General features: G+C 37.8%; 104 protein-coding genes (2 of these 104 only partly in view). 22 read left to right on the top strand and 82 right to left on the bottom strand.

Features of this window, described 5'->3' with window-relative positions; genetic code table 11:
- Nucleotides 1-270: the beginning of a HAMP domain-containing sensor histidine kinase gene (locus tag MHH88_RS07895; RefSeq protein ID WP_339262280.1), read on the bottom strand. 720 nt of this gene lie to the left of the window's left edge; 270 of the gene's 990 nt are visible here — the first part of the coding sequence; the start codon lies at nt 268-270; its stop codon lies off the left edge, out of view.
- Complete coding sequence (locus tag MHH88_RS07890; RefSeq protein WP_339262278.1) at nt 257-943, bottom strand: response regulator transcription factor; 687 nt, start codon at nt 941-943, stop codon at nt 257-259. The genes MHH88_RS07895 and MHH88_RS07890 overlap by 14 nt, the downstream gene beginning before the upstream one ends.
- A 334-nt stretch (nt 944-1,277) precedes the next feature.
- Between MHH88_RS07890 and MHH88_RS07885 the strand changes: the two genes are divergently transcribed.
- The 3 genes from MHH88_RS07885 to MHH88_RS07875 all read left to right on the top strand — a co-directional run bounded on the left by MHH88_RS07885 (nt 1,278) and on the right by MHH88_RS07875 (nt 2,337).
- Complete coding sequence (locus MHH88_RS07885) at nt 1,278-1,475, top strand: hypothetical protein (RefSeq protein ID WP_339262277.1); 198 nt, start codon at nt 1,278-1,280, stop codon at nt 1,473-1,475.
- 83 nt (nt 1,476-1,558) lie between these two features.
- Nucleotides 1,559-1,753, top strand: a complete 195-nt coding sequence (locus MHH88_RS07880; protein WP_339262276.1) for a hypothetical protein — start codon at nt 1,559-1,561, stop codon at nt 1,751-1,753.
- A 341-nt stretch (nt 1,754-2,094) separates the two neighbouring features.
- Nucleotides 2,095-2,337 (top strand): hypothetical protein, encoded by a 243-nt coding sequence (locus MHH88_RS07875; protein WP_052599563.1) that lies wholly within the window; start codon nt 2,095-2,097, stop codon nt 2,335-2,337.
- 332 nt (nt 2,338-2,669) lie between these two features.
- Here the strand turns inward: MHH88_RS07875 and MHH88_RS07870 are convergent, their stop codons facing one another.
- From MHH88_RS07870 to MHH88_RS07840, 7 genes are all read right to left on the bottom strand, one after another.
- Nucleotides 2,670-3,467 (bottom strand): ABC transporter permease subunit, encoded by a 798-nt coding sequence (locus tag MHH88_RS07870; RefSeq protein WP_339262274.1) that lies wholly within the window; start codon nt 3,465-3,467, stop codon nt 2,670-2,672.
- 45 nt (nt 3,468-3,512) lie between these two features.
- Nucleotides 3,513-4,310: an ABC transporter permease subunit gene (locus MHH88_RS07865; protein ID WP_339262272.1), complete on the bottom strand. Its 798-nt coding sequence runs from the start codon at nt 4,308-4,310 to the stop codon at nt 3,513-3,515.
- Between the two features lie 5 nt (nt 4,311-4,315).
- Nucleotides 4,316-5,200, bottom strand: coding sequence for an ABC transporter ATP-binding protein (locus tag MHH88_RS07860; RefSeq protein WP_069511671.1), 885 nt, complete (start codon nt 5,198-5,200; stop codon nt 4,316-4,318).
- A gap of 964 nt (nt 5,201-6,164) precedes the next feature.
- Nucleotides 6,165-10,538 carry an S-layer homology domain-containing protein gene (locus tag MHH88_RS07855; RefSeq protein ID WP_339262271.1) on the bottom strand — a complete coding sequence of 1,458 codons (4,374 nt, stop codon included), beginning with the start codon at nt 10,536-10,538 and terminating at the stop codon, nt 6,165-6,167.
- Nucleotides 10,539-11,201: 663 nt separating this feature from the next.
- Nucleotides 11,202-12,368 (bottom strand): aminotransferase, encoded by a 1,167-nt coding sequence (locus MHH88_RS07850; RefSeq protein ID WP_339262270.1) that lies wholly within the window; start codon nt 12,366-12,368, stop codon nt 11,202-11,204.
- A gap of 99 nt (nt 12,369-12,467) precedes the next feature.
- Nucleotides 12,468-13,379 (bottom strand): D-alanine--D-alanine ligase, encoded by a 912-nt coding sequence (locus MHH88_RS07845; RefSeq protein WP_339262268.1) that lies wholly within the window; start codon nt 13,377-13,379, stop codon nt 12,468-12,470.
- Between the two features lie 4 nt (nt 13,380-13,383).
- Nucleotides 13,384-14,832, bottom strand: coding sequence for a PLP-dependent aminotransferase family protein (locus MHH88_RS07840; protein ID WP_339262267.1), 1,449 nt, complete (start codon nt 14,830-14,832; stop codon nt 13,384-13,386).
- A gap of 881 nt (nt 14,833-15,713) precedes the next feature.
- Between MHH88_RS07840 and MHH88_RS07835 the strand changes: the two genes are divergently transcribed.
- Both MHH88_RS07835 and MHH88_RS07830 read left to right on the top strand, forming a co-directional pair.
- Nucleotides 15,714-16,343, top strand: a complete 630-nt coding sequence (locus MHH88_RS07835; protein ID WP_339262266.1) for a LysE family transporter — start codon at nt 15,714-15,716, stop codon at nt 16,341-16,343.
- Between the two features lie 71 nt (nt 16,344-16,414).
- Nucleotides 16,415-17,653: an MFS transporter gene (locus tag MHH88_RS07830; RefSeq protein ID WP_339262264.1), complete on the top strand. Its 1,239-nt coding sequence runs from the start codon at nt 16,415-16,417 to the stop codon at nt 17,651-17,653.
- Between the two features lie 592 nt (nt 17,654-18,245).
- Here the strand turns inward: MHH88_RS07830 and MHH88_RS07825 are convergent.
- Nucleotides 18,246-19,160, bottom strand: coding sequence for a LysR substrate-binding domain-containing protein (locus tag MHH88_RS07825; protein ID WP_069511695.1), 915 nt, complete (start codon nt 19,158-19,160; stop codon nt 18,246-18,248).
- Nucleotides 19,161-19,444: 284 nt separating this feature from the next.
- Between MHH88_RS07825 and MHH88_RS07820 the strand changes: the two genes are divergently transcribed.
- The 3 genes from MHH88_RS07820 (at nt 19,445) to MHH88_RS07810 (ending at nt 24,297) form a co-directional block, all read left to right on the top strand.
- Complete coding sequence (locus tag MHH88_RS07820) at nt 19,445-19,993, top strand: cupin domain-containing protein (protein ID WP_339262262.1); 549 nt, start codon at nt 19,445-19,447, stop codon at nt 19,991-19,993.
- A gap of 218 nt (nt 19,994-20,211) precedes the next feature.
- Nucleotides 20,212-21,009, top strand: a complete 798-nt coding sequence (locus MHH88_RS07815) for a dihydrodipicolinate synthase family protein (protein WP_069511699.1) — start codon at nt 20,212-20,214, stop codon at nt 21,007-21,009.
- A 792-nt stretch (nt 21,010-21,801) separates the two neighbouring features.
- Nucleotides 21,802-24,297 (top strand): LuxR C-terminal-related transcriptional regulator, encoded by a 2,496-nt coding sequence (locus MHH88_RS07810; RefSeq protein WP_339262260.1) that lies wholly within the window; start codon nt 21,802-21,804, stop codon nt 24,295-24,297.
- Nucleotides 24,298-24,453: 156 nt separating this feature from the next.
- Here MHH88_RS07810 and MHH88_RS07805 read toward each other — a convergent pair whose 3' ends face one another.
- Together MHH88_RS07805 and MHH88_RS07800 are read right to left on the bottom strand one after the other, a co-directional pair.
- Nucleotides 24,454-25,062 carry a CAP domain-containing protein gene (locus MHH88_RS07805; protein WP_339262258.1) on the bottom strand — a complete coding sequence of 203 codons (609 nt, stop codon included), beginning with the start codon at nt 25,060-25,062 and terminating at the stop codon, nt 24,454-24,456.
- A 258-nt stretch (nt 25,063-25,320) separates the two neighbouring features.
- Nucleotides 25,321-25,941, bottom strand: a complete 621-nt coding sequence (locus tag MHH88_RS07800) for a hypothetical protein (protein ID WP_339262257.1) — start codon at nt 25,939-25,941, stop codon at nt 25,321-25,323.
- 206 nt (nt 25,942-26,147) lie between these two features.
- Between MHH88_RS07800 and pgeF the strand changes: the two genes are divergently transcribed.
- On the top strand, nt 26,148-26,912 hold the full coding sequence (pgeF, locus tag MHH88_RS07795; protein ID WP_339262256.1) for a peptidoglycan editing factor PgeF: 765 nt from the start codon (nt 26,148-26,150) through the stop codon (nt 26,910-26,912).
- Between the two features lie 124 nt (nt 26,913-27,036).
- On the opposite strand, the gene MHH88_RS07790 is transcribed toward pgeF, so the two are convergent.
- The 4 genes from MHH88_RS07790 to MHH88_RS07775 all read right to left on the bottom strand — a co-directional run bounded on the left by MHH88_RS07790 (nt 27,037) and on the right by MHH88_RS07775 (nt 32,203).
- Nucleotides 27,037-28,149: a Ger(x)C family spore germination protein gene (locus tag MHH88_RS07790; protein ID WP_339262254.1), complete on the bottom strand. Its 1,113-nt coding sequence runs from the start codon at nt 28,147-28,149 to the stop codon at nt 27,037-27,039.
- Nucleotides 28,146-29,237 (bottom strand): GerAB/ArcD/ProY family transporter, encoded by a 1,092-nt coding sequence (locus MHH88_RS07785; RefSeq protein WP_339262253.1) that lies wholly within the window; start codon nt 29,235-29,237, stop codon nt 28,146-28,148. The genes MHH88_RS07790 and MHH88_RS07785 overlap by 4 nt, the downstream gene beginning before the upstream one ends.
- A 30-nt stretch (nt 29,238-29,267) precedes the next feature.
- Nucleotides 29,268-30,662, bottom strand: a complete 1,395-nt coding sequence (locus MHH88_RS07780) for a spore germination protein (protein WP_339262251.1) — start codon at nt 30,660-30,662, stop codon at nt 29,268-29,270.
- A 167-nt stretch (nt 30,663-30,829) separates the two neighbouring features.
- Nucleotides 30,830-32,203: an amino acid permease gene (locus tag MHH88_RS07775; protein WP_069511718.1), complete on the bottom strand. Its 1,374-nt coding sequence runs from the start codon at nt 32,201-32,203 to the stop codon at nt 30,830-30,832.
- Nucleotides 32,204-32,723: 520 nt separating this feature from the next.
- Between MHH88_RS07775 and MHH88_RS07770 the strand changes: the two genes are divergently transcribed.
- Nucleotides 32,724-34,109, top strand: a complete 1,386-nt coding sequence (locus MHH88_RS07770) for an amino acid permease (RefSeq protein WP_339262249.1) — start codon at nt 32,724-32,726, stop codon at nt 34,107-34,109.
- A 122-nt stretch (nt 34,110-34,231) separates the two neighbouring features.
- Here the strand turns inward: MHH88_RS07770 and MHH88_RS07765 are convergent, their stop codons facing one another.
- The 6 genes from MHH88_RS07765 to MHH88_RS07740 form a co-directional block, all read right to left on the bottom strand.
- On the bottom strand, nt 34,232-34,441 hold the full coding sequence (locus MHH88_RS07765) for a hypothetical protein (protein ID WP_069511721.1): 210 nt from the start codon (nt 34,439-34,441) through the stop codon (nt 34,232-34,234).
- Nucleotides 34,442-34,461: 20 nt separating this feature from the next.
- A complete protein-coding gene (locus MHH88_RS07760) occupies nt 34,462-35,982 on the bottom strand; it encodes an NCS1 family transporter (protein ID WP_069511723.1) in 1,521 nt (506 codons plus the stop codon).
- 287 nt (nt 35,983-36,269) lie between these two features.
- A complete protein-coding gene (gene preA / locus MHH88_RS07755; protein ID WP_339262247.1) occupies nt 36,270-37,532 on the bottom strand; it encodes an NAD-dependent dihydropyrimidine dehydrogenase subunit PreA in 1,263 nt (420 codons plus the stop codon).
- Nucleotides 37,533-37,545: 13 nt separating this feature from the next.
- Nucleotides 37,546-38,913: an NAD(P)-dependent oxidoreductase gene (locus MHH88_RS07750; protein ID WP_339262245.1), complete on the bottom strand. Its 1,368-nt coding sequence runs from the start codon at nt 38,911-38,913 to the stop codon at nt 37,546-37,548.
- Between the two features lie 197 nt (nt 38,914-39,110).
- Complete coding sequence (gene hydA / locus MHH88_RS07745) at nt 39,111-40,511, bottom strand: dihydropyrimidinase (RefSeq protein ID WP_339262244.1); 1,401 nt, start codon at nt 40,509-40,511, stop codon at nt 39,111-39,113.
- Between the two features lie 135 nt (nt 40,512-40,646).
- Complete coding sequence (locus MHH88_RS07740) at nt 40,647-41,891, bottom strand: Zn-dependent hydrolase (protein WP_339262243.1); 1,245 nt, start codon at nt 41,889-41,891, stop codon at nt 40,647-40,649.
- A 139-nt stretch (nt 41,892-42,030) separates the two neighbouring features.
- Here MHH88_RS07740 and MHH88_RS07735 point away from each other — a divergent pair, with 139 nt between their 5' ends.
- On the top strand, nt 42,031-43,200 hold the full coding sequence (locus MHH88_RS07735; protein ID WP_339262241.1) for a PucR family transcriptional regulator ligand-binding domain-containing protein: 1,170 nt from the start codon (nt 42,031-42,033) through the stop codon (nt 43,198-43,200).
- Between the two features lie 288 nt (nt 43,201-43,488).
- On the top strand, nt 43,489-45,009 hold the full coding sequence (locus MHH88_RS07730; RefSeq protein ID WP_339262240.1) for a CoA-acylating methylmalonate-semialdehyde dehydrogenase: 1,521 nt from the start codon (nt 43,489-43,491) through the stop codon (nt 45,007-45,009).
- A gap of 83 nt (nt 45,010-45,092) precedes the next feature.
- On the opposite strand, the gene MHH88_RS07725 is transcribed toward MHH88_RS07730, so the two are convergent.
- Nucleotides 45,093-45,419 carry a DUF378 domain-containing protein gene (locus MHH88_RS07725; protein WP_339262238.1) on the bottom strand — a complete coding sequence of 109 codons (327 nt, stop codon included), beginning with the start codon at nt 45,417-45,419 and terminating at the stop codon, nt 45,093-45,095.
- Nucleotides 45,420-46,174: 755 nt separating this feature from the next.
- Here MHH88_RS07725 and MHH88_RS07720 point away from each other — a divergent pair.
- Entirely contained in the window at nt 46,175-47,983 is a 1,809-nt protein-coding gene (locus MHH88_RS07720; protein WP_339262236.1) for a diguanylate cyclase, read from the top strand.
- Between the two features lie 71 nt (nt 47,984-48,054).
- Here the strand turns inward: MHH88_RS07720 and dinG are convergent, their stop codons facing one another.
- The 4 genes from dinG to panB all read right to left on the bottom strand — a co-directional run bounded on the left by dinG (nt 48,055) and on the right by panB (nt 53,128).
- On the bottom strand, nt 48,055-50,826 hold the full coding sequence (dinG, locus tag MHH88_RS07715) for an ATP-dependent DNA helicase DinG (protein ID WP_339262234.1): 2,772 nt from the start codon (nt 50,824-50,826) through the stop codon (nt 48,055-48,057).
- Between the two features lie 225 nt (nt 50,827-51,051).
- A complete protein-coding gene (gene panD, locus MHH88_RS07710; RefSeq protein WP_069511740.1) occupies nt 51,052-51,435 on the bottom strand; it encodes an aspartate 1-decarboxylase in 384 nt (127 codons plus the stop codon).
- 1 nt (nt 51,436) lies between these two features.
- Nucleotides 51,437-52,291 (bottom strand): pantoate--beta-alanine ligase, encoded by an 855-nt coding sequence (gene panC / locus MHH88_RS07705; RefSeq protein WP_339262232.1) that lies wholly within the window; start codon nt 52,289-52,291, stop codon nt 51,437-51,439.
- A complete protein-coding gene (panB, locus tag MHH88_RS07700; protein WP_339262231.1) occupies nt 52,292-53,128 on the bottom strand; it encodes a 3-methyl-2-oxobutanoate hydroxymethyltransferase in 837 nt (278 codons plus the stop codon). It abuts the gene before it with no gap.
- Between the two features lie 557 nt (nt 53,129-53,685).
- Here panB and MHH88_RS07695 point away from each other — a divergent pair.
- Genes MHH88_RS07695 through MHH88_RS07685 form a run of 3 tightly spaced genes read left to right on the top strand, consistent with a single transcriptional unit; the run spans nt 53,686 to nt 55,432 of the window.
- The gene (locus MHH88_RS07695; RefSeq protein ID WP_024364248.1) at nt 53,686-54,006 is read left to right on the top strand and encodes a PadR family transcriptional regulator; all 321 of its coding nucleotides are present in this window, start codon (nt 53,686-53,688) and stop codon (nt 54,004-54,006) included.
- Nucleotides 53,999-54,598 (top strand): DUF1700 domain-containing protein, encoded by a 600-nt coding sequence (locus tag MHH88_RS07690; RefSeq protein ID WP_025219086.1) that lies wholly within the window; start codon nt 53,999-54,001, stop codon nt 54,596-54,598. The genes MHH88_RS07695 and MHH88_RS07690 overlap by 8 nt, the downstream gene beginning before the upstream one ends.
- A complete protein-coding gene (locus MHH88_RS07685; RefSeq protein WP_339262229.1) occupies nt 54,599-55,432 on the top strand; it encodes a DUF4097 family beta strand repeat-containing protein in 834 nt (277 codons plus the stop codon). It abuts the gene before it with no gap.
- 312 nt (nt 55,433-55,744) lie between these two features.
- Here the strand turns inward: MHH88_RS07685 and MHH88_RS07680 are convergent, their stop codons facing one another.
- From MHH88_RS07680 to MHH88_RS07655, 6 genes are all read right to left on the bottom strand, one after another.
- Nucleotides 55,745-56,728, bottom strand: coding sequence for a biotin--[acetyl-CoA-carboxylase] ligase (locus tag MHH88_RS07680; RefSeq protein WP_069511748.1), 984 nt, complete (start codon nt 56,726-56,728; stop codon nt 55,745-55,747).
- A 598-nt stretch (nt 56,729-57,326) separates the two neighbouring features.
- The gene (locus MHH88_RS07675) at nt 57,327-58,502 is read right to left on the bottom strand and encodes a CCA tRNA nucleotidyltransferase (RefSeq protein WP_339262227.1); all 1,176 of its coding nucleotides are present in this window, start codon (nt 58,500-58,502) and stop codon (nt 57,327-57,329) included.
- A complete protein-coding gene (gene bshA, locus MHH88_RS07670; protein WP_024364254.1) occupies nt 58,489-59,634 on the bottom strand; it encodes an N-acetyl-alpha-D-glucosaminyl L-malate synthase BshA in 1,146 nt (381 codons plus the stop codon). Before bshA ends, MHH88_RS07675 begins: the two co-directional genes overlap by 14 nt.
- A gap of 31 nt (nt 59,635-59,665) precedes the next feature.
- Nucleotides 59,666-60,070 carry a methylglyoxal synthase gene (gene mgsA / locus MHH88_RS07665; RefSeq protein WP_024364255.1) on the bottom strand — a complete coding sequence of 135 codons (405 nt, stop codon included), beginning with the start codon at nt 60,068-60,070 and terminating at the stop codon, nt 59,666-59,668.
- An 18-nt stretch (nt 60,071-60,088) separates the two neighbouring features.
- On the bottom strand, nt 60,089-60,886 hold the full coding sequence (dapB, locus tag MHH88_RS07660; RefSeq protein ID WP_024364256.1) for a 4-hydroxy-tetrahydrodipicolinate reductase: 798 nt from the start codon (nt 60,884-60,886) through the stop codon (nt 60,089-60,091).
- Nucleotides 60,886-61,221 (bottom strand): nucleotide pyrophosphohydrolase, encoded by a 336-nt coding sequence (locus MHH88_RS07655; RefSeq protein ID WP_024364257.1) that lies wholly within the window; start codon nt 61,219-61,221, stop codon nt 60,886-60,888. The genes dapB and MHH88_RS07655 overlap by 1 nt, the downstream gene beginning before the upstream one ends.
- Before the next feature lie 115 nt (nt 61,222-61,336).
- On the opposite strand from MHH88_RS07655, the gene MHH88_RS07650 reads away from it, so the two are divergent.
- The gene (locus MHH88_RS07650) at nt 61,337-62,206 is read left to right on the top strand and encodes a YitT family protein (RefSeq protein ID WP_339262224.1); all 870 of its coding nucleotides are present in this window, start codon (nt 61,337-61,339) and stop codon (nt 62,204-62,206) included.
- Between the two features lie 110 nt (nt 62,207-62,316).
- Here the strand turns inward: MHH88_RS07650 and MHH88_RS07645 are convergent, their stop codons facing one another.
- The 39 genes from MHH88_RS07645 to prsW all read right to left on the bottom strand — a co-directional run bounded on the left by MHH88_RS07645 (nt 62,317) and on the right by prsW (nt 100,279).
- Nucleotides 62,317-62,991, bottom strand: a complete 675-nt coding sequence (locus tag MHH88_RS07645) for a zinc metallopeptidase (protein ID WP_024364259.1) — start codon at nt 62,989-62,991, stop codon at nt 62,317-62,319.
- 60 nt (nt 62,992-63,051) lie between these two features.
- A complete protein-coding gene (locus MHH88_RS07640) occupies nt 63,052-63,648 on the bottom strand; it encodes a DUF1405 domain-containing protein (RefSeq protein WP_069511760.1) in 597 nt (198 codons plus the stop codon).
- A gap of 205 nt (nt 63,649-63,853) precedes the next feature.
- Nucleotides 63,854-64,627, bottom strand: a complete 774-nt coding sequence (locus MHH88_RS07635) for a menaquinol-cytochrome c reductase cytochrome b/c subunit (protein ID WP_025219080.1) — start codon at nt 64,625-64,627, stop codon at nt 63,854-63,856.
- A gap of 42 nt (nt 64,628-64,669) precedes the next feature.
- Nucleotides 64,670-65,344, bottom strand: a complete 675-nt coding sequence (locus MHH88_RS07630; RefSeq protein ID WP_024364262.1) for a cytochrome b6 — start codon at nt 65,342-65,344, stop codon at nt 64,670-64,672.
- A 22-nt stretch (nt 65,345-65,366) separates the two neighbouring features.
- Nucleotides 65,367-65,870, bottom strand: coding sequence for a ubiquinol-cytochrome c reductase iron-sulfur subunit (locus MHH88_RS07625; RefSeq protein WP_069511762.1), 504 nt, complete (start codon nt 65,868-65,870; stop codon nt 65,367-65,369).
- Between the two features lie 155 nt (nt 65,871-66,025).
- Nucleotides 66,026-66,475 (bottom strand): DUF2487 family protein, encoded by a 450-nt coding sequence (locus MHH88_RS07620; protein WP_024364264.1) that lies wholly within the window; start codon nt 66,473-66,475, stop codon nt 66,026-66,028.
- 151 nt (nt 66,476-66,626) lie between these two features.
- A complete protein-coding gene (locus MHH88_RS07615; RefSeq protein WP_024364265.1) occupies nt 66,627-67,184 on the bottom strand; it encodes a ReoY family proteolytic degradation factor in 558 nt (185 codons plus the stop codon).
- A gap of 14 nt (nt 67,185-67,198) precedes the next feature.
- Nucleotides 67,199-68,467: a tetratricopeptide repeat protein gene (locus MHH88_RS07610; RefSeq protein ID WP_081327941.1), complete on the bottom strand. Its 1,269-nt coding sequence runs from the start codon at nt 68,465-68,467 to the stop codon at nt 67,199-67,201.
- Nucleotides 68,468-68,753: 286 nt separating this feature from the next.
- Nucleotides 68,754-70,043 (bottom strand): 3-phosphoshikimate 1-carboxyvinyltransferase, encoded by a 1,290-nt coding sequence (gene aroA, locus MHH88_RS07605; protein WP_339262219.1) that lies wholly within the window; start codon nt 70,041-70,043, stop codon nt 68,754-68,756.
- Between the two features lie 99 nt (nt 70,044-70,142).
- Nucleotides 70,143-71,240, bottom strand: coding sequence for a prephenate dehydrogenase (locus tag MHH88_RS07600; protein WP_069511766.1), 1,098 nt, complete (start codon nt 71,238-71,240; stop codon nt 70,143-70,145).
- On the bottom strand, nt 71,237-72,337 hold the full coding sequence (gene hisC / locus MHH88_RS07595; RefSeq protein ID WP_339262217.1) for a histidinol-phosphate transaminase: 1,101 nt from the start codon (nt 72,335-72,337) through the stop codon (nt 71,237-71,239). The genes MHH88_RS07600 and hisC overlap by 4 nt, the downstream gene beginning before the upstream one ends.
- Before the next feature lie 19 nt (nt 72,338-72,356).
- A complete protein-coding gene (aroH, locus tag MHH88_RS07590) occupies nt 72,357-72,725 on the bottom strand; it encodes a chorismate mutase (protein WP_069511770.1) in 369 nt (122 codons plus the stop codon).
- Nucleotides 72,722-73,813 carry a 3-dehydroquinate synthase gene (aroB, locus tag MHH88_RS07585; RefSeq protein ID WP_069511772.1) on the bottom strand — a complete coding sequence of 364 codons (1,092 nt, stop codon included), beginning with the start codon at nt 73,811-73,813 and terminating at the stop codon, nt 72,722-72,724. Before aroB ends, aroH begins: the two co-directional genes overlap by 4 nt.
- Before the next feature lie 3 nt (nt 73,814-73,816).
- Nucleotides 73,817-74,998, bottom strand: a complete 1,182-nt coding sequence (gene aroC, locus MHH88_RS07580) for a chorismate synthase (protein WP_339262215.1) — start codon at nt 74,996-74,998, stop codon at nt 73,817-73,819.
- Between the two features lie 372 nt (nt 74,999-75,370).
- Entirely contained in the window at nt 75,371-76,141 is a 771-nt protein-coding gene (locus MHH88_RS07575; protein ID WP_339262213.1) for a protein-glutamate O-methyltransferase CheR, read from the bottom strand.
- An 84-nt stretch (nt 76,142-76,225) separates the two neighbouring features.
- Entirely contained in the window at nt 76,226-76,456 is a 231-nt protein-coding gene (locus tag MHH88_RS07570) for a hypothetical protein (RefSeq protein WP_024364274.1), read from the bottom strand.
- A 518-nt stretch (nt 76,457-76,974) separates the two neighbouring features.
- Entirely contained in the window at nt 76,975-78,600 is a 1,626-nt protein-coding gene (locus MHH88_RS07565; protein WP_339262211.1) for a long-chain fatty acid--CoA ligase, read from the bottom strand.
- Nucleotides 78,601-78,725: 125 nt separating this feature from the next.
- Complete coding sequence (locus MHH88_RS07560; RefSeq protein ID WP_339262209.1) at nt 78,726-79,493, bottom strand: 3-hydroxyacyl-CoA dehydrogenase; 768 nt, start codon at nt 79,491-79,493, stop codon at nt 78,726-78,728.
- A gap of 14 nt (nt 79,494-79,507) precedes the next feature.
- Entirely contained in the window at nt 79,508-80,656 is a 1,149-nt protein-coding gene (locus MHH88_RS07555; protein ID WP_339262207.1) for a thiolase family protein, read from the bottom strand.
- Nucleotides 80,657-81,003: 347 nt separating this feature from the next.
- Nucleotides 81,004-82,518 (bottom strand): SH3 domain-containing protein, encoded by a 1,515-nt coding sequence (locus MHH88_RS07550; RefSeq protein ID WP_339262206.1) that lies wholly within the window; start codon nt 82,516-82,518, stop codon nt 81,004-81,006.
- 626 nt (nt 82,519-83,144) lie between these two features.
- Entirely contained in the window at nt 83,145-83,360 is a 216-nt protein-coding gene (locus MHH88_RS07545) for a hypothetical protein (RefSeq protein WP_339262205.1), read from the bottom strand.
- A gap of 226 nt (nt 83,361-83,586) precedes the next feature.
- Nucleotides 83,587-84,003: a nucleoside-diphosphate kinase gene (ndk, locus tag MHH88_RS07540; protein ID WP_024364284.1), complete on the bottom strand. Its 417-nt coding sequence runs from the start codon at nt 84,001-84,003 to the stop codon at nt 83,587-83,589.
- Nucleotides 84,004-84,089: 86 nt separating this feature from the next.
- A complete protein-coding gene (hepT, locus tag MHH88_RS07535; protein WP_024364285.1) occupies nt 84,090-85,064 on the bottom strand; it encodes a heptaprenyl diphosphate synthase component II in 975 nt (324 codons plus the stop codon).
- 19 nt (nt 85,065-85,083) lie between these two features.
- Nucleotides 85,084-85,788 (bottom strand): demethylmenaquinone methyltransferase, encoded by a 705-nt coding sequence (locus MHH88_RS07530; protein ID WP_024364286.1) that lies wholly within the window; start codon nt 85,786-85,788, stop codon nt 85,084-85,086.
- 16 nt (nt 85,789-85,804) lie between these two features.
- Entirely contained in the window at nt 85,805-86,572 is a 768-nt protein-coding gene (locus MHH88_RS07525; protein WP_069511788.1) for a heptaprenyl diphosphate synthase component 1, read from the bottom strand.
- Nucleotides 86,573-86,884: 312 nt separating this feature from the next.
- Nucleotides 86,885-87,103, bottom strand: coding sequence for a trp RNA-binding attenuation protein MtrB (gene mtrB / locus MHH88_RS07520; protein ID WP_069511790.1), 219 nt, complete (start codon nt 87,101-87,103; stop codon nt 86,885-86,887).
- Between the two features lie 63 nt (nt 87,104-87,166).
- Nucleotides 87,167-87,736 carry a GTP cyclohydrolase I FolE gene (folE, locus tag MHH88_RS07515; protein ID WP_069511792.1) on the bottom strand — a complete coding sequence of 190 codons (570 nt, stop codon included), beginning with the start codon at nt 87,734-87,736 and terminating at the stop codon, nt 87,167-87,169.
- Between the two features lie 441 nt (nt 87,737-88,177).
- Nucleotides 88,178-88,450 (bottom strand): HU family DNA-binding protein, encoded by a 273-nt coding sequence (locus MHH88_RS07510; RefSeq protein ID WP_004232618.1) that lies wholly within the window; start codon nt 88,448-88,450, stop codon nt 88,178-88,180.
- A 199-nt stretch (nt 88,451-88,649) separates the two neighbouring features.
- Nucleotides 88,650-90,128, bottom strand: a complete 1,479-nt coding sequence (gene spoIVA / locus MHH88_RS07505; RefSeq protein WP_339262202.1) for a stage IV sporulation protein A — start codon at nt 90,126-90,128, stop codon at nt 88,650-88,652.
- 155 nt (nt 90,129-90,283) lie between these two features.
- A complete protein-coding gene (locus tag MHH88_RS07500) occupies nt 90,284-91,072 on the bottom strand; it encodes a hypothetical protein (protein WP_069511794.1) in 789 nt (262 codons plus the stop codon).
- A 19-nt stretch (nt 91,073-91,091) separates the two neighbouring features.
- Nucleotides 91,092-91,301 carry a DUF2768 domain-containing protein gene (locus tag MHH88_RS07495; protein ID WP_024364291.1) on the bottom strand — a complete coding sequence of 70 codons (210 nt, stop codon included), beginning with the start codon at nt 91,299-91,301 and terminating at the stop codon, nt 91,092-91,094.
- Between the two features lie 416 nt (nt 91,302-91,717).
- Nucleotides 91,718-92,734, bottom strand: coding sequence for an NAD(P)H-dependent glycerol-3-phosphate dehydrogenase (locus MHH88_RS07490; protein ID WP_069511796.1), 1,017 nt, complete (start codon nt 92,732-92,734; stop codon nt 91,718-91,720).
- 158 nt (nt 92,735-92,892) lie between these two features.
- Nucleotides 92,893-94,203 (bottom strand): ribosome biogenesis GTPase Der, encoded by a 1,311-nt coding sequence (gene der, locus MHH88_RS07485; protein WP_024364293.1) that lies wholly within the window; start codon nt 94,201-94,203, stop codon nt 92,893-92,895.
- A gap of 435 nt (nt 94,204-94,638) precedes the next feature.
- A complete protein-coding gene (gene rpsA / locus MHH88_RS07480; RefSeq protein WP_069511798.1) occupies nt 94,639-95,775 on the bottom strand; it encodes a 30S ribosomal protein S1 in 1,137 nt (378 codons plus the stop codon).
- Between the two features lie 102 nt (nt 95,776-95,877).
- Nucleotides 95,878-96,552: a (d)CMP kinase gene (cmk, locus tag MHH88_RS07475; RefSeq protein ID WP_339262200.1), complete on the bottom strand. Its 675-nt coding sequence runs from the start codon at nt 96,550-96,552 to the stop codon at nt 95,878-95,880.
- An 83-nt stretch (nt 96,553-96,635) separates the two neighbouring features.
- The gene (locus MHH88_RS07470; RefSeq protein WP_069512138.1) at nt 96,636-97,295 is read right to left on the bottom strand and encodes a flagellar brake domain-containing protein; all 660 of its coding nucleotides are present in this window, start codon (nt 97,293-97,295) and stop codon (nt 96,636-96,638) included.
- Between the two features lie 86 nt (nt 97,296-97,381).
- Complete coding sequence (locus tag MHH88_RS07465; protein WP_069512140.1) at nt 97,382-98,656, bottom strand: PepSY1/2 domain-containing protein; 1,275 nt, start codon at nt 98,654-98,656, stop codon at nt 97,382-97,384.
- A gap of 24 nt (nt 98,657-98,680) precedes the next feature.
- Nucleotides 98,681-99,505 carry a spore cortex-lytic enzyme gene (sleB, locus tag MHH88_RS07460; protein WP_069511802.1) on the bottom strand — a complete coding sequence of 275 codons (825 nt, stop codon included), beginning with the start codon at nt 99,503-99,505 and terminating at the stop codon, nt 98,681-98,683.
- A gap of 99 nt (nt 99,506-99,604) precedes the next feature.
- Nucleotides 99,605-100,279 (bottom strand): glutamic-type intramembrane protease PrsW, encoded by a 675-nt coding sequence (prsW, locus tag MHH88_RS07455; protein WP_069511804.1) that lies wholly within the window; start codon nt 100,277-100,279, stop codon nt 99,605-99,607.
- Nucleotides 100,280-100,362: 83 nt separating this feature from the next.
- Between prsW and MHH88_RS07450 the strand changes: the two genes are divergently transcribed.
- Nucleotides 100,363-101,331 (top strand): asparaginase, encoded by a 969-nt coding sequence (locus MHH88_RS07450; RefSeq protein ID WP_069511806.1) that lies wholly within the window; start codon nt 100,363-100,365, stop codon nt 101,329-101,331.
- Between the two features lie 68 nt (nt 101,332-101,399).
- Here the strand turns inward: MHH88_RS07450 and MHH88_RS07445 are convergent, their stop codons facing one another.
- From MHH88_RS07445 to MHH88_RS07415, 7 genes are all read right to left on the bottom strand, one after another.
- Nucleotides 101,400-102,941, bottom strand: coding sequence for an aminotransferase class V-fold PLP-dependent enzyme (locus tag MHH88_RS07445; protein ID WP_339262196.1), 1,542 nt, complete (start codon nt 102,939-102,941; stop codon nt 101,400-101,402).
- Nucleotides 102,942-102,945: 4 nt separating this feature from the next.
- Nucleotides 102,946-103,506: a glycerol-3-phosphate acyltransferase gene (locus MHH88_RS07440; RefSeq protein WP_339262194.1), complete on the bottom strand. Its 561-nt coding sequence runs from the start codon at nt 103,504-103,506 to the stop codon at nt 102,946-102,948.
- A 69-nt stretch (nt 103,507-103,575) separates the two neighbouring features.
- Entirely contained in the window at nt 103,576-104,541 is a 966-nt protein-coding gene (locus MHH88_RS07435) for a YpdA family putative bacillithiol disulfide reductase (RefSeq protein ID WP_339262193.1), read from the bottom strand.
- 141 nt (nt 104,542-104,682) lie between these two features.
- Nucleotides 104,683-105,438 carry a metallophosphoesterase gene (locus MHH88_RS07430; RefSeq protein ID WP_069511814.1) on the bottom strand — a complete coding sequence of 252 codons (756 nt, stop codon included), beginning with the start codon at nt 105,436-105,438 and terminating at the stop codon, nt 104,683-104,685.
- Between the two features lie 159 nt (nt 105,439-105,597).
- Nucleotides 105,598-106,353 carry a LysM peptidoglycan-binding domain-containing protein gene (locus tag MHH88_RS07425; protein ID WP_339262191.1) on the bottom strand — a complete coding sequence of 252 codons (756 nt, stop codon included), beginning with the start codon at nt 106,351-106,353 and terminating at the stop codon, nt 105,598-105,600.
- A gap of 87 nt (nt 106,354-106,440) precedes the next feature.
- Entirely contained in the window at nt 106,441-107,883 is a 1,443-nt protein-coding gene (locus MHH88_RS07420) for an ATP-dependent DNA helicase RecQ (protein ID WP_339262189.1), read from the bottom strand.
- On the bottom strand, nt 107,883-108,911 hold the full coding sequence (locus MHH88_RS07415; protein WP_339262187.1) for a helix-turn-helix domain-containing protein: 1,029 nt from the start codon (nt 108,909-108,911) through the stop codon (nt 107,883-107,885). Before MHH88_RS07415 ends, MHH88_RS07420 begins: the two co-directional genes overlap by 1 nt.
- A 105-nt stretch (nt 108,912-109,016) precedes the next feature.
- Here MHH88_RS07415 and MHH88_RS07410 point away from each other — a divergent pair, with 105 nt between their 5' ends.
- Both MHH88_RS07410 and MHH88_RS07405 read left to right on the top strand, forming a co-directional pair.
- Nucleotides 109,017-109,265: a ferredoxin gene (locus tag MHH88_RS07410; protein WP_024362357.1), complete on the top strand. Its 249-nt coding sequence runs from the start codon at nt 109,017-109,019 to the stop codon at nt 109,263-109,265.
- Nucleotides 109,266-109,475: 210 nt separating this feature from the next.
- The gene (locus tag MHH88_RS07405; RefSeq protein WP_081327943.1) at nt 109,476-110,258 is read left to right on the top strand and encodes an SDR family oxidoreductase; all 783 of its coding nucleotides are present in this window, start codon (nt 109,476-109,478) and stop codon (nt 110,256-110,258) included.
- A gap of 103 nt (nt 110,259-110,361) precedes the next feature.
- Here the strand turns inward: MHH88_RS07405 and MHH88_RS07400 are convergent, their stop codons facing one another.
- Nucleotides 110,362-111,546 (bottom strand): MFS transporter, encoded by a 1,185-nt coding sequence (locus MHH88_RS07400; protein WP_339262185.1) that lies wholly within the window; start codon nt 111,544-111,546, stop codon nt 110,362-110,364.
- 301 nt (nt 111,547-111,847) lie between these two features.
- Between MHH88_RS07400 and MHH88_RS07395 the strand changes: the two genes are divergently transcribed.
- Together MHH88_RS07395 and MHH88_RS07390 are read left to right on the top strand one after the other, a co-directional pair.
- Entirely contained in the window at nt 111,848-112,672 is an 825-nt protein-coding gene (locus MHH88_RS07395; RefSeq protein ID WP_024362360.1) for a methyl-accepting chemotaxis protein, read from the top strand.
- A gap of 28 nt (nt 112,673-112,700) precedes the next feature.
- Nucleotides 112,701-113,237: a GNAT family protein gene (locus MHH88_RS07390; RefSeq protein WP_339262181.1), complete on the top strand. Its 537-nt coding sequence runs from the start codon at nt 112,701-112,703 to the stop codon at nt 113,235-113,237.
- A gap of 227 nt (nt 113,238-113,464) precedes the next feature.
- On the opposite strand, the gene MHH88_RS07385 is transcribed toward MHH88_RS07390, so the two are convergent.
- Nucleotides 113,465-115,021: a flotillin family protein gene (locus MHH88_RS07385; protein WP_339262180.1), complete on the bottom strand. Its 1,557-nt coding sequence runs from the start codon at nt 115,019-115,021 to the stop codon at nt 113,465-113,467.
- A gap of 15 nt (nt 115,022-115,036) precedes the next feature.
- Nucleotides 115,037-115,343 carry the 3' portion of an NfeD family protein gene (locus MHH88_RS07380; RefSeq protein WP_069511822.1) on the bottom strand. Its footprint extends 224 nt past the window's final position, so only the last 307 of its 531 coding nucleotides appear in the window; its start codon lies beyond the right edge, outside the window; the stop codon is at nt 115,037-115,039.

The raw sequence follows: 115,343 nt of genomic DNA, 5'->3' as shown, positions 1-115,343 counted from the left end.
ATTTTGCAAAATAGACAGTTCGCCTTCTTCTGCATTACTAATAAACAAATGATCGGTATTATGCAGCACTAAATTAATTTGCTCTGAAATTTGTGTAATCCTTTTATAATGCGCTTTTGTAAATAAGAAAAATAAGATGCCAAACGCAACACAAGTAGAAAGTATTAATAGGCCAGCTACGGGCTGAATAGTAAAACCTAAAATGGCGGTAATGATTGTGATGCCGGTAAATAAAAGTGTAAATTGCCTAATCTCCCTATTCCGCAACATAGCTAGCTCCTAGTCGGTATCCTGTACCACGAACAGTTAAAATATAGCGCGGATTGCCAGGATCTGTCTCAATTTTTTCTCTTAGGCGTTTTATATAGACGGTTAGGGTATTGTTCGTTACAAATTCTCCTGATGCATCCCATAATTCGTCCAATAGCCTGTCGCGCGTAATAATACTTTTAGGGTTATTTATAAACACTAATAATAATCGGTATTCCAAAGCAGAAAGAAAAACTTCTTGCCCATTTTTTTTGACAACCCCACTCGATGGGTCAACATGAACATCCCCCATTTCAAAGACAATTGGAGAATGTCCGTTTTTTCGTAAAGCTGTTCCAATTCGAGCAATCAATTCGCGTGGGCGAAAAGGTTTAGTAACATAGTCATCAGCCCCTATATTCAGCCCCGTTACAACACTACCTTCATCGCCAGAAGCTGTTAGAAAGATTACTGGAATGTTCTGAGTTTGCTTGATATCCGTGCAAACTGCAAAGCCGTTGCCATCAGGAAGGGAAATATCAAGCAATGCCAAGTCATATTTCTGCGCAGCAAGCATAAGTATGGCTTCTTTTTGCGTCGCAGCATGGGTGATGGTAAATCCTTCAGAGCGGAGTAGAAGAGCGAGGTTTTTCGCAATTTCCAAATCATCTTCAACTAATAAAATATGTTTCATTTATTTTCACCAATCTTTTTTAGCATATTTTGTATTTTTACTATACTGATTTTCTGTTTAAATTGACCATAATCCATACTTCAACACCTCTGAAATTGATTTCAAGAGAAATCATACCATGTATCTCAATGAATCCGTACAGACTATAAAGTTTTTGCATTAAAATAAACTGTGGTACCTGTCACATACTTTTCATGGATGACGTCGCACTTATGCAACGTTTCGATTAAAATAGACAATGATTGGAACTGTGAAGTGTTGAAACGAACCTATCCAATAAAGGCGCTAAGTATGCCGAAATCGGGTCCGTTTACTTTTGGAAAAGAGGTTGAATATGGAGAAACAACATTGTTGTGAGTATTTGGACTACCATGCAAATTTCAAATGTGACATGCATATCAATCCGTTTGCATGTCCTGACAAAATAATCATTTTTTCGGATAAAGATAATACATACGGTTTAATCATTCATGATGGTGGTTCTTCAAGTATAGAAATTGAATTCTGTCCATGGTGTGGTTCTAAATTATAGTTCGTTGTTCCTTGCTGCATGTGTTTATTGAATACATGAATAGTAGAATCAGATACTGAAATTGTATTGAAGGAGAGTTATAAATGAAAAAAATTAGAGCAATATTTATTGGCGATGTCAGATTTGACCACTGTCCAGTTTTTGAACTTAATGTTGAAACAAATTATTTTGAAATGCTGATTGATAAAGAGTTTAGATATGAAAAAGAAGTTGTAGAGGAAGATAATGATTTTTTAGTTTTTGAAATAGAAAACGATGTCGCAACATTGATTAAATAAAAAAGTGCAATTGTGGAACACAATGATGGAAATGTTCCTAATGTAAAATATCCACACCTTCCCTCGCCTAATATATTTAACGAACAGGTTATGATAGTGATATTGTCCTTCCTCACCTCTTGTAATGATTAGATGTTGGGGTAGCTCCCAACAAAAAGTACAGACAAAACCAATCTTCCATATCTCTAGTAACTAATGTTACATTTAAAGTGTTTCGTGACAATAAAGTCGTTTAATTCATAAAGTAATTTGAATACTATGCATTAAGTTGCTCCGCACACGAGCCAGCTTGGTTAATAAGTTTATTGATTTAAAGGGGGGTTACATATTTGAACAAAAATATATTAGGCGTTTTATCAGTTTTGACAGTAGCAATAAGCATCATTTTTTTCTTTATCATCAGAGGACCTAACGCTAACTTAACTTTGGGTATAAATGTGTTTACAGTGCTTTCTGTACTAGGCATTATCTTTGCTATCTTATCTAAAAAACTGTGGTTTATTATTACAGGAATCTTGTTAAATGGTGCCGTGTTAGTATTTGTTTATTTTCTGTTGCTTGCAGTAGGAATTAGTGAACCATAAAAATAATATTCATGAAAATGTTGTGATTGTGGTAGATCCGCTTTTCTAATTCAACTAACTTGTGCTTAAATTCTACAGAGATTTATGAGGTTATGGCACTTATACAGCGTGCTTCAAGTTTAAATTGCCTACAAGTATCCATTAATTGCAGCTTTACAATAAAGATTGGTTTACTAAATTTCTTCAACCTTTATGGGGCGAATGCAAAAACGCCATTTTGAAAATGGCTGAATCAAAATGGCGTTAATTTTTCTAACTAACGTATGAATTAAATAAGTCTTATTGAACTAAGGCATAGATAGTATAGGTTTAGTTTTGCAACGGTCTTTTTACTAAACATTCAAATCTCTTTTTTTATAATAAACATAGGTTACGACCAAAAATGATAGAATCAATATTAGGGAAATTACGACAAAGCTTACGTCTAAACCACCGCCATACATTACATTTTTCGCTTCAAAATATTTAAATGGTGTAAAATATTTTATGCTGTTTATATTCTCATTTAAATCAATAATGATTGATAACATATACATAAGTAAGAGGATTCCAGTAGCTACTGATACAGCCGTTTTTGGTTTCTTCTTTACAGCAGCAATTGCACTGCCAATAACCATAAACAAAACCTGCAAAATGAACATTGCTACCATTAAGATTGCAATTTCACCATTAACCGCTTCACCATCGCTGTATTTCCCTAAAAGAATAATGGACGAAACGAATGTTGCGAGATTGAATATTACAATATTTATAAAAGCAGCTAATAGCTTTGCTGTAATAACTTTACTTCTAGATACTGGTTTAACGAATAAAAACTCAGATGTTTTATCCCGCTCTTCTTTGGCAATAATGGTCGCTCCGAGCATGACTGCATGAATGGTTGCCATTAATACTAAATAGAGAAAAAGCATACCATAGTAGCCGCTAGCTTTCGTTAAATCCAAATCATTGAAACCAAATACAGCCCGTAACGATTTTGGCATATCTGCCATCAATTTATTTATCGATTGGCCCGATGACGAATACGCTTCATATTTAGTCATTCCTGATGCCACCATAAGGAAAACACCGATGCTCCAAAATATGAGTGATTTTCGATGAGACTTCAATTCTTTTAAAAATATATTCATTACCGAACCCCTCCATTTCGCTTCCTACAAGCAAAGCTAACATTCTTAAACCGCATGGATATCCTTCTTACTATAGACAACATAACTAGCTGCAATTGCAAGAATAATAATAACTGCACCAGCAATTAAAAATGTTGTTTCATAGCTGGAGTGTTTCATGATATAGGCGGTGTCGAAGTATTTAAACGGCGAAAAATAACGTTTCACTTCATCACCAGTCGTATCACTGAACATTCCGACAAAGTAGAAAGCAAAGACGGTAGCTAGCGAGATGGTCAGCATGGATTTAATCTTTTGGACAATAACGGAAATGATTATTCCTAAGGATAGAAATATCAGCTGAATAAAGAATATTGTAAGTGAAAGCAGAAAGAAAATTTTTAAGCTAAAATCATCTGTTTTGACTTGTAATGCCACAAAGCTAGCTGCAGCGAAATAGAAGATATTCGTGATGACAATCGAAACTAGCGCTGCGAATAATTTAGCTGTCAAGATTTTTGTACGGGTAACAGGCTTCGTTAGTAAAAAGTCCGCTGTTTTATCACGGACTTCCTTATTGACAATAGAAGTGCCGAGATTCATCGCCTGGATTGCTGCGCACAGAGTAATAAACGATAATGGGAAGCTATAGAATCCTAAAATAGTAAAGAAATTTTCTTGATTAAACCCGATTGCATTTCTGATTGCCTCTGGATAGTTTTCTACTATTTTCATAAAGCCCTTTGCATCTTCAGCAAAAGAAGAATACATCGACATAAAAATAATAATGATGGCTATTAACGATAGCGACCATATGATGGTAGACTTTCGATAAACCTTCAATTCATGCATAAAGATATTCATAGTTTTTAGACCTCCTTCTCGTAATAATGTATAAAGATCTCCTCAAGGTCTGGTTCTTCAATCCACAAATTTGCAATTTCAATTTCAGCGATTTTTTTCATCACCGTATTAATATTACCTTTGAATAAAAAACTAGTTACGTTATTGTGAACATTTAATTTATTGACCCCCTCGATTTGGAAGTAATCTTTGTCTAGGGGTGAATTCGTCTCAATTTTAAATTTTTTATAGTTATTCTCTTGTAACGTACTAATCTTTTCTACGGTTACGATTTTACCTTCTTTAATGATGGCAACACGATTACATAATCTTTGGACCTCACTAAGGATGTGCGACGAAAATAAGATCGTAGCACCTTTTTTATTCTCTTCCTCTAATAGTTCAAAGAATTTTTGTTGCATTAATGGGTCTAGCCCGCTTGTCGGTTCATCCAAAATAATGAGTTTTGGCTCATGGAGCAGCCCTTGAACAATCCCGACCTTCTTCTTATTTCCCAAAGATAAGTCATCAATTTTTTTATTCAGATCCAAGTCCATCATTTTTGCTAACTCTTTAATTCTCTTACTGCAATCTTTTTTATAAAAGCTAGCTGAGTATTTTAATAGGTCCTTTACTTTCATATTGTCATAGTAAAAGATTTCAGATGGTAAATAACCGATTTCCTTTTTTATTTCGGGAGCAAATTGAATGCAGTCCTTCCCAAAAATCGTGGCACTGCCGCTCGTTGGGTAAATGAGTGATAATAATGTGCGAATTGTTGTCGACTTCCCAGCACCATTAGGCCCAATAAACCCGAAAATTTCACCCTGTTCAACGTTAAAACTAACATCAGATATGCCCCTTGCTTTGCCGTAAGTCTTCGTTAGATTTTTAATTTCTATTACGTTCATTGATAATACCTCCCTTTTTCTCCTTAAACAGCTTCGCAAAATGACTAATAGGATTGGATTACTGTCTTATTCGTCAGTCAGCTCACAGGCAACAACGCTATTTCTCAACTCCCTATATACTTCTTTTTACTTTATATATACATACATTTGTATTTTTGTAAATTACAATTTGGAACATTCTAAATGGAATCTATATAAAAAGGGGTGTTAAAATGAAAAAATAGTTTTTTCCATTCTGATTGTTGCTCTTTTGAATGGCTGTAATGGTTTATCCAAAGGTACTCTTAGTCAGCCAGAAGGCAAAGTTATGTTGAACGAAAAACAATATACAATGATTCCTGTTGATTACGAATGGGAAGAAGACCATGTTAAAATAGCAGATATATTTATGAACTTAAGGTAGTATGGGATAAAGGAAAAGAGACTTTTGTTTTCGATGTTGCGGTAAAAATAAACCATTCAATAACTAATTTTAGGTATTTGATGTTGGTGGAGGTCAAGAAATGGCTCTTGATATAGGGGTGCTGTCGAAGCAAGATTACTGTCTATCCTAGAGAATCGTTATTAGAACAATTAAAATTAATATTTTAACAGCGTGGGCTTAGATAAGCATAATGATGTTATAGTTTTATTCCTCAATTAGGCGCGATTACTAAGCAAGAAATAAAAGGGCGATTATATTATACATGAATAAAATATATCGCCCTTTATTTTTATGACTTTCTACGATTTAGACTTGTTCATCTACTTTTTCTACATTTAGAATTCCTTCTTGTCATTAGTGATTGATAATAGGATTTCATGTTTATCTAAAGAATTCTTGTTTCGTCCCAAAATCTATCTTGTTTCAAGTGTGTTTACCATACCTGAAACTATTAATTTTTAATTTTGTACAGTTAGCAAGCTTTTTTGTGTTACTTCTCGTCTTTTGTTTCGAGAACATCACAAGCGGCTACTCAGTTCTTTATTGGATTACACTTAGCACTGTTAAGTCTACAAAACTTTCAACGGTTGAATTGTTGGCTGCATCTTTTAAATTATTTACCTTTACAGTTATTGTATCAGTGGCTGTAATATCATTTTGTAAAGTAACAGTCAGTGTCTTATGATCTTCTGACCAAATTCCCAATTCCTGATTGATTTCTTGGTTACCGATAAATAATTGACTGAAAGTTATCGGTTCACTAAATGTCAGTTCAACACTTTCATCCTTAGTAGCTTTTCCATCAACATTGCTATCAATTAAAGCTGCAGAAGTGATTGTTGGAACTTTATTTTCCTTAATAGTTACTTGGAAATCTTTCTTTTTTGTCAAGCCATTTTGTATAAATGTTGCTACTAATGTCACCGTATCATCTTCATCATTATCGCTGCTTCTAAAAACAGTACCATCAGCATTGACTGTTGCCCCATTAACTGTATCAGCTGCCCATGTAACTGAAACACCATCTACATCTGTTGGTAAACTTAAAGCCTCTATTACTTCCTGTAAGGATGGATTGTTGGCTTTAATTAAGTTTTCATCGATTTTTGCCATTGCTTTATCAATAGCTGTTATCGCTTCAGGGTCAAACTCATATTGAGCTTTTCTTTTTCCTGCTGAAGCTTCGTCTAAAGTAAATATTGTGCCAGAAACATTTAAAATTGAATAATTAACATTATTTCCGATTGCAAATCCATTTGCACTTGGAGCCTTGACTCTAATTTCACTTGCGGCACTCATTGTTAAACTAGAGCCTTCTCCTAAGTAAATCCCATATACATTACCAGTGTAAGTAGACGCTTCGGCATTTATTATACTATTAGTAATATTTAAAGTAGCACCTTTGCCAGTTTGAATAACCCTAGAAACTCCGTTTGCACCATTTGATAAGATGGTCGAATTAATAATGTCTATTGAAGCACCTTCTACATCAGATCGTATTCCACATGCGGAATATGCTGGATTGTCAGATTTTGCATAGATTGTCGAAACATTCGAATCTTTTACTACTAGCTTTGCATTAGCATTTTTTAAAATTATTCCTGAAGTTCCATAACCACCAGATCCTATAGCATCAACAATTACATGATCAAGTGTAACGTTTGCGGCTCCACTTAAATAAACTGGTCCACGCTCTCCATCTTTTTGTACGCCAGTGTATCCACCAGTTACCGTTAGATTTTTCAATAAAACTTCATCTTGATTTGCTGTAACAGCCAGTCCAAAATTAAATACCAATTTATCCTTACCATCAATAATAACTGGGTTTGCTAATGCTACTTTAGGTACCGTAATAGTATCTGTTACAGAATCATCAACTGTAATTGTTTTCACTATACTATTTATCACAAGAGGATGATTAATACTATTTGTTACCTCTGTACCGTCTTTTACACGTAATACAGTTGAAGAAGTAACAGTAAGCGTCTCCCCATTTGTAAAGGTCACCTTTTCAGCTTTTCCATTTTTTACAACATTTATAGATTTGAGTTTAAATGTTCCTGATGCAATAGTACCTTCTGCAATATCATCTTCTGTATATGTTATATCAAAGCCTTCTACTGGTTCTCCATTACGTGAGAAAGTAATGGCATTTTTGATTTTTCCAGTTGCTTCACTTACAACTGTATTGTCCTCCCAAATGAAGTCACCGGTTACATTGTTTTGAACGATATTATAGTCAAATGGTATTTGCTGTAATTTCACTGTTTTTTCATCATTTGCTACGCCATTCGCATCCTTGACCGCATTTGCAATTAAAGTGATATCAGAATTTATCTTAAATACATTTGAAAAATCACTTCCATTAACTTTTACAGTTAACTTTGTGTTATTTTCAGACCATGTTACCTCAATAGGCCCGTTTCCAAAGGCTTTAGGGTTCCCAAAAAACTGTTGGGCAATGTTTTCTGGATTTCCTGTGTATGCAATCGGTTCACTAAACGTAAATGTGATAAAGTCATTAGCAGAAGTATCTCCATCATTATCTAAATCGTCTAGGATGGCACTTACTAGATATGGTTTATTCGATTCTAAAATGGTTGTTTCAATTGTTGTATCTTTTGTTGAAGTACCTTTTGTAGCTGTAACATTTAGTGTAAGTTTATCATTCTCATTATCTGTAGCATCTTGCGTTACGTTTCCTGTGGAAAGATCAATGCTTGCGTTATGATTGCCCACTCTTATTACAGATTTCCATTCAAAGCTTGTACCATTTGGACCAGCTTTAACTAAATCAAGTGCTGTAGATACTTGCTCTATGCTTGGGTTGGCTTTTTTAATTAGTGATGGAAGCAACGCTGTATCTACTGCTAACTTTAATTCTTCCTCTGTTAATGACTTACCCTTTTCAGCAATCGTTTTTTTCACTACTGCTGTTACATCTATGATGTTTTCCAGTGTAACACCTTTAATATCAATGCCTTCGAATAGTTTTACTAAATCTTCTGCAACTGGTGTCGGTGCTGAATTGATTTTATCTAGCACTACCTCAACAGGGCGTTTAATCGTATGTGTCATTTTTCCATTGGCGTCCACTGTTACGATAATCTGTGATTCTTTTAAAGAAGGCGCATCTTCTTTTATCAAAATAATAGCTGTACCTGGACCTTTTGATGTGATAATGATTTCACCATCTTTTAAGGTAGCTGTTGCAACATTTTCATTATTTGATGTAACTGTTGTACCAATCATACCAACAGCAAGTGGGTTTTTGTTGTCTATATCTTCAATATTATTGGCTTTTAAAGTTTGAGATACAAATGGGTTCGTTGTACCTCCATTATTACCACCACCTGTTGAACCTCCGTCTGAAGATTCAGCGCCAGTTGTTGGAGGAGTCGGAGTTGTTGGAGGAGCTGGGCGTTCAACTACCTCACTATTTGTTACATTTTTAATTGGTGGTATTTCCCCAGTTGGGTACTTCACAGCTTCTTCAGGTTTAATGTTTTTCGGCTTAATCAAAGTATCAATAGTAGTGTCTTTTGGCACAATCAATTGGCTACCGTATTGTTTAGTTTCTACTGTTGATAGTTCTGTTTTATTTTCAAGCGTTACTTTTATTGGCGTATCAATTGTTAAACTCTTAGTTTCTAGCTGTCCTTTTACGACTACATCCTGATTGCCAGTAAAATTAATAGAATTGATTTTACCTACGATTTCAATTTCAGACACATTCTTATCAACCTTAATAGTTGGTGTAGCATTATCTGTCATAATCTTCGTTTTGTCACGATTTACAACCATTTCATCAACAGTTGTATTCGCAAGCTTTATAACTGATTGTTGCTCACGTTTTGCTTCCCCTTCAATAATTAAGCGACCGTTTAACGCAAGCCCATTTAATTCGATTTGCTTTTGATCACCTTTTTTCACCGTTATATTTCCTGTAATATTTGCATTTGCCAGTTTAATATAATCACCAGCAATTGTTATATTTGCATCAATAGTACCTCCAGCCAAATCTAATGTCAGCGGATTTTCCGATGTACCACTATTCAGCAATTCTAAATTACGTATTCCGATAATTTTTGTACCAATTTTGATAAAGTCTAGATTGGCATCATTTAATACAGCTAAATTTCGTGAATGGAGTAATGGCTGAAGCTCTTTTTTGATGTAATACTCCTGACCACCAATTGTAATTTTATTGCCATATATAGAAGTAATAATTTCCTCATCTGGTCGGCGGTTATTAAGATAATCCGTTGTTACCTCTGATCTGATTGTAAATGCTGCCATGTTCGCACGTGTTACCGTTGAATTGCCACCATATTTTGTAGCAGTTTGTCCATTTGTAATACCTAGATTAAATAAGGTTTGAATATAAGGAGTAGCCCAATTATTTTCCTTTTGTATATCTGTAAATGGTAAATTAATTTCTGTTGCACGCTCTAAGCCATAGCCATTAACAATCATTTTTGCCATTTGATTTCGTGTAATCGGTGCATTTGGTTTAAAGGTTCCATCCTGGTACCCATCAATAATGCCTGCTTCTTTTAAAGCCGCTATGTACGGGTATGCCCAGTCACTCGTAGGAACATCCTTAAACGAAATATTAAACGATTTAGTAACATCTAGTCCTAAATTGAGTGCCAAAATTTTTGAAGCTTCTGCACGTGTTAAAATTCCCTCTGGTTTGAATGACCCATCTTTATAGCCACTAACAAAACCTCGTTCATATAACTCATTAACATATTCATAATAATCTGAAGCTGTTTTGACATCTGTAAAGATTTCCTCATTTTCACTTGCTTTTGTATAGTCTGGTGCCACAACAGCAATTGCACTTGTTGCTATTGTTGTAGCAAGTGCTGTTTTAAATAGTTTTTCATATAATACTGTACTATTCTTCATCTCTTACTTCCTCCCTATGAATTTAGATTGATTTATAAATTCGTTCCTAAGTTTAACAAAGACCTATTGAACAGAATCTGAACAAAATTCTGAGTACGAAGACCAAGAGAATAAAGAAACAGTTAGAACATTATGAACAGGGATTTCAACAGTGGAATCAATTCCTATGTAGTCATCAATTGTATATTTCTCTAAATACTTAACTTTTCGGAGTACTTAGTAATCAACGAGATGTAGGTGTTACTCTATAATTTGGTACGAAAGTGGAAGATAAAAAGACCTACATATCAATATCATTCCACAGCTCGAATTGGGTGAACGCCATTAAAAAAGGCAGCACGGGAATATTCTCCTGGTGCTACCGACAATTTCTCTATTCCTCTGATTTTTTAAAGACAAACATGGTACAGATACATGTACAACTACATAACAAATAGCTCTTTCTGAATACTTTTTTAGAAAAGAACCTTCATTAAAATGCTCCGGTACATCCCAAGCAGTTCTTAAGGCTCTCTTGTAAGATATCACTAGTAAAAAATGGCATGGAAGTATAAAAAACTGCCACACCATTTTTTTATTAATATTTTTTACAACTATCTTGCATCTGGAACTAACAGTTATTTTTTAAAGAAAAATAATTATCTAATACTGGTTGTTCTGAATTTAAAGATTATGAACAAATCGCTGAATACGTTTCATTGCTTCTTGTAGTTGTTCCATAGAGGCAGCGTAGGAGCAACGAATATTTCCTTCACCGCTTTCACCGAAAACATCTCCTGGAACAACAGCAACTTTTTCAGTTAATAACAACTGCTCTGCGAATGCTTGAGAACTTAGTCCTGTTGACGCAATGGATGGAAATGCATAGAATGCTCCGCCCGGATAATGACAACTTAACCCCATATCATTAAAAGATTTAACGATAAAATTACGACGTTGGCGATAAATATTTCTCATTTCCTCTACATTGGATCTACCATGTTTAAGTCCTTCTAGCGCTGCATATTGTGCCATCGTTGGAGCACACATAATAGTGTATTGATGAATTTTCAACATGCCCTGGGATATTTCTTCAGGAGCACAAACAAACCCTAAGCGCCATCCTGTCATCGCAAATGCCTTTGAAAAACCGTTAAATAAGATCGTTCGCTTGTGCATTCCTTTTATAGAGGCAATGCTCGTATAGTCTTCATCATAAACGAGTTCTGCGTAAATTTCATCGGAAAGTACAAGCAAATCATGTTGTTCACAAAGTTCAGCAATCTTCTCTAATTCTGTTTTATTAAGCAAAGAACCTGTGGGATTATTAGGAGAACAAATCATAATCGCTTTGGTCTTTTTTGTAATAGCAGCTTCTATTTGATGTGGAAGAATTTTAAATTCATTTTCTTTTAATGCTTGCACAGTAACAGGTACGCCTCCAGCCATTGTTACGAGCGGTGCGTATGAGACAAAGCAGGGCTCAACAACAATAACTTCATCACCTGGATCTAGTATTGCTCTTAAAGCAATATCAATTGCTTGACTAGCACCCACAGTCACAATAATTTCTGATTGAGGAGCATAGGTAACCAAAAAGTATTTTTTCATATATAAAGCGATTTCTTCTCTTAGTTCAAGTAGTCCAGCATTTGCTGTATAAGAAGTATAGCCTTGTTCTAACGATGAAATTGCCGCTTCTCTGACATGCCAAGGTGTGACAAAGTCTGGTTCTCCTACGCCAAGAGAAATAACACCTTCCATTTTTGTAGCCAAGTCAAAAAAGTGGCGTATACCAGAAGGCTTTAATTGTTCTACAGCGTTTGCTAAATAAGATTTTGTTTCGATCATTATAGGACACCACGATTCTTTTATCTTTATCTTTTTGTTCGTATATTATTTCAATAATATGTAAAATATTGCCGAGGTTAATTGCTGCTTATTATTGCTCTATCCATCATTTCTCCGTACTTTAAGTGAATTATCAATGATCAAGTCAAGTAGCTGATGATAAGGAATACCTGCTGATTGTGCACTTTTAGGCAACAAACTGTTTTTCGTCATTCCAGGTAATGTATTAACCTCCAATACATATGGAATTCCATTATTCATTATCATATCAACCCGCGCGTAAACGCTACATTTCAATGATTTATAGCAAGAAATCGCTGAAGAAACAACACGCTTATATGTTTCGGGCGGGAGCTGAATCACCTCTTCAATTGTAGCTACATCATTATATTTGGAGGTATAGTCAAAAAATTCGCTCTGATGACGAATGGAAATTACCGGCAAAACCTTGCCATCCAATATGGAACAAGTGATTTCCTCACCCGTTACAAGCTTTTCGATGATTACTTCGGAATCCCATTTGAATACTTCCGCAATTGTAGATGTTACTGTTTCTTTGTCGTAAACAATTTTCACTCCTACACTCGAGCCACCTGAATTGGGTTTCACCACTACTGGGTACCCCATTTTATCTAATTCATCCATATTCAGTTCTTCCATGTTCATAAGATGAATCCAATCTGGTGTTTGCACACCTTCATACCTCATGATTTTTTTCGAGATATTCTTATCCATACATAAGCTACTGGACAGGACACTGCTTCCTGTATAGGGAACTCCCATAGTTTCAAGTGTACCTTGTACGGTGCCATCCTCACCGTACTTGCCATGTAGCGCCAATAACGCAACGTCAAGATTCCTTGCATGTTCTACTAAATCTTCTTTTTTCTCTACATGGATTGGTACAATTGTATACTTATTTTTATCTAAATTAGCTATCATTTCTTCACCTGTCATAATCGAAACTTGCTTCTCGGAGGAAACTCCTCCCATAATGACGCCAACTTTCATTTTTTTAACCTCCATAATTATGTTTTACAGTGTCCCCTATGATTTTAATGCCCTGAATAATTTCTTTCTCATTTAACCTAGAAAATCCTAACCGTAACGTATGTTGTCCACTACTGTCTGTGTAAAATACATTCCCGGTCGAAAAAACAACTCCCTTTTGGTAACACTTTTCTAAAAGTTTTTGTGAGTCAATGTTGTGATCTAGTTCTATAAAAAGGTGGAGCCCACCGTCACTGGTAATTCGTTTACATGGAATATATTGCTTACAATACTGGACAGCTAGTTCATATTTTTTCTTATAGACTGCTTTTGCTTTTTTTATATACTTCTCAAAGTAGCCATCATTTAAATATTGATATAGCACGGCTTGATCTAAAGTTGACGTATGCACCGTTCGGGCTCTTTTCATACTCTCCAAATAATAAATCAACTCTTTGTCTGCTAAAATCCATCCAACTCGCAAGCCAGGAAAAAGAATCTTAGAGAAGCTACCGATATAAATAACATTATTGCCGTTTCCAGCAAAGGCAGCCAATGGAGCCTGATGTGATCCTGAGTAACGTAATTCTTCATTAAATCCATCTTCTATAATAGGAAGCTGATAGGCCGAAAACAGGTCCATGATTTTCTTTCTTTTTTCAGAGGATGTTACGATTCCAGTTGGATTATGATACGACGGGATGAAGTAGGCAAAATCATATTCCTGTTTTGATAAGCATTTTTCCAACTCTCTAATATTGACACCGTCATCCTCCATTTCAATGCCATCAATATCATAACCATGTAATCGAAAGAGCTTGAGAGCAGCATGATGGGTTGGATTTTCACAAATAACACGGCCGTACTTTTTATTTAAAGTGGATAAAAGAATATCCAGTCCTTCTGTGAAGCCATTGGTAATTAAAATATCTTTGTTTTGAATGTCTACTCCCTTAAGCTCCATGTAGTTAAGGAGGTAATCGATAAGCGGTTTATAGCCCTTTGCATAGCCATAGTTAAGAACAATGTCTCCTTCAATGGACATACGATTTAAAAATGCCTTTTTAAAATTTTCTACATCAAATAGTTTTTCATCGGGCGCGATACTAGTAAATGAAATCATTTCCTTATTCCAACGCACTCCATGTTTTATGAGATCTAATTTTTCCGATAAAAAGGTTTGCTCATTGATTTTTTCAGTCCAATTTAACTCAATAGTTGGAGATTGAAAGGTCTCTACATGACTTACAAAATGCCCTTTTCCTTTTACTGCATAAATCATGCCTTCTTGCTCTAAATCTGCATAAGCCGTGAGAACGGTATTTCGACTAATAGCTAATAAGGAGCTCAGTTCACGAGTAGATGGAAGCTTTTGATGTTCAAGTAAATGCCCGTTCGTCATCATTCTTATTAAATATTCCTTAAGCTGAATATACAAAGGCCTGCCTTCCGTTATCTTAAAATCCTTAAACACTGATTTCATCTCCTTGTTTACATTTTTACATTTCTGCACCGATTCCAAAAGGTCCACTCAACATGGATTTTTATCGTCTGGTGGTAGGGTGTGGAACTATTCTTTTCTTTCAAAGAACCTAAAAACGAGGAAACCCTTTATTTTGGGAGTATACTCACAACATGTGAAGACGATTAGGATAATCTGTGCTGCTATATTTTCTACTCTTTTTTCTCCATATCTCGAAGAATCATCTATCATTTGCTTGATTTGTCCATCAATAATTTGTCTTCTTCTATTTAAACGCAATGACGAAGTGAAACTTACAATCCATTGTACGGCGTTTTTTTGTGCTAGAAGCTTTTTAGAACTGCCCTAATAATTGCTTCAACTACTTGCTGACTCAACCTAAACTACAGCTCCTAAGAAATTGGGTTTTCAGTTCTGTGGCAGACCTTCCATCATTATAGTATCTACTTTATCGTGTACAGTTTCCATTATAGGGTAAACCAAATTGCTCCATTTAAATGCTGAACAATTTATTTTTTATATTTTACTTAAACAAACTTACATCCCATAAAGTGAGCCAAAACATATTCTCGTAAATGGGATCATCTTAAAAGATTGAACATTTCCTCATCCCTTATAATCCAGTTAACGTCTGGCATTAAGGACATATTTTCTATTTTTCGTTTATCATTCTCAACTATATATTTGGACAAATATTAATATCCTAATTAAACATAAAAAAAGCTGACGCAGAAATAATTATGTTACTAAACACCACCAAAATAGCGAATAAAAATCCAAAAATCCTATTAGAATTGCTCTTTTAAATTGTCCTAAAAGTCATTGCCTTCGAATAAAATGCAAATACATCTGATAATTGGAGGCTATTTTTTATGAATTCTATATTTACCTATATCTTTTTAGGCATATCAATGGCTGCAACCATTGGACCTGTTAAAACTTTCCTATTAAATACAGGTTTAAAAAATGGCTTTTTTCATGCATGGTTTTTTAGTCTAGGTGCCATAGCAACCGACATTATCTATATGTTTATCGTATATTTTGGAATTGGACAATTTATCAATTCCATCTGGCTGAAAGCAATACTTTGGTCTTTCGGCTGTTTTGTTCTTTTGTACACTGGTATAGAAAGTTTACTGTCGTTACATAAAATAGAGATGGATTCAAAAACTGCTAAAAGAACAAGACTTAGACAGTCGCTCATGGCTGGTTTTTTCATGTCTTTTTTAAATCCACTAACAATCCTTTTTTGGCTGGGAATATACGGCTCCATTCTTGCAAAAACAGCTGATTTCTCTACAGGGTATGAAATTATATTAGTAAGTACCGCTATTTTAATTGGTATTATCTTTATAGATTTTATTTATGCCTTTTTATCCAGTGTCGCTCGTAAACTATTATCCACAAAACTTCTGAAAACGGTCTCTTTCATCTCAGCCTTATTAATGATTGGTTTTGGGATTCACTTTGGCAAACAAGCTTACCAAGTGTTATTCCAATAAACTTTACAACAGCGCATAAAATAAACACGAAAGGAAACCTTAACTTTAAGAATATTAATCGAGGTGTGGTAATGGACAAAGAGAAGGATACTGTAAGTGTCTGGTGTATTGTAAGTTTGACTTCAATTCCACTCATCATGACACTCGGAAATTCAATGCTTATTCCCGTGCTCCCGATACTGGAAGATAAGGTCGGGATAACATCATTTCAGTCGAGCATGATTATAACCAGCTATTCAGTCGCAGCGATTTTTCTTATTCCAGTAGCTGGCTATTTATCGGACCGCTTCGGCAGAAAAATTGTAATATTACCGAGCTTAATTTTAGCTTTAATAGGAGGTCTCATTGCTGGATTTGCGTCTTGGAAAATGAATGATCCGTACGCTATGATTATTGCAGGCAGAATTATTCAGGGAATAGGAGCGGCTGGTGCCATGCCAATCGTATTGCCTCTTGTAGGTGACCTATATCAGGATGATGACGAAAAAATAAGCTCTACATTAGGGATAATTGAAACGTCTAACACGTTTGGAAAAGTGTTAAGTCCCATTTTAGGTTCAGTATTTGCTGCTTTTTTATGGTTCCTACCCTTCTTTTCCATTTCAGCGCTTAGTTTGATTTCGATTGTACTTATTTTTTTCTTTGTTAAAGCTCCTAAAGATAATGATGAACCATTGAAGTTCAAAAAATTTTTACGCAATACAAAAAAAGTTTTCAAGGAGGAAGGAAAATGGTTGTATACCGTATTTCTTAACGGGGTCCTTGTGATGCTCATATTATTTAGTATGCTATTTTTCTTGTCAGAAAACCTCGAAAAAGTTCATGATATAAAAGGGATTAAAAAAGGTTTTGTCCTTGCCATCCCGCTTTTATTACTTTGTATAGCTTCATTTATATCCGGTCGAAAAATTAAAGGAAACCTGGGGAGAATTAAAAAAATAATCATCGTCTCCTTGATTGCCATGTCTGCTAGTATTGTCTTCGTTGGGTTTACAAGCAAAAACCTGATTTTTTTATTAGTCATAACGAGTATAGTGGGGATTGCTATCGGTGCACTATTGCCTGCACTTGACACAATTATTACGGACAATATTAGAAAAGAATTAAGAGGAACAGTATCTTCTTTTTACAGCTCAGCACGTTTTATAGGCGTTGCAGCTGGCCCTCCTATTATGTCGCTTGTCATGAAAAACTATCTCAATGCCAGCTATATTACGGCAGGTGTATTGGGTTTCATGCTCCTGTTTGTTGTTTTGAAATTTATCAAAGTAGAAGATATAGAAAAAACCAATAAAATAACACAAATATAAGGACCTGACAGCTATTAAGGCTGAAGGTCCTTTTGAATGCACCTGATTTATCCAGATTTATACTAAAAATATTAAGTAAAATCCCGCGAATCTTTTTGATCAAATGAGCCGTTTCGTGTCAATTTAATGAAAAGCTGTGCTAAAAAATGCACTTAAATAATCCTTGCCATAGTGGATTTTTGTCAGAGTTGTTTGATGTTCAACGGTAAACATATATCGTAGGCGTTGCTCAAAGCACAACGACCATCTAGATTACTTGGACCACTTTTACTAATTCAATTAGTTTGTCGTCTCTAACCCTTTTCTCTTGCCAATTTTTCTATACGCTTCATTTTCCTGTTGTCGTCTTTTGAATACAGTTTCACGTTAAACCTTTCTCCCAGCTTCTATAGTAGCCTTAATTTTTTCTTTTCTTTAAGCAATTCTTCAATTCTCCTACTTTCTTCCTGACCCCTTGAATCCCAAGGGATTTTTGATTTCTGAACTTCCAAAAAAATTGGCCCTATGTTAACTAGGTTTGTATAAAGTATTCATTATGGGTTTATCCAATGCAACACCGACTCGTTAGGATCAGCTACTAATATAATGAGCTTTAATCAGTATCTATATTGGTTCTATAATTCAAATTAATCGTGGTGGCCTTTAGCTGATCAATAAACATACGTGTAGCAGCACCCATATATTTATCTTTCCTATAAACGATTCCTACTTCTCGTGAAAGATTATTATTTAGAATTGGAATGACTCTTATTTTATTATTGTTAAGGCACTCTAAATAAGGTTTAGGCAATATAGTTACTCCTACTCCTTTTTCAACCATGTCAATTAAAGATTCCATCGTTGTTATTTCAAAAGTCGGCTGTGGGAGGAATCCCAAGTCATTACAAGATTTATTGATAAGTTGTCTTAAAAAGTAGTTTTCAGGAAATAAAACGGAAGATGTTGTCCGCAATACATCCAAATGGACCATTTCCTGTTCCTCTAATGGATGCCCGTTGGGTACCGCAAGAGCCAGTTCCTCCTTGTACAAAGAAATCGATTCTAATTCTCTATCTTTCATAGGTAAAAAAACAATCCCTATATCCAATTTATTTTCTAACAAGCTTATCCTTATATCTTCCGTGCGTAGTCCAAACACAGAAATTTTAATAGCAGGGTATAAACGATGAAAATTAAGTAATGTCGGTGGAATTAGATAGTTTTCAACTGTTAACAATGTTCCGATAGAAATATTTCCTCTTTGGAGTCCGTTTAATTCCTTTATAGCCGTTTGTGCTTGTTCTATTTCATGGAAAATATTCTGAGTATACTTCAGAAGTAGTCTTCCTGATTCTGTAAGTGCCGTCTTTTTACCAATTCGATCAAATAAAGGTGCTCCAATCTCATGCTCCAATAGACGAATTTGTTGGCTTAAAGATGGTTGGGAAATTCCAATCTTTTCTGCAGCTCTTGTGAAGTGAAGTTCCTGGCATACTGAACGAAAATATTCAAGTTGTCTTAATTCCATTCTAAGGTCCCCCTCATAAATCAATTTATGGCAATATATATTGTATCATAGGTTTAACCTATTATTACTATATAAATAATTGAATTGAACTATGGTTTGATGTCCCCTAAACTGTAATTACAAGCCCAGTTTATAACAGTATTTAATAAATTGGGTTTACCTTTCCAACGCTGTTTTGCTTTAAAATCACTTAGTCCTGAAAGGTGGTGCCTTTAAGATTTGATAGGGCGATGGAAGCACAGGAAGGTTAAAAAAGTTCTCAAAAAATTTAGGAGGTTATTAGAATGAACGATCAAAGAACTGCTATTATTAGTTACAAAGATTTTTTACAAAAAAGTACCAAGCCGACTGTTCGTCCTTGTATTTGGAAAGGAACAGATATAAAGGCACAATTAGATGATTCATTGTCTAGCGATTTTATGGGTGATGGCAGAGGTGCAGTATCGCTGGTAAATAAAGATACTGGTGATAAATACGGAGTGACTCCTACTATAAATGCAGTGGTACAAGTATTGGCGCCAGGTGAACATAATAATCCACATAAACACAGTAATTTAGCTATCTTCATTGTATTTGAAGGAGAAGGCTATAGTATCATTAATGGCGAGAAAATTGAGTGGGAAAAAGGCGATGTCTTTGTATCTCCTGCTTGGCTTTCACACGAACATTGCAATACGTCTGATCATGAAAATGCAGTTCTTTACACTATCCAGGATGTTCCTACTGTCTCCGGTATGGGGACATGGTTTTTGGAAGAACCTGTTGGGTCAGGAGCAAAACATGTTGTTAAAGAAAATATAACTAATAAGAACGATATTTTACCCCAAAAGTAAAAGTAAAAGTAAAATTAAAAGCTTCTGCCAGCAATGAATATTTACTCATACTTCGGACAATAAGTTTGTACGGATTCGTGTGCACGCGTGGAGAGATAGTTCCCCCTCTTATCCGTACAAAATGAATACACTCGACAAGTATTAAATTGTATTCAAATTGCGGTATTACGTTGGTTCAATATTAATATTATTGGGTAAATAATTGGAGGATATAATTGATGAAAAATCTAAATGTTGCTATTCCAACTCCCTTTCATGATGATGAAAGCTTATATTTAGAAGGTTTCAACTCCATTGTTGAACATTTAAAGAATAACGGAATTGAGTCACTACTTGTATCTGGTTCTACTGGTGAGCAAAATTCAATGAGTATTGATGAACGATTGCAAATCATTGATTACTTTAATAAGCAAAACTTTCAAAATATTGAACTTATGTTTGGTGTTTCAGGTGCGAGAACGAGAGATGCGATAAAACTTATGCAAGCACTTGAGAAATCTGTTTTTGATGCAATTCTTGTCCAGTTTCCACTTTATATTCAACCATCACAAAAACAAGCCATTGCTTATGTTAATGAATTGCTAAGCCATACAACCAAGAAAGTTGTGCTATATAATAATCCTGCCCGAACTGGATTTAACCTAAGTGTTGAATCCCTTAATGAACTTGTCTCTCAACAACACTCGAACCTTATCGGGCTTAAAGAAGAGTACAATGTGAAGCGTCATAAAAATACACAGTTACCAGATGATTTCATTATGTTTGCTGGTGGAGATGTTGACCTCATAGAAAAAATACTCGGTGGCTGCAATGGACTTTCCAGTATGGTAGGAAATGTTTACCCTAAAGAAATCAAGCAAATTTTAAATGACCTACTAATGAAAAAACCAGTTGACGTTTATAAAATAAATCAACTAATTGACGAAGTGACACATTATCAAGCCGTTATAAACATAAAAGAACATTACAATTCCCTTGGTATAAAAGTAGGTCCTTGTCGATCACCCATTAATTAATAACAAGTGTCCAGCTACTATACAAAGTTATAGAAACATGCAAATATAGACAATTTATAACGCCGTAAATCAGAATTTAATCGGTACTTCAACACAAACAAGAACTTTAGTTGAATAACAATCAGGCGCTTTTCTGGATTAATGATAAAAGCCCAATTTCTCAATTTTAATGCGAGAAATTGGGCTTTTTTATCTTTACTTATAGTGCAAAATAACGCTTATAATAAGGCGTAAATTGCCTCTGAATACTTTTTTCAGAAAAGGTAAACTGCTCTGGTACATCCGACTGAGCATCTTTGTTAGAGCTGACGATGAGCTTTTCTTGGGCAGCACATCTGGCTTTTTTGGCTCTGGTGGCCAAGCATTCTCTTCAATGATGTCAAAACGACTCTTACTAGTATACGAAAAGTGAAGTTTGCAGCTTACAGTGGCGCAATATAGACTTTTCACAATTGAGCAAATAGGTACACGTACACCTAAAAAAAATAGTTATCGAAAAATTCTAGTGGATAGTCTCGTAATCAATCAATTAAAAAAATATCAAATGTAGTGTAAACAAGGCTGTTGAACAATGATAAAACTTTAATGTTCAATTATACGTTTTTATTAAAAAAAGTTGGAAAAGTAGTCAATGGAAGTATTCAGCACAAGTTTAGAAATCGGTGGTTGATAAATCAATGCTTTTATCAATTATCTAATGCTAGGACTATTAACATTCGAAATTATGTTAATGCTTGTAGTACAATAAATTACATCATTATCCTAAATTTTAAAAAATGAGGTAGAAAAAAGATGGCTACTACACTAGTATCTTCTAAATTAACCATTCCTCTCAATACACCCGATTTAATTGAGCGCAAGCAATTGTTTGATCTTTTACAGAACCAAACTTTTAAAAAAGTGACAGTTCTCCGTGCACCAGCAGGTTATGGAAAAACGACTGTTCTAAGCAGTTGGTTCAAATATAAGAAGGCAACGGTCGCTTGGCTTTCACTTGATGCTGCTGATAATGATCCGATTCGTTTTTGGACTTACGCTGTGCATGCCGTGGCGAAAGCCTATCAATGCCCTATCAATCAAGTACTTGCGCCACTTTTACACACTCAAGACCTAGCAACACTTGAATTTTTTATTGATTCATTTTTAGAGGAACTACAAGCTTTAGCAAAACCGATTCAAATTGTGTTAGAGGATTATCATGTAATCGATAATCCAGTAATTCATCAACTTGTGACACAGTTTATAGAGTGCTTACCTTTAGAGATACACGTCTATTTAACGACTCGAACGACCTTAGCCCTACCTATCGCTAAGTGGCGAGTGAAACAATGGCTACAAGAATTCGATGCGGATCATTTACGCTTTACGTTCCAAGAAACGAAGCAATTTTTTTCCTGCAAACAGGTAGCACCACTCAATCAACAATTTTTACAACATGTGTTGGACAAAACGGAAGGTTGGGTAGCCGGTCTATTATTAACACGCTTAGCAAATGAACAACAAGTAGACCTATTCGATCATATCGCACAACCGTTTATTTCTGAGTTTCTATGGCAGGAAATCATTCAAAACCTTCCGACATCAACGCAAAAATTTCTTATAAAGACCTCCCTACTACACGAGCTCGAACCAGCGATATGTGACCAGCTAACAAAGCAGTCAAATAGCCTTGAACTGTTGGAAAGTTTAGAAGCAAAAGGTCTATTTATTATTCGTCTTCAAACAAAAAAGCCTGTTTTTCGCTACCATCATTTATTTGCCGAAGCTTTACAAGTAGAACTAAATAAAAAATATTCCGTTCAGCAAGTACAGTCTATTGTCCAAGAAGTCTCACACGCTATTTACTATCAAGGAAATTATCTTGCTGCCATTGAGCTAGCACTTAAATATGAACAATATAACCAAGCTACTTTATGGATTACAGAACATCTTGTCCAGCTATACGCTTCAGGGCAAACGACAACATTCATGCGCTGGTTGCATCAACTTCGAAGTGCTCATTATACCGTTTCGTATGAAATGCTTGTTATTGGCTTTTTAACTTCCATTACAACAATGGACACAAAAATAGCTACTTCTCTAATGGAGGAGCTCGAAATGCGACAGCATGTAGAACAATGGATGGCGCAAGAAGAGCATGCTACTATGGCCTATATTTATGAAAGTGCAAAGGCATATGCCATTGTCGCTTCTGGTGGAAATTTACAATTGGTAGAAGAGATTATGCGTAACCTGCTTGCGAATGGTCCTGCTCCATCGCGCTGGGATAACGTTCCGATTCCCTATAATATTTTTGAATATAAGATTTCGCGTACAAGTATTGGTTCTAAAGGAAAACTGCAACTGTTTGAAGAAGGCGAAGCTGTTAACAAGCTGTTTCGTGAAACATCTTTACAAACTGCGAATGTGACAGCATTTAGTTATGCGGTTGCTGCTGAATCTTTATATGAGCGAAGTTTCATAGAAGCTGCCCAAAAAGAGTTGGAAATCGCCATTGAATTAGGTCATCAACATCAAGATCCAGGTTTATATATCCCTATGTATTTACTTAAAGCGAAAATATACGCTCATCAGCAACAATCAAATACAGCCCGTATCATGTTGTCTCAAGTATTAGAAGATGTTTCGGAAAAACATTGGCAAACGCCGCTTCAAGTTATGCAAGCCTATTGTTTTATAGTCGATGGAGATAGCCAAAACGCAGAGATGCTCTTAATGGCAACGAAAACAAAGCAACCATTTTGGCAGCTCGTTTATGCTCGTTTATTGTTACTAAAGGACACACCAAAGGATGCACTATCTGTAATCATTCAAGTTAAAACAAAGGCACAGCATGACAATCAGGTTGCAACGATTATAGAAGCGACAGTACTAGAAGTCATTTGTCAGCATCGTTTAGGAAACACTGCTGTTGCATTAGATATTTTACATAAAGTATTGCAATTGGCGGCTAAATACTACTATGTTCGGACATTGGCAGATGAAAAAGAGCTACTCCCCCTTCTAGAGCAATATTTTCAATTAGAGTCTTTGGCAGCCAAGTGGAATCCCTACCCAGACAATTATTTAAATTATTTACAAAGCTGTACAACCAATGAAGTTCGTCACGAAGTCTTGACACCACGTGAAAAAGAGGTATTTGATCTGTTAGCCAATGGTGTAACCAATCGTGAAATTGCTGACATGCTAAATCTATCGACTGGCACCATTCGCGTTTATTTGTCTACTATTTATCAAAAACTAGGTGTAAAATCCCGTTCACAAGCTATCCTCCTTGCCAAAAAGTAATAAAAAGCAACTAACAGCTCTAGAAAGCTGGTAGTTGCTCTTTTTTGTTGTCACCTTATAGAGGACATGCAAAAGCTACGTGTAATTCATGTGTTCACATACTATATTTTGTCGTAAAAAGAATTGTTCAACTTTGCATAACAGTTTTTGAATCAATTATTTTTGAATAAACATTTGTGACCAATAGTTGCCGTCTTTCACAAAACCAATCCCGATATGTGTATAGTTTTTGTTTAAAATATTAGCGCGGTGTCCTTCACTATTCATCCATGCATTTACGACTTCAGAAGCTGATTTTTGACCTTTGGCGATATTTTCTCCAGCTGCTTTATACGTAATGCCAAATTTCTTCATCATTGCAAATGGTGAACCATACGTTGGGCTAGTGTGGTCAAAGTAATTTTTATCATGCATATCTTGAGATTTATATTTTGCTACTCGTGATAGCTCCCAATCTTCTTTTAATGCTGGAAGACCTGCTTTCGTACGTTCAGCATTGACAAGTTTCACTACTTCTTGCTCTACAGATGCTTGTTCATTCGTTGGTATATTAATTTTTTGACCTATATTTATTTGATCTGGATTTGCTAATTGAGGGTTTGCCTCTATTAATTCTTGTACACCTGTTTGTGTTTTTACAGCAATTTTCCAAAGAGAATCACCTGCTACTACTGTATATGAATCAGCGGCCATTGCGCTAATTGGTACTAATAAGGATAGTGATAATACGGATGCCATCGCTACTTTTTTTACTTTTTTAAACATGTAAATCATTCCTTCCTGTTTTAGCTCTATATTTATGGTAATAGATTAGCGAAATAATGCATCACTAAATATTTGGAAGGATTTTTACAGTTGTATGACATTTGAAATAATTGACGAATAGATTACGAGATTATCGGTGTTTACTCTCAACTTGACAGTAATACAATTGAAATATAGTTGTAACAGGAATATATTACTACAAGATTTAACAAAGCAAGGGCACCATTTCTTTCTTTTTTGGGGCGTCTTGCACTATATTCAGAATTGTTTGGGTGACTGGCACTTTATTAAAGCAATATATAAACAGTCATACATAAAGGTTGCCATAGAGATAATTGTAATAAGTGGGATGCTACTATAGAAATAGAAAGCGATGGCTGCAAATAATGTCCCAATCATTTTACAAACTGCAATAGACATAGATTGACCTGCCAAACTACCCCTTGCAAAAAACAAGCCGATAAATAACCCTGACATCATTAAATTTTGTATAAACGCCGCATAGATTCCTTGCATATCATGAAGTTCATGCGAGAGCGCCAAAATTACTAAAAAGCTTGTTCCCAATGTAAAAAGGAAAGATGTATAGAAAAGTGTTGTAGACATTGTATTTTTATATTCCTTGCGCCCATATATTAAATATTGCCACATAATTACAAGGTCAAGGACAAACCAACTAAACGTAATAATCCTTTGCAAATCATTGTGAGGATAGATAAACGTAAAGATAAACTCCCATGAAATATTGGCACATATTGCAACCATTGGCATACCATAATGTTCATCCTGAAAGCCACGTTTTATAATAAATATGTATGTCACTATCCAAAACAGACCCATACCTAATTGACAAATTAAGAGCAAGTAGTCTTGATTCATAAACACACTCCTTTTTACTTGAATGTTAGTAATGCAACCTCTACTTTGCTACTGTATGATAAAGTATGAATCTATTATGTCTGTTAAAAGAAAGTCCGTTTTTTTATAAGTAAAAATGGGAGGTCAAATAGCCTGTAACATAAGATACGTATTGCATAAGCTATACATTGGCAATCCAATCCGATATAGTTAAACGGGGTGATAATATGAAAACTAAAATTTATTACAACAATGAGCAATTCATAGCAGGAACAACCTTAAAGGACCATTTGGAACTTGAACAAAATAATATGGCACTACATGTCTGCACAAGTCCAGAGGATGTATTAAGCAATCGAAAAAAATTAGCAAGTTCTTTGCAATGTGATATCAATGATTTTATTTGTACTCAACAAACACACAGTGCGAATTTTTATCGAGCAACCGTAGCCGATAAAGGCTTAGGCGCGCTGAGGCAAGATACAGCCATTGCTAATACTGATGCGCTCTATACATTTGACCAAGATGTAATGCTTTGTACTTTTACTGCTGATTGTGTACCTGTTATTTTTTATAATGATCATAGTGGTGTCATTGGTGTCATTCATTCTGGCTGGCAAGGAACAGTTAAGGAAGTGACATTGAAGCTTTTCCGTCATTTAATAGAAAAAGAGCACTGTAGTCCACAAGATTTCCATGTTCAAATTGGCATGGCACTTAGCCAGCAAAAATTTGAAGTTGATGGTGATGTCTATGAACAATTTAATCGTCTAGGCTATGCCGATAATTTTATGTATTTCAATGCTGACACAAACAAGTATCACATCGATAATCAGCAATCTGTGAAAAAGCAATGTGAAATTGCAGGCATTCCGTCACACCAAATTACGATTGATCAGACATGTACGTATCTTAGTGAAGAAGGCTTCTCCTACCGTCAAGACAAAACATGTGGCCGACATTTAAGCTTTATTATGCGAAAATCATTCTAAAAAAAGGCAATTTATCACTTTTTCAAATGATAAATTGCCTTTTTATAGTTTTAAGTTCAGTTGTGTTGGTGATAGTTGTCAACATATATCTCAATAGTAGTGATATTTTCTTCACTAAAGCAGTTTATTTTAAAGTTCCTGTACTAATGATGGATGTTTTCACCTGTACATCGATTGCTACTTTACTAATAATCTCTCGCTTCTTTTCTGTTGTCCATTTTCCGCGATGGTACATTCGGAAGTATTCACTAAGACCACTTGGATCTACTTGCCATTCATTGAGTTTATCTAGAAACTTTTTAATATCTTGCTCCAACTCTTTATTCACATCTTTTTCTAATTCCGCTAAACTTTCTATGGTGAATAAATCATTTTCTCGTTCACCTTTGTATTCACTTAATGTTCCTTTGATTGTTAATGCTATCGTGAGTTTAGGTGAATGCATATTTTTATTGCTCTCAATATGCACATCATTTTCCACTAAGTCAATCAATAATTTTTCTTTGCCATGCCCTTGTTCCATTTTAATATCTAATGGCGCAAGATTTTTTCTTCCTTGAATTGCCTGAATAATGAGTGCCTCATTGGGCGTAATCAATTCAATCATTTGGTTACCTTTAAATACAGCAATTCCTTTTATTTCGATTTTGTCACTATTTTTATCAATAAACGGAATAATCGGATCAAACACCGGATTTGAAATGGTATACATAAAATCATGGATGTTCGTATTAGGATTAAACGCGGTGTTAATGCTAGGTTGCAATAAATCGTTTAAATAGAAATTAATATTCGGTTTATCGGGATAATTATATTTCAGCATTTCCTCTCCTTTTTCCTTCACAATCGCAATAAGTACTTTATTCCCAACTTCCGCATTTCGGTATAAATGCTGAAGCACTTTTCGAATATTGCCTTGACGTGCGAACTCTTCATTAAACAACACAACGCGTAACTGATTAAAAACAATTTTTTTATCTGAAAGTTTTTCTATTTCCACAATGCCATTTGAAACAAGTTCCGTAGTCACAGTAAATGTCTGCGTGCTACGTTGCGCTTCAGGTGAATATTGAGGAATGGCGACGGTTAATTTCATACTATCCTTATCAATATAATCAAATGCGATAATGCCCACCATTCCGACATCTTCAAGTGGAACTTTTACTTCTTTTTCCGTACAAGCGGCTAAAACGAATAATTGGATACAAAGAGTGATATAAAGAAGTTTTTTGCTCATACTTGCACCTGCTTCTTTTTTCGAAGTACATAAACCATCATTAATAATACTGGCCAAAGAATTAACATATAGCCAACATAATTGGCACTTGTAAATAATTTATCTTGAAATTCTCTTGAGGATGGCATTTTTACAACAAAGAAAATAATGGCGACTAAGATGTATAAATAAACCTTACTTTTTTTAGATATTAAAGTCTCTACCCCTTTTTTTGCACACCATAAATAGACAGCCACGGTCGATAAAATGAAAAACACCCATAATGTAATGCCAAAAATATCAATTCTTTCAATAAACGAAAACTCCCCAGCTTTAAATAAGTTTAGTACTGAAAATTCCACATATTCGAGTTGCCATTCGGAATAATACATGACACTAATCGCTGTCGTAATAAAACAAAGTAAGATACTAATCCAAATGCCAATTAACGAATGACGGAATGCTTTTTTTTGATCGACAATGTAGGGATAATAAAACATGATTAATTCATAACCTAGAATCGATAAATAACCTCTTTTTAATGCCTCATAAAAGTCATTCACACTAAAAAAATTAAATAGAGGTAAAAAGTGACTCATATCGCCCTTTTCAAATGCCCAATGTGTAAAATATAGAATGCCTATCGTCAGAAAAAAGGTCATAATACAAAATCGGGCAATTGATTTAATGCCTCCACTGACCATGTAAAGAAGCAATAATAAAAAACAAAAAACAGGTCCTGTAATGGTTTGTTCTTGAAGAGCCGTACTTTGAATTAGATGCATATAATTACTAATAATGCCTGCAATAAAAACGAGAAATTGAATAACGAAAAAAAGATTGATACATTTCCCTAACCATTTACCTAGTAGGATTTCATTGATACGAAATAGGTTGTCATTTGGATATTTTGACATAATCCAAATCATTGGGTAAAGTGTAACACTCGCAATCACACCAAAAAGCAATGGCATCAATGCTTGGCTATATCCTAAAGAACTAAGTTGCTGAGGCAGGGAGAGAATACCGGTACCAATCATGACGCTTTGTGCTAAAAAAACAACATGATATGCATTTAATAGCTTTTTCTTACTCTTACCTGTACTCAACTGAATCCACCTCAAATGCTACAAAAGCTTTTATTTTTTTTGTGCTCTAGAAATACCTTTCTTGGCTTTTAAATATTTTGTTGGAAATCGAATAATACTATCGAATAAATCACTGGCATTACGAGGAACAACGGGTGACATATAGGGTGTTCCTAATGAATTTAATCGCAGTAAATGAGCAAATAGCCATGCAAATGCTAGCATTAATCCGTATAACCCAAATAGACCTGCAGATAAAATAAAAATGTAACGAATAAATCTACTTGTATTACTCAATAAAAAAATTGGTGGTAGAAATGACAGTAAGGCAGATGTCGCAACCAATACAATTAGAATATTACTAAGCAATCCCGCTTCAACAGCAGCTGTACCGATAACGATACCTCCTACGATACCAATCGTTTGACCAACTTTAGCAGGCATTCGCGAACCCGCTTCGCGCAGCACTTCAATAATTAATTCAATAAACAAAACTTCTATTAGCGGTGGAAATGGAACTTTACTTCTCGATTCCTGAAGATTTAACAAAAGCTCATATGGTAACACTTCAGGATGAAATGTTAAAGCAGATATATACATCGGCGTAATCATGATGGTTAGGAAAAAACCAAAAAAGCGAAGCATTCTGAGTAATGATGCTGTGGTCCAACGGTTATAATAATCTTCGACCGAAACAAACATTTCAAAAAATGATGTAGGACAAACAATCGCTGCCTGACTATTGTCCATAAAAATCACGATTCTTCCGTCAATCAGATACTGACTAACACTATCTGGTCGTACGCTCATATAATGCTGTGGGAAAGGAGATAACGGATTATCTTCAATCAGTTGCTTGAGCTCTGAAATATCTGTAAAAAAAGGGAATTGTATTTGATTGATTCGCTCTCGTAGCGTGTCTAAATTTTCTTTATTTACGATATTCTCTATATATAAAATTGAAATTTTAATATTGGTTTCTGTTCCTACAGTGAGTGTTTCATTTTTTAACATTGGATTTTGAATCCGTCTTTTTACTAATGAAATATTGGTCTCTAATGATTCAGTAAAAGCATCTTGTGGTCCAATAACTGTTGACTCTGTTTCCGTATTTGTTATCGAACGTGTAGGGGCACTATAGGTGTCAATCACACGTAGTTGAGCTGTTTTATGGAAAAACAATAAGGTTTGGCCTGCATCTAATTTTTGCAAAATCAATTCCACATCGTCTAATTCTACTGCATCAGATACTTGAAAAATTTGATTAACATGGTTCGCTAACGGTATGAAAACCATCGATTGTAATGTCATTTTCTCGATAAGAGAAGAGAAATAGATAATTGTCGCATCCCCTGCATCAGTAACCATCTCTTTTATAACGACATCATCAATTTCTTGAACCTTGTCCTTTATCTGGTCAATTACTTGCTGTTCTCTTTCTTCCATGCCATTTCAACCCCCGTTAAACGCCTTTATGTATCATGGACACAACATATTTCTTTATGTAGCTTATCCCTTTTTTGAATAACTATGTATGGAACATCTCTAAAAAATCTCGATTCTACTATAGAAAAAAGGATGTATCTCAATTAAAGAGACACATCCTTTTTCTATTATTTTGTACGCTTGTCAGCAGGTCTTTCTTTTCCAATACCAAACACATAATAACTAAATGTTACAAGTATAAGGAAAGCGATCCCTACAATTAACGAAACACGCGTATCCTCATTAAACCACATACCGATAAGCACCATAACTAAAAACGCGATGGTTGCATAGTTTGTCAAAGGAGCTAAAGGCGTTTTAAATGGGTGATTTTCCATTTGCGCTGCTTTTACTTTTCTAAACCGAATTTGACTAATTAAAATAATAAACCAAGGAATCATCCCAGGAAGTACACTTGCACTATAAACATAGACGAATAGGTTTTCTGGTGCAATATAACTTAAAATAACACCTATGACTAACCCAACTAATACGCCAGCAGTACCTAAAATCGGAACACCGTTATTTGAAACCTTGGCAAAAAACTTAGGTGCCTGACCATTCATAGCCAGTGTATAAAGCATACGTCCCGCACTGTAAATGCCACTATTACAACCACTCATAGCTGCTGTAATTACAACAAAGTTAATAATACCAGCCGCTGCCGTAATCCCTACCTTAGCAAAAGTAGCAACAAACGGACTACCAATCGTTCCTAACTCATCCCAAGGGTAAACCGTTACAATAACAAAAATCGCACCGATATAGAAAATTAAAATGCGCCAAATAATACTTTGGATAGCATTGGTAATTGTTTTTTGCGGATTTTTTGCTTCTCCAGCCGTAATTCCGATAAGCTCTACCCCTTGGTAAGCCGCCACGACTAAAGATAATGCAAAGAAGAAACCTGTCCAACCACCTGTGAAGAAGCCACCATGTGACCACAGATTGGATAAACCGATTGGCATACCGTCATTTCCAAACCCAAAGAAAATAAGACCAATACCTGCCACAATCATAAGCACAATTGTAACGATCTTAATCATCGCAAACCAAAATTCAAATTCGCCGAATGATTTAACAGAAATAAAGTTTGCTACACCTAGTATAACCATAGCAATTAACCCAGGAATCCATGCAGGTAAATCAGGATACCAATATTGCATATATGTTCCGACTGCTATAATTTCAGACATCCCGACGATAACCCACTGAAACCAGTTACTCCACGCAGTTAAATAACCCGCCAATGGATGAATATATTTATAACCGAATGTTGCAAAAGATCCAGTACTTGGCTCTACATAGAGCATCTCACCCATAGCTCGCATGATGAAAAATATAAAAATGCCCGAGATAGCATATGCAAGGAGCACGGATGGTCCAGTCCACTGGATAGCGCTAGCTGATCCCATAAATAGGCCTACACCAATCGTACCACCTAGAGCGATCATTTGAATATGTCGCGCTTCCAACCCTCTCTTTAATTCTTTTTTTGCCACTTGAATACGCCTCTTTCTATCTTAATATAAGAACGATAAATTACTTTATAAATAATAATAAATTCTTCTCAAAAATACAAATGTATTTTTAGGAAAAACAATATTTTTTCAATTTTAATATAATAAATACATCGTTTAATATTCTCTTTGAAAGGGCTTTATCTACACCCCAATACAGAAACCAATAATCCATATAAATCAAGTTATAAGTAAATAATAAATGGTCTACAAAAACAGACATCCATAAAATTACTGCCTTCTTTTCACCATGTATAGTGCCCTCTCAATTACTATATTAATAGCGTAATATTATATTTAAACTCAATGCTCTTTTTAATGGTATTATTATTTCAGAATATTCATAATTATCATTCCTATACCAAAAAACTTCTTTCTTTTCTTTAGATTTTAATATTTCTTAAAATTCGACCAATTTCACTTCGAATTCGTATAAATAATTGACCTGAATGTCAAAAAAGTATAAGATTTTTACATATTTCTAAGAAAAAGAGGCTTTCATGTGAGAAATTTATTATTTAGAAGAAAAAATATAGCGGATTTATTAAAAAAAGAAGGAACCATTCAGCTTAAACAATCGCTAGGGGCTTTTGACCTGATATTGCTTGGTGTGGGCGCAATTGTTGGCACAGGGATATTTATCTTGCCTGGAACGGTGTCTGCTACCCATGCAGGGCCTGGAATTGTTTTTTCATTTATCATAGCAGCCATCGTCTGTGCGTTAGCGGGTATGTGTTATTCTGAGTTTTCATCAAGTGTACCTGTCACGGGGAGTGCCTATACGTATGGTTATATTGTATTTGGTGAAATCGTTGCTTGGCTAGTTGGCTGGGCACTGTTATTAGAGTATGGATTAGCTGTTGCAGCCGTTGCAACTGGATGGTCATCGTATTTAAGTGCGCTACTTGCTGGCTTTAATATTTCGCTACCAACAGCAATCTCAGGGTCATTTAACCCTTCCGCTGGTACGTATATCAATTTACCAGCCATCGTTATTATTTTTGCCACAGCCTTTTTCTTAATGCTTGGCATAAAAGAATCCACTCGATTAAATTCTATTATGGTCTTTTTGAAGGTGGGCGTCATTTTACTATTTATTGGCGTTGGTGTATTTTACGTTGAACCAACAAATTGGCAACCGTTTCTTCCGTTTGGCGTAAGTGGTGTATTAAGTGGCGCTGCTCTTGTATTTTTCGCTTATCTTGGGTTTGATGCTGTTTCATCAGCAGCTGAAGAAGTAAAAAATCCTCAACGTAATATGCCAATTGGTATTATTGGCTCCTTATTAATATGTACAGTTCTTTATGTTGTCGTTTCACTTGTATTAACAGGTATGGTGCCTTACACAGATCTTAACGTTAGTGATCCTGTCAGCTATGTTATGCAACTCGTTCATCAAGACTGGATTGCGGGTATTATTTCCCTTGGTGCCGTTGTAGGTATGATGACGGTTATCCTTGTTATGTCCTATGGGGGGACACGCTTGCTATATGCGTTAGGTCGTGATGGTTTACTACCAAAAAGTATGGCTGAACTGAGTCCTAAGTTTAAAACCCCTGTCAAGAACACTTGGGTATTCGCTATACTTGTAGCCTTCTGCGCCGGCTTTGTTCCGTTATCGAAGCTTACAGAACTTGTCAATATGGGTACGCTAGTAGCTTTCACAATCGTTTCAATCGGCGTCATCTATTTACGTAAAAATGAAAATATTCCATCAGGTGGTTTTAAAGTACCGTTCTTCCCTGTACTACCGATTCTGTCATTCTTGATGTGCTTATTTTTAATTTCCCAGCTATCTATTCATACATGGATTGCTTGTGGACTTTGGTTTTTATTCGGTTTAATTGTGTACTTTGTATATGGACGAAAGCATAGCACGATGAATTAAATCGTGCCAGTCACTCAAACAATTTACAAACAATTTAAAAGCTGTGTTGCCCCTTGTGGCAACGCATAAAACGTAAGCCGCAACAATCTGCGTGGTAGCAGAGGTTGCGGCTTACGCTATAACTATTGCAATAAGGTTTGTTCCTGAAGTTTTGCGGCAAAATATTTGCGGGCATCCGCTGTAAGAATTTGCAAATGTACAACTTCTTCCTGCCGTGCAAATTCTACAAACATGCCACTTAAGTTTTCATAGACATATTGTATTTTAAAGCCGCTGTCTAAAAAATCATCCACTTTCTTGATTTCTTCCGTACTTTGTAAGAAATCAGACATACGCTCACCCCTTCTCTCTACTAATCAGCACCTTTTACTTCTAAAAGTGGTTCCGTTTGATCTACTGTCTTAGCGTCATCTGAGCCAACTGCGGGCTGTGGCACCAAATCTTGCCCAAATAGTTCATCCAAGTTATGACCAGCTGTAATCCCTAAATACTTCGCATCACTTGGATCTTCTAATTCAGCTTGAGGATACTTTTTAAACCACCAGTACTTCGCTAACACATAGTAAACAAGCGCTCCAACAATAAAACCAACTAGTGACGAATAAGCAGAGAAAATATTTGCAATGACACCGCCGATAACCCAAGCGATTAAGCCAGCTAAATTAAAGCCATTCATATATTTGAATTGACCGTTTAGCTCATACAAGTCTTTGACATTGATGCGTCTTTTTCGAATTAAATAATAATCTGCGTATAAAATACCAACAATGGCTGTTAAAATACCACCTATAATTAAGAGTGCGTTGACTAAAACATCAAATAAGCTCCATGGCTGTGCAAGAATTCCTATTACACCCGCAATTACAACGCCAACCCAAAACGGTACTTTTGGACCGCCAATATTAGAGAAAATAGTAGCTGCTGGAATCACATTAGCAGACGTATTCGTTGACCATTGCGCTAAGACAATCATTAATAACAAAATTCCCAGGATAAAGCCACTTGCACTTTGCTGTAATGCATTGATTGGATCTGCCGATGCTACAGCCATATAACAAACGGCGCCTATTGTAACGATAAATGTATTCGTGATGGGCATTACAATTAAAGAACCGACTAACTGGGTTTTGTTCCGTTTAAACCAATTGCGCTCATTTTTAGGTGCTTTAAAGAAGCGAGACAATGAGGGCATATCAGCGGCTAACGTAGCCCAGAATCCCATATTTGCCATGATAACAATCATAAATGCTGTAAATGCCGCCATACCCGTAGTTGGCGTCTCAACCCAAGTCCACACATCTTTGCCTTGTGTTGTTGCCGCATCTGCTAATGTTATATACATCCAGCAGGAAATTAAAATAATAATCGGAGCTGCTAAATCTGCAAATCGTTCAATTGATTTAATACCTAAGGAAGTATTAAATAATTGTAAGGCAGCAAAGACTAGAAAACATAGAAACCAATTATTAAAATCAAACAGTAAATTGAGAATACCATTGATAGCCATAGCCCCGAAATAGGTGTTTATACCAAACCAACAGGCTGCTGTCACGCCCCGCACTAACGATGGAATGTGAGTTCCAAAAGTCCCGAATGGAGCACGCATATATACAGGGAAGGATAAGCCATGCTCAATCCCGATATCACCAATCAATGTCATAAATACACCGATTAAACAAGAGCCAATCAATGTAGCTAAAATAACCATCGGCAAAGGTAAACTCATAATAGCAGAACCACCAATTGCAAATGCAGCTAATACAATAGCCATTCCTATCCAAATGACTGCAAAACCGAATGTTCCAATATTTCTTTGTTGATGTGTCACTGGAAGTAAATCAGGGGATTTCAAATAATTCCCGTCATGTTCCATACATTTCGCTCCTTTTTGAATAGATTATGCATCGGCATAAGGGATCCGAATAAGGAAACAACAATTATCGCTCATTATTCGTTCCATGCACCGACAGCATGCATTTATTCAGACATTGAATCATTATCCCCTGAAATATAGCACTTTGTTCCAGCTAGCTTTTACATGGGAGAATGCTCTACTGAATAAAAGAGATTTCCGTGACAACTCCATGAGGCTTTCCTTCCTTTCCGAAATCATTTACAAGGAAGGTGGAAACATAGTTAATCCTTACACAGTTGAACCTTTTATTTAGATAGACTATTCATTAACATTTGACGCTCATTCCAAGTCATTGGTGCAATGGCGGATTGTTTTTCGACCATGGATATTGCTCCATCAACCGGACACACAATCGAACATAAATTACAACCAACGCAATCTTCTTCGCGAACTTTTAGCATGGGCTGCCCGTTTTCCGTATATAAATCGATACATTGATGAGATGTATCTTCGCATGCAATATGGCACTTATTACAGTTAATACATACATCATTATTAATTTCTGCAACGATTTTATAGTTTAAATCTAGATTGCCCCAGTCTGAATAACGAGGCACCGAGCGACCAACTAATTCCTTTACCGATGCAATTCCCTTATCATCTAAATAATTATTTAGTCCATCAATCATATCTTCAACAATACTAAATCCGTGATGCATAGCTGCTGTACAAACTTGCACACCCGTTGCACCCATTAATATAAACTCGGCTGCATCTTGCCAATTGGAAATACCACCTATACCTGATATTGGAACCTGAATGTGAGGATTACGAGCACACTCTGCTACCATATTAAGGGCAATCGGTTTAACAGCTGGACCACAATAGCCACCATGCGCACCCTTACCCGCAACATGAGGGACTGTATGCCAAGTATCTAAATCAACACCCGCTAAGCTATTAATGGTATTAATCATACTAATGGCATCTGCGCCACCCCTTGTTGCTGCTTCAGCCGTTACGGTTATATCTGTAATATTAGGTGTTAGCTTCACAATAACCGGCGTGCGTGCCACTTCCTTCACCCAATACGTTTGCTTTTCCACCAATTCAGGTACTTGACCAGAGGCGGAGCCCATTCCTCGTTCTGCCATGCCATGTGGACAACCAAAGTTAAGCTCAAGACCATCTACCCCCACATCTTCTACGCGTTGCACAATTTCATGCCACTTTTCTTGCTTTGGTTCTACCATAAGGGAAGCAATAATGGCGTGATGAGGAAACCTTTTTTTCGTTTCATAAATCTCTTTTAAATTTACCTCCAACGGACGATCGGTTATTAATTCAATATTATTAAAACCTGCCACACGTTGTCCGTTATAACTAACCGCTGCAAATCGTGAAGAAACATTTAAAATCGGTTCCCCCAATGTTTTCCACACTGCACCACCCCACCCTGCTTCAAATGCACGTTGCACTTGATAGCCTGAGTTCGTAGGTGGTGCCGATGCAAGCCAAAATGGATTGGGTGATTTGATTCCCGCTAAATCAATTCGTAAATCTGCCATGTCACTTCCCCCCTTATGCAATCTCGCTTGGTTTTCTTAAACGTTCATGAATCTTATGAGCGGCATCTTTTCCTTGCTGAACCGCTGTTACAACCATTGCCTCTCCTTGTCCGTTGCCAAAAACAACATCCCCACATGCAAACACTTTTTTATTCGATGTTTGCATCGTCATTTCATCAATATCGACAACACCATTTGTATGCTGTAAGCCAAACGCTTCAATTAATGACACAAAACGCGTTTGACCAATTGCTTTAATAACTGCATCAACCGTTAAAATAAAATTGGATCCTGCAACCTCTTCTGGTCTTTGACGACCATCTGCTCCTGCTTCACCGAGCTTCATGTGAACGCATTCAATGCCAATTACTTCACCTGCATCATTGCCGATGATTTTTTTCGGCGCTGTTAACCATTGAAACTCCACGCCATCTTGCTTGGCAAATTCAAATTCAAATTTGTATGCGGTCATTTCTTTTTGCGTTCTTCTATACAGTATTTTCACATTATCCGCACCTAAACGAACAGCACAAGTAGCACCATCAATTGCGGTATTCCCAGCGCCAATAACTGCTACACGTTTCCCTACTAAATCAGTTGGAAGCGCTCCCACTTTTGTTTGTTTTACAAATTCAATGGCATCATGTACGCCTAACAGATCTTCTCCTTCGATGCCGAGATGTGGCACAGCCCCCATACCGACTGCTAAAATAACACTGTCGTATTGTGCTAATATATCCTCAGCAGAGATGTCGATACCTACTGTCGTGTTTGTTTGAATGTTCACACCGAGTTTGACAATTTGCTCGACTTCCCAATCCGCTACCTCATTTGGTAAGCGAAACGACACGATACCATAGCTTCCTAAACCACCTGCCTTTGCTTCAGCCTCATAGATTGTGACACTATAACCAAATCGACTAAGCTCACGCGCCGCCGAAAGACCAGCTGGACCCGCTCCAATAATGGCTACTTTCAGTCCATTGCTTTCGCCTTTCTTAAATAGCTGTGCACCTGTCTCCATCGCCCAATCTGTCGCATAACGCTGTAGTTCTCCGATTTTTATTGGCTTTGTTGAGGAATTTAACACACATGCCCCTTCACAGAGCTCTTCTGTTGGACAAACTCTTGCACAACTTGCACCAATTGGGTTTGCTTCTAATATAGTAGTGGCAGAACCCTTCATATTCCCTGATGCAATTTTTTTTATGAAATTTGGGATTTGAATGCTTGTTGGACAAGCTTTAATACAGGGTGCATCATAACAATAAAGGCAACGATTTGCTTCTTCCATTGCTTCATTTTTGGTCATTCGACTTGTTAACTCAACAAAATTACGTTGAAGTAGCTTGGTCATTGCATGCTCTTGCATCGGAACCATTTCTACATCCCCCTCATGTGTTCTTGTTGAACTTGCCATTGTTTAATAGCCGATTGTTTTGTTCTCCAGTCAAAACAATCGGCCATGCCTATTTCTCAATTACACCTTTGTATGATTGTTTAAATCCTGCTTGAAAGGTGCTGCATTGAATGTGTGACAACAGTGTTGAAGCCACACGGAATATTTGCAAAAACAAGTTAGATTTTTATCGTTTCCGCAGCCTTTTTCAATTGGCGTTTGATATAGCGACCACTGCCTAGTACACCAACAAATTCTTTCTCTTTAATAACATATTCCCCACGCACAAGCACAGTAACCGGTTCCCCCGTCACTTCCCAACCTTCATATGGGTTGTAGTCCACATTCATATGGTGGGTTTTTGCTGAAATTTCGCGTTTTACATTAGGATCGAAAATCACGATATCTGCGTCAGAACCAATAGCAATTGTCCCTTTTTGTGGAAACAGACCAAAAACTTTTGCAGCATTTGTAGCAATCATATCCACAAATTCATTGACTGTTATTTTCCCTTTGGCAACCCCTTCTGAATATAAAATACTAAAGCGATCTTCAATAAACGGTCCACCATTCGGAATTTTAGAAAAATCATTTAAGCCTAATTGCTTTTTGCCGTTAAAACTAAACGAGCATTGATCGGAACCAATTGTTTGTAATTGCTTCGCTTTTAAGGCATTCCATAGATGTTCCTGATGGTATTTCGGACGAAGTGGTGGTGACCATACATATTTCGCCCCTTCAAAGCCTGGTTGTGCTAAAGCAGACTGGTCTAATGTTAAATAAGGTGGACATGTTTCGCCATAGACGTCATATCCTTTTTCACGCGCTGCGATAATTTCGTCTACCGCTTCTTTACAAGTTACATGGACTACATACAGCGTCGCACCTGCTATATGCGCTAGTTCAATCGCGCGTTTTGTGGCTTCCCCTTCTAATTGTGCTGGACGTGTAAGTGCATGATAAATTGGTTCTTTATGTCCCGCACGTCTTGCCTCTTCGACAAGCTCATCGATAACCGAGCCATTTTCACAGTGCACCATAACAATCGCCCCAACATCTTTTGCAATCTTAAAAGCTTTAAAAAGCGTGCGATCTGTCGCTTGGAATTCTTTTGCATAGGCCATAAAAACCTTTACAGAGGTAATTCCTTCTTGCTCTAGTAACACGGGTAATTCCACTTCTGTCTGTGGTGTTAAATCGCCAATCATTAAATGGAATCCATAATCAATCGCAGATTTCCCTTTTGCTTTTTCATGCCATTTTTCAACAGCCGTAGAAAGTTTCTCTTCACCTGCTGTTAAACAAAAGTCTAAAATCGTTGTGGTGCCGCCAAACGCAGCCGCTATCGTGCCTGATTTCCAATCATCGTCTGTTACTGTATTATTAAAAGGCATATCTAAATGGGTATGTGGATCAATTCCTCCTGGCATTACGTATTTACCAGTCGCATCAATGATTTCCGCACCTGCAACAGATAAATTTTTACCTATCTGTACAATGATTCCGTTCTCAATAAGAATATCTGCTTCGTAGACATCTGAAGCAGTTGCGACTCGTCCACCTTGAATGATTTTTTTCATACTATCCTACCTTTCGTGTTCCATATTCAAGTAAACTATTTTGACTGTATCCATTTCATTTGATTCTTTGCAGCATCACCTTGGCAGCTTTTTAGTTAGTAATAGAGACGTAACAATCATGATAAATTTCAAATTTTAATGTAAGCTGTACGTTTGCCCCATACTGTATTTTGTTTGCATCGTTAATACTGTTTCGAGGAGAATATCTGCTCCCTTTGCGCAATCTTCAAATGATGTGTCTTCCTCCTCGCAATGACTCTTTCCATTAATACTTGGTACGAAAATCATTGCTGAAGGTATCATCGTTGCTATATATTGCGCATCATGCCCTGCTCCACTAAACATTCGATGAGAGGTATAGCCAAATCGTTGGCAAGCTGTTTCGATTTCATCACAAATTTGTCGATCAAATAATACTGTATCTCTTCCCCATAGTTTCGCCGGTTCTATTCGACACCCTTTATCTTCTGTAGGCAAGTTTTTCAATACTTCCTCGACCTTTTGCATAATGGCAGGATTTTGATGCCGTGAATCAATTGTAAACGTCACTTTATTTGGTATAACGGTATGGATATTAGGTAAAACATGCATCCGCCCAAATGTATATACTAGTTGCTCGTCGATTTTGCCAAGCTGTTCATGTAAAAATACCATTGTTTTTGCGGCAACAATCATCGGGTCTTGGCGCATCGCCATCGGTGTTGTTCCTGCATGATTGGATTGGCCAGTAAAGGTAATTTCATAACAAACCATTCCTAGTACCCCTTCAACAACACCTATTTCCATTTGCTTTGCCTCTAAAACGGGCCCTTGTTCGATATGGAGTTCAATATAAGCAAGGGCTTCCTTTAAGCGATGTTGTTGCTCTCCCTCATAACCACTTGCTTGAAGTGCTGCTTGAAAAGTCATGCCATTATTATCGACGGACTGTAGCATTTGGGCTTTTTCAAATTTTGCAGCAATGACGCCTGAGCTCATCATCGCCGGATCAAAGCGAGCCCCTTCTTCATTCGTAAAATTCACAATCATTAATGGCACATCTAACTCCACTTCATTGTCCTTTAATGTTCGAATCGCTTCCAAGGCTGTTAACACACCTAAAACACCATCAAACTTTCCACCCTTTTCAACTGAATCCAAATGAGAGCCCATAACAATTGGCGGAACTTCTTTTTTGCCTGGTAGCATCGCATAGATATTGGCCATATCATCTACTTTGATTTCCATCCCTAATTCTTCACAGCACTTACAAAAATAATTTCTAGCTAACACATCTTCTTTCGAAAGAGATAAACGCGTGACACCACCGTTTAAAGTAGCTCCAAACTGACTAAATTGTTCAATCGAATCTTGCAATCGTCTACTATTACATTTATACATATGCAAGTCCTCTCTTTCACAGTAGTTACTAAACATTCTAAAATAGATAATTTTTACGAGATATGGATATCAGACTAAAAAAATATGTGCATCTGCACATGATATATGGTAAGTTATGTTCATAATAAGGGGGGAAAAGATGGGAACGATTCACAAAATTGTGGAGGGAGTTCAATTCCCTATGCTTACATTAGTAGCTGGACATAGTGGTGGACATCGAAGAGTTACAGGTATTAACGTAGTAGAGAGCATTGATTTAATTATGTTTTGTCGGCCAAATGAATTGGTCGTCACGACAGGTATTAACTTATCACAGCAGGAAGATTCCTTAGAACGACTCATTAAGTTAGCTTATAGCAAAAAAGTAGCAGGATTTATTATCAATATCGGCCCTTATATTCCTGCCATTCCTGAATCTATCATCGCTTTTGCTAACGAGCATGATTTCCCTATTTTTCAAATGCCTTGGCATTGCCGCGTAGCTGATTTATTAAAAACAACTTTTCAATTTATAGCCAACCATCATCAAGAACATTCCATTGAAGAAAAGGTGCTTTACAATTTACTTTTTCAATCCAAAAAACAGATGGATACGCAGAAAGTACAACTGGCACAACTTGGTTTCCCACAAGGTAGAGAACTTGCTATTATCACTTGCACAACAATAGGTGCACACTCTAGCATTGATCGCTATGAAGTGATGATCCAATTTGCCTTTCAACATCGGTATAAACGCTTTTTAAAACTAAAACATAAAAATCACCTCATTTTTTTAATTGACCGAGCGCAAATTAATACACCGAACATCCCCTTCTCAAAAGTAGTTGAAGAAATCTATGAAAAAATCAAACAAAAAAATGGCTTTCTCGATATCATTATTGGCAAAGGAAACTATCAAAAAGAATATGAAAATATACGTAAAAGCTATGAAGAATCGTTAACCGTTATCCAATTAGCACAGCTTCATAACAATCGTTTTTTGTACAAATATAAAGATATCGGTGCCTATCAAATTATTATGGCCGTACAAAACCAGCCATTAATGCAATCCTTTAGCCATGATATTCTCGGTCAATTACAACGATATGATGAACTGCACAATACGGATTATGTAGCATTTTTACGCATATTTCTCGAAGAAAATGGGAGTACAAGTAAAATTAGCGAACGGCAATATATTCATCGTAATACTGTTCTATATAAAATCAAAAAAATAGAATCACTGTTAGATATGGATTTAACAAATCCATTTACTAAAACCAATCTCTACCTAGCATTTTTAATTGAAGATGTCTTAACACATCAATAATGGGATACTACGTCCATGCACCTCGTTTTATATATCAGAATTTTCAATCAATAGATAACCCTTCTAAAATATTTTTCCTATTCATATAAAGTATTAATGGCGTAATCTTTAAACGTCATAGATTGCCCACCTGTTGGTATAAGGAAATTGCGACATAGGTAGCTTGCAAAGTTAATTAAATAAAGCTTATTAAAACTACTTATTCGTCGCATTATTTTCACAATGAATAGAGTAAGAATATCTTGTGTAATGTTTTTATTGCATGTAATCGAAGGAGGAATAATTAAGATGGTAACGAATACGGACGTAAAAGAATTAGGACATTTTATTAATGGCACCATTGTGGCGGGGCGAAGTGGGCGCTTTTCTAATGTCTACAACCCGAGTACAGGAGCTGTCATTGCCCACGTCCCACTTGCTACAAAGGAAGAGGTACAACAGGCAATCGCTACTGCTCAAAATGCCTTTCCAGCTTGGCGCGCACTTTCTGTTGGCAAACGTGCAGAGATTGTACTAAAGTTTCGACAGTTATTAACATCGCGCATGGATGAATTAATCGACATGATTTGTACTGAAAGTGGCAAAACGATTGAGGATGCAAAAGGTGAAATTACACGGGGATTAGAGTCAGTCGATTTGGCAATTAATGCTCCTCATTTAGTTAAAGGGGAATATTCGGTCAATGTAGGTGGAAATATTAATGCCTATTCTACAAAAGCACCACTTGGCGTTGTAGCGGCAATTTCTCCCTTTAACTTCCCAGTAATGGTGCCACTTGCCATTACAAGCATGGCAGTTGCAGTAGGAAATGCCGTTATTTTAAAACCGTCTGAACGTGTTCCATGCTCTGCCCTCTTGCTATCAGAGCTGTGGAAGGAATCCGGTTTGCCTGATGGGATTTGGACGGTCATCAATGGTGATAAAGAGACCGTAAACGAACTGTTAGAAAATCCTTCTGTTGAAGCGATTTCTTTTGTTGGATCAACACCAGTTGCTGAATATATTTACGCAACAGGCTCAAAATATGGAAAACGAGTAACAGCATTAGGTGGCGGTAAAAACAATATGGTGGTCATGCCTGATGCCGATTTGGAACAAGCTGCTAATGCCTTTTTAGGGGCGGCATATGGGGCAGCTTCTCAACGTTGTATGGCGATTTCGACAATTATTCCAGTTGGTGAGACAACCGCTGATAAGCTTGTTAAAATATTAGCTGATAAAATTGCTAATTTAAAAGTAGGGCCTTACACGGATCCAGAAGTAGATTTTGGTCCTGTTATTACACAACAATCGAAGGACTCCATCATCGGCTTTATCGACCGCAGTCTTCAAGAAGGCGCTACAATTGTGTGCGATGGTCGTCAACCAGACATCTCAAAAAACTCTAAAGGATTTTACTTAGGGCCAACTTTATTGGATAACGTCAAGCCAGGGATGGAAATTTACGAACAGGAAGTATTTGGACCTGCACGAAATGTCGTACGTGTACAAACATTGGAAGAGGCGATAAGCTTAATTAATAACCATGAGTTAGGGAACGGCGTCACGATCTTTACAAATAATGGCGCGGCTGCGCGTAAATTCACTTCTGAAATAGAAGTTGGGATGGTAGGCGTTAACGTACCTATTCCAATTCCCGTTGGCTATCATAATTTTGGCGGCTGGAAACGTTCAAAGTTTGGCGAAGGTCATATGTTTGGGCCAGACCAAGTACGCTTCTTTACAAAGGCTAAAACCATTTCCGAAAAATGGTTTGAGGATACGAACGAGTCTGCATCCTCCTTTGCCTTCCCAAGTAACAACGACTAATAGGAGGAGCCGTTTCATTTTTTGAGGCGGCTTCTTGTTATTAAAAAACTGACGCACCCAAAGGGCCATCAGTTTTAAAAAGCTTACATTTTTTTATTATCTGAATCCTTTTTCTTCGTTTTTGGAACGTCTGTGAAATCTGCTTCTTCCCCAGCTTCCATACCATAACTCGGATTGTTGTGAATACGAGTATGTGCATCGAAGTCCTCTTCCTCATCTAAACGCTTCATAAGGATTGGGATTGAAATAAGCCCAGCAATTCCGACAAGTGCATAAATCCATCTCGACAATACCGCTGTTTGACCACCAAATAAATATGCGACTAAATCAAATCTAAAAAATCCTATTAGTCCCCAGTTAATTGCACCGATAATTACAAGAACTAAGGCAATCCTATAAACTACACCCATTTGTAGCACCTCCTTCCTTCTATTGTTTGGCGAAGCACTTATTGTATGGCAAAGACAAACCTTTACCATTCTCAAAGGCAACGCTGTTATAACTGTCTTGGCGATAAAGCCAAAAATACGTGCCATTTAGATGAATGTGTCATGTAAATTTTTTACAACACTCATGATGACGGTCTTATTTTTTGCAATAACCGTTTTTTTATACAATGAGCCACTTCAGCTCAGGAAGAAGAAATTGTTTTCATAAGGAATTTTGAAATACAAAAAATGCACGAATAAATGACTACATATAAGCATGCATTAGTGCCCCAATTCCATCTAGAATGCTGTTAATTACGATGATTATCTCCCACATTTTATCAAACGAAAAATTTACGTTACTGACCATAAAATACCTTCACTTTTTCAACTATAAAAGATACGTATCCTCTATCTCTACATATCGTCTTGCTTTCTTTATAGGCCATGGTTGTATCGGATAATGCATTCCCAATGCTAAAACGCTAAACACTCATCTTAAATATCATCTTGTTTTCCAAATTAATTTCCCTTTATGCTTCTCGTATGGTCTAAGGTAACATTCGATAATATAAAAACCATGTATTTTATTGGTAAATTCAGAAAATAGCAAAGAAAATATGGTATATTACTTAAGGTAATTCTTCTTAAGGAGCTAATTCCCTAAGTTGCTATGTATTACGTATAGATACGATTAATTAAATGACTTATTTATGAAACGTAGGTGAAAGAAAAATATGAAAAAGAAAATTGTAATAAATGTTATGATTATGATTGCAATGCTCGTGACATTAAGTATGGTAATGTTCTTTCCTTTAAAAAGTAATGCCACAGAACTTTCAGAGCCTATTGTATTAGGGCAATACTTTGATATTTTTCGTGATCCTTCAAAATCCATTACAATTGAGGACATCTTATCTGGTGATTATGATCAATCCTTTGAGACAAGTAACCAAAATTATTTGTTTTTTTGGCATACAAACGATACGATTTGGCTAAGGCTCCATACTGCAGAAATCATGGATAATAAACAAGGGCCCTATTGGTTAGAATCTATTGATAAACTAGACAATGTTGAATTGTTTTTAGTAAAAGAAAATGATTCTTACGAACAACAAAAAAGCGGCATTTCCCATATAAACGAGCAAAAGATTGACTACCGTTCGAATGTCTTTACTATAACAGACCCATCTACTACAGCAATTTATGTAAAGTTAGATGGCGTTCTTCCAAAAAGTTTTATGTCCTATTTGTATACAACAGAGGGCTTTTTAGAAAAAATCATTTCATATAAATTTTTCTCGGGTATGTTTTATGGCTTTATGTTTGCCTTATTAATATATAATTTATTTTTGTTTTTTTCTTTAAAAGAAAAAGCGTATTTTTATTATGTCTTGTATATGCTAAGTTTTATTTTTTATCAAGCGACGATGAACTCCTTAGACTTAGAAATAGCAGGCCATTACTTACCTGAATGGTTTTTTATGCGCTCGTTAGTGATTAGTGGGAATTTATTACTTATTTTCATGATTTTATTTTCCAAAGAGTTTCTGGAGCTAAAAACATATTTACCGAAGTTTCACTTACTTGCAACTGTCTTATTATGGCTTTCTATTTCATCACTAATCGCCGTATTTATTATTCCAGATATTGCTATTGTAAATAATTTCACAACCATTTTTGCAGTTGTGGTACTTTCCTTTCTTTGGTTATCTGGACTACTTGTTTGGCTTAAAGGACAAAAAATGGCTCGTTTTTATTTGATTGGTTGGTCAGTATTACTAGGGTCTGTCATTGTTCAAGCGTTAGCTTTTTTAAGCATCATCCCATTTCATCCAAGAATATTCGAAGATATACCAGCAATTGGAGCTACTTTTGAAGCAATCTTTTTATCACTAGCACTCGGGGATAAAATTAATCTTATAAAAAAAGAGCATCAAAAAATGCAGCAAATGATAAATGAAACGCTTGAATTTAAAGTACAGGAACGGACGCAAGAATTGGAGAAGGCAAGGCAGGAACTTGAAAATATCGCTAATACTGATAAATTAACGCAAATACCGAATCGAGTTCGCTTGGATTATGTATTGGATGAGGCATTAAAACAGGCACAAAATCAGGCAATGCCTCTTTCCATTATTTTGCTTGATATCGATTATTTTAAAGCAGTAAATGATACATTCGGTCATCAAGTTGGAGATATTGTATTGATCAATGCAGCAGAGTTATTTAAAAAATCCATTAGGGAACAGGATACAATCGGTCGATGGGGTGGTGAGGAATTTTTAGTTATTTGTCCCCAAACCACATTAAATGAAGCACTTCAACTTGCTGAGGAGCTCCGACTTCAACTAGAAAATTATCAGTTTCCAATTGTTAATCAAAAAACGAGTAGTTTTGGTGTAACCACATATGTACAAGGCGATACGCTTACAACATTATTAACAAGGTGCGACCAAGCATTGTATCAAGCCAAAAATAAAGGACGTAACTGTGTCGCGTATTTAAATAAGGAAGACGCCACCTCTCTTCTTTTTAGTAATTAGTATCAACGCTAAAACCGAATGGCCATTTAAATTTAAAATCCCTTCTAGCATCAAGCTAAAAGGGATTCTTTTTATTTCTGCCAATTACTTAATTCCTTCAGCAATTCCGGCAATTGTAGCTTCTTGACATCTATAGGTGGCAATGCATGAATAAATTCTTTCCCATAAGATTTTGTGCTAATACGGCGATCTAGCACAATAAATGCGCCCTTGTCTTGGGATGATCGAATTAAACGGCCAAATCCTTGCTTAAAGCGCATAATCGCTTCCGGCAATGATAGCTCTGTAAAGGAGTTGCGCCCTTGTAATGTTAAATGTTTGGCTCGTGCCTTGAACACTGGCTCCTCTGGTGAAGAAAACGGTAGTCGTACAACAATAACAGAAGAAAGTGCATCACCAGGAACGTCTACCCCTTCCCAGAAGCTGTTTGTGCCAAATAGCACTGCTTGGTTGAACTTCTGAAATGATTTAAGAATGCGCATGCGACTACCGCCTGTGACACCTTGTGCAAAGAGCATATAGTCATCGAGAAGCTCACTATCTTGTATCAGCTCGACCGTTTTTCTTAACATATCTTGGGCAGTGAATAATACAAAGCAACGTCCTTCCGTCATGCGAACAGTGCGTGTAATCGCATGCGCCACAGCTTCAATATACTCTGCCTGCGTCACTTGTTGAATATCTGGCATATCTGTGACAATAAACGCCTTTGCACCAGAATAATATGATGCTGGTGCTTGTAACTGCATAACTTGCACACTATCTGAAATGCCAAGCTGACGCGTAATAAAGCGTTCATTGCCTGGTACGGTTAAAGTGCCAGAAGTCCAAACGATACTGGCTTGTTTACGAAGTGGCGCCATTACTTTTTCAATAATTGGCGTCACATTCACTGGCTTTTTATAAACGTGTAGACTGCCAGGGACACTGCGTAAATCAAATTCAAACCAAACAGAATGATCGTCCTGATGTAAAAGGAAGATTTCCTCCCATTCTGCAATTCTTAGCTTCATCTCCCGAATCCAATAGTGCCACTCAGATAAAATAAAAACCTCATTTTTATCTAACTGCTCAATGTTATTTTCAAAAGCTTTACCGGCTTCCACCGCGAGATCAAGCCAATGCTGTAATAGTTTGCTGACTTGTAAGAGCGGCTCTTTTGCTAGTGATATATCCTCTAAGAACAGGGTACATTTGCTACTAGCCTGTTTGCCTCGAACTTGCTGTTGCATTTTTTGTACAGCATGCCCAATAGTTTCATCGAAAACGCGCTGTAAGCGGATAAATTGTTTGTCAAGTTGCTGTAAACTTTGCATCGCTATGCGCTGTTTCTTTTTGGCAGCCTGACTGAATTGTTGAAAGAGCGCTGTATCTTCCAATGTACCAATTTGACCAAAAATATACTTCCATTGTGTGTAGGAAAAGATGGTTTCATCTTGTTGCATAGCTGCTTGAATAACCTGATGCGCTTCATCAATAATCCACCCATCAATTTGTGTAAAAATTGGTGTTTGACGAACTAAATCACTAATGACCATCGAATGATTTGTCACGATGCAATCTGCTGTCGTACTATTTTTTAATGCTTGCTCATAAAAATCAAAGCCCTTTGTCGGTTTCTCCTCGGGTAATTTGCGAATTTTTTCTAAAAAAAGCTGTCCTCCACCAGAAACATTAAGTTCACTTAATACGCCTGTCTGCGTTTTTGTCAGCCACACAAGCAACTGTAAAATGGTAAAAGTATCATCATATGATTCATCCGCATATGCCATACACTGTTCAAAACGAGCAAGGTCGATATAATGTTGCATGCCTTTCAGTACAGCAACGTTTACTTTTGTATTAAGAATTTTTTCGATTTTTGGTAGTTCTTCTTCTACAAGTTGCTCCTGTAAATGTGCTGTATACGTACTAATCGCAATTTTTTTATTGTTCGCCCGTGCATATAAAATACTAGGTAAAAGATAGCCAACTGTTTTACCGATCCCCGTGGAAGCCTCAATCACACATTCTTCTTTGTCATTTAATGCTTGCCAAATCGTATCCATCATCGTAAATTGGGCAGGTCGTTGCTCGAAATTTGGCAGAGCTTTTGTCATCAATGCTTCTTTAGCATGTGTTGTCTTTGGATAAGGTGCTAGTTCGGATTTTAGCACCTGTTTTTGCCGCCCATCACAAATTGCAAAATTGCGATAGTACGTAATATTTTCATCCGTTGTTCTATGATGACGTTTAATTTGTAATGCTTCAAAGAAAAGCTGAGACAAATTAGATTTTAAACGGAATGAGCGTTTATGCATTTGTTCGAGCGTTAGTTGTGGAAGGTTTAGAAGCTCTTTCCAACTACGTTTAAAAAGCTCAGCTGTTGCAAGCGCATCATCATCCGCTCTATGTGCATTTTCAAGTTCAATATTTAAATCTGCGGCTAAATCACCTAGCTTAAAACTAAGTGACATTGGAAATAATATTTTCGCTAATTCAACTGTATCCATTTTCTTACCATGCCATTTTGGTAATCCCGCTCGTTTAAATTCTGCTTGTAAAAAGGATAAGTCAAAATCCGTATTATGCGCGACAAAAACACAATCGGAAATTAATTCGTATATGTAGTCGGCATGTGCCTCGAACGGCAAGGCATCTTTCACATCCTCGTCCGTTATATGCGTTAAATCTTGAATAAAGGACGGAATTGATTTACCTGGATGAATAAATTTCGTATAGGTGCGTTCAATTTTCCAATCCTTCATAATGACAATGGCAATTTGAATCATTCGGTCACCATTTGCTGGAGAATGACCTGTCGTCTCCAAATCAACTATTGCATACTTTTGACTTTCCATCATACATCTCAACTCACAGTTCACATTAGATAGATGAATTTTATCATAAATACATCTCGCAGGTCATCCTTGCGCCATTTCAATAAAAAAAAGCGCGAGAATCGTATGAATTATGCGAATTTTACGAATTGTTCTAGTGACTGGCACCAAAAAAATTCCACTTCGCTTTCTGCGGACATACCGTAAGCGAAGTGGATTTTTCTAAAAGAATTGTGTGGGTGACTGGCACTACAATATAGTTGCTTCTGGTTCGTAGGCAATCATTTCTTTAATGGTATTGCCTTCTCCCATAATGGCTACTGTCGGTTTATGATCCTTGGCCTCAGCATTATCCACATAAACATAAGCAATAATAATCACAATATCTCCACGTTGAACGAGACGCGCTGCTGCCCCATTAACACAAATCACGCCTGATCCGCGCTCACCTGCAATAATATACGTTTCAAAGCGCGCCCCATTATTATTATTCACAATATGCACTTTTTCATTTGGCAACATTCCAACCGCGTCTAAAATATCCTCATCAATTGTAATTGAGCCTACATAATTTAAATCCGCTTCCGTGACAGTAGCACGGTGGATTTTACTATTCATCATCATTCGTAACATGTTATTTTCCTTCTTTCACATTAAAGATACAATTATCAATTAAACGTGTTTGGCCGATGTAGACAGCTGCCGCCAAAAGAACTTGTGCCGTTTGAGCTGTTACAGGCAGTAGGTCTGGATAAGCCAATATTTCAATATAGTCAATTTTGCCATGTGTGCGTGCTGCGATATGAGCTTTTGCCTTTGCAAGGGCTGCTGTTACATCACCATTCGCTAAAAAGCTATGTTGAGCCAGTTGCAAAGCCTCATATATAGCTGGTGCTTCTTTGCGATCTACCTCGTTTAAATATACATTGCGTGATGACTTCGCTAAACCATCCTCCTCGCGGACAATTGGTACGACACGAATCTCTAAAGGAAAATGGTAATCTCGCACCATCGTAGAGATAAGTGCCACTTGTTGGGCATCCTTTTGTCCGAAATAAGCACGTGTTGGCTGTGTTAAATGAAATAATATTGATACCACCTGTAAAACACCATCAAAATGCCCCGGACGGCTTGCCCCGCATAGCAGCGTTGCCTGCTCACCTGCGCGGATACGAATACCACCATCATGCGGATATATTTCTTCCACACTTGGTGCAAAGATTATATCTACACCGACAGATTGTGCTAAAGCCGTGTCCCTTGCCAAATCACGAGGGTAACTTTCAAAATCCTCATTTGGACCAAATTGTGTTGGGTTAACAAAAATGCTCATCACAACAAGGTCATTTTCTGCACGAGCTTTTGATGCTAATGTTAAGTGACCTTCATGTAAAAAACCCATTGTTGGCACTAGTCCAATTGTTTTTTGCGCTCGTTTAGCTGCTTGAATTTCTGATGTCAGTGCTTTAATTGTAGTAATGACTTTCATTTACTTTACGCCCCCGTATAGCTGATCCAATGCTTCTTCTTTCATCGTAAAAGAGTGGTTTATTGTTGGAAATGTCCCCATCTTCACAGCATTGACATAATTGGTAATGCCGCTGCTTGCTTCACTTCCCATATCAGCAAATTGTTCTACAAATTTTGGCATGTGATGCGAACCATAGCTCAGCATGTCATGGAACACTAACACTTGTCCATCAGCCTCAATACCCGCCCCAATACCGATCGTCGGAATCATAAGTGCTGCGGATACTATATCCGTTAGTTGATGTGGAATACATTCTAATACAACTGCACATGCGCCTGCTGCTTCACATTGTTTGGCATTTTCAATAAGTTGTGCTGCCTGTTCGGCTGTTTTTCCTTGTACCTTATAGCCTCCAAGCACGCCTGCTAATTGCGGTTGCAAACCTAAATGTGCAACGACTGGAATACCTGCTGATGTTAATTTACTAATCACTGGCAGTACATCTCCTGCACCTTCAACCTTAAGGGCATCTGCACCAGTTTCTTGCATCATAGATACGGCAGTTTTTAACGTGTCATTGACATCCCCGTGATAAGAACCAAATGGCATGTCCACGACAACAAACGTATTTTTTGCCCCACGACGGACAGCTTTTGCATGATGAACCATATCGGCTACTGTCACTGGCATCGTTGAAGAATAACCGAGTACAACCATTCCAAGTGAATCTCCCACTAGAATCATATCAACGCCGGCTTGCTCGGCAAATTTTGCGGAAGGATAATCGTAGGCTGTTAGCATCACAATTTTCTCCCCATTTGCTTTCATCTTTAAAAAATCTGATGTTGTCTTCATTGTGTAGTCCTCCTTTTTTAAGGAAAGAAAACAAAAAAGACCTTTCTATTCCTAAATTTGGACAGAAAGGTCATGAGTTCGTTCAGTACCGTTTTTTCCCTCACTGTTGCCAACACATCATCTAAATTTTGTTATCTGGATAAAACAAAATCGTATTGAAGTGATGCATGAAGAGGTTTTAACGTTAATTAGGCAGATAAAAACTAGTCGCGATTTATCATTTGCGATTAGGTTTTCCCACTCAAATAAGTTAAATTTTGAACGTATCGTTTTCTTCCGTCCCTGTCTATAAAAGATCAAGGCAGATATTTGTTGTAAATTGTCAAACGCTATTGAAGGTGCCGTTCACAAGGATACTGCCCTTCAGCCATTACTATAACAGATTCACTAGCTAATCTTCAAATAGTTTTTTCTAGCAATTCACTACAAGGAGCATTTATTTGTAAAGATAATGGTAAAAAAATTGACAAATATATACTATACGTCATATACTATCCACATACTATACAACATATAATATAAAACCTTGTATAGGTAATAGAATGTGAGGTGGAAAGATGACATTTCAGCTTGGCTCCGCATTACTTGACGCTTGTGTACTTGCGATTGTCGATAAAGAGGATGCATACGGTTACTCGTTAACACAGCAAGTACAATCTGTGATGGATATATCCGAATCAACGCTGTATCCGGTATTACGTCGTTTACAAAAAGCTAACTATCTAACAACGTATGACCAACCCTATCAAGGACGAAATAGACGGTATTATCAGATTACCGAGCAAGGGCGTAAACGATTGCTAGAGCTTTTACAGGAATGGCAAATGTATAAACAAAAAGTTGATTGTGTACTTTTAGGAGGGAAATTAGATGGATAGAGAAAGCTATTTAAAAAAGCTACGAGGGAAATTACGTCGTCTTCCCGCGCATGAACTAAATGCAGCGCTTGTCTATTATGAAGAGTATTTTGATGAAGCAGGCGTAGAAAATGAGCAGCAAGTGATACAACAACTAGGCTCTCCTTCTGTTGTGGCCTCACAAATAATGGCTGACTTTGCCTTAAAGGATTTAGATGCAACACCCGCTTCTACAAAGAAAAATATGACGGCTATTTGGCTTATTATTCTTGCAATTTTATCGGCACCACTATCTTTACCATTACTTGCTGTAGCGGTAGCACTTATTATTTCGGTTGGAGCAGTTATTTTTAGTTTTGTTATTGCAATCGTGGCAATGGTATTAAGTATTTTCTTTGGCGGTATTGTAGCACTTATTTCAGGAGTGCTCGTATTAACCGAACACTGGCCAACCGCATTACTCTTTATAGGGATAGGATTAGTGGTAACAGGTTTAGGCGTCCTGCTTTTCCCGATTGTTGCCCGCTTACTGAAGAAAATTGGTATGGTTTGCGTGGAAGTACTGGCAAACTTGTTCCATAAAATGACGAAAAAGCACAAGGGGGGACTATAGATGACTTCACGACATAAGCTCATCGCTTTTAGTATGATTACTTTAGGGATTTTACTTGCCGTCATTGGTTTTACCTCTGGTGGTAAATGGGTTATTGTAAAAGGGGATAACGGCTTCACAGTACCAAGTAATAATGGGCTCGAAAAAAATGCCCATTCACTTAAAGCATTTTCAGATATTCATGTAGTAAATAACTATGGAGATGTCGAAATTCTTCAGGGTGATGCCTACACATTAGAAACAAATGTCGTTAAAAACACGGATGTATCTTATAGCATGGACAATGGTACATTAACAGTTGAAACAAAAAGTAAAGGAAAAACTGGCGTCACATTTGGCATTGGAAATTTTCAAACACCTTCGATCATCATTACTGTGCCAAAAGATGCAAAGTTAAATTCGCTTATAGTAGACAGTGATTTTGGCGATACGATGCTTAAAGGGCTACATTACCAACAGCTAACTATCAAAGGGGATTATGGGGATATCCTACTCCAAAATATTACAGGTGAGAAAACGGAGATTACACAGGCGTTTGGGGATTTGACACTCGAACAATTTAACAGTAATGGCGTTGTTGTTGAAAGCGAGCATGGAGAAATTGATATAGAAGGAACACTTAACGGTCAATCACAAATCACCTCTAACTTTGGGGACACAACGTTAGACTTGCAAAATAAAAAAAGTGAACTAGGTTTTGAGTTAAACACAAGTTTTGGGGAGATTACAGTGAATGATCGTGAGCACAATGGCAAAGCTTCACAACTTCTTGAAGGAAACAATCAGCTCAATGTATCTCTGTCACATGGGGATTTAGATTTATCTTTAAACTAAACGTCACATAGCCTAAGCGCTAATAATGAAACGTTATCTTACTTAAAAACAAAGAGGCTAGGACAAAACTAAAATAATTTAAGGAACAGAGGAAAGCTGTTCATAAATTTTTGTTATGGGGACCTTAGCTATTCTTGCTTTTGCAATTAAAAAAATTAGAAGTGTTCACTAGTTGTTGGTAGCGAAGGTGGTGACTCCAGCTCAGAACAGCACATAATGTAAGACGCGGGCAACAACGGCATAGCGAAAAAGTGTTAGATTGATTGGGTTCAATCTAACACTTTTTCTCTTATGTCCCAGCCTCTTTATTTTTTATAAAATTTTAACATCTCCCGAATAAATCGTTCGTATTGTCCCATCGTTTTGCGTTAGCTGAAGCACGCCTTCATCTGTAATACCGCTGGCAATTCCTTCAAAGCGTTCTCTTAAAGTCGTCACTTCGATGCGTTGACCAATCGTGCACGACATCTGCTCCCAAAGCGCTTTAATACTAGAGAAGCCCTCTTTTACGTATAATGCAGTAAACTGCTCCAAATATTGCAAAATTGTTGCGACAAGTGCAGCACGGTTAATTTCCTCCCCTGCCGCAATACGTAACGATGTGGCAATATCTGCGATGTCTGGTGAGAAGTCACTCTCTAGCTGGTTGGCATTGATGCCGATTCCTACAAGCAATGCTTGTACAAGGTCTGCCTCTGCCTGCATCTCTGTTAAAATACCTGTGCATTTCTTTCCGTTTATCAGTAAATCATTTGGCCATTTAATAGCAGGCTCTACCTGTTTATACAATGTTTTAATCGCCATTGTAACTGCAACCGCTACGACAAGTGTGAACGAAGATGCTTGCTGTGGTGAGACGTCTGGTCGTAAAATGATAGTCATCCAAATGCCCGTGCCATTTGCAGATTCCCATGGTCTTGCCATACGTCCACGCCCCGCTGTTTGTTCTTCACTAATCACAATTGTGCCATCTGGAGCTCCTTCCTGTGCAAGTTTATGGGCAATGGTTTGTGTGGAATCGACTACATCAAAATAGTGAATTTTTCGCCCTAAACGTTCTGTATTTAAAAATAATTCTATTTGTGTTGGACTTAAGCTATTCGGTACACCAGTCAACACATAACCTTTTTTCTTAACGGTTTCAAAAGTGTAGCCTTCCTCCTGCAACGTCTGCATATGCTTCCAAATAGCAGTACGTGATACTCCTAGTGAATCTGCCAGCTCCTGTCCTGAAACCGCCTCACCGCTAGATGCTAATAATCTTTTTAAAATTTCATCTTTCATGGACATACTCATACTCAAACCAATCCTTTAGTATTTTTCTTCATTGCAAACCTTAACCCATAACCTATCTAATTAGCACGAAATGCGTAAAAGATTTAGCATTCATGCTTTAAAATACTGAATAAAAAAGAATCTCGCCAACCATCTTTTTATAGCAAATCTTGCCGTATTCTAACTTCGTACGTCACGCCACTTTTTTCCAACAGTTTTGCCGCGCTTAGAATGACTCGATTCTTTTCCATAACAGCAAAAACGAAGCGACTTCTCGGAACGTTAGCCACCACCAAAACCACTTGTGTTACAAAACCTTGTGACTCTTTCTCGAAATTCGGACCCAAAGGTTGATATCGGCAAACAATTGGTTGTGATACATATGCATGCACAGGGCTCCAATCTTCTTGTTCCAGTTCTATCAGTATAACCCTCTCGCTTTTAAATGGTTCATGTCACTCATCACCAAAACACCCCTTGGTTGAAAGTTACTACACGTTGTTTATGTATCAAGTGTGTCCATGTTTCAAAAAAGATAAAGCAAGTGACCTTTTAATGACGTATTTTCAATGGTCACTTATTGTCACTTGCTTGATTTACTTTTTATATAATCAATGATTCATCCTTTATGGACATACGCACGCTCAAACCAATCCTTTATGTGGTTTCGCTCATTCATTAGCTCCCCGTTAACAACAGCCGTTAAAATCATTTGCAACACTTCTTTTAGCCATGGACCACGTTTTTGTTCAGACCATTGTAGTAAATCCATTCCATTCACTACAAGATCTTGGCGATTTCGTATTGGTAATCTTGCCTGCACCTCACGTATACTGTGCTGCGAAATGGTAACTAGCTCTTTCAATTGTGCAAAGTAGTGTGCTGTTTCGAGCTCCTCTAGCGAATACGTAAAATAGTCCATACTCGTCCAGCCATTCTGTAAGGCATGGAGCGCACTTAAAACAGCCTTTACAAATGCCATTTCCTTATTGGATAAACGATAGGTACGCAACACTTCCTGCCAATTTTCTTTTTGTCCAAGAGCAAAATACGCCCAACCACAAGTTGCATTTTCTGCAGTAAAGCCACGCCAATGGTCTACTTGGAAATCCCCTTGTAAATAAGACACCAGTCCACTCTCTTCAAGCTTTTTAATGCCATTATATACATCTTTCCCTATCCATAACTTATCAAGTTCAGCCTTCATGCGCTCTTTGGCAACCCATGCAATATCGGGAGCCTTCTCCTGCATTGCCTGGAGGGTAGCCGCTTCAATCGAAAAGCCAAGCTGTGCTGAAAATCGCACAGCTCTTAGCATTCGTAAGGCATCCTCGGCAAAGCGAACCTTCGCCTCGCCTACAGCTCGAATTACGCCAGCCTTAATATCACGTTGTCCACCATAAAAATCAACAAACGAGCCATCTTTACGCATGGCTATAGCATTCATCGTAAAATCACGGCGCTGTAAATCTTCTTTTAAGGAACGTACAAAATGAACTTCCTCTGGTCTTCGATGATCTGTATACTCTCCATCTGTGCGATAAGTCGTTACTTCGACAGGCCCTTCTGGCACAATGACAAGTACAGTACCATGTTGAATACCGATATCTACGGTACGATTAAAAACAGTTTTAACTTCTTGCGGCAATGCATTTGTCGCTACGTCAACATCATGTGCAGGACGATGTAAAATTGCATCTCGCACAGCGCCACCTACGACAACTGCCTCAAAGCCAGCCTCCTCCAATTGCTCAATAACTGTGAAGGCTGCTTGCCATTCTTTAGTGTTTTGCATGGTTTATTTCCGCTACCTTTTCATACAGTTGTTCATACTGCTCGACAATTTTAGATGAATGGAATTTTTCATTGACTGCGCGCATTGCTGCTTCACGGAAACGAAGTAATTTATCTTCATCATTTAATAATTCTACAGCATACTCAGCTACAGCATCTGTATCGCCTAATTCTACTAAGTAGCCATCGACACCATGATCAATGACTTCTGGTATTCCACCAACGTTCGAACCGATACATGGCACACCACAAGCCATTGCTTCTAGCAGTACAAGGCCAAAAGATTCCTGTTGGGACAGTAATAGCTTTAAGTCACTAATAGCGTATAATTCAGCTAAATTTTCTTGCTTGCCTAAAAATAAAACATCCTTGACATATGGACTTTCCTTTACTTGATCCATCACACGATGCTTTTCAGGTCCATCTCCTACTAACAATAGTTTCGCTTTCATATTAGCACGGATTTTCATAAAGGCATCGACAATATGAGGCAGGTTTTTAATTTTACGGAAATTTGACACATGAATGATAACTTTTTCATCAGCTTGAATACCAAACTGTTCTTTTAAGTTACCAGCGTCAAGTGGACGATATTCACGCTCATCTACAAAGTTATAAATTGTTTCAATTGGTTTTACTGTATCAATTAGTTTGTAAGTTTGTTCTTTGAGTGACTGTGATACCGCTGTGACAATATCAGATTTATCAATGCCGTATTTAATAGCTTGTGAAAGCGTTGAATCCTGTCCAAGCACGGAAATATCTGTGCCGTGTAGCGTTGTCACAATACCTATATTTTGCCCACTCATTTCTCGGGCTAGCACCGCACATACGGCATGTGGGATGGCATAATGTACATGGAGTACGTCTAGCCCTTCATCTTTAATCACGTCCGCCATTTTACTCGCTAATGCAATATCATACGGCGAATACTGAAATACTGAATAATTGTTTACTTCTACTTCATGGAAAAAGACGGTCGGATAAATTTTATTCAATCGAAATGGTACGCTGGAGGTGATGAAATGTATTTCGTGTCCTCTCTCTGCAAGCATTTTTCCTAATTCTGTTGCAATCACACCAGAGCCTCCAACAGTTGGATAACAGGTAATGCCGATTTTTAGCTTTCTCATTCGATGATCATCCTTTCTAAAATCACGTCTTTTAGTCTCGTCTTTCTTGAATCAGTCTCCAATCCACAAAGCCTTCTTGTAGGCCTTTTAGTAATATTTCTGCAGTTCCCATATTTGTTGCCAGTGGCACTTGGTAAACATCACAAAGACGGATAAGTGCAGAAACATCTGGCTCATGTGGTTGTGCTGTTAATGGATCACGGAAGAAAATTACCATGTCCATATCATTATTGGCAATCATAGCGCCAATTTGTTGGTCTCCTCCAAGAGGACCTGAGCGAAAACGTGTAATTTCTAAGCTCGTAGCTTCCATCACACGTTGCCCTGTTGTACCTGTAGCATAAAGCGTATGCTCATTTAAAATATCGCGGTAAGCAATAGCAAACTGTACTAGATTATCTTTTTTGCGATCATGTGCAATCAATGCAATTTTCATAAGTATTCCATCCGTTCTTTAGATGATGTTTTCTAAACCATAAACGAGCTGATCCATTTTCATAACTTCTTCTACACAAAAAGCAACGCCAGACATAAAGGAATTACGATTTAATGAGTCATGACGGATGGTTAACAGTTGCCCGTCTCCTCCAAATAATACTTGCTGGTGTGCCACTAAACCAGGTAAGCGAACAGAATGAATGCGCATGCCATCAAAATCTGCTCCTCTTGCTCCTTCAATCGTTTCTTTTTCCTCTGGATGACCTTGCATTTTTTGTGCGCGCACCTCTTGGATCATTTGTGCTGTTTTAACCCCTGTACCAGATGGTGCATCTAACTTCTGATCGTGGTGCATCTCAATGATTTCTACATCAGGTAAATATTTTGCTGCTTCTTTAGCAAATTTCATCATCAGAATCGCGCCAATCGCAAAGTTTGGTGCAATTATACAACCTAACTCCTTTTCATTCGCAAGTGCTGATAATTCTTCTAGTTGTGCATCTGTAAAACCTGTTGTACCAATCACTGGTCGTACATTTAAATTTAAAGCTTCTTTTGTATGATGATATACTGCATGTGGATTCGTTAAATCGACTAAAACATCAGGGGCCGTTGCCTCTACTAGTTCATGCATATCTGTAAATATTGGTGCTGTATAGCTTGCTGGGAACATTTCTAAATCCGCTAATGTATGACCAACCTCTTTATAATCTAGTACAGCTACTAACTCCATTTTGGCATGTTTCATAACTGTATGTACAGCTTCTGCTCCCATTTTTCCTCTTGGCCCTGCAATGGCTACACGAATCGACATTATTCCTCTTCCTTTCTTGTCCAGCGATCCTTATCTCTCGTCTCAAATTTATGTATGACACGCAACAGTGCCTCATCTAATTTTATACCTTGTGCATTCGCAAAGCATACTAAAACAAAGAAAAAGTCACCTAATTCTTCTTCGATACTATTCGTTTCTTCTGTGCTCTTTTTCTTTTTTTGACCGTAAACGTCCTGCACTTCGCGCGACAGTTCTCCAAGCTCCTCCGTTAAACGTGCGAGTAGTTCAAAAGGTGGGAAATAGCCTTCCTTAAATTGCCCAATATAATCATCCACACGTTTTTGCAAGGCTTGCATCGTTATTTGTTCTGTCATCCAATATCACACTCCTAATTACCATCGTATAAAATTTACACCATTGTTGTCAAAAACAATAAAATGACAGATAATAGAATCCACTACTTCATTGTTAAGAACTACAGGAGGTCTTATGTTTAAACAGATTAAAATACGTAATATTATCGCAATAATGCTCGGAGCAGCCATTTTTAGCTTTGGATTTGTACACTTTAATATGCAAAATCATTTAGGTGAAGGCGGTTTTAGCGGAATTACCCTTGTTCTCTATTTTACACTAGGTTGGGACCCCGCATTACTTAATTTACTATTGAATATTCCAATGTTTATTTTAGGTTGGCGCTTACTAGGTAAAAAATCTTTTATTTACACATTAATTGGTACAATTTCAGTATCAATTTTCCTAAAAATATTCCAGAAATATCAATTCATCATTCACTTAGAGGATGATTTATTTCTTGTGGCATTGTTTGCCGGTATCTTTGTTGGACTTGGACTAGGCATTGTGTTCCGCTTCGGTGGTACAACTGGTGGTGTGGATATATTAGCACGTCTCGGACATAAATATCTAGGCTGGAGTATGGGGAAAACAATGTTTATATTTGATGCCATTGTTATTTTATTATCTTGGCTAACATTTTTAGATGCACGTTCGATGATGTACACGCTTGTCGCTGTATTCGTAGGTGCTCGTGTTATTGATTTTGTACAAGATGGTGCCTATTCAGGGCGTGGCGCACTCATTATTTCAGAAAAGTCTAGTGCGATAGCGGATATGATCGCTTTGCGCATGGAACGAGGTGTCACGATTTTAGAAGGTCATGGTCACTTTACAAAACAAGCAAAAGAAGTGATTTACTGCGTTGTCGGACGCAATGAAGTGGTACGCTTAAAATCCATTATCCATGAGGTCGATCCACATGCCTTTGTCTCTATTTCAGAAGTTCGGGATGTTGCGGGAGAAGGTTTTACGCTCGACGATCAAAAGCAACCTTTACATTAAGTAGGTTCGCACCTATTGCAGTAGCGTAGATTAAATAGATTCTAAAATACTAGCTATGTAAATCAATTAAAAAAACTTGTTATAGTGGTTAACCCACTATAACAAGTTTTTTAGTCGTCACTACGCATATTTGTAAATATTAATATTAAACGTAATAATTCTAATACAGCTACTGCTGCAGCTGCCACATAAGTTAACGCAGCGGCACTTAACACTTTACGTGCTGGGCGTTCCTCTTCATTCGTAATAATACCAAGCGAATTCATTTGCACTAATGCACGTTTCGATGCATCGAATTCAACTGGTAGCGTAACTAATTGGAACACTACGCCTGCTGCTAATAGGACAATACCTAGTAATAACATGTTTGATAACCCAGAAAAAATACCAATCATAACGAATATCCAAGATGCGTTCGATGAAATATTTGCAACTGGTACAAGCTTACTGCGTAAAGTAAGCATTGAATATGCCTCTTTATGCTGAATAGCATGGCCTACTTCATGGGCAGCAACTGCTGCGCCAGCAACACTTGCTTCATAGAAATTGCTTTCTGATAATGCGACTGTTTTTGTCGCAGGATTGTAGTGATCAGATAACACACCTTGGGTTGGCACAACTCGCACATCGTACAAGCCGTTCGCATCTAAGATCGCCCTAGCTACCTCAGCACCAGTTTGTCCCTTCATGGTACGTTCCTTTGCAAACTTTTTATACGTACCTTTTACCTTCATCTGTGCGTACAATGGCAGCAGCATAATAATCGCAAAATAAACAATATACATGCTTGTTGACAATTTTCTAACCCCTTTCTATCTCGATACTATAATTCTATAGAGATTTCCCTAATTGGGCAAATATTTGCGCCACCTAATTGAGAAAATGGCGATAAAAATACAAGCAATTGATAACCAAAATGTAAAATAGCCAATGACACTTGTATAGTCTGCTAAATCACGGTACATTGGCATTTGTCCAAATACATAGTCAATGACATCATTATGCAAAGTCCATACTGCAGCAAAAGCAACATGCCAATATGAAAATACATATTTACCGATATAAAGAACACCTTGGACAGCCATCGCAAAATGTGAAGCAATCAGCATCCAACCTTGCCAGCCTATATAGCCCGTTTCAACTAGCGTCCAAAGATTCATCACATCCGCCCAAATACCATATTTAACCAATGTTACAAGCGCTAATACTTCCATCAATGGCCATCTTTTTCCTAGAATCCATGCCAGCAACACAAAACAAAAAAATAAACTAGCAGTGGGACTATCTGGTACAAAAATATAAAAAATCGGCTTCGTTATCGCAAGTTGCCAACCATACCAGTAATAGCCGTAAATGGTTCCTAACAAGTTAATAAGCAGTAAAATGATTAAAAATGTTTTATGCGTAAGGAGATACCAAATATTTGCACGCGTTATTTGCATGATTAAAACTCCTTTACTATCCGTCTATTCTAAGATGTCTTTTTTCCTCGATTTTTATGTATGATGTGACGGCTGCGCTTCTTAGTCCACTATGTCCTATCGTAGTTTCCTTTCAAAGCTTTGCCTTAATAAGTATATCGTAAACATCCATATAATTTTGATAAAAACTAGAAAAAAAGAGTCAGTTTCCTGACTCTTTTTGAAATTATTCAGCTTTTAAGCTTTCGATAAACTCAGCAAGCTTTTGAAGATCTTCATCAGATCCTGTCCATAGACCTGCTGGCATTTTACCGCTAGGCGTACCATTGTGTGCGATATCCTTAATTTCATCAGCTGTTAAGCCAGTGTTCATAAGTGTTGGCGCACCAGCACCACCTTCTAAGCCTTCACCGTGACATGTAATACATGCAGAGCCGGCATAGATTTGGTAACCTTCTGAGCCTTTATCGAACTCTACAGTTTCCACGATAGCACCTTGAATTTTTTGAGCTTCCCAGTCATGATTAACAACTGACTCCCAAGTTAAATAGAACATAGCAGCCAATGTTAATAACATAAACGCAGTTGGTAACGGACGTTTAGACGGACGGCGTTCTGGACTCTTATCTAAAAATGGCATTAATAATAGCGCTCCAAATGCTAGACCTGGAATGACAATTGCTCCGATAACATTATATGGACCAGAAGCAAATGAGTATTTTAAGAGTTGGTACATGAATAAGAAGTACCAGTCCGGTAATGGCGTGTATGCTCTTGTTGGATCAGCTGGCCCTTCAAGTGGAGATGGGTGAGCGACTGTTAACAGTAAATAACCGATTAAGAAAACAGCACCTACCATCCATTCTTTTAGTAAGAAGTTCGGCCAGAAAGCTTCAGTTTTACCTGGATATTCGGAATAATCCTTTGGAACGTTCGGCATTCTGTGATTCGCTTTGATACGAGAATCGCCGACAAATTTCATTCCTTTTCCGCGATGCATAGTGTCCCCTCCTTTAAAAAATCATCGAACCGTCAAGAAGTATTACAACGGCCCTGAAATTCCTTGACGACGAATCATGATAAAGTGTGCTGCAAGTAACCCAAACAATACTGCAGGCAAGAAGAATACATGAATCGCAAAGAATCGTGTTAACGTTTGAGCACCAAGAATAGTACTGTCACCCGCTAATAATACTTTAATCATCGAACCGATAAACGGTACAGATGCTGCAATTTCGATACCTACTTTAGTAGCGAATAATGCTTTCATATCCCATGGTAATAGGTATCCTGTAAAACCAAGACCCATCATTACTCCAAAAATACCTACACCAACCATCCAGTTTAACTCACGAGGTTTCTTATAAGACCCTGTGAAGAATACACGAAGCGTATGTAAGAACATCATTACGATTACTAATGAAGCTCCCCAGTGGTGCATACCGCGTACGATTTCACCAAATGCTACTTCGTTTTGTAAATAATAAACTGACTTCCAGGCATTCACGACGTCTGGTACGTAGTACATTGTTAAGAACATACCAGAAAGAATTTGAATTACTGTGATGAAAAATGTTAATCCACCAAAGCAGTAAACGAATGCTGAAAAATGGTGTGCAGGGTTCACGTGCTCTGGCACTTCGTGGTCGGCAATATCACGCCAAATCGGTGTAATATCTAATCGTTCATCGACCCAATCATAAATTTTATTTAGCACTGAATTCGTACCCCCTTACAAATTAAACTAGAGTATTTGCTCTTGCTGGACCAATCATTAAATAACCATCTTTTTCTTGTACTTCAAATTCATCCAACGGACCTAGAGGTGGTGTACCTGCAATGTTTGCCCCGTTTTTCTCGTAACGCCCTGCATGACAAGGACAGAAGAATTGATCTGGGTGTGCTTTATCGCCACCCCAGTCCACCATACAACCTAAATGCTTACAAACTGGTGATAGAGCAATTATTTGGTCGCCACTTTTGTAAACCCAAGCTACGTTTGTAACGTTAGATTTGTACCATGCGTCAACTTGTTCAAAAGTAAAGTCAACTTTAATTGGCTCTTCTGTGATGTCGGCGACTTTATGTTCGGTTTTGATAAAATCCCCACCTTCATGCTTTTGTAAGACTGGGTCAATTGCAAAACGAACCATTGGCATCAACATACCTGCCGCCATAAATCCGCCAACACCAGTAAGTGTGTAGCTTAGAAATTGACGACGTGAAACTCGATTGTTACTCATCCTTTTCCCCCCTCTAACTTTAAAGGTCAGTCCAACGGACATACTTTTACAAATAGTAATACTAGGACATATCTATGATATATCAAGTCCATAGCTTGGTCAATATAGCATTCTGTGGAAACCTGGAGAATGTGAACATTTATTGAAACAAATTGCTAAATTTGTGACCATTTAGTCGAAAATACAGGGATTACTTGCCGTAACTGATCTTCGAGAATGGTGTTTTTCACGCCTTTATCCATGGATTCTAACGGAATAGCTGGCAACCAAATGATATTTACTACATCTCCAATATTTGTCCAAAAATGGTCACAAGTAATGAAGAACACATGCTTAAAACCAGCAGTATGTAATTGTGCTTCTAATTGCGCTGGCAATTCTTCGTTTTTCAAGGTCGTACTATATGAAAATGGTGGCATCACTAGTAAACGTCCTTTAAACTGTTGTTCAATAAAAGCCGTTAACGATAATAAGTAATCTGCTTCTGCGCCACTTTGCTTCAACTTTTCAGCAGCAAAATCGATCCCTACGAGTGGTACAATCGCTGTATCGATAAAATCCTTCTGCGCTAAAAAAGATGTTACATCGTTTGCATTAAAATACATCCAACAACCCTCCTTACGATTACAAAATAAAAATGCCCTTTTCCACTCTTTAATAGGATAACCAATAAAAAGTGAAAACAATCATTCACTAGTCATGTTACCATATAGAGGTGGAGAAAGGGCATTCAATTTTTACCTATTCGGCTTGAGATTATTGTAAATTAGCAGTTTCCTTTAAAACTTGTAACAAATTAGACAATTCATAAAATCGTTCTTCATCGCCCTTATCTAGAGCTTCATCAATTTGTGCAAGTAATTTTTCTTCTTGGAATACGAGTAAACTATTGGAAAGTAATTCTTCAGCCAGTAAACGATCTTTTTCACTAACAATCAATGTTTCTGGCATATAAGGGTTTTCTTCAAGAACTGCTAAGTATTGGGCACTTGGCGGTATATTTGGGAAGTTCAATTGTATATACATATCTTCTTGCTCATGTAAACGTAAGTCATGGAAAGATTTCTCGGCATCGGCTGTCATCACATTGCCTTTATAAAAACGAAATGGTACACCTGTTGAGTCTACTGTAGACATCACCATTGCTCTAGGACAATAGTGTGCTTCTTCTACAAACCGTATTCGTTTTAACAACTCATCATTACTTAATAAGTAATTTAAAATCCATACACACTCACGACGTTTTAATTGGTAATTTTTCAAAAACCAGCGAACAAATGCTTTTTTATCGACAACTGATACAGAAGCAGTCATACCCACTCCCTCCTTTACTCTAATTCTAAGCCTTCTAACATCTCTTGCCATTGTGGTTCACCTGGCTGAAGCTTGATTAAATAACCGATTACCTCTTTAACCTCTGAACGCTTGCCTTCTTCTAATAAGAAATAAACATATTTTTCTAAAAATGCTGCGTCTTCCTTAAAATCAGTATATGCCAAACGGTAAAATTCGTATGCACGGTCGTACAATTCTAAATTTGCATATGCGTCGGCAGCGTAAGGGTATAAAGTGTTCCACTCAAAATCATTTTTTTGCAATGTCTCAAATAATTCAACAACATCTTCAAAACGTTCTTGCTGTGTCAATATAGAGATGAGTGTTAATACTGCCTCCATATATTCAGGATCTAAGGCAATCGCTTCACGTAAATAACTTTCAGCTTCATTTGGCAAGGCATTTTTTAATGCCATTTTACCCGCGAATAGGAATAATGATTTATCGTACTCATCACGCTTTAAACCTTCTTTAATGGCAGCATATGCTTTTTTATTGTCTTCCGTCATAGCATAGCTTTCCGCAAGCAATAAATAAGCAGAGAAATAATCCGGATCCAATTCCTTTAAGTCCTCTAATTGTTTAATCGCCATTTCATATTTTTGTGATTGGAATGCAGCGTATGCTGCGCCAAATAAAATATCTGGCTTCACTTCGTCCTCAAGTGCTGCTAAATAATAGTCTAAAGCTGTTTCATAGGCAGCGCCTGCACGATATACTTCAGCTAATCGTTCAACGAGACTGATACCTGCAAAGTCTTCCTGTTGTTCATGTAATTCTTCATAAAGGCGTGCGGCCTCTAGAAAACGCCCTGTCTCAAATAAAAGCTCGGCTTTAGCAAATTGTAGTAGTGGTTCATCAGGTAAGATGGCTAGCGCTTCATTAATGCGCTTTTCTGCTACCTCAAATAACCCTTGCATTTGATAATAATCAGCTAGCACTAGTAATGCTTGCGGGTACTCTGGAGCTGTATCTTCGACTGCTAACAACATGTCTAACGCCTCGTCCTCATCACCAAGCTCCATTAAGACATTGGCACGATCAATTTTTAATTGTGCCTCTTCAGGGAATAAAAATTGCAAATGCTCCAGTACACGGTCCGCTTCTTTCATATACCCATATTGCATAAAAACTTCCGCCAGTGCGTAAATTTCCTCAGGTAACTCCTTCATTAAAAAAGATTCGAGTAGCTGGTCTATTAAAGCTAAATCCCCTTGCTCAAGTGCTTGCATCATTTCAGTCATCGCATTATTCACAGTCATTCACCTATTCTTTCTTGTATATCTTTATGCTACAAAATATTTTCTTTCGAAACAAGAAAAAACTCCCCAAAAGGATTGGGGAGTCCAGACTTTAGACAACCCAAAGAATGACGCATTTGTCTATTGTCTTGTTTAATTAAAAATACTTGTACATATTACTGCCTGTATTATTCGACAACCCACTACAAACTGGTGGAATTACAGCCAACTGCTACATCAACTAAACTGTCATGTAAGAAATCTAGATAATAAAGAATGACAATAGATGAAAACATTCATTTGCAGACTATTTCTTTACAGCCTCAACATGCTCGAAAAACGATGGGTAGGATACAGCGATGCATTCCGCATCATCTAATGTCACTGCACCATTCGTAATTAACGCTGCCACAGCGCCCATCATACCGATACGGTGATCTCCGTATGTTTTTAAGCTAGCCCCTTGTAATGGCGTTGGTCCTTCAATCACCATGCCATCCTCAGTTGCTTCAATACGTGCACCAAGTTTTTGTAATTCATCGACCACAGCTGTAATCCGATCTGTCTCCTTCACTTTAAGCTCCTCAGCATCTTTAATAATGGTTGTACCATGTGCTTGTGTTGCTAAAAGTGCAAGAATCGGAATTTCATCGATTAGTCGTGGAATTATATCGCCTTCAATAATTGTGCCTTTTAATGTAGACGTTTCAATTGTAATAGTTGCTGTTGGCTCAGATTGATCGTCTTCATTTGGCACTACTGTCATTGACGCCCCCATATTTCGAAGCACTTCAATAACCCCATCACGCGTTGGGTTAATGCCCACATTTTCTAAAACAACTTTACTATTTTGGCAAATAGCACCCGCCACTAAGAAAAATGCTGCGGATGAAATATCTCCTGGCACTGACACATGTGTTCCTAATAGTTTTTGTCCACCTTCAAATGAGATAACGCCTTCCTCCACAGTTATTTGTGCCCCAAATTGACGTAACATGCGCTCTGTATGATCGCGAGAAATTTCCGTTTCACGCACTACTGTTGTACCTTGCGCACGTAAACCTGCTAATAAAATAGCAGATTTCACTTGTGCACTCGCCACAGGCATTTGGTAGTCTATCGCTTGTAGCGTTGTACCCTGTATGGCAAGCGGTGTATATTGTCCATCTGCACGTCCCGTAATATGAGCACCCATTTGACGTAGTGGATCTATGACACGTCGCATCGGACGCTTCCCAATTGATGCATCCCCTGTCATTACAGAATGTACGTTGGAGCCTGCTAAAATGCCAAGCATTAAGCGAGTCGTTGTACCGGAGTTCCCTGTATATAGCACTTCGCTAGGCTCTTGCCATGCTTCCATTCCTGCGCTTTCAATTGTTACATTTGTACCGTCCACATCAATCTTGACACCAAGCTTGCGGAAGCAATCTATTGTGCTTAAACAATCCTCTCCAAGTAAAAAGCCATCCACCGTTGTTTTCCCTGTTGCGATAGCGCCAAACATAACTGAACGATGTGACACTGATTTATCACCTGGGATTGTTAAGTGCCCTTGTAATGATGGTTTATGATACTGTAATACTTTTTCACTCATCGTTATCTCCCGCCTCCATATGAAGATAGAAAGCGCCGATATATCGACGCTTTCTTTTAATTAGTAATTCAACGTCTCTCTTAACGCGAATGCACTTTCCTATGAAATATATGTTTCAAATTTGGCACGCTGTTGAATACATGCAGCTGCGCGCTCACGATCACTTTCACTTTGCAGGCTAATGACAAGTATACCGAAGACATCCTCGCGAGATTCTACAATACGTAAATTAGTAATACTAATTTTTTCATCCGCTAGTAAGCCTGTTACTTCAGAAATTACCCCTGGGTAGTCAGGAACATCGACATACAAATCAAACGACGTAAACATTGCTCCAGCACTTATTGGTAATTCATCACGGAGCTCCTTAGCAATTGCAAAATAGTTTTCAATATCAGCAGAGCTTCCATTTAGTAGAAGCTCCTTCACACGATTCATTTCGGATTGCCACCCCTCAAGTTGGGCTACTAATTCATCACGATTTTGTAGTGTAATATCACGCCATAGTATCGGATTAGATGATGCAATACGCGTGACATCACGGAAGCCCCCTGCGGCCAGTGAGCGTGTCATCGGATATTCACCATTTTCTCCGCCTAATTGATGCACAAGAGATGCTGCAATAACATGCGGGAAATGGCTAACTACGGCTGTCATATGATCGTGCTCACGTGCAGATACACTAACAACTTTGGCATGTGTGAATTTCAATAGACTTTCAAGTTGGGCCATATTAATAATTTCTTCACCCGCTAGTGGTGTTAACATATAGTACGCATTTTCAAAAAGATGAGCCTTTGCCGCTAAAACACCACTTTTATGAGACCCTGCCATCGGGTGTCCACCGATAAAGGTAATGCCTAATTCACGTAACTCTCCAGCTTTTTGCATAATCATTTTTTTCGTGCTACCTGTATCTGTTACAATCACTTTATTTTTTAACGGCCATGTTTTTAATTGTTCCATCCACTCAAGTGTAGCGTTAACAGGTGTCCCAAAAATAATGATATCAACCTCTGCTGCAACATCTTGTGGATTTGTCACAATATCATGAACAATATTTAAGGTTTTAGCATGTTCACGTGTTGTTTCGTCCATATCATAGCCTATAATTTTTGTGTCAGGTGCTTTTTGTAAAGCAAGAGCAATCGAGCCCCCAATTAAGCCTAAACCAATTACGAGAACTTTGCGTGTCATGCAAAAACTCCTTGTTCTTTTAACACCGCTTCTAGATGCTGTAACAATGCCGCATTTTGCGCTTCAGTTCCAATTGTTACACGAATAAAACCAGGGGCACCTAAAGCATTCCCACTGCGAATAATAAACCCGCGCTTCATAAGTTTCTGAAAAACAACATCACTATTAGCTTTCGTGTCAAATAAAATAAAGTTCGTATCAGATGGGTAGTATTTCAAATTATGCTTTTCACAAAAATCAACATATTGCTTTTTACCAATTTCATTTGCTTTACAGCAATTTTTAATATAGTCTTGGTCACTTATTGCAATTGCCGCGACTGCTTGACTTAAAATCGTATTGTTAAACGGTGCACGCACTGGATCCAGTTTAGCAATGACTTCAGGTTGACCAATTGCGTACCCTACTCGGAAGGAAGCAAGACCGTATGCTTTTGAGAATGTGCGCATTAATAGTACATTGGGATACTCGTTAATTAATGGTAGTGTTTCTTTATGACCAGGGTGTGTCACATATTCGATATACGCTTCATCTAACACGACCAGTACATCGCTTGGTACTTTCGCTAAAAACGCTCGTAAATCAGTATCTGCAATGACAACACCAGTTGGATTATTCGGGCTACATACCCACACAATCGAAGTATTTTCATCAATTGCTGCCGCCATAGCGTCCAAGTCATGTGCGCCATCAATACAAGAAATTTTACGAACTTCCGCGCCTTCAATTTCAGCATTATGAGCATATTGTGAGAATGATGGATCTGCCATGACTGTATTCACACCTGGATACAACAGCGCACGAGTAAGAATTGCAATAATATCATCCGAGCCATTGCCAAAAAGAAGCTGTGTTTCTTTGACACCTACATGATTTGCTACAGTTGTACGTAAGTTTTGCGCATAGCCGTCTGGATATAATGCATGGTTTACTGCACTATTGTGTAAATATGCTGTTACCTTAGGGGAGCAACCAAATGGGTTTTCATTTGATGCTAACTTTACGACTTCTTGTAAGCCAAATTCACGTTGTACTTCTTCAATTGGTTTACCTGGCTTATATGCTTGCATACCGTCCAATTGTTGTTTCCATTTCATCTCAAACATCTCCTCTTAATTATTTAGCTTGGGCTAAATCTGGTCTTAATTTGATTGCATCATTTAAATAAATATGCTTTACATCTTTTTGCGCCATTTCTACATTCGCATGAATTAACACACGAATACATAATGGCAGAGCTCCAGGCACGTCCATTTCATGCATACACATAACAGGCACATACTGCCATCCTTCCATTAACCTTACAGCACGCGCTGGAAACGCTGATGTAATATCTGGCGTTGTCGAAATGACAATAGAAGCAATATCCTCTACTGTAACATCGTTTGCTGCCACTACTTCACGTACTAATCTAGCTGTCTCATCCCAAACAAACTCTGGCTTGTCCAATTCAATTGTAATTGCGCCTCTTAATCCACGAATCATCCAAGCACCTCCGCTAATAATTGGCGGAATTCAGCATCTATCTCTTTGCATTCTGCTAACTCAATTGGTCGTACAAAAGGTTTCCCGATTTCTTCCAGTAAAACAAATTGTAGTACGCCATATTCCGCTTTTTTATCTTTTAATAAATACGTTGTTAACTGTTCAAATGAATAATCATTCACCGCTTCAAAAGGATAGCCATTTTTTACAGCAAAATGTAAAAATGCTGTTGTAAAGTCACGATTTAGCTTACCATATCGCTCACTAAGTAAAAGACAATACACAAGACCAATCATCACTGCCTCACCGTGTGCGACTTTCCCATAACCTGCTGCTGCTTCAATGGCATGGCCATATGTATGACCTAAGTTTAAATATTTGCGCACAGATTGCTCCGTTTCATCCTCGGATACAATTTTCGCCTTTACTTCAATGCCCGCCTTTAGCTGTTGAGCCAATTCCGTTGTACTAAAATGAATAACTGATTCAGCCGCCATTAATTGCTGTAGCCAGGAAGCATTTGATATCATTGCGTGTTTAATGACTTCAGCTGTCCCCGAACGCACCTCACGCTCAGGTAAACTCTCAATAAAGGCCGTATCGAATATGACCCCTTCAGGCTGGTAGAAAGCACCAATCATATTTTTGCCTAGTGGATGATTGATGGCTGTTTTACCTCCAACGGCTGAGTCATGTGCTAAAATCGTCGTTGGGATTTGAATAAACGGTACCCCTCGCATATAGGTAGCTGCAACAAAGCCTGTTAAATCGCCAACTGCTCCGCCACCAAAGGCAAAAATAAATGATTTTCGTGAACATTTTTGTTCAAGTAAGAAAGTTTGTGCTGCATTGTATTGTTCAAACGTTTTACAAGCTTCACCACCCGGTAGCACAAAGACCTCAAAGTCATATGGGAAATGGCCCTTAAAATATTCCCCTTGGGCAGCCCACACATTGGCATCTGTAAAAACAATGAGTTTATCTGCTTTTTGCAGTTTATCGTCAAATGTTTTGACTGCTTCAGCTAAAAAATTATGCCCAAGCACTACTTCATACTGATGTGATGTTGTCGCTACTGGTACACGCATATATCAAAACTCCTTTGCGTAACGGCGTTGTTCTTCAATTTGAGCTTGTAGTTGTGGCAATTGATCTCCGTGGAATTGTTCCATAATCGCACTTGCTATTTCCCAGGCAATAACATGTTCAGCAACAACTGATGCCGCCGGTACTGCACAGCTATCAGAACGTTCAACGCTTGCTTTAAACGGTTCTTTTGTTTCAATATCAACACTTTGCAAAGGTTTATATAGCGTTGGAATAGGCTTCATAACACCGCGAACGACAATTGGCATACCTGTTGACATACCGCCTTCTAAGCCACCCAGTCGATTCGTTGCACGTGTATACCCTTCTTCTTCTGACCAAATAATTTCGTCATGTACTTCTGAACCTTTGCGACGAGCCATTTCAAAACCAATACCAAATTCAACACCTTTAAAGGCATTAATTGATAACATAGCGGCCGCTAATTTCGCATCAAGCTTGCGATCGTAATGCACATAAGAGCCAATACCAGCTGGCATACCTTCAACAATTACTTCAACAACACCACCGATAGAGTCACCTGCTTTTTTCGCTTCATCGATTGCCTCCACCATTTTTGCAGAAGCAACAGGGTCTACACAGTAACATGGATCTGCTTCAACAATTGTACGAATTTCTGCTACTGATTTCCCTTCAATTACAGAAGTGTCTGCCTTAATGCCTACGATTTCTGTAACATGTGACACAATTGATATACCAAGCTCATTTAATAATGCTTTAGCAACGGCACCAACAGCGACGCGGACAGTTGTTTCACGCGCAGAAGAACGCTCTAAAACATTGCGTAAATCGCGATGCCCATATTTCATACCGCCTACTAAATCTGCATGACCAGGACGCGGACGTGAAATCTGACGCTTTATATCTTCTGGATTGATATCCTCTGCCAATGGTTCTGCCCCCATAATTTTTGTCCAATGCTTCCAGTCATCATTTGTGACAACAAGCGCGACAGGAGAGCCAAGCGTTTGTCCGTGGCGCACACCACCTACTATTTCTACTGTATCCGTCTCAATTTGCATACGGCGACCGCGGCCATGCCCTCCTTGACGACGTTTTAAATCATGATTAATTTTCTCTGCTGTAATTGGTAAAAGTGACGGTAAACCCTCAATTATCGTTGTTAATTGCGGTCCGTGTGATTCTCCTGCTGTTAAGTAACGCATAAACGCTTTCTCCCTTCAACTCGCTAAAGTATGTATTTTTCACTATAACATATATTCTCTAAAAAAACAGTCCTTTTACAAATGTCATACCACCTTGACATTAATACGTTCAAATAGACAGCACAACATTATATGCGAATATTCTGAACGATTCATTTAAAAAAAGAAGGTTTTCTAGTAACACATCCAACTCTTAACGCTACACATTCTCCTGGAAATTATCGGCAGTGAAATGGTTAACTTAATAAAAAAATACGCTTTTTGCTTATGACAAGCGAAAAGCGTACGATCATCTATGTCTAGTGTCTTGGCAATTTATGTACGTGACAGTCATCTTGTTCACTGTACGAATGCTTTTCATCATATAGTTTGCTATTTTTTTCGATAGAAGAATGTATCCTCTACTTCAAAGTCATAACGCGAAGGATTAAATATTTGCTCCGTTGAGCCGACAAATAAAATACCATCTTGTCGTAATGCTTTACTGAAGTTTGCATAGATTTGATCCTTTGCTTCTTCGGTAAAGTAAATCATCACATTGCGGCACACGATAAGATCATAATTGGCATCATAATGATCGTTAAGCAGATTATGCTTTTTAAAGGTCACACAACGTTTAATTTCATCTTTCACTCGGTAGAAGCTTCCCTCTTGCTCAAAATACTTCGCCTGAATATCTTTTGGTACCTCTGCTAAAGAACGCTCTGGATAGACACCCAATTTAGCTTTTTGAATAACATTTTCATCTAAATCTGTGGCGATTATTTGAATTTGCGATAACGGCACTAATTGTGATAATACCATTGCTAATGAATAAGGTTCTTCCCCAGTAGAACAGGCAGCACTCCAAATTTTTAAACGCTTGTTCGATTGCAATAACTTTGGAAAAATTTTCTTTTGCAATACTTCCCAGCGCTTTCCATTTCGATAAAACTCTGAAACATTAATGGTCATACGATCTAGAAATTCATTCATTAAATCGCGATTTTGCTCAAGCGCCTTTAAAAAATCAACAAAATTACGATATCCCTTTTTCTCATAGAGTGAAGTTAATCGTCTTTTCATTTGCGCTTCTTTATATAACGCTAAATCAATACCAGTTTTGCGCTTAATACCTTCTACAAATTGTTCATAATCTGACATACGGTCATCTTCCCCTCTAGCGTCGTATTTCCATTATAGCGGAAAAATGCCTTTACTGAAATAGTCTTTCATGTGTATTCAAAGTTACCTCGTTGTATTTTTCTTCTCTTCTAATAGTAGCACTTTCGAATGTTCCAATTCTAGTCGCAGTTTTTCGGTTTCTTTTGTATATGATTCCAATCTTAGCTTCTCTAACTCCACTTCTTGTTCGATTGTCTTTAATTTAAGTTTTTGCCCCTTTGTACGCGCATCAGTAAATATTCCAGCCAAAGCGACCATTATGCCACCAATAATAGCAACAATAGCGATTTCCATAATTTCTCTTCCCCCTATCTATAAAGATTATACGATAAAACAAGCAAATAGTTTCCTTTTTTAAGTGTACTCCATTCATTTTCTAATTAAGCAACAATGAAAAATTAGTTCGAGGAAAAACATACGTCTTTTGTTATAGACATCAAGCGTTTTCTCCCAACACAGCGTCCAATACAATAAAAGGCATCAAAAGAGAAAAAGTGTTAGATTGACTGCCATCAATCTAACACTTTTTTGCTATGCCGTTGTTGTCCGCTACGGCGGTGCTTTCCGCTCAACACAGTAAGCCGCAACCCTCGCTAACGCGCGGAATGCCAGCGTCTAACATTATGTGCTGTTCTGAGCTGGAGTCACCGCCTTCGCTACCAACAACTAGTGAACACTTCTAATTTTTTTATTGCAAAAGCAAGAATAGCTAAGGTCTCCATATAGCAAAAAATTATGAACACCTTTCGTCTGTTTCTTAAATTTTTTGAGTTATGTCCCAGCTCCAGTCTATTACCATATTAATATAACTGTTAAATTTTCACACGATAATCTTTTAAATTTTCCCTTAACTTAGCTTTCATAAATTTGCCAACGGATGTTTTCGGCACTTCATCTAAAAAAACAACATCATCGGGAATCCACGTTTTATGGAACTGTGTTCGCAAACTATCGAGCAGTTCCTCCTTCGTAATGGAATCTTTATATTCAGGCTTAGGAACGACACATGCCAGCGGACGTTCCAACCATTTCTCATGTGGAATGGCCACCACTGCCGCTTCAAACACTTTCGGATGTGTCATTAATGCATTTTCAAGCTCCACAGATGAAATCCATTCCCCACCACTCTTAATCAAATCTTTTGTACGATCTGTAATTTTAATATAGCCGTCAGGGGTCATCACCGCAATATCTCCCGTATATAGCCACCCATCTTTAAAAGCTTCTGCCGTGCGCTCGTCTTTATAATATTCACTAGCAATCCAAGGGCCTCTAATTGTAATTTCCCCCATCGTCTTGCCGTCCCATGGTACCTCACCATGTTCATTAACGATTCGCATATCAAGAAGTGGCATCGTAATCCCTTGCGTTGTGCGAACGTGCATCTTTTCGTCTGTCGAATAGTGTTCCATATGTGATAAGTACGTCGATAAGCTAACAAGCGGTGATGTCTCGGTCATTCCGTAGCCCGTGAAATACGGAATTTTTTGTTCTTCTTCAAAACCACGCACAAGACCAATGGGCGATGCGGAGCCACCACAAATAACGGAACGCAACGACGATAAATCACGTGGTTGTTGACGTTGCGCTTGTAACACACCAAGCCAAATCGTTGGAACGCCTGCTGTTAATGTTACTTTATACTGTTCAATTAAATCGGCTAATAGCTGTGGTGTAAACATCGGTCCAGGTAGTACTTGAGTAGCCCCAAATAACACACTAGCAAACGGTAAACCCCAAGCATTGGCATGAAACATTGGGACGACCGGTAACACGACATCACGTTCACATATAGCGATGCTATCAGACAGCCCAGCTGTAATGCTATGAAGAACAATGCTCCGATGTGTATAGACAACACCCTTTGGCATGCCTGTTGTTGCACTTGTATAGCACATGCCAGCAGGCGCATTCTCCTCTATATCATCTGGAAATTCAAAATCACCATTTGCCTCTGCAAGTAGTTCTTCATAGGAAAGTACATTGGGTAGTGGCGAGTTTTGCAATTCAACGGCATCCCCCATCACGATAAAATGCTTCACCGTTTTAAGCTGGGACACGATTGGTGCAATAACAGGTACTAGATTTTCATCAATAAGCAAAATTTCATCTTCTGCATGATTTATCACATACACGATATGCTCAGGCGCCAAGCGAATATTAATCATATGCAGTACTGCACCAGCACACGGTACGGCAAAATAGGCCTCTAAGTGACGATGATGATTCCAAGCAAAAGTGCCAACTTTTATCCCTCGGTCCATGCCAAGTGTCGTTAAAGCATCCGCTAATTTACGAGTACGAATAGCAAACTCTTTATAAGTAAACTCATGAATCATTGTAGGGCTTGTACGCGAATAGATTTTTTTCGCATGAAAGAATCGTTCTGCCCGACTTAAAAAACTTGTCAGTAGTAAAGGTGTATCCATCATATGCATAACATCGCTCCCTTTCATTATCCTGACGTTTATCACGCCCTAATTAAACCGAAGCTGACCGCTGCTACAAAACATTCGTTTTTATCGACGACTATTCTTTTTACATCATAAGTACTTAAATTTTTTTATTTCGGTTGCATTCGTATCGCACCATCAAGGCGAATGACCTCGCCATTAAGCATAACATTATGAATGATACTTTCTACAAGCAGTGCATATTCGGATGGTTTGCCAAGACGTTTAGGAAACGGTGTCATAGTTGCTAGTGCTGTACGAGCTGGTTCAGCTAGCGACGCAAACATCGGCGTTTCAATTAGCCCAGGCGCAATCGTCATTACTCGTATGCCTAGCTCTGCAAGCTCACGCGCAATCGGCAATGTCATCGCCGCTACTCCACCCTTTGAGGCACTATAAGCTGCTTGTCCAATTTGACCATCAAATGCAGCCACAGATGCTGTATTAATCATAACGCCTCGCTGCCCATCTTCATCAGGCTTATTATGCTGCATTTGTTCGGCTGCAAGACGAATAACGTTAAATGTGCCAATTAAATTGACAGCTATCACTTTTGAAAATAATCCAAGGGCATGGACACCACGTTTTGAAATGACTTTACTAGCATCCGCAATCCCTGCACAGTTAACAGCAACATTAATCAGTCCAAATGTTGCTATCGCATGTTCAATCCCCGCTGCCACATCCGCTTCCTGTGTCACATCAACACGGACATAGCGGACATTTTCACCTAATTCTTGCACGAGTGTCTGCCCTCTCTCATCATTGACATCAAAAATAACAGCTTTGCCACCTTCTTCAACAATTTTCCGGACAGTTGCCTCCCCTAAGCCTGATGCACCACCTGTTACAATTGCTACAACTTCATGACATTTCATCCCACACAACCCCTTTACATTTTTTCAATAATTGTGGCATTTGCCATGCCCATACCTTCGCATATAGCAATAAGGCCATAGCGTAAATTTTCACGTTGCATCCGATATACCATTGTCGTTAACAACTTCGTACCTGTTGCTCCTAATGGATGTCCTAAAGCAATGGCACCACCATCTGGATTTAGCTTTGCTGGGTCTGCACCGATGTCATGTAACCAAGCAAGTGGCACAGGGGCAAATGCTTCGTTGACCTCATACGTATCTATTTCTTCAATTGTCAGTCCTGCACGTTTCAAGGCTTGTCTTGTAGCCTCGATTGGACCTGTAAGCATAAGCGTCGGATCAGAGCCTACCACAACACGTGTGACAATTTTTGCAAGCGGTTGAATGCCAAGCTCTTGTGCTTTTTCTAACGACATCAGCACGACAGCCGATGCCCCATCACTCATTTGGCTAGCATTTCCGGCTGTAATAACCCCTTGCTCTTGAAAGACTGTTTTTAAGTCTTTTAATCGTTCAATAGTTGTATCTGCACGCGGTCCTTCATCGACTTCAAATATGGTAACCGTTCCGTCTTCTTGTGTTATATGAACAGGCATAATTTCCTGTTGAAAATGACCTGCCTCAATAGCTGCTAAAGCTCGTCTATGACTTTCATAAGCAAAATGATTTAAATGGTCTTTTGAAAATTGCCATTTTGCCGCCATTTTCTCAGCTGATAGCCCCTGATGAATAATCGTAAAATTTTCGTGTAAGCGTTTGCCTTTATGAGCACTCTGCATATTTGAAAACATTGGCACCCTTGTCATACTTTCTACACCACCAGCAATAACAATATCCATATCACCTGCTAAGATAGCTTGTGCGCCAAAATGCACAGCTTGCTGGCTAGAACCGCATTGACGATCAATCGTGACGCCAGGAACTTTCTCTGGGAAGCCTGCCATTAATAACGCTGTGCGGGCAATATTTGCACCTTGCTCACCTGATTGCGTCACACAGCCGAAAATAACATCCTCCACTTGACCTTTGTCAATCCCAGCACGGTTTACTACTTCTTGTAGCACATCTGCTGCTAAATCATCTGCACGTACATCCTTTAAAGCGCCTTTACTACGTCCAACTGCGGTACGAACAGCTGCTACTATTACTACTTCTCTCATATAACTACCCCTTTTCTAAAACGTTTCTGTCATTCCCCTTAATGCATTACGTTTAAGTTTATTTGCTTGCTAGAAAATATATACCGCTTTATGAAACTATTTACTAGCAACAAATTATCTGAATATTATAGCATTTATCCCCAAAATATTATAGCTTATAAGGATTGCACTCACAGCCAAAACAGATGGAAAGTTTGTAAATTCATTTGACTTTCAATAGCTATTTTGTCACTTATCATAGCGCCTTCCATTGTTATGCTTTCTCCAAGGGTGTCAAGAAAGGATTTATTAAACATAAAAAAGAAAAGATGACTTTTATAGTCACCTTTTCACTTGTAAGTAGCAATTTAGTTATTGAATGTTTGTTCGTAACGGTGGAAGAATGCCACTGTGTGCGCTCTTGCTAGAGAATCATTTGGTTTAAACTCTTCATTTGTTTTAGTAGTTGTTAAACCATTATCACGAAGGAATTTAATAGCTTCTGACTGAGATACAGTCTTACCATAATGCATTGAAGCTAAGATACGAGCGAAGTTACCCCGTGTAATATCCTTCCCTGCAATGGCTTGTTTGGATGCTGTGTTTGCACCTAGAACTGGTAGAGAGTATTTTGTAGCCAGTTGGTAGTTTACGTCTCCATACCATGAAGTATTAGCTATCGTTGAAGCTAGTTCTGATGGTTTGAAGTAACGGAATAGGATAGATAACATTTGGTTTTCCGTTAAGTTCGTGTACGGTTTAAGTAAGTTTTCGTACTTACCTGTTGATGGGTTTTTCACATTTGGGTATCCACTGATGATACCGATATTGACTGCCCACTTAAAATCCTCAGCCCAATATTGGTTTGCATTGTAATCAGCAAACTTTGATACATCAATGTTGCCCGTTGTGGGCGGTGTTACTGGAGGTGTTGGTGTTGATGTTGAAGCTGAGTAGTTTAAATAACTTGATGCTACATAGCCTTCTGTCCCGTCACTTCTTTTCACAGGATACCAAACAAAATGGTTTTTCTTCGTTGATACTTTTTCATATTCAAAAGGACCCGTAATGGTAACAACTTCACCTTCACGTAAAGTACCCAAAGAAGGACTATCCGTAGTAGGTCTTGTCCTAATTGTTACATTCGTTATTGCACTAACTTTTTGATTTGTTTCAAAAAAATACTTAGATTTTGTTAATGGTAAATCAAAATCATAGTGCAACGTTGAAAATTTAATATTTTCCCTGCTGTTAGAGTCATATTGAAAATGTTCACGTGAAAAAGGTAGCTCTGTTAAGTCTATTAATTCCAATTTATTAATAATTCGGAGTATTCTTTCTTGATAGGCATTGGTATTTCTTTCACCAGTTGCTTGAACAATTGGACTATTTACTGGCTTAGTACCGTTATAAGCCATGATAGCGAAGTACCAATGTTCCAGTACATCTCTTTGTCCACCGTTGATGCTAGGTAAATCCTTTCGCTTAAACATATTATCTAAAGTCTCTACACCAGCTTGAATATTATAGACAATATCGCTTTTTAGTCTATCTTGATTGTAGCCTGCTTGATTTGTAATTTGCATAATGCCAATTCCATTATCAGCTGTCACAATTGCTTCACCATTCTTATCAAAATGACGCCAATTTCCACTTTCACCTTCCGCTATTGCCTTCACAATTTCAGGAGGAACATCATAATTCAGTGCTGTTTCAGTTAACAAACAGTTCATTGTGGAATAATCAGGGTTTACTTTCGATGCCGAATCATACGCACATGTATTTGCAATATTATTAGCGAATACATTTTTATCGATGTTGATAGATAGAGAGAGGGTACCAATGGCAATAACACTAATCAATGGTTTCAATATCTTTTTCATATATGATCATTACACTTCCTTTCATATTATTTAAAGTTAAAAGATTCATATATATGTTATCATAAACCCAATATTTGAGATAGAGGTAATAGTCATTTTTTCCTTATTTTAACATTAACTAACGATAAGTGATAGCTCAAACATATATTGTTTAATTTTAATTCGGTGAAATGTTTGTACATAGTGATTGTTGGATTTTTACTTATCGTGAAATAGATAAGCTTCCTAAAGTCCATTGAAACAAGCCCAAGCAAAATCTATCAACTCATACAAGCTCGTTAAATGACTCTGTAAGTTTGCTACAATTGTTGTAGTAAGCTGGCTGACTCAAAGTTAAAAAAATAGAACTTTGTCACACTCCTTATTACAACCAAGAGCGTGTTTGCTTTGTCGCTTCTTATATTTATTCATTAATCTTATTCATATAGAAAAAGCACACCAACTTAATGATAGGCTATCGCAATCTCATCATAATTTGTTTTATAATCTCGCACTTTTACGCACCCATTTATTCACCCCCCATGGTTGATTTATCTTGATGTTTGTCCATAACTTTGAGTTATTACCAGCCATTATCGTGACACTTGCTTAAAACAGCTTTAAACGACCATATAAAGAAGTGTCCTTCACATTTTCAAAACTTGATAAATATTGATCAATTTTTCATTATTAATTTTATGTAGATATTCAACTTCGGTAACCTCAATAAAACGCTTAAAATTATAGTTATACCTATCAATTGTCCTTGGTCTTAATCCACTTAGTCGCCATTGTTGATTTAAAATTTGTGTTGCGTATTGAATTGTTATATTTATGTCGTCCAACTCATCAAAAGTATCCATTTTAACTATTGAATTATTGATTTTTTTCACCATTTCTTTGGTTGTTTTTCAGTTTTGCTAGTCAAAAAGCTAAATCAATGTTTGCGTTCACTTTATTGAGAGATTTTGACAAATAAAAAACCCTCTAACATTTTTTGTTAGAAGGTAAAAGTTACATCGGAAAATAGATGATTTTTTTATTGAGTTCTATTCGTAGTTTTTTCGCTACGCTTCTTCGAAGTGCGAATTAAACTAAATCTTCACCGAAGAATAAGCCGATTTCGCGCTCTGCAGATGCAAGAGAGTCAGAACCGTGGATGATGTTGTGAGATACAGTTGTAGCGTAATCACCACGGATTGTACCTGGGTTAGATTCTTCTGGTTTCGTAGCACCCATCATTGTACGTGCAAGTTTAATTACGTTTTCGCCTTCCCATACCATAGCGAATACTGGACCAGAAGTGATGAAGTCTACTAATTCACCGAAGAATGGACGTTCAGCATGCTCAGCATAGTGTTTTTCAGCTAATTCTTGAGGAATTACCATTAATTTAGCGCCTTTTAATACAAAACCGCGACGTTCAAAACGGTCAACGATGTCACCTACTACTTGTCGTTCTACGCCATCAGGCTTAACCATTAAAAAAGTTTTTTCGATTGCCATGTTTAAAACACTCCTTAAATTCGTCTAACAGGTTTTACACCTACCGATAAATATTAACAAAAAATAAGCTTTAGCACAACAAAAAGCTAGAATTTACGCTTGCCCATAAACAAAGCGATGTCACGAAGCTTTTTCTTAATTGGATGTTTTGGTAAAGCATCTATTTCTTGTAAAGCTTTTTTCAAATACTTATCACTCATTTTATTAGCTTGTGTAATTGCGTCAGATTTACGCACATACTGCAACATATTTTGGCGCTCAAGCTCCGTTAATGTCCCTGCAAACACTTTTGCTAAATAAGGTTGCATTTGAGGATCATCTTTTAATAACAAAATCGGCAATGTAATATTACCTTGCAATAAGTCACTACCTGCTGGCTTCCCTAATTCTTTATCTGTCGCCATAATATCTAATACATCATCGATTATTTGAAAGCTCATACCAACAAAGTAGCCAAAGCGTTTCAAATGGCTTACTGTTTTTGCATCAACACCTGCTGCCACTGCACCAATCTCACAGCTTGAAGAAATAAGTAATGCCGTTTTTCGTTTAATACGTCTGAAGTAATCCTTTAAGCCCTGATCCAATCTAAACTTGTCCTCAATTTGTATCACTTCGCCATTGCAAATTTCCACCATTGTACGTGCCAAAATTTGATGAACAAGTGGATCCTCTAGCTTTGTGATGTACTCAAGTGCACGTGCAAAAATAAAATCGCCCGTGTACATTGCTACTCTGTTATTCCATTGGGATTTGACAGTTGGACGTCCTCGTCGCATATCGGAATCATCAATCACATCATCATGCACTAGCGACGCCATGTGAATGAGCTCTAAAGGCACAGCCACATTTTTCATCTTTTCGATATCATAATCGCCAAATTTTGCGCCAAGCAACACAAAAATTGGTCGGATTCGTTTGCCACCAGCTTGTAATAAATGGAGAGAAGCATCGTTAATTAAATGCGAAGACGAATTCACCGCTTTTTCTAATTCTTGTTCGATGATATCAATATCTGACTTCAAATCGGAATAGAGTAGTTTTAACTTCATCTTTTCCACGCTTGAAAACCTTCCCCCATTAACGTACCTTTTTAAAGCCCATATGCATTGCCGCAGCACCGCCACTGTATGCTTTGTACGTTACTTTTTCTAAACCTGCCTGTTCAAACATTGCCGCTAGCTTCTTCATACCTGGGAAATCATTTGCGGATTCCTGTAACCAAGAATACTCTTTATAACTTTTTGCAAAAATTTTACCAAATATCGGCATAATATATTTAAAATAAAAACGGAATAGTTGTCGATAGCCAGGTATTTCTGATTGAGATGTTTCTAAACATACAACCATGCCACCCGGTTTAACAACACGATTCATTTCTTTTAACACTTGTAAATAATCAGGAACATTGCGTAGACCAAAACCAATCGTCACATAATCAAATGTATTGTCTGGAAATGGTAATTCCATTGCATTTCCTTGTATCAGTTCTATTTGCGGGTAAGGCGTTATTTTTTTTTCGCCCACTTGCAGCATGTTATGACTGAAATCCAGTCCCTTAACTTCGCCACTTTCTCCAACTGCCTCAGCTAGTGCAATTGTCCAGTCAGCTGTGCCACAACAAACATCTAGCGCTTTCGATCCAGGCTTGACAGCCATGCGCTTCATCGTGTCGTTGCGCCAGCCTACATGCATTTGGAAGCTAATTACACCATTCATTTTGTCATAGCTTTCAGAAATACTTTCAAATACTTCGTGAACGTGCTCTTCTTTTGATTTAGCCATTTTAGAAAAACCTCTCTTATCCGTTTGTAGAAGCAATCGATGCATCTACACGTGCTTGTAGAGCTTGTTTTACATCACTTTGTAAAAATGATGCTTGTGCTATTACTTGCAACAGCTCTGTTTTTAAGCGGGCAATTTTATCTTGTAAGACGCTATTGAAGGTCGCACCTGTTTGTAATGCACTTTGTTCCAGCACTTTACTCATCAATGATTTTTGTCCACGTTGATACATAGCCCATTCTCTTTCTAATCGTAAGATCAATAAGCTCTTCTCCATTATTGGAATATACTGATGCAATGCATAGAGCTCAAAAAATTTCGCAATTAAACCTGACTCGATATTGCTAATTGAAGAACACCATTGTTCCACTGTACGCTGTTTTGCCTCATACACTTTTATTTGATGTTCGCAACGTGACACGATACCTTGTGATAAATTCCGAATTAATGCGACATTTCCCGACATTGCTAAAATTTCATAATACCGGCCACTATAAAAATCACCAGCTAAAACGGTTAGCTGCTGTTCTTTTGAAGTGGCATCTAATTCTTTTATATGATCATGTGCCGCTAGCGCTGCATATACAATTCCAACAGTTATTGCAGCTTCCCTTTGCTCTTGTTGCCACTCTTCTCCATTCAAGAAGGGCACTAACAAGTAAAACAGTTGATTTTCATCGAGCACAGGCGCTCCTGTGTATTTTTGCAAAGTTCTATGACGAACATCCATGAAAATCTCTGTTTTTAACTGTGCAATTGAATTTTGAATGTATGTTGCATTCATAGACCTTACTCCATTTCACTTTCAAATACGTTCATCATCAACATGACTTAACGCTTGCTTACTGAGTCATTATAGCATAAGCATCGTTTCGGAATAAAAAGTTTTTGCTTTCACCAACACGAACGGGCAGTAGAACCCTACCAAGGAAAGTACAAGAAAAAAATGGTAGGAAATCTACTTGCCCGTAAAAGTCAGTTTCACCAACACATATTACTTTTTTCATATGCGTTCGGCACATCTGCAGATTATAACTAACCAGTCACCAGCACTGTATGTTGACTCTACCGATGGAAGCTAATTTACATGACTATGCTACTTTTTACCTTCACTTTGGATAATACCATGTGCTGTATGGATTTGTGCTTTGCCACGAATTTTCATGGCAGATGTATGCTCGGTAAATTGAGCAATCATTACTTCCCCTGCATCTAATTTTTCAGAATGATGGAATTTTGTATCTGTACCACGTGTTAAGCCAATTACATGTACACCATCTTCTTCTGCCTGTATTACTATATAATCTTGCGCCATTGTCTGTACACTCCTTAAATCCGACAAATTCTTAGTCCATCATAACATAATTAGACATGCAGTTTAAGACATTTGAATAAATGACAAGACTTCTCTACGTTTTACCTCATCTTGTTCATAAATGCCACGTGCCACTGACGTTACCGTTTTAGATCCAGGCTTTTTCAGTCCACGCATAGTCATACACATATGTTCTGCTTCAATTACGACATAAACCCCTTTAGGAGATAGCATGTCCATAATTGTATCGGCTACTGATGATGTAATTCGTTCTTGTAATTGCGGACGACGTGCAATCGTTTCTACCGCGCGGCCTAATTTACTTAGTCCCGCTACAATGCCGTCGTTTGGTATGTAAGCGACATGTGCTTTGCCGTAAAATGGCACTAGATGATGCTCACACATTGAGTAAAATGGGATATCTTTTACAAGCACTAGTTCTTCATGATCCTCATGGAAAACCGTTTTGAAATAATCTTTCGCATCTTCATGTAAGCCACTAAACATTTCAGCATACATTTTAGCAACTCGTTTTGGTGTATCGAGTAATCCTTCACGATTCACATCTTCGCCCACAGCTTCTAAAATCATTTTCACTGCTTCTTCTATTTTCAATAAATCTACATTCGACATTCGTAAAAACCCTCCTGCGTATCAAAACATTACACATTTCCCTATGCATCGTAGCATATCCAAAAGTTAAGCGCAAAACGACTTACTTGAATTAAAAGAAATTCAACATAACTTCTGTAATTAGGCATTGACTGCCATAATTGTTTCCAAATTTTATATTCAAGTTTGCGCAAAAAGCTCCTTTTAAATTCTATGTATCCTTCTAAAGCGTTTAACTTGATTCAATCTTTGATGGAATGCTTGCTCTAATCAGTTCCTATTTGGCATTTATCCTCGTTTTTAGCGAAAGACGACTTCTGGTGAAGCAAATTATCGTTTTCGTTCATCATGCTATGTATACAAATTTCGATTTCAAAAAAGCCATTTTATAAATTAAGTTAAAAAGAGCAGCCCTCATGCTCGTTTACATGAAGACTGCTCTATGTAACTACTAGACGTGTATTATTTTACAGCATCTTTAAGCGCTTTACCTGGTTTGAAAGCAGGTACCTTGCTAGCAGCGATTTCGATTTCTTTACCAGTTTGTGGATTACGACCTTTACGAGCCGCACGTTCACGTACTTCAAAGTTACCAAAACCAATTAATTGTACTTTGTCACCCTTTGCAAGAGCATCTTGAATTGTATCAAATACAGCTTCAACTGCTTTAGAAGCGTCTTTTTTAGAAAGACCTGCAGCTTCAGCAACAGAGTTTACTAATTCTGTTTTATTCACACCATTCACCTCCTCTCAAAGGGTCATGAACCAATTCTGTAAAAAGAGTAACACATAGAAAACCGCGACGCAACTGTATTCATTCATGATTATAACCAAAAAATGCGTTTTTCACCCAAAAAACAAAAATAACAGGACTTTTCGCATAAATACGAATAGTCCTGCACTATTTTTTTGCTCAGTATTTTCCATTTTATCTCTATAAAATAAATGTCACTAATCCTCTATCACCTTCATTCACCATACGCTCAATTGTTTGACGCATACGTTTTTTAGCTGTAGGTGGTACTGCATTCATTTTATAGCGTATGCCCTCTTTTAACACTTCATGCAACGGCGTACCGAAAAGTTGTGTTTGCCAAAGTGCCTCACGATCATGTAAATAGGCATGATTTAAATCCTTTAGTAACTGCTGACTGTGGAATTCAGAACCAATAAGTGGCGCAAATTCTGATTCCATATCAACACGTATAATATGATAAGATGGCGCTTTTGCTTTCATACGTACGCCGTAGAAATTATTTTGTTTAATTAGTTCTGGAGCAGTTGGTTCGAATTCTTGCATCATTGGCAATGTTACGCCATAACCACTATTATCTGCTTCAGTAATGGCATCTTTAAAGCGTTTTTGGGCTTCTTTCGCTTCAGCAGCCTCTTTTATAAATAACAACCAATCTCGTTTTGACTCAATCGGCTCATCTAACCATTCATTACAAACTGCTTTATATAATTCACCTTGTAATGACACACGAATAACTGCTGTACCGATTCCTGAATCAACATGCACCACTTCACTTTGATCGATAAAATCAATCGCTTTAAAGGCATCAGAAGCTTGTTGCACGTCTCTAATTTTCATCACAGACGAAAGCACTTCTTCCATCGAATCAATTAATGCCACGTTTAGTGGATGGGTAGCATCAAGGACGTCGAGCCAATCTGGTTTTTCAACCTCAATCGTCCGAATTGGAAACTCAAATAATGCCTCTTGTAAAATATATTGAATATCTGAAGCACGCATTTGATCGATTGAAATCGCAATTACTGGAACATTATAACGTTCAAATAGCTCATTTCGAAGCTGTACCGTTTCTTCTCTTGCGGGCATTTGACAATTTAACACAATGACAAAAGGCTTGCCAATTTCGGTTAATTGCGCAACAATTTCTTCTTCCGCTTTTTCAGCAGCACGGCGGCTGATACCATTAACTGTTCCATCTGTTGTCACAACAATCCCGATATTCGCATGGTCACGAATTACTTTATCTGTACCGATTTTTGCTGCTTCCTGGAATGGGATCGGCTCCGTATGCCAAGGTGTATGCACGTATTTCGGACCATTTTCATCCTCATAGCCCTTTGTACCTTCAATCACATAACCGACGCAATCCGCTAAACGAATTTGGAATGTCATTTCATCTTCGCCAACCGCAATGCGAGTCGCTTGAGCAGGCACAAACTTCGGCTCAGCAGTCATGATAACTGGGCCTGGCGAGCTTTGTGGCAGCTCGTCCTGTGCTCGCATTCTTTCTGTATCATCCACAATATTCGGCAATACTACAGCTTCCATTACTTTTTTTACAAATGTTGATTTACCTACCCGAACTGGACCAACAACACCAATATAAACATCGCCATTTGTGCGCTCTGCAATTTCTTTAAATACTGCTTCACTCAAGGTTTCTGCCTCCTTTATCTACGCTTTTTCACTATATGCGCCCATGCAGAGAAATATGAAAATATATGAGAATTGTTTGAGTGACTGGCACATAAAAAAAATCCCCAATCATTAGACCAACATCTAATGATTGGGGTGAAAAACAGGTGAAAAACTTATTTTGATTCAGTAGCTTTGCTTTCTTCTTCTTGCGCTGCTTTAGCTTCTTCCTTAGCTTTTTTGACATCCGCTTGATAGGCATCCATCATATAAGTTGGCTCTCCGTTTTCATCCACAGTATAGGGCACTGAATAAGCTGGAACAACAGGATACTTTTCGACAAGCAATTGACGAATATCATCCCCTGGTTTCACATCTGGCTTGTCTTCTTTTAAAAGTTGGCCTAAATCAATGGAATAATCCACATGCATTTCGCCATCACCAGTCATAAAAATTGGTAATTCAGCACCTGAATACGGACTTTTCACCGTCACTTCTGATTTGTAGCCTAATTTTTCAAAGTTAATTTGGTACACATTATCGGCAATTGCACCCTTAGTCGGGATATATTGCGTACCCAATTTTCGAATATTAATCTCTCGCATGCGCTCAGCAGAGTTTAAGTCTACTAATTTAACTTCGGCACTGTTTTCTGGATCCCAAATAATGTATTGATAAATACCGCCCTTTTCATAGGCATTCCCAGGAATTTGAGCAATATATTTTGGCATAAGCTTTTCAAAATCGATTAAATATTTTATATAAATATCTGTATCCATTTCACTGTTTTTAATTGGCACAAGGCCACCAGTCGCTTCACGATATTCATTGACAGCACGTTGTACGGCTGCTAATTGGTCGACATCTGGTACTTGGTTTGCGGCTTTTTCTTCCTCAGGATAGGCACAGCCCCCTAACAATACGGCAATTGCCACTGTTAAAAGAAAAGCATTTAGTTTTTTCATAACACGTTCTTCCTCCTTTTTAAGGCCATGTGGCAATAATCAGTACCATTAAAAATGTTCCAAGTCCAAACAGTATGTATGCTAATAAATTTACGATTGTACGTAAAAAACCATTTGAAATTTTATTGCGGCCTAAATAAATTAAACCAACCGACAAAATCATAAAGCCGATACAATAAAAAGATACCCACATGACATCTAGTGCAGGCATATGTGCTAACGGACCCATTTTAGTCTACCACCTTTCTTCAATGACACGAGACAATCAACGTTTATTATACTATGGGCAACTTCAAAAAAGAAATGGCGCTGTAGCAAAAAAGAAAATAGCTTAAAGACTTATTTGAAAATACTATTTTTTTGATATACTAATAAAATTGAAGAGATGCATTACAGAATAAAACAACAGCTGTATTCAACTATATCCTCATGGAAATTATAACATATATTCACTAAATAGAGAGAGGATTATGGACATTTAAAGGACTTTTTACACAGTTTAGTTATGAGTAAAGTACTAAAAATTATATTTCCCTTTTGCCATTCAAATTAAAAAAGGTATCTCACAGTGTGTCTGAGATACCTTTTTTTGTGTCCATTTCATGACAAATTCTTGCTGTTTAATAAATTGAACGTTACGGTGATTTAGTGCATCATTTCGTCAATTTCACGCTTTTTCATACGCATCATCAATGCATCAACCGCCACTTTTGGCTCTACATCGTTAAACAATACACCATAAAGTTCTGTTGAAATCGGCATTGCCACATTATATTTTTCTGCCAATTGATAGGCTGCCTTCGTTGTTCGTACGCCTTCCACTACCATTCCCATTTGATCGAGTACTTCTGGCAGTTTCATGCCTTTACCTAACATATTTCCAGCACGCCAATTACGAGAATGCACGCTTGTACATGTTACGATTAAATCACCCATACCTGTCAGTCCCGCAAATGTGAATGGATTTCCGCCCATTTTGACACCTAAGCGCGTAATTTCAGCGAGTCCACGTGTAATTAGTGCCGCTTTTGCATTATCACCATAATTTAGACCGTCTGTAATGCCTGCCGCTAACGCTATCACGTTTTTTAACGCCCCACCCATTTCTACGCCTATAACATCCTCATTCGTATAAACGCGGAAAAATTGATTCATAAACAAATCTTGTACTTTTTCAGCTGCTTCAATATTGGCACAAGCTGCCGTAATCGTTGTCGGATGATGCAATACGACTTCCTCTGCATGACTTGGCCCCGAGAGTACTACAATTTCTTCAATAAATTCAGTTGGCAAGCTTTCAGCCAAAATTTCAGATATACGTTTTAGTGAGTCAGGCTCAATTCCCTTTGATACATGGACAAATAATACTTTTCTGTCTAATGTAGCAGTCATCTTTTCACAAACTTCTCGAATAGCCTTCGTTGGCACTGCTACAATTATTGTATTTGAATGTGCTACTGCCTTTGCAATATCATTCGTTGCATGTAAATTCTCCGGTAAGAGCGTTTCAGGTAAATACTTTTTATTTGTATGCTGCGCATTAATTTCTTCAGCCTGATCTGCTCTATGTGTCCAGACAAGCGTATCGTGTCCATTTTCCGCAAGTACCATTGCTAGTGCCGATCCCCATGAGCCTGCTCCTAGTACACAAACTCGTTCCATTGTTATTCCCCCTTTTAATTCCTACAGGTTAATCGCGAAAAGACCATATGTGTGCTACACATATTTTAACCAATTAGTGATTTAGCCTAGTCCTTTGAAAAAAGACGCCACCCAACAACAATTGTCGGGTTGGCGTACTGAATGTGTAATATGTTAAATTATGCACGGGCACGTGTAATTAAACGAATTGGCGTCCCTTCAAAATCGAATGTTTCACGAATTCTATTTTCTAAAAATCGCTCATAAGAGAAGTGCATTAATTCTGTTTCGTTGACGAATACCACAAACGTTGGTGGTTGAATCGCCACTTGAGTAGCATAGTAAATACGTAAACGGCGACCTTTGTCAGTCGGCGCTGGGTTACGTGCCACAGCATCTTCAATCACTTCATTCAGAATAGACGATTGAATACGCATTGCATGATTTTCACTTACGCGCTGCACAATCGGTAAAATTTGATGTACTCGTTGTTTTGTATTGGCTGATACGAAAATAATTGGAGCATAGTCTAAGAATAAAAAGTGCTCACGGATTTGCTGAGTAAAAACATTCATTGTTTTTTCGTCTTTTTCAATCGCATCCCATTTGTTAACGACAATAACAATTGCTTTTCCAGCCTCATGTGCATAGCCTGCAATTTTTTTATCCTGTTCCTGAATGCCCTCTTCAGCATTCAGAACAACTAATACAACGTCAGAGCGTTCAATGGCACGTAGCGCACGCAACACAGAATATTTTTCTGTCGTTTCGTACACTTTTCCTTTTTTACGCATACCGGCTGTATCAATAATGACGTATTCATGCCCATCATATTCGTAAGGTGTATCAATTGCATCTCGCGTTGTACCTGCAATGTTGCTGACAATAACGCGTTCTTGACCTAAAAAGGCATTGACGAGTGATGATTTCCCGACATTTGGACGGCCAATTAAAGAAAATTTAATTACGTCATCGCCATATTGGTTTTCATCCTCTTGAGGGAAGTGTTTTGCACACTCATCTAATAAATCCCCTAAGCCTAAGCCATGAGAGCCTGAAATTGGCCAAGGTTCACCAAAGCCAAGTGCGTAAAAATCATAAATCATTTCACGCATGTCCGGATTATCAATTTTGTTGACTGCAAGAACGACAGGCTTTTTTGTTTTGTATAAAATTTTTGCAACTTGTTCATCTGCTGCTGTTACGCCTTCACGGCCATTCGTCATAAATATAATAACGTCTGCTTCTTCAATAGCGATCTCTGCTTGTTGACGAATTTGTTCTAAAAACGGTTCGTCTCCAATTTCGATACCACCTGTATCAATAATATTAAAATCATGTGTTAACCACTCTGCCGAACTATAAATACGGTCACGTGTTACTCCCGGAATATCTTCTACAATCGAGACACGTTCTCCAACGATACGATTAAAAATCGTCGACTTACCTACGTTCGGACGACCTACGATGGCTACTACTGGTTTCGTCATCTGTACTTCATCCTTCCAACTTCTTATCTTTCGCTATTATACACGAAAAATGCCATTATATCATAACATATCCATCGAGGAGAGTACTTTTTACTTTTCTGCTCGACATAATCGTTGTTTTTTGTCCCAACGTGCTCTTTATTCCTCGTATTATTCACCTATTTATTTTCCTTTGCGCACGTGCCATTTCGCTTAGTATCACCAAATCGGCAAATTAACATGTAAACAAAGTAAGCCTCACCAAATAGGCTTCTGTAAGCAGCGAGCTAGACATGGCTTCACTCATTTATTAGGCAAATGCCATGGGTAGAAGCTCTTACTCGCTCACTAGAAGCGCAGTGATGGGGCTTGCATAGATTCATTCCTATGTAGCTTAATTATCATATGATGACAGACGAAAGCGAGGATACAACATCATATCCTCGCATGTCATGATTATTTAAAGTTTTTCAGTTGATCGCCGATGACATCACCAAGAGAGAAACCTGTGTTTTCTTCTGGTAATTCATAATCGATTACTTCTTCAGCCTCTGGATTTTCCAACAAATCTTTTATACTTAATGCTAGACGACCTTCGTCAACGTTAACATCCAGCACCTTCACCTGTACCTCTTGCGCTTCTTTTAACGCTTCATGTGGTGTGTTAATATGTTTGTGTGCAATTTGCGATATATGCACTAAGCCTTCCACTCCTGGGAACACTTCTACAAAAGCACCAAAGGACGTAAGGCGTTTGACTTTCCCTACAAGTACTGTGCCTTTCGCTGCACGCTCTTCAATATTCGACCAAGGTCCAGGAATTGTTTCCTTAATGGATAATGAGATACGCTCATTCTCTGGATCTACCGAAAGAACTTTCACTTTCACTTCTTGTCCTTCTGATAAAACCTCACTGACATCACTTACATGCTCATGTGATACTTGTGAGATATGGACAAGCCCATCGATACCACCAAGGTCAATAAATGCACCAAACGATGCTATCCGTTGCACTTTACCGTCTAATACATCCCCAGCTTTAATTTGATTAATGACATTTTTCTTCTGAGACGCTTTCTCAGATTCAACTACAGCTCGATGTGATAAAATTAAGCGATTTTTTTCTTTATCTAGCTCAACAATTTTAAAGTTTAATACTTTTCCTTTATAATCTTCAAAATCATCAACAAAATAATCTTCTACTAAGGATGCCGGAACGAAGCCACGTACTCCTAAATCAACAACAAGACCACCTTTAACAATATCCTTTACTTCCGCTTCGAAAACTTCCTCAGCAGCAAATTGTTGTTCTAGTGTATCCCATGCTTTTAAGGCATCTACTTTACGTTTTGATAATACATAGTTTCCTTCTTCAACTTTTGTAATCATCAATTCTAACTCATCCCCAACGGAGATTGCGTCAGACGCTTTTTCAATGTGTAAGCTCGATAATTCACTTATTGGTACGATACCGTCAAACGGTGCACCTGGAATTGAAACAGTTACCGCTTTTTCATCAACCTGCTCTGCAATACCTTTGACGATATCACCTTCGTTAAACGTTTGTTCTGCATAGTTCATTTCTTCAGACATATGTAACCCTCCTTCGCATCTTCCCTTACTATTTTATTCGATATTGAAGACAAAGACAAAAATAAATCCTTTAAATTCAAAAAATGTCTGAAATTTTAGGATTTATACCATTTTTTCTTGTGCTAATTTTAAAATGGCCTGTGCTGCGGCATCAATTGATAGCTCCGTTGTGTCTAAAAATATAGCATCCGCTGCTTGAATCAGTGGCGATGCTTCGCGCTCACTGTCCATTTTGTCGCGCAAAGCAATATCTTCTTGGAGCTTTTCTATTGAAGACGCTATCCCTCTTTTTTCATTGTCAATAAAACGACGTCTTGCACGTTCTTCTACAGTAGCAGACATGAAGATTTTGAGTTCAGCATTTTTTAACACATGCGTAGCAATATCCCGTCCATCCATCACAACACCACCATTTGCAGCAAGTTTTTGCTGCTGTGCGACCAACAATTCACGCACTTTGGCATGTGCAGCTACTTGTGAAACAGATGATGTCACTTCGTTAGAGCGAATTGCATCTGATACGTTTTCGCCGTCTAAAAAAACAAGTTGACCTTGAGGAGATGGCTTTAATTCAATTGAGCTAACTGCTAACATTGCTGCTAAGTTTGCTTCATCATCTAAATGTATGTTTTGTTGCATAGCTTTATACGTAACTGCTCGATACATTGCACCCGTATCGATATACGTGAATCCTAGTGATTCTGCAACGATTTTCGCGATTGTACTTTTTCCAGCTCCTGCAGGTCCGTCAATCGCAATTTGAATGTTTTTGTTCATTATGCTTCCCTACTTTCTTTCACACCATATTGTATCATACTAACAAAAAAAAGCCCTCTATTTGCAAGAGGGCTACTGTGATTTTAATCATCAAAAGGATTTAATTCTTTACGACGATTTACTAGCTGACGTTCGAAGCAGAAACGTACGATATGTTGTTGATCAATATCATCCGTATCTGTTAACTGAATGGTAGCAATTGTCTTATCTTCTTTTTCAAAAATCTTAACAACAGTAGCTTCTGTTACGACATAAATAACATCTCCATTGGCAAATGGTAAGACAATTGTTAACTTAACATCATCACCGTCTTTAAAAGCTACATCACCTTTCAAAATCAGTGCAATACCACCCGCACTTATATCCGCTGTTACTAGTTGATACTTAAATTCATTAAATTGAACTGCCACATCAACAGGTGTATCAACACGAACATATTCACGGCGTTGAATTTTAATAAATTCATCTTCTTGTGGGCAATGCAACATAATCATCGGTATATTGCCCGCCTTGCGTCCTATTACTTCTGTATTGAATGCATAGGAAAGCTTATCCTCTGTTCGAAAGGTTGCCCTAAATTCTGAACCATCTATTAAAAAAGCGGTTTTCTTTGTTACTACATTGGTTGGATAGTCAATATAAAGAATATTGTCTTTTTGTTCAACTACTTTACAGCGGAATTTCTCTATACGTTCTGTATAAGTAGGTTCTAGTTGTAATAGTGTTCCAATTTTTATTTCCATGAGCATCTCCCCGAACAATATATATACCTCCATTATCGCATGGGATGTAAATTTTGGCTATATGAACTGGGAGCTTTTTCTTTATCTTAGGTTAAATATTCTACTTTTAAAACATTGTGATTTTCAGCATCAATGACAATACGGAATGTTTCTTGCGTCTGTTCATCTCGAACGGCTATCACTTCATAGCAAAGGCGTTGCTCGAATTGTCCATTATCCGTATAAATATTTTTCACTTCTTCCACGCGCACATTATCATCAAAGAAAGATTTCCAATCAATTGGATTAGCCTTTTGAGGTTTAATTGATTCTTCTTGGATATATTCCATTGCATTGGCACCAAGTAATTCTCCAGTATCTTTTGCAATTTTTAACTGAACGCCATCCGCATATATTAATGCATTATCACCAGGATGAACGCGCGCAAAAGTAACATGCCATGCTAAATGATTTTCACGTGCTTCAACATAAGCAACATCTTTCATTTCCAATCGCTTTAAATGCTCTTCAGCTTTTTTAATAATTTCATCTTGGGAAAGTTTTGCTTCATCCACAGGACGTTCCACTAAATAGGACAGTAAATGCCCTCCTTTTTCAGTTAAATCTACATAGCCTAAGCGAATACCTTGGTGGAACTGTATGTGATAAAACGGATATGGTGCGGTATCACTACTTTTAGTCACAGTAAATGTAGCATCTTTAATAAGTGGGAATAAATATTTCACTTTTTCCAATGCTTCTTTTTCCGTAATAACTGAATCTTGTAAAGCTTTTAATTCTATTTTCTTTTGCCAATCGGCTTCACTTAAAGTAAGCGGGAAATCACTTTCACCATAATCTTTTAGTGTCTTTTGAATGTTATCGAAAGAGGTATTAGGATTTTTATTGTCTACTTGACGCATCCAAACATCCATTTTTCCATCTTGCTTGTAGTAATCAACAGTAGCTGTCGTCCACTCGTCAGATAAAGCTTGTAAATTAGTGGAAATTTGTGGCATTTTTTCTCGCCATGCTTCATAATCCCCCGATTTTGCTGTTTTCTTTGCTTCATCTCCTATTTTTCCTAAATAACCTAGCCACTGATTAGAAAGTTCTTGCCCAATTGGAATATTCGCAATAGAAGAGCGTACTTCAGAGCTGAGTCGCCAAATAGAATCTAACTCACTATCGATCGCCTGTTCATCCTTAAATAATAAGGATTGTGAAACGGCTCTTTGTAAGTATGATAATTTTTCAGAAGCGTCCGTTAATTTTTCTGTATACTGCGCATGGACAGTACGTTGTAAACTTTCTTTATCGCCATGTAAATCAATGCTATAGGCACCCAAACCAATTACTGCTATTGTTAAAATAACGAGCATTGTTCTCAATTGTTTTCCCCCTTTCTATGAACAGAAAATATGCTCACCTATTTGTTTTATTTGAGGACGAGTCCAAATCCACTTACTTGTTGCTGTTTTTGGATTAAAGTAATAAAGGGCATTTTCCGATGGATCCCAGCCATTCATAGCATCAATGACCGCTTCCTTTGCACGTTGGTTCGGTTCTAGCCAAATTTGTCCATCTGCTACTGCTGTAAATGCTAATGGTTGGAATATAATACCTGATATTGTATTAGGGAAATCAGGGCTTTCTAGTCGATTTAAAATAACTGCTGCTACAGCAACTTGCCCCTCATAAGGTTCTCCCCTCGCTTCTCCGTAAACGGCATTAGCGATTAGCTGTAAATCTCGCTCTGTATACTTTGGTGGAATTTGTGTATCGGTACCATTACTATTGCTGCTACCACTGCTATCACCACTATTTGCTGTACTGCCTCCACCACTATTTTTCACCTGTTGATCAAGAGGCACACCACCATAATAGGTAAATTGATTGCCTGCTTTTAATTGCGCTTTTACCCAATTCTCATCATAATCTGAATAGCCAGCTAACGCTTTTTTCGTCTTTGCCCCAGCTATTCCATCAATCGGCAAGCCATATTTTTCTTGGAAATTTCGCAGTGCCCAATACGTGTTGTAGCCAAATTTCCCATCAATTTTACTTTTATAAAATCCTAAGTATTGTAGTCTAGCTTGCAGCTCAATCACGTCATCTCCATAAGCACCACGAGCAATCTGTTGATCGCTAAACGCGATGGCGTCATTTTGCGGAATCGAGACTATACTAATCGCAAATAGGAAAGCAAAAAGTATGCTTAATAAACGCACAATCATCACTCCTTTTTTTTATAGCTTGAAACAAACGACACTTTTTATACATTGATAAAAAAGAAAAAAACGTAGAAATCGTTATAGATTTCTACGTTTTTATATTTTTTTATGCATATGCAAATGTTGGACAAGATGATAGTGCGCTAACTTTACTTTACGTAAGCCAAACCACCATAAAAATAACATAAACGGTATCATTAAATATACCCAATGCCCTTTAAATGATAATATTGTATTGTATAAAATGTGTAATACTACCGGTGCGCAAATGGCCATAGCAATCATTTCTTTTGTCTTTGCATTTTTGGAAAATTTAGCACGTCCATAGTAATAGCCCATTACTACACCGAACAGAGCGTGACTAGATACAGGTAATAACGCGCGCATAAAGGCCGTGTTCAAACCGAAAGAAAATAAGTATAATACATTTTCTATCGTAGCAAACCCAAGAGATATACTTGCACCGTACAATATACCATCATAAGGATCATCAAATTCCACATGATTGTAAATAGCTATTAACAGAACAAACCATTTAAAAAACTCTTCAATGACACTTGAAAAAAGGACATCTTGTAAATAAAGATATCGAAAAACTCCCTCCTCCGTTAATACATATTGTAAAAACAAGATAGGGAAAGTTAGAAAAGCACCATACAAAAACGTTTGAAGTAAAGTTCTTCTTGGCTCCGTTGCCATTTGATTGCGCAAATAGAAGTAACTAAAAAGCGCTAGACCGGGAGCAATGGCAGCTGATAAAAGGATGATCATGTTGCCGGCTCCTTTCAACAATAGACTGATATCATTATACCATGTAATGACAAAAAAACTTTTTAAAAGGAGATATATTTTTTATGAAAAAAACAATTTTATTAATTCATACGGGTGGCACAATTTCCATGGCAATGAGTGATGAAGGTGCGGTGATGCCCAATAAGGAAAATCCACTTATAAAAGAGAGTAAAAAACTTGATACACTGGCAACTATAAAAGAAGTGGAGGCGTTTAATCTTCCTTCACCGCATATAACACCAAATGAAATGCTTCATTTACGTAACTTAATTATGGAAAAAACTTCAACAGAACAATTTGATGGTGTGGTTATTACACATGGCACAGATACATTAGAAGAAACTGCCTATTTTTTAGAGTTAACAACCAATCTATCCATTCCAATTGTCTTAACAGGTGCTATGCGCTCCTCTAATGAGCTAGGTGCTGACGGCATATACAACTTAGTGGAAGCTGTTCGTGTAGCGATAGATGCCGAAGCAAAAGACAAAGGTGTGCTAGTTGTAATGAACGACGAAGTCCATTTGGCTGTCAACACAACAAAAACGAGCACGAGCTCAGTTAATACATTTCAATCTCCACAATATGGCCCAGTCGGACTTATTACAAAAACACGTATTCTGTTTCATCATGCCCCGATTCGTCGCCAATACGTAGATGTACAAAGCTTAACAAAACGAGTAGCGATGCTAAAAGTATATGCGGGTATGGAAGTTGATTTACTCGATGTTGTCCTTGCCTGCCAATATGATGGTGTTGTACTTGAAGGACTTGGACAAGGCAATGTACCGCCAACAGTTGTAAAAGGCATCGAAAGTCTATTGGAACGAGGTATTCCGGTCGTTCTAGTTTCTAGATGCTTCAATGGCATCGCAGAAGGCGTATATGGCTACATTGGTGGTGGTAAAATGCTTGAAGACTTAGGCGCAATTTTCGCCACAGGCATTAATGGACAAAAAGCACGCCTAAAATTACTAATCGGCCTAAATACAGCAGGAAATCCTTTAGACTTAAAAGAATTTTTCCAGTAATACTACTGCCCCCAATTGTTAGACACCACCTAACAATTGGGGGCAGTTTATAGTTATTAGAGTGTCACTTATAAATCCACTGTTTGCTTATAAAAAGTTAACAGATTTTGTAAGCGACTATAGGCTAACTCAAAATCAGGTTGAATCACGGATAACTGTATGAAATTTCGCTGCTGTAAATAGGCACTATCTGCATGCACAAATAACCCGTTTAATTTTAAATCTGTTGCTAGCTTAGTTAAGCCATTTGGACATTGTATAGTGATGATCATTGGATACGCTGTAATCGGTAAACGATAATGCATAAAAGGCAACTGCAATAATGCTTCATAGCGCTGCTGTAGTTGATGATAACGTGCTGGATAGGCTTGTAAGGCTTCCACTACATTCCCAACAAGTGCTGCTGGTAGTGTATACGGAATCGTTCCATGTTGATAATTGGTTAAATCTAAATAAGCAGGCAACGCTGTTACAGGCTCTTCAAGTTCTTGTGAAAACACAAAGGCCAAGCCACTCAGTGCCCCAATAGCTTTACCACTCACCGCTGTCGCTAAGTAACAATCGTCCAATAAAAACGGCATAGCGCCGAAAGAGCTAATACAATCAACACAAAGTTTTATATTATAGCGCTTAGCCAACTGCTTCATCCCGTGTAAATCATTGCATGCACCTGTTGACGTTTCTCCGTGCACCATCAGTAGCCACTGATAAGCCCCTGTTTGTAATAAATCCTCCACCGCCTGTATGTCAAATGCACTTCCCCACGCTTGCGTAACCACATCAAAATCCAATAACCAGCGTTTTGCCTGCTGATGAAGACGTTCTCCAAATTCGCCATTTGTTAAAATAAGTCCACGCCCTGCTTGCTGAGCCTTGAGTTGTCCAAGCATTACTTCATTTGCTAGCGTCCCTGATCCAACGATTGTAGCGACTTGTTTAGCCCCAGATAATTCAAGCAACTTGCTTCGCATACGTGCATAGAGCGATTGAAAGGCTTGTGACCTGTGCGACATATCAGAATACACAATAGGTCCTAGCTGTTTCACTGGTCCTGGGTAAAATGTATAACTTTCCTGTGCAAGTTTTTGTTGTAACGACTGTTCAAATTGTTGCCTAGTTAAAACCATTGGTAAAAACAGTGCTTCTGTTGTTCCTACCGCAGGTGCAAATTGGCTAAAGCCCATTTGTTTATACATCTTTTTCTCACGAGTAGTACCTGAGATAACAGCTGCTGAGTACCCCTTTTCATACGCAAAGGCATTTAATGCTTGTGTTAATCTGATTAGTACTCGACCTGAGCGGTAAGGCTTTTTCACTGCCAGTAAGCGAATTTCACAAAGCTTTGTACAAATCTCCTTTGGTAAAAATTGCTCCACTTCACCGATTTTTTCGTCGATTGAAAACGGCCGCTGATCTCGAAAGGCTAACATACCGATCAGCTCAGTACCTTTATATACCACTAAATACGTATTTTCATCATGGAAACGATCGACTTTTCTTTTCAGCGCATTGGGTTCATGTTGTGGAATTTCCTCAACAAAAGTTTCATAATTCAACTGCGCGATTGCATCAAATTCCTTTTCTGTCTGTGCGACTTTACACCAGTACATAATTTCACTTCCCTCTTCTCAATGACTCCTTTATATTGGATGAATGCTTCAATAGCATACACATAATGGCAACAAGTATCGGTATGTATAACTGTAAATGTCCTGTCAGTACAATTGCGCCAATGTAAAATACAAAGCCACCTAACATGCCAAGTGTTAAACTTCTTGTTATACCAAGTACAATAGCTGTACCGACAATCATCATTGAAAATAAAGATGGAGATAGGGCAAGTCCAACACCAATAAACGTTGCAACCCCCTTACCACCATTAAATTTTAGCCAAATCGGATATAAATGACCAAGAATCACGAAACAGGCTCCAGCCATAATTACCCACTGTTCCAAATGCCAGAAATAGCCTACTGTGACAACAAGTACACCTTTTAATGCATCCCCTAAAAATGTCCACATAAATGCCGCCTTGCCAATTACACTCCCTGCATTTCTGGCTCCTAGATTTTTACTGCGTTCTTGTTGCAAATTGACACCATACATTTTTCCAACGAAATAAGCCGTCAAAAAGTTTCCAACACTATAACTAAATAGCCAATAAAACCAAGTCATTATTCCCCTCCTTCTACAGTCTAAAGAAGCTGTATAAGCAGTTCATGCCTATACAGCTTCCTTTTTCTTTTATAGCTTTCTTTCCGCAATAGCTTGAGCAATACAATCCCCATGGAAGCGGCCATTTTCTATAAAAATTTCATTGGCATTATTTCCTGCTGCAATAACCCCAGCAATAAATAACCCAGCTACATTGGTTTCCATTGTTTCTGGGTGACAAAATGGTCGACCAGTTTCTTCGTCAATTGTAACTCCCATCGCACGGATAAATGAATGGTCTGGATGATAGCCTGTCATAGCAAAGACAAAGTCGTTTTTTATCATTTCTTCACGACCATCAATATTGATGATGACTTCATGTTCACGGATTTCCTTCACAATTGTATTAAAATGCATTATGACTTCTCCATTGCGCACAACACCTTCAAATTCTGGTAAGACCCAAGGCTTAATGCTTGGTGAATACTCGCTACCTCGATAAACAACTGTGACGCGAGCGCCCGCTTTGTTTAATTCTAAAGCTGCATCTACTGCTGAATTTTTGCCACCAATCACAAGGACATCTGTATCAAAAAATTCATGACCTTCTTTAAAATAATGGTGAACTTTAGGTAATGCCTCGCCCGGAATATCCATATAGTTAGGATGATCATAGTAACCCGTTGCAATGACTACATAGGGTGTTCCATATACATCCTTATCCGTCGTAACAGTAAATAGTTCCCCTGATTTAACAACACTTTCGACTTTTTCAAAACGGTTTACTTGAATATTTTTCAAGCGCACTACTTCACGATAATAAACAAGTGCCTGATTTCGCTTTGGCTTCCGTCCTTCAATAATAAATGGTACATCACCAATCGCTAAACGTTCACTCGTACTAAAAAAAGTTTGATGTGTAGGATAATTGTAAATAGCGTTTACGATATTTCCTTTTTCAATTACAATCGGTTGTAAACCAATTTTTTGCAAAGATATTGCTGCGGCTAAACCACAAGGGCCTCCTCCAACAATAATTGCATCGACTTGTTGCATTGTTTGACACTCCTATCAAATTGGCATCTATTAAACACAGATGCTTAACTGTTGCAGATGAACTCCCTTTAGGGTATCTACATAATGATTTCAAAATCAACTATCGTTTCCATTATACGCCTTCTATACATTTTTGGTTGTTTATTTATCCGAAATATCAATGTCAATAATATGACACTCTGGTTTCGCTCCTAAACGAAATGGCAATAAAGTTGTACCATAGCCATTACTTACGAGCGTCATAATACCTTCTCGTTGTCGATAGGAGCCTAGTGGATGCACCCCATATGGACCAACTCGTATTTGCCCACCATGTAAATGTCCACCAATCATTAAGTCAGCTCTAAATTTTGCTCTTACTCGGGCAAAGACACCTGGATTATGTGAAATAAAAACGACTAAATCCTCCTCACCCACTTTTTCAAAAGCAGCATCAAAACTATATTTCATTGTCGAAGTATCTTCTATAGCACTTATCCAAAAGCGGTTCTTATTAGGCAATAACACAGCATCATTGGCGATAATCTTTACACCATGCTGTTGTAATATAGCTCGAAGTCGCTCCTCACCCACTTCTCTATCATTATTTCCCCATACAAAATAAGTAGGGCCTAACGGTGTCAATAAATCGAGATTTTCATGAATACGCTGAATTGGCGTGCGTCCATCTGCAAAATCTCCACCGATAATGACCGCATCAAATGTACTTTCTAATCGCTCAATCATTGGGCGATTAATTTTCCGTAAATGCGTATCTGAAATAAAAAATAGCCGAATCTTTTCTGGTTGACCTTTAAGTGATAATCGATGGTGCAACACATTATTTTCGTGCGCGACCTTCCACATGTAGAGTAGGAAGGCGATAACTATTAAAAGAAATAGTCCAATATATAGCATTCCCTCACTTCTCCTTACGATAGCAAAAAGGCGATTCAATACGCTATAGAATCGCCTTTTTGCTAATTAGACGTTTGCCTCAACCTTATGTTGGTGTTGACGTTTGTCCTTTATTTTATACTAGAAAAACATCGTTGCCAAAGAATGACACCGTTTTTCTTATGGTAGTTTAATGACTTGCCCAACAATTACCGTGTCAGACGTCATACCGTTCGCAGCTCGAATTTTCGCTAGCGTTGCTTCACTACCATCACCGTAGTGATTCAATGCAATACGATATAGATTTTCATTAGGTTTAACTGTATGTGTTTTTACTTGTGTCACATTTTGCTTTTCTTGTTCTGCTTTACGATCTTGTTCTGCTTTACGTGCTTGCTCAGCTTTTTTCGCTTCTTCAGCCTTTTTCGCTGCCTCTGCCTGTTGCTGTGCTTTCTTCGCTTCTTCTGCTTTTTTCGCCTCTTCAGCCTTTTTCGCTTCTTCTGTCTTCTTTGTTTCTTCAGCAGCTTTTTGTTGTGCAGCTAGCTTTTCAGCATCTTTTTGCGCTTGTTCTTTTGCTTGTTCATTTGCCTTATCATCTTTTTCTTTATCCGCTGATGTAGAAGCTTCCGCTTTTCCATCAGTTTTATCAATTTCTACTACAGCATCCATCGTATCTTTTTCAGCTTCTTCAATCGTTTTACCAGGATCATAGAATTGCACAAAATAAATTAATATAGTTAATGGAATTAAGATAAATGTAACAAAAAGAATCGTCATTAAAGGAAATTTACGTTGTTTTGTATTTTTCGGCTTTTTGTTATTACTTCCATTTTTATTCATTCTTGAAACTCTAGATAGATTTTGCTGTTCTTGTTGTTCTTCTTCAAATGACTGACGATGTTCTTCGATTTTATCACGATAGTCTTCTTTACTCATTCGACTTTCCTCCAACCTTGCTACGCATTCTTCTATCATTCTATTATGACGAATTTTGCGAAAAAAGTAAATGACCGTAAGTTTAGTCTAGTCGCTTATTAAAAGCTGTTTTAATCGACTTTCCCACGCCATCATTTCTACTTTCTTCTCTTCCTTCATGCGTACTGTATTGATTTCATCATAATGGATTCCACAATTTTCACAACAGTTTTCAGGTTTTTTCTGCAATTTTTGCCCAAAATACCCGACAAGCTGCTCACGTATACAATTTTTTGTCTTTGTAATTTTTAACATTTCATCTACTGCCTGATATTTTTCAAGTGCGAAATGATGAAGTCGTGCTTTTACTCGTTCTTCAGATTCCTGATGGAGCCAATAATCTAGCACACGAAAGGCTGTTTCACTCAACTCACCATTTTTTAACATTTGAGAGGGGGCAATACGCTGCCATACAAGTTCTTGATAGCGATCGACATGACTAGATGACGGTAAATCTCCTGTTACTACAAATTTCGCCAGTTCCTCGTCACCATCGCTGTAAAGTAAAATCGCAAGTGCAGGTTTACCATCACGACCTGCACGCCCAATTTCTTGCATATAATTCGCGACATTGGCAGGCATTGTTTCATGTATCACCTGTCGAATATCTCCCTTATTGATGCCCATGCCAAACGCATTGGTCGCCACAATCCAATCTAACTCTCCATCGATAAACTGCTGTTGAATAAATTGACGGTCCTCCGCGCTATAGCCTGCATGATAAGCGGCAGCTCGCAAACCCGCTTGCATAAACAGTTCACAATATTGCTCAGCTCGCTTGCGTGATGACAAATATAAAATACCTGGTCCAGCTGTTTTTTTTACATGTTCCACTATCCATCTTGCTTTATCGGCCCTATCCTCGAAAAGAACACGTCCGAGGTGAATATTTGGACGATCAACATTATACATAAATTTAAACGGTGCATGCAGTGATAGTGTAGCATGAATATCTTTTACTACTTTTTCAGTTGCAGTCGCAGATAACGCTAATACAGGAGGACGATTACCTTGTGAAAACCAGTCGCCGATGCGCAAGTAATCCGGACGAAAATCAAATCCCCACTGCGAGATACAATGTGCTTCATCCACAACGATAAGACTTAACGTCATATTTGCTAACTTCTCCTGCACCTGTTGTTGTAACAGCATCTCTGGCGATGTAAAAATAAAGCGATACTGTTCTAAAAAATGGAGTGCATATCGTTTTTCTTCTACTGTTAAAAATGAATTTAATGCTACTACTCTTTTTTCACCAAATCGCTTCAGTTGCTCTACTTGATCTTGCATTAAAGACAATAACGGAGACACTATTAACACTGGTTTTTGCAATAAATAAGCGGGCAATTGATAGCACAATGATTTACCCATGCCAGTTGGCAATAATGCAATAACATCTTTCCCGCTAAGAATTGCTTCAATTACCTCTTTTTGACCTGGCCGAAAGGTGGAATAACCGAAATATTTTGCTAATGTTTGCTCTAGTTCCATTATACTTCTCCTTTCGCGAGGACAAGTCTGAGCTGGAAATAACTCAAGTCATTGACCACTTCATGCAATGCCTTTAATTTCTTTGTTTGATATTGCTTGGAAGCCTGCCAAACTTTTTCCGCTTCCTCATAAGAGACGAACGGACCAATCGAAAAGTTCGGTTCGTTCATTGCTATTTCAACTAAATGATCTTCAATTGTACTTTGTTTCAACTTTCTAATTTGTACAATCTGCTCAATTGAATACCCTTGGTCATATAAATAGGCAGTTTGCTGTGTCGAATCTGTCAACAATGCCTTTACTCGCAATTCTTCTGCTATTTTGCCAAGCAACGGGTAGTTGTTTGTTGCATGCACTTCATTCAATAGTGTATGTAGTAATTCAATAAATGCTAATTGGCTATCAAGTACCGTTTCTTTGCGTTCGATGGAAAGTTGCTGCCATGTCCAACCTGGTAAACTATAGCCACTCAATCGATAAAGGGCAAGTTGCTTATTGCTTTCAGAAACGGCTAGTGTTGCGAAGACACGCAAGCATTCATCTAGTAATTGCTGTTGCAAATGCCCTGATTGATACTGCTGGTCTTGTAAAAAAGCACGGACCCATGATTGTACTTGTGTATCCTTACTTATAGGTGAAAATGACCGAATCCCCTCTTTTTGATAGGACAAACTTTGTACAACTAAGGAAAGCCGTGCAAAAAACACCTGTTCATTTCCTCGATAATGCCAACCGTCAAATAAAAAAGATGGTGTTTGCGCTGCTCGCTGTAAACCTAGCTTTTTCATGGAATAGTGACCTGATTCCTGCATAATTAACCAACTATATTGCAAAAAGGTAGAAACAGCTTCATCAAATGTCGCACGAGGCAGCTTTGGAAGTAATCCAAAATAGTTATGTAACTGAAACAGTCCAACATCTTGAATGGTCTGGCCTGAACGCTTTCCTCTAAGGATATGATAGGCCGCTGAAACGGTACGTTCGTTATTTAGTTTTTGAAAGATTTGCAATAAAATTTGATAAAACATTGAAGCAAATTCCTCCAATTTAATAGTATTAGGTTGAAATGTCAGTTAAACATCTTTAAAATGAGTATGAAGCTTTGTAGGAACATCGTAAAAGGAGAGAAAGAAATGGCTAAATACACAATTGTTGATAAAGATACATGCATCGCTTGTGGCGCATGCGGAGCCGCAGCACCAGATATTTATGATTATGATGATGAAGGAATTGCCTTCGTTATTTTAGATGATAACATGGGAACTGCTGAAGTTCCAGAAGATCTACTAGAAGACATGCAAGATGCTTTTGAAGGTTGCCCAACTGATTCTATCAAAGTGGCTGACGAACCTTTTGACGGCGACTCTTTAAAATTCGAATAGTCTATACCTTACTAAAAAGGCATCCAATAAAGGGTGCCTTTTTTTATGCATTTGTCATTAACAAACTCAATGTTTCCTAGAATTGAAGAACGCATTGAAATCAATTTTATGCCCTTTTCATCTTGTTATTGCAACCATAATTTATGTATGATAAGATTTTAGTAGTTGGTACTAATAACAGATATTATTTCGTAAAGGGGATTCTTATAAATGATGGATAATTTATTACAATTAAAAGATAAAAATATTGTCGTAATGGGCGTTGCAAACGATCGCAGTATTGCTTGGGGGATTGCTAAACGTTTATTTGATGTAGGGGCAAACGTGATTTTCACGTATCGTCAGGAACGTTCTTTAAAAAAATTACAAAAACAACTTGAAAACTATGGGCATGCAGATGCTCTTGTTGTGCAATGCGATGTGAACAGTGATGAAAGCACAAAAGCAGCATTCGATGAAATCGGTTCAAAAGTTGGCGTTATCCACGGTATTGTGCACTCAGTAGCATTTGCCAATGCAGAAGATTTACACAATCGCTTTTTAGAAACAACTCGTGATGGCTATGCATTTGCCCAAGATACAAGCGCCTATTCCCTTATTTCAACAGCAAAAGCAGCACATCCATACATGACAGAAGGCGGCTCTATTGTAACAATGAGTTACCTAGGTGCAGAACGTGTACTTGATGGCTACAACGTAATGGGTGTTGCCAAAGCTGCATTAGAAGCATCTATGCGCTACCTTGCTGCTGATATTGGTCAAGACAATATCCGTGTCAATGCAATATCTGCAGGTGCTATTCGTACACTTGCTGCGAAAGGTGTTCCTTCATTTAATACAATTTTACACAAAATTGAAGAGACAGCACCGTTAAAACGTAATGTTCAACAAGATGAAGTAGCTGATATGACAATCGTGATGTTATCTCACTTATCACGTGGTGTAACAGGCGAAACAATCTATATTGACGCAGGCTATAATATTATGGGTTAACACCTAAAAAGTGTTAGATTGACGACAATCAATCTAACACTTTTTCTTTGCTTTTATTAATGCCTAGATGTAAGACTAAAATCTAATGCCCAGTAACGAACCGTTATTTGGCAATAATGCTTTTTAAAACAAATGTTAGCCCACAAGCAATGACTAAAAAGATCGTGATCATTGCAACCACACCAAACCAGCCAAAATGCATCCAAAATATGCCCCCTACCGTCCCACCGACACTAGAGCCAAAATAGTAGAAAAATAAATATAAAGAAGATGCTTGTGCTTTATCATGAGTAGCGCGTTTGCTCACCCATCCACTTGCGATTGAATGGGCTGCAAAAAAGCCAAAGGTAAACACTGTAATCCCTACTATTTTTAATAGTAATAGACCTTGTAAAGTAATAATGGCACCAGCAAGCATAATTGCAATGGCTAACAATAGCATTTTTTGTCGCCCAAAACGATCAGCTAAACTGCCAAACCACGCGGAGCTAAATGTCCCAACTAAATAAATTACAAATATCCAACCGACAATTGTGGCACTCAAATGATAGGGAGGTGCCATTAATTTAAAACCAATATAATTGTAAAGTGTCACAAAGCTTCCCATTAGCACAAAGCTAATTGCAAACAAGCACTGCATGGATGGATCCTTTAAATGCTGCATAAGTGATTTGCTTAAAGCTTTTATTTGTAACGGCCGTGCCGAAAAATGCTGCGAGTTCGGTAGCATCCAGACAAATAACACACTAATGATTAAACTAATAACACCAAGTACAATCATACCAACCTGCCAGTTATAAAGATCTGTTAATGTACCAATAATGACACGTCCACTAAGACCACCCACAGAATTACCACTTATGTAAAGTCCCATTGCAATACCAAGGCTAGATGGGTTCATTTCCTCTCCTAAATAAGCCATCGCAATTGCTGGTAAGCCTGCAAACACTACACCTTGAATAACACGCAATACTAATATCGTTTCAAAATTCGGTGAAAAAGCGAGTGCTAACGTCAAAATGGATGCGGCAAATATCGAAAGCGTCATTAATGACTTTCTTCCCCACGCCTCAGAGAATGAGCCGACAATGATCATACTAATTGACAGTGCCAATGTAGTCACCGATAGTGACAAACTCGCAACTGCTGGCGAGACATGAAATTCCTCTGCAAATGTCGGTAACAATGGCTGCGAAACGTATAAATTCGCAAAGGTAATAAATCCAGCTAAAAATAAAGCCCAATTTGCTTTGTGGAATGCCTTTGTTCCTTTCTCTATATACTCCATTTCAATCTCCTTCCATTTACGAGTCCATCTATCTATTATTCTAATGCAATATTCTCCAAAATACAGTGTGAATTGTCGAAAAATAGACAAAAACAAAGAACTTCTTTATATTTTCTACCATTTTCATTTGACAATTCTATACATTGCTAAATAGTATTCTTTCTATTTTTCCCAATTAATATATTTAATAGCAATAATAGTGATTTAATGTTAAATTCATGTTTTTGCTATGTTGAATTCGGCATTAATATGCTACAGTGAGTAATATAATGACTGTTATTCTACAATTTGGAGGTATTTCATGAAAATAATCGAAGCTTTAGCACAATCAGCGCACTATATCCATCTTGCATTAAAAGAAGAAGCCATTGTAGCTGTCGTTGATAAAGAAAGTGAAACAGTTGTAAAATATTTAGCAGGCAAACGTGTTGACTCAGGTTATGTAGATGGGCAACAAGTAAATGCAAATGATCAAAATGTTTACATCGCCTTTACTGGAAAAAATGCAGATGTCATCATACCCGAGGATGTATATGGCATTGCCATTAACGCCTTTGCATTCCCAATTCGAGAAAATGGCAAAGTAATCGGCGCTCTAGCGTTTGGACTTCCTATCGATAATGAGCTAAAACTCGAACATTATATGAATACAATGGATAGTATCGTCTATAACCTTCAAGATAAAGTACATAACATCGCCTCTCATTCGGAGGAGTTAGCTGCCACGAGTGAGGAAATTAATAAACAGGCACAACATGCCCTAGAAGATTCTGAAAAAACAAATGATGTCACAGATTTAATAAAAAACATTTCTCAACAGACAAATTTACTTGGCTTAAATGCCTCGATTGAAGCTGCGCGTGCGGGTCAGCACGGAGCTGGTTTTAATATCGTAGCACAGGAAGTTAGAAAACTTTCTTTTGAAACGTCAAGTGCCACGGAAAATATTGAAGCTTCTCTGCGCAATATTACTAGAAATCTTGATAATTTAAAGAAAAACATGGGTCAAATCTCCGACGCAACTAATGAACAAGCACAACTTGTCCAAGATTTTAGTGAAATTATCGACGAACTCACAACATTAAGTCAAGAAATGAAGGGCTTCATGCATAATGCCTTGAAATAAACTACGGAAACGGAGGGCTACAATACCAATGCAGATTACAATCAATCACGAACTAATGTTAAGAACCATCACGCTAGATGATGCAGAAACGGTTTTCGCACTAACAGATACATCGAGAACATATTTACGGGAATGGTTACCATGGTTAGATTTCACAAAGGAACTAGCGGATACAAAAGGCTATATAGAAGGCTGTATTGCTGGCTATGAAGCAAAAAGTAATATGTCCTTTGTGATTATTTTCCGCGATAAAATTGTAGGCATTGCGGGTTTTAATACGATTAATCATGCAAATAAAATTGCAGCCATTGGCTATTGGCTTAGTGCAGATGCTCAAGGGCACGGCATTATGACGACAACAGTACAAGCGCTATTAAAGTATGCTTTTGTCGAGCTCCAGTTAAACAAAGTGGAAATCCGTGTTGCTGTTGGCAATACAAAAAGTCGCGCGATTCCAGAGCGACTTGGTTTTAAAATGGAAGGAACAATTCGCGCGGCAGAATGGCTATACGATCACTATGTAGATCACGTCGTTTACGGCATGCTTGCAAGCGAATGGACATAAGCATCGGTACTATTGGGTAACGAGATTCACCGCTAATAGTAATTGGCTTTGCGCTACTAAAACTTAATTAATCGCCATATGCATCTTACTTTGCGCCAAGAATTCTTAATTAATCGCCCTTTGTATCTCTCTTTGCGCTACTATTACTTCATCCATCGCCACTAAAAGTTCCACTTAGCATAAAAAAGCTACCTAATCCCGAAGTTTTAGGTAGCTTTTCTCAATGTTTATTGTTCGACGGTTTCTTTTACTTGTTCTGTCGTCACAACAGGCTCTGGCTTTTTCACTAGCTCCGTTGCAATACGCTCAAGCTCTGGACGCAATGTATGCTTGCCCGCATAGCTTTCGATTAACTCCTTCATATCAATGCCGGAAGTTTCCTTTAATGTTTCTTGCAAGGTTGACATTAAATTCGTTGCATAAGAAGTGACCTTGTTCGCACCACTGCCTCCTTCTCCACTACCCGTGTCAACAACTGTAATTTTGTCAATATTGCCAAGTGGACTTGCAAGCTCTTTTGCGTACTCAGGCATCATGCGTACAACCATATCCAGGACAGCTGCTTGACCGTAGTATTCAAAGGCTTCCGCAATTTTACGTTTTGCTTCTGCTTCGGCTAGACCACGAAGACGAATAATATCGGCATCTGTTTCACCCTGTGCACGCTCAGCATCTGCTTTCGCAATACCATCTAAACGTATTTTCTCCGCTTCCGCTTTTGCTAACGACTCAATACGATATTTTTCCGCATCTGCCTGTGCAAGCTCACGCATTTTTTCCGCCTCTGCATTTTGCTCAACTGCATAGCGGTCGGCATCTGCCTTTTTCTTCACTTCTGAATCATATTGCTTTTCACGACGTAGAATTTCTTTTTCTTCTAATTCAATTTGCTTTTGACGTTCAATAATGCGAATTTGCATTTCTTGCTCTGTTACTTCCTGCTTCGCACGTGCAGTTTCTAATTCATAAGCTTGGTCGGCACGAGCTTTGGCTATATCTTGCTCACGACGGAATTCCGCCACTTTTAATTGATTTTCTTTTTCCGCTTCCGCAATTTCTGTTGCCCGTTCTAGCTCGGCTTTTTGTGCTTCTTTTGATGCTTCTGCTCGTTTAATGCGCGTTTCTTTTTCTGCCTCGGCAGTTGCAATATCTGCATCACGTTTCACTTGTGCAATTCTAGGCTTCCCTAGTGAATCAAGATAACCATTTTTATCGCGCACATCTTTAATTGTAAAGGACACAATGACAAGACCCATCTTCGCTAAATCTTGAGAAGCTACACGTTGTACCTCTTGCGAAAATTTATCGCGATTTTTATAAATTTCCTCAACTGTCATCGATCCTAAAATAGAACGTAAATGTCCTTCTAATACTTCACGTGCTTCCCCTTCACGTTCTGCCTTTTGCTTTCCTAAAAACTGTTCAGCCGCTGTAGCGATTTCTGAAATGGAACCACCAATTTTAATAATCGCTGTACCATCCGCCATTACGGGAACACCTTGCTCTGTATAAACTTCAGGCGTTGTCACTTCTAACTTACTTGATAATAGGCTTAATGGTTGTGCTTGCTGGAAAATTGGGAAGACAAATGTACCGCCCCCACGAATAATTTTAATACGGTTTCCTGACTCATCTTTATGTACATTTTTTGAGCCAAGATAGCTACCTGTCACAATCAGTGCTTCATCAGGACCCGCTGTACGATACTTTGTTACATACAGTGCCACTAGTGCGATTAAAATAAATGCTACAATTCCCAAGACAATTAAAATCTCCATTGACATTACTGTATCTCTCCTTTATATAAACTTTTTTTCATAGGCTCTTACAAAAAGAGTGCCTTCCTTCACTTCAACAACAAGGACGGTCGAATCATAATCAATGACCTCATTATCATAGCCTGCTGCGCGCTTTGCAATCATACCGCTCGTTGTCTCAATAACAACTTCACCAAAGCCATCTTCTGGTATTGGTACAATCACTTTACCTAACTGCCCCTCAAGAGATTGTTCCGTATAGGCTAATGAAACATCCGCTGATTTTAGTGGAACAAGAATAAATAAATAAAATAGGGCACTTAAAATCACGCCGATGATAGCAGCCACA

The sequence above is a fragment of the Lysinibacillus sp. FSL K6-3209 genome (assembly GCF_037976175.1).
Lineage (GTDB): Bacteria > Bacillota > Bacilli > Bacillales_A > Planococcaceae > Lysinibacillus > Lysinibacillus sphaericus_D.
The sequence above is the reverse complement of the archived record's forward strand: the minus strand, read 5'-3'. Positions and strand labels throughout refer to the sequence as shown.

Bases quoted from the DNA above. Each gene is read 5' to 3' on its own strand.
- MHH88_RS07405 (WP_081327943.1), top strand. From the start codon at position 109,476: ATGATGGATAATTTATTACAATTAAAAGATAAAAATATTGTCGTAATG.
- MHH88_RS07545 (WP_339262205.1), bottom strand. From the start codon at position 83,360: ATGGATACTTTTGATGAGTTGGACGACATAAATATAACAATTCAATAC.
- MHH88_RS07690 (WP_025219086.1), top strand. From the start codon at position 53,999: ATGGATAGAGAAAGCTATTTAAAAAAGCTACGAGGGAAATTACGTCGT.
- MHH88_RS07740 (WP_339262243.1), bottom strand. From the start codon at position 41,891: ATGTATAAATGTAATAGTAGACGATTGCAAGATTCGATTGAACAATTT.
- MHH88_RS07555 (WP_339262207.1), bottom strand. From the start codon at position 80,656: ATGAGAGAAGTAGTAATAGTAGCAGCTGTTCGTACCGCAGTTGGACGT.
- MHH88_RS07760 (WP_069511723.1), bottom strand. From the start codon at position 35,982: ATGGAACATGACGGGAATTATTTGAAATCCCCTGATTTACTTCCAGTG.
- MHH88_RS07880 (WP_339262276.1), top strand. From the start codon at position 1,559: ATGAAAAAAATTAGAGCAATATTTATTGGCGATGTCAGATTTGACCAC.
- MHH88_RS07490 (WP_069511796.1), bottom strand. From the start codon at position 92,734: ATGGAACGAGTTTGTGTACTAGGAGCAGGCTCATGGGGATCGGCACTA.
- MHH88_RS07450 (WP_069511806.1), top strand. From the start codon at position 100,363: ATGAAAAAAACAATTTTATTAATTCATACGGGTGGCACAATTTCCATG.
- dinG (WP_339262234.1), bottom strand. From the start codon at position 50,826: ATGATGGAAAGTCAAAAGTATGCAATAGTTGATTTGGAGACGACAGGT.
- ndk (WP_024364284.1), bottom strand. From the start codon at position 84,003: ATGGCAATCGAAAAAACTTTTTTAATGGTTAAGCCTGATGGCGTAGAA.
- der (WP_024364293.1), bottom strand. From the start codon at position 94,203: ATGACGAAACCAGTAGTAGCCATCGTAGGTCGTCCGAACGTAGGTAAG.
- MHH88_RS07610 (WP_081327941.1), bottom strand. From the start codon at position 68,467: ATGACTGTGAATAATGCGATGACTGAAATGATGCAAGCACTTGAGCAA.
- MHH88_RS07865 (WP_339262272.1), bottom strand. From the start codon at position 4,310: ATGAATATCTTTATGCATGAATTGAAGGTTTATCGAAAGTCTACCATC.
- MHH88_RS07655 (WP_024364257.1), bottom strand. From the start codon at position 61,221: ATGACAGAACAAATAACGATGCAAGCCTTGCAAAAACGTGTGGATGAT.
- MHH88_RS07890 (WP_339262278.1), bottom strand. From the start codon at position 943: ATGAAACATATTTTATTAGTTGAAGATGATTTGGAAATTGCGAAAAAC.
- MHH88_RS07830 (WP_339262264.1), top strand. From the start codon at position 16,415: ATGGACAAAGAGAAGGATACTGTAAGTGTCTGGTGTATTGTAAGTTTG.
- MHH88_RS07525 (WP_069511788.1), bottom strand. From the start codon at position 86,572: ATGAATGCAACATACATTCAAAATTCAATTGCACAGTTAAAAACAGAG.
- MHH88_RS07500 (WP_069511794.1), bottom strand. From the start codon at position 91,072: ATGAAAAAACTAAATGCTTTTCTTTTAACAGTGGCAATTGCCGTATTG.
- mgsA (WP_024364255.1), bottom strand. From the start codon at position 60,070: ATGAAAATTGCATTGATTGCACATGATCGCAAAAAAGATAATCTAGTA.
- MHH88_RS07395 (WP_024362360.1), top strand. From the start codon at position 111,848: ATGAAAATAATCGAAGCTTTAGCACAATCAGCGCACTATATCCATCTT.
- panC (WP_339262232.1), bottom strand. From the start codon at position 52,291: ATGAAAGTCATTACTACAATTAAAGCACTGACATCAGAAATTCAAGCA.
- pgeF (WP_339262256.1), top strand. From the start codon at position 26,148: ATGAAAACTAAAATTTATTACAACAATGAGCAATTCATAGCAGGAACA.
- MHH88_RS07575 (WP_339262213.1), bottom strand. From the start codon at position 76,141: ATGTCAGATTATGAACAATTTGTAGAAGGTATTAAGCGCAAAACTGGT.
- MHH88_RS07845 (WP_339262268.1), bottom strand. From the start codon at position 13,379: ATGAAAGTTGGCGTCATTATGGGAGGAGTTTCCTCCGAGAAGCAAGTT.
- MHH88_RS07720 (WP_339262236.1), top strand. From the start codon at position 46,175: ATGAAAAAGAAAATTGTAATAAATGTTATGATTATGATTGCAATGCTC.
- MHH88_RS07400 (WP_339262185.1), bottom strand. From the start codon at position 111,546: ATGGAGTATATAGAGAAAGGAACAAAGGCATTCCACAAAGCAAATTGG.
- MHH88_RS07440 (WP_339262194.1), bottom strand. From the start codon at position 103,506: ATGACTTGGTTTTATTGGCTATTTAGTTATAGTGTTGGAAACTTTTTG.
- hisC (WP_339262217.1), bottom strand. From the start codon at position 72,337: ATGAAATGGAAACAACAATTGGACGGTATGCAAGCATATAAGCCAGGT.
- aroB (WP_069511772.1), bottom strand. From the start codon at position 73,813: ATGCGTGTACCAGTAGCGACAACATCACATCAGTATGAAGTAGTGCTT.
- rpsA (WP_069511798.1), bottom strand. From the start codon at position 95,775: ATGTCTGAAGAAATGAACTATGCAGAACAAACGTTTAACGAAGGTGAT.
- MHH88_RS07860 (WP_069511671.1), bottom strand. From the start codon at position 5,200: ATGAACGTAATAGAAATTAAAAATCTAACGAAGACTTACGGCAAAGCA.
- MHH88_RS07765 (WP_069511721.1), bottom strand. From the start codon at position 34,441: ATGTCTGATTTCTTACAAAGTACGGAAGAAATCAAGAAAGTGGATGAT.
- MHH88_RS07725 (WP_339262238.1), bottom strand. From the start codon at position 45,419: ATGGGTGTAGTTTATAGGATTGCCTTAGTTCTTGTAATTATCGGTGCA.
- MHH88_RS07825 (WP_069511695.1), bottom strand. From the start codon at position 19,160: ATGGAATTAAGACAACTTGAATATTTTCGTTCAGTATGCCAGGAACTT.
- MHH88_RS07870 (WP_339262274.1), bottom strand. From the start codon at position 3,467: ATGAATATATTTTTAAAAGAATTGAAGTCTCATCGAAAATCACTCATA.
- preA (WP_339262247.1), bottom strand. From the start codon at position 37,532: ATGGCAGATTTACGAATTGATTTAGCGGGAATCAAATCACCCAATCCA.
- MHH88_RS07815 (WP_069511699.1), top strand. From the start codon at position 20,212: ATGAAAAATCTAAATGTTGCTATTCCAACTCCCTTTCATGATGATGAA.
- MHH88_RS07855 (WP_339262271.1), bottom strand. From the start codon at position 10,538: ATGAAGAATAGTACAGTATTATATGAAAAACTATTTAAAACAGCACTT.
- MHH88_RS07635 (WP_025219080.1), bottom strand. From the start codon at position 64,627: ATGCATCGCGGAAAAGGAATGAAATTTGTCGGCGATTCTCGTATCAAA.
- MHH88_RS07430 (WP_069511814.1), bottom strand. From the start codon at position 105,438: ATGCTATATATTGGACTATTTCTTTTAATAGTTATCGCCTTCCTACTC.
- panB (WP_339262231.1), bottom strand. From the start codon at position 53,128: ATGAAGACAACATCAGATTTTTTAAAGATGAAAGCAAATGGGGAGAAA.
- MHH88_RS07415 (WP_339262187.1), bottom strand. From the start codon at position 108,911: ATGTTTTATCAAATTTTATTGCAAATCTTTCAAAAACTAAATAACGAA.
- MHH88_RS07810 (WP_339262260.1), top strand. From the start codon at position 21,802: ATGGCTACTACACTAGTATCTTCTAAATTAACCATTCCTCTCAATACA.
- MHH88_RS07625 (WP_069511762.1), bottom strand. From the start codon at position 65,870: ATGAGTAACAATCGAGTTTCACGTCGTCAATTTCTAAGCTACACACTT.
- MHH88_RS07600 (WP_069511766.1), bottom strand. From the start codon at position 71,240: ATGACACGCAAAGTTCTCGTAATTGGTTTAGGCTTAATTGGGGGCTCG.
- MHH88_RS07780 (WP_339262251.1), bottom strand. From the start codon at position 30,662: ATGGAAGAAAGAGAACAGCAAGTAATTGACCAGATAAAGGACAAGGTT.
- MHH88_RS07650 (WP_339262224.1), top strand. From the start codon at position 61,337: ATGTTTAAACAGATTAAAATACGTAATATTATCGCAATAATGCTCGGA.
- MHH88_RS07695 (WP_024364248.1), top strand. From the start codon at position 53,686: ATGACATTTCAGCTTGGCTCCGCATTACTTGACGCTTGTGTACTTGCG.
- MHH88_RS07385 (WP_339262180.1), bottom strand. From the start codon at position 115,021: ATGTCAATGGAGATTTTAATTGTCTTGGGAATTGTAGCATTTATTTTA.
- MHH88_RS07680 (WP_069511748.1), bottom strand. From the start codon at position 56,728: ATGAGTATGTCCATGAAAGATGAAATTTTAAAAAGATTATTAGCATCT.
- MHH88_RS07675 (WP_339262227.1), bottom strand. From the start codon at position 58,502: ATGCAAAACACTAAAGAATGGCAAGCAGCCTTCACAGTTATTGAGCAA.
- panD (WP_069511740.1), bottom strand. From the start codon at position 51,435: ATGTTACGAATGATGATGAATAGTAAAATCCACCGTGCTACTGTCACG.
- MHH88_RS07800 (WP_339262257.1), bottom strand. From the start codon at position 25,941: ATGAATCAAGACTACTTGCTCTTAATTTGTCAATTAGGTATGGGTCTG.
- MHH88_RS07850 (WP_339262270.1), bottom strand. From the start codon at position 12,368: ATGATCGAAACAAAATCTTATTTAGCAAACGCTGTAGAACAATTAAAG.
- MHH88_RS07425 (WP_339262191.1), bottom strand. From the start codon at position 106,353: ATGAGTAAAGAAGACTATCGTGATAAAATCGAAGAACATCGTCAGTCA.
- MHH88_RS07685 (WP_339262229.1), top strand. From the start codon at position 54,599: ATGACTTCACGACATAAGCTCATCGCTTTTAGTATGATTACTTTAGGG.
- MHH88_RS07565 (WP_339262211.1), bottom strand. From the start codon at position 78,600: ATGCATATGATGGATACACCTTTACTACTGACAAGTTTTTTAAGTCGG.
- MHH88_RS07735 (WP_339262241.1), top strand. From the start codon at position 42,031: ATGGGAACGATTCACAAAATTGTGGAGGGAGTTCAATTCCCTATGCTT.
- dapB (WP_024364256.1), bottom strand. From the start codon at position 60,886: ATGTCGATTCGTGTAGCCATTGCAGGGCCAAGAGGAAAAATGGGAGCA.
- prsW (WP_069511804.1), bottom strand. From the start codon at position 100,279: ATGATCATCCTTTTATCAGCTGCCATTGCTCCCGGTCTAGCGCTTTTT.
- MHH88_RS07470 (WP_069512138.1), bottom strand. From the start codon at position 97,295: ATGGAAATAAAAATTGGAACACTATTACAACTAGAACCTACTTATACA.
- MHH88_RS07560 (WP_339262209.1), bottom strand. From the start codon at position 79,493: ATGAAATGTCATGAAGTTGTAGCAATTGTAACAGGTGGTGCATCAGGC.
- MHH88_RS07495 (WP_024364291.1), bottom strand. From the start codon at position 91,301: ATGGGTCCGTTAGCACATATGCCTGCACTAGATGTCATGTGGGTATCT.
- MHH88_RS07435 (WP_339262193.1), bottom strand. From the start codon at position 104,541: ATGCAACAAGTCGATGCAATTATTGTTGGAGGAGGCCCTTGTGGTTTA.
- bshA (WP_024364254.1), bottom strand. From the start codon at position 59,634: ATGAGAAAGCTAAAAATCGGCATTACCTGTTATCCAACTGTTGGAGGC.
- mtrB (WP_069511790.1), bottom strand. From the start codon at position 87,103: ATGGCGCAAGATTATATAGTAATACAGGCAGAAGAAGATGGTGTACAT.
- aroC (WP_339262215.1), bottom strand. From the start codon at position 74,998: ATGCGTTACTTAACAGCAGGAGAATCACACGGACCGCAATTAACAACG.
- MHH88_RS07645 (WP_024364259.1), bottom strand. From the start codon at position 62,991: ATGTATATTGTTTATTTTGCGATTATTATGCTGCTGCCATTGTACGCA.
- MHH88_RS07620 (WP_024364264.1), bottom strand. From the start codon at position 66,475: ATGTATTTTAATGCAAACGATGTAACATCTTTTTTAGCGCAGAAGGAT.
- MHH88_RS07820 (WP_339262262.1), top strand. From the start codon at position 19,445: ATGAACGATCAAAGAACTGCTATTATTAGTTACAAAGATTTTTTACAA.
- MHH88_RS07750 (WP_339262245.1), bottom strand. From the start codon at position 38,913: ATGGTTCCGATGCAAGAGCATGCAATGACCAAGCTACTTCAACGTAAT.
- MHH88_RS07530 (WP_024364286.1), bottom strand. From the start codon at position 85,788: ATGGCTAAATCAAAAGAAGAGCACGTTCACGAAGTATTTGAAAGTATT.
- hydA (WP_339262244.1), bottom strand. From the start codon at position 40,511: ATGAAAAAAATCATTCAAGGTGGACGAGTCGCAACTGCTTCAGATGTC.
- MHH88_RS07445 (WP_339262196.1), bottom strand. From the start codon at position 102,941: ATGTACTGGTGTAAAGTCGCACAGACAGAAAAGGAATTTGATGCAATC.
- MHH88_RS07730 (WP_339262240.1), top strand. From the start codon at position 43,489: ATGGTAACGAATACGGACGTAAAAGAATTAGGACATTTTATTAATGGC.
- MHH88_RS07550 (WP_339262206.1), bottom strand. From the start codon at position 82,518: ATGAAAAAGATATTGAAACCATTGATTAGTGTTATTGCCATTGGTACC.
- MHH88_RS07805 (WP_339262258.1), bottom strand. From the start codon at position 25,062: ATGTTTAAAAAAGTAAAAAAAGTAGCGATGGCATCCGTATTATCACTA.
- MHH88_RS07420 (WP_339262189.1), bottom strand. From the start codon at position 107,883: ATGGAACTAGAGCAAACATTAGCAAAATATTTCGGTTATTCCACCTTT.
- MHH88_RS07390 (WP_339262181.1), top strand. From the start codon at position 112,701: ATGCAGATTACAATCAATCACGAACTAATGTTAAGAACCATCACGCTA.
- aroA (WP_339262219.1), bottom strand. From the start codon at position 70,043: ATGAGTGAAAAAGTATTACAGTATCATAAACCATCATTACAAGGGCAC.
- folE (WP_069511792.1), bottom strand. From the start codon at position 87,736: ATGTCGAATGTAGATTTATTGAAAATAGAAGAAGCAGTGAAAATGATT.
- MHH88_RS07410 (WP_024362357.1), top strand. From the start codon at position 109,017: ATGGCTAAATACACAATTGTTGATAAAGATACATGCATCGCTTGTGGC.
- MHH88_RS07570 (WP_024364274.1), bottom strand. From the start codon at position 76,456: ATGGAAATCGCTATTGTTGCTATTATTGGTGGCATAATGGTCGCTTTG.
- MHH88_RS07885 (WP_339262277.1), top strand. From the start codon at position 1,278: ATGGAGAAACAACATTGTTGTGAGTATTTGGACTACCATGCAAATTTC.
- MHH88_RS07465 (WP_069512140.1), bottom strand. From the start codon at position 98,656: ATGCTCGTTATTTTAACAATAGCAGTAATTGGTTTGGGTGCCTATAGC.
- MHH88_RS07790 (WP_339262254.1), bottom strand. From the start codon at position 28,149: ATGAGCAAAAAACTTCTTTATATCACTCTTTGTATCCAATTATTCGTT.
- cmk (WP_339262200.1), bottom strand. From the start codon at position 96,552: ATGAACAAAAACATTCAAATTGCGATTGACGGACCTGCAGGAGCTGGA.
- aroH (WP_069511770.1), bottom strand. From the start codon at position 72,725: ATGATTCGTGGATTAAGAGGCGCAATTACAATTGAATTGGACAAGCCA.
- MHH88_RS07835 (WP_339262266.1), top strand. From the start codon at position 15,714: ATGAATTCTATATTTACCTATATCTTTTTAGGCATATCAATGGCTGCA.
- MHH88_RS07615 (WP_024364265.1), bottom strand. From the start codon at position 67,184: ATGACTGCTTCTGTATCAGTTGTCGATAAAAAAGCATTTGTTCGCTGG.
- MHH88_RS07640 (WP_069511760.1), bottom strand. From the start codon at position 63,648: ATGCAAATAACGCGTGCAAATATTTGGTATCTCCTTACGCATAAAACA.